The organism is Haloarchaeobius sp. HME9146 (assembly GCF_025399835.1).
Taxonomy (GTDB): Archaea; Halobacteriota; Halobacteria; order Halobacteriales; family Natrialbaceae; genus Haloarchaeobius.
Map to the genome: position 1 here is coordinate 401947 of NZ_JAODVR010000002.1, position 111872 is coordinate 513818.

Annotated in this window: 107 protein-coding genes (1 of these 107 running past the window's edge); 56 read left to right on the forward strand and 51 right to left on the reverse strand. The window is 66.3% G+C overall.

Features of this window, described 5'->3' with window-relative positions:
- Window positions 1-368 carry the 5' portion of a DUF3592 domain-containing protein gene (locus N6C22_RS19645; protein ID WP_261652905.1) on the reverse strand. The gene continues 163 nt to the left of window position 1, outside the view, so only the first 368 of its 531 coding nucleotides appear in the window; it begins with the start codon at window positions 366-368; its stop codon lies off the left edge, out of view.
- Between the two features lie 173 nt (window positions 369-541).
- A complete protein-coding gene (locus N6C22_RS19650; protein WP_261652906.1) occupies window positions 542-967 on the reverse strand; it encodes a DUF4870 domain-containing protein in 426 nt (141 codons plus the stop codon).
- A 200-nt stretch (window positions 968-1167) separates the two neighbouring features.
- On the opposite strand from N6C22_RS19650, the gene N6C22_RS19655 reads away from it, so the two are divergent.
- Window positions 1168-1299, forward strand: coding sequence for a hypothetical protein (locus N6C22_RS19655; protein WP_261652907.1), 132 nt, complete (start codon window positions 1168-1170; stop codon window positions 1297-1299).
- Window positions 1300-1311: 12 nt separating this feature from the next.
- Here N6C22_RS19655 and N6C22_RS19660 read toward each other — a convergent pair whose 3' ends face one another.
- A complete protein-coding gene (locus N6C22_RS19660) occupies window positions 1312-1533 on the reverse strand; it encodes a hypothetical protein (protein ID WP_261652908.1) in 222 nt (73 codons plus the stop codon).
- Window positions 1534-1582: 49 nt separating this feature from the next.
- Window positions 1583-3310 (reverse strand): adenosylcobalamin-dependent ribonucleoside-diphosphate reductase, encoded by a 1728-nt coding sequence (locus N6C22_RS19665; RefSeq protein WP_261652909.1) that lies wholly within the window; start codon window positions 3308-3310, stop codon window positions 1583-1585.
- 165 nt (window positions 3311-3475) lie between these two features.
- On the opposite strand from N6C22_RS19665, the gene N6C22_RS19670 reads away from it, so the two are divergent.
- From N6C22_RS19670 to N6C22_RS19680, 3 genes are all read left to right on the forward strand, one after another.
- Window positions 3476-4783, forward strand: a complete 1308-nt coding sequence (locus tag N6C22_RS19670) for an MFS transporter (RefSeq protein WP_369684459.1) — start codon at window positions 3476-3478, stop codon at window positions 4781-4783.
- A gap of 77 nt (window positions 4784-4860) precedes the next feature.
- Window positions 4861-6171, forward strand: a complete 1311-nt coding sequence (locus N6C22_RS19675; protein WP_261652911.1) for a cytochrome P450 — start codon at window positions 4861-4863, stop codon at window positions 6169-6171.
- A gap of 8 nt (window positions 6172-6179) precedes the next feature.
- Window positions 6180-6605 carry a dual specificity protein phosphatase gene (locus N6C22_RS19680; protein WP_261652912.1) on the forward strand — a complete coding sequence of 142 codons (426 nt, stop codon included), beginning with the start codon at window positions 6180-6182 and terminating at the stop codon, window positions 6603-6605.
- Between the two features lie 18 nt (window positions 6606-6623).
- Here the strand turns inward: N6C22_RS19680 and N6C22_RS19685 are convergent, their stop codons facing one another.
- The 4 genes from N6C22_RS19685 to N6C22_RS19700 form a co-directional block, all read right to left on the reverse strand.
- Window positions 6624-7523: a hypothetical protein gene (locus N6C22_RS19685; RefSeq protein ID WP_261652913.1), complete on the reverse strand. Its 900-nt coding sequence runs from the start codon at window positions 7521-7523 to the stop codon at window positions 6624-6626.
- 71 nt (window positions 7524-7594) lie between these two features.
- The gene (locus N6C22_RS19690; RefSeq protein WP_261652914.1) at window positions 7595-8344 is read right to left on the reverse strand and encodes an ABC transporter ATP-binding protein; all 750 of its coding nucleotides are present in this window, start codon (window positions 8342-8344) and stop codon (window positions 7595-7597) included.
- On the reverse strand, window positions 8341-9438 hold the full coding sequence (locus N6C22_RS19695; RefSeq protein ID WP_261652915.1) for an iron ABC transporter permease: 1098 nt from the start codon (window positions 9436-9438) through the stop codon (window positions 8341-8343). The genes N6C22_RS19690 and N6C22_RS19695 overlap by 4 nt, the downstream gene beginning before the upstream one ends.
- A gap of 26 nt (window positions 9439-9464) precedes the next feature.
- Entirely contained in the window at window positions 9465-10733 is a 1269-nt protein-coding gene (locus N6C22_RS19700; RefSeq protein ID WP_261652916.1) for an ABC transporter substrate-binding protein, read from the reverse strand.
- 54 nt (window positions 10734-10787) lie between these two features.
- Here N6C22_RS19700 and N6C22_RS19705 point away from each other — a divergent pair, with 54 nt between their 5' ends.
- On the forward strand, window positions 10788-11498 hold the full coding sequence (locus N6C22_RS19705; protein ID WP_261652917.1) for a hypothetical protein: 711 nt from the start codon (window positions 10788-10790) through the stop codon (window positions 11496-11498).
- A 31-nt stretch (window positions 11499-11529) separates the two neighbouring features.
- Here the strand turns inward: N6C22_RS19705 and N6C22_RS19710 are convergent, their stop codons facing one another.
- The 4 genes from N6C22_RS19710 to N6C22_RS19725 form a co-directional block, all read right to left on the reverse strand.
- Complete coding sequence (locus N6C22_RS19710; RefSeq protein ID WP_261652918.1) at window positions 11530-12861, reverse strand: glutamate-5-semialdehyde dehydrogenase; 1332 nt, start codon at window positions 12859-12861, stop codon at window positions 11530-11532.
- Window positions 12854-13702, reverse strand: coding sequence for a glutamate 5-kinase (proB, locus tag N6C22_RS19715; protein ID WP_261652919.1), 849 nt, complete (start codon window positions 13700-13702; stop codon window positions 12854-12856). The genes N6C22_RS19710 and proB overlap by 8 nt, the downstream gene beginning before the upstream one ends.
- A complete protein-coding gene (gene proC / locus N6C22_RS19720) occupies window positions 13695-14474 on the reverse strand; it encodes a pyrroline-5-carboxylate reductase (protein ID WP_261652920.1) in 780 nt (259 codons plus the stop codon). Before proC ends, proB begins: the two co-directional genes overlap by 8 nt.
- 86 nt (window positions 14475-14560) lie before the next feature.
- A complete protein-coding gene (locus tag N6C22_RS19725; RefSeq protein WP_261652921.1) occupies window positions 14561-14992 on the reverse strand; it encodes a hypothetical protein in 432 nt (143 codons plus the stop codon).
- A gap of 146 nt (window positions 14993-15138) precedes the next feature.
- Here N6C22_RS19725 and N6C22_RS19730 point away from each other — a divergent pair, with 146 nt between their 5' ends.
- The 3 genes from N6C22_RS19730 to N6C22_RS19740 are packed head-to-tail and all read left to right on the forward strand — an operon-like array spanning window position 15139 to window position 17835.
- Window positions 15139-15918, forward strand: coding sequence for a phytanoyl-CoA dioxygenase family protein (locus N6C22_RS19730; RefSeq protein WP_261652922.1), 780 nt, complete (start codon window positions 15139-15141; stop codon window positions 15916-15918).
- A gap of 1 nt (window position 15919) precedes the next feature.
- A complete protein-coding gene (locus tag N6C22_RS19735; RefSeq protein ID WP_261652923.1) occupies window positions 15920-17281 on the forward strand; it encodes an NRAMP family divalent metal transporter in 1362 nt (453 codons plus the stop codon).
- Entirely contained in the window at window positions 17281-17835 is a 555-nt protein-coding gene (locus N6C22_RS19740) for a hypothetical protein (protein WP_261652924.1), read from the forward strand. Before N6C22_RS19735 ends, N6C22_RS19740 begins: the two co-directional genes overlap by 1 nt.
- 22 nt (window positions 17836-17857) lie before the next feature.
- Here N6C22_RS19740 and N6C22_RS19745 read toward each other — a convergent pair whose 3' ends face one another.
- From N6C22_RS19745 to N6C22_RS19770, 6 genes are all read right to left on the reverse strand, one after another.
- Window positions 17858-18640, reverse strand: a complete 783-nt coding sequence (locus tag N6C22_RS19745; RefSeq protein WP_261652925.1) for a beta-ketoacyl-ACP reductase — start codon at window positions 18638-18640, stop codon at window positions 17858-17860.
- A gap of 104 nt (window positions 18641-18744) precedes the next feature.
- Complete coding sequence (locus tag N6C22_RS19750) at window positions 18745-19008, reverse strand: hypothetical protein (RefSeq protein WP_261652926.1); 264 nt, start codon at window positions 19006-19008, stop codon at window positions 18745-18747.
- Window positions 19009-19068: 60 nt separating this feature from the next.
- Window positions 19069-20604 carry a sodium:proline symporter gene (locus tag N6C22_RS19755; protein WP_261652927.1) on the reverse strand — a complete coding sequence of 512 codons (1536 nt, stop codon included), beginning with the start codon at window positions 20602-20604 and terminating at the stop codon, window positions 19069-19071.
- Window positions 20598-21320 (reverse strand): TenA family protein, encoded by a 723-nt coding sequence (locus N6C22_RS19760; RefSeq protein WP_261652928.1) that lies wholly within the window; start codon window positions 21318-21320, stop codon window positions 20598-20600. Before N6C22_RS19760 ends, N6C22_RS19755 begins: the two co-directional genes overlap by 7 nt.
- Window positions 21317-21982: a thiaminase II gene (gene tenA / locus N6C22_RS19765; RefSeq protein ID WP_261652929.1), complete on the reverse strand. Its 666-nt coding sequence runs from the start codon at window positions 21980-21982 to the stop codon at window positions 21317-21319. Before tenA ends, N6C22_RS19760 begins: the two co-directional genes overlap by 4 nt.
- Before the next feature lie 78 nt (window positions 21983-22060).
- A complete protein-coding gene (locus tag N6C22_RS19770) occupies window positions 22061-22864 on the reverse strand; it encodes an HpcH/HpaI aldolase/citrate lyase family protein (protein ID WP_261652930.1) in 804 nt (267 codons plus the stop codon).
- Between the two features lie 171 nt (window positions 22865-23035).
- Between N6C22_RS19770 and N6C22_RS19775 the strand changes: the two genes are divergently transcribed.
- The 8 genes from N6C22_RS19775 (at window position 23036) to N6C22_RS19810 (ending at window position 34463) form a co-directional block, all read left to right on the forward strand.
- Window positions 23036-23230, forward strand: coding sequence for a hypothetical protein (locus N6C22_RS19775; RefSeq protein ID WP_261652931.1), 195 nt, complete (start codon window positions 23036-23038; stop codon window positions 23228-23230).
- 150 nt (window positions 23231-23380) lie between these two features.
- Window positions 23381-25201, forward strand: a complete 1821-nt coding sequence (locus N6C22_RS19780) for an ABC transporter substrate-binding protein (RefSeq protein ID WP_261652932.1) — start codon at window positions 23381-23383, stop codon at window positions 25199-25201.
- A 6-nt stretch (window positions 25202-25207) separates the two neighbouring features.
- Window positions 25208-26233 carry an ABC transporter permease gene (locus N6C22_RS19785; protein WP_261652933.1) on the forward strand — a complete coding sequence of 342 codons (1026 nt, stop codon included), beginning with the start codon at window positions 25208-25210 and terminating at the stop codon, window positions 26231-26233.
- Window positions 26230-27342 (forward strand): ABC transporter permease, encoded by a 1113-nt coding sequence (locus tag N6C22_RS21240; RefSeq protein ID WP_261652934.1) that lies wholly within the window; start codon window positions 26230-26232, stop codon window positions 27340-27342. The genes N6C22_RS19785 and N6C22_RS21240 overlap by 4 nt, the downstream gene beginning before the upstream one ends.
- Window positions 27339-28397 (forward strand): ABC transporter ATP-binding protein, encoded by a 1059-nt coding sequence (locus tag N6C22_RS19795; RefSeq protein WP_261652935.1) that lies wholly within the window; start codon window positions 27339-27341, stop codon window positions 28395-28397. The genes N6C22_RS21240 and N6C22_RS19795 overlap by 4 nt, the downstream gene beginning before the upstream one ends.
- Entirely contained in the window at window positions 28394-29509 is a 1116-nt protein-coding gene (locus N6C22_RS19800) for an ABC transporter ATP-binding protein (RefSeq protein WP_261652936.1), read from the forward strand. Before N6C22_RS19795 ends, N6C22_RS19800 begins: the two co-directional genes overlap by 4 nt.
- Complete coding sequence (locus tag N6C22_RS19805) at window positions 29509-32244, forward strand: glycosyl hydrolase (protein ID WP_261652937.1); 2736 nt, start codon at window positions 29509-29511, stop codon at window positions 32242-32244. Before N6C22_RS19800 ends, N6C22_RS19805 begins: the two co-directional genes overlap by 1 nt.
- Window positions 32241-34463 (forward strand): glycoside hydrolase family 3 N-terminal domain-containing protein, encoded by a 2223-nt coding sequence (locus tag N6C22_RS19810; protein ID WP_261652938.1) that lies wholly within the window; start codon window positions 32241-32243, stop codon window positions 34461-34463. The genes N6C22_RS19805 and N6C22_RS19810 overlap by 4 nt, the downstream gene beginning before the upstream one ends.
- A 91-nt stretch (window positions 34464-34554) precedes the next feature.
- On the opposite strand, the gene N6C22_RS19815 is transcribed toward N6C22_RS19810, so the two are convergent.
- Complete coding sequence (locus N6C22_RS19815) at window positions 34555-35643, reverse strand: TrmB family transcriptional regulator (RefSeq protein ID WP_261652939.1); 1089 nt, start codon at window positions 35641-35643, stop codon at window positions 34555-34557.
- A gap of 239 nt (window positions 35644-35882) precedes the next feature.
- Here N6C22_RS19815 and N6C22_RS19820 point away from each other — a divergent pair, with 239 nt between their 5' ends.
- Window positions 35883-37568, forward strand: coding sequence for an ATP-binding protein (locus N6C22_RS19820; RefSeq protein WP_261652940.1), 1686 nt, complete (start codon window positions 35883-35885; stop codon window positions 37566-37568).
- A gap of 10 nt (window positions 37569-37578) precedes the next feature.
- On the opposite strand, the gene nikR is transcribed toward N6C22_RS19820, so the two are convergent.
- From nikR to N6C22_RS21245, 3 genes are all read right to left on the reverse strand, one after another.
- A complete protein-coding gene (gene nikR, locus N6C22_RS19825) occupies window positions 37579-37998 on the reverse strand; it encodes a nickel-responsive transcriptional regulator NikR (protein ID WP_261652941.1) in 420 nt (139 codons plus the stop codon).
- Between the two features lie 140 nt (window positions 37999-38138).
- Complete coding sequence (locus N6C22_RS19830; RefSeq protein ID WP_261652942.1) at window positions 38139-41507, reverse strand: tetratricopeptide repeat protein; 3369 nt, start codon at window positions 41505-41507, stop codon at window positions 38139-38141.
- A 493-nt stretch (window positions 41508-42000) separates the two neighbouring features.
- Window positions 42001-43254 (reverse strand): site-specific integrase, encoded by a 1254-nt coding sequence (locus N6C22_RS21245; RefSeq protein WP_261652943.1) that lies wholly within the window; start codon window positions 43252-43254, stop codon window positions 42001-42003.
- Between the two features lie 287 nt (window positions 43255-43541).
- Between N6C22_RS21245 and N6C22_RS19840 the strand changes: the two genes are divergently transcribed.
- The 4 genes from N6C22_RS19840 to N6C22_RS19855 all read left to right on the forward strand — a co-directional run bounded on the left by N6C22_RS19840 (window position 43542) and on the right by N6C22_RS19855 (window position 48618).
- Entirely contained in the window at window positions 43542-43946 is a 405-nt protein-coding gene (locus N6C22_RS19840; RefSeq protein WP_261652944.1) for a CBS domain-containing protein, read from the forward strand.
- 108 nt (window positions 43947-44054) lie between these two features.
- On the forward strand, window positions 44055-45443 hold the full coding sequence (locus N6C22_RS19845; RefSeq protein ID WP_261652945.1) for an MFS transporter: 1389 nt from the start codon (window positions 44055-44057) through the stop codon (window positions 45441-45443).
- Between the two features lie 252 nt (window positions 45444-45695).
- On the forward strand, window positions 45696-46403 hold the full coding sequence (locus tag N6C22_RS19850) for a universal stress protein (RefSeq protein WP_261652946.1): 708 nt from the start codon (window positions 45696-45698) through the stop codon (window positions 46401-46403).
- 31 nt (window positions 46404-46434) lie between these two features.
- Window positions 46435-48618: an amino acid permease gene (locus tag N6C22_RS19855; RefSeq protein ID WP_261652947.1), complete on the forward strand. Its 2184-nt coding sequence runs from the start codon at window positions 46435-46437 to the stop codon at window positions 48616-48618.
- 9 nt (window positions 48619-48627) lie between these two features.
- Here the strand turns inward: N6C22_RS19855 and N6C22_RS19860 are convergent, their stop codons facing one another.
- The 9 genes from N6C22_RS19860 to acs (N6C22_RS19900) all read right to left on the reverse strand — a co-directional run bounded on the left by N6C22_RS19860 (window position 48628) and on the right by acs (N6C22_RS19900) (window position 60876).
- Window positions 48628-49701, reverse strand: a complete 1074-nt coding sequence (locus N6C22_RS19860) for a succinylglutamate desuccinylase/aspartoacylase family protein (protein ID WP_261652948.1) — start codon at window positions 49699-49701, stop codon at window positions 48628-48630.
- Window positions 49702-49986: 285 nt separating this feature from the next.
- Entirely contained in the window at window positions 49987-51813 is a 1827-nt protein-coding gene (locus tag N6C22_RS19865; protein ID WP_261652949.1) for a PAS domain S-box protein, read from the reverse strand.
- A 96-nt stretch (window positions 51814-51909) separates the two neighbouring features.
- Window positions 51910-52158, reverse strand: a complete 249-nt coding sequence (locus N6C22_RS19870) for a hypothetical protein (protein WP_261652950.1) — start codon at window positions 52156-52158, stop codon at window positions 51910-51912.
- On the reverse strand, window positions 52151-52621 hold the full coding sequence (locus N6C22_RS19875) for a universal stress protein (protein ID WP_261652951.1): 471 nt from the start codon (window positions 52619-52621) through the stop codon (window positions 52151-52153). The genes N6C22_RS19870 and N6C22_RS19875 overlap by 8 nt, the downstream gene beginning before the upstream one ends.
- A gap of 2 nt (window positions 52622-52623) precedes the next feature.
- Window positions 52624-54285, reverse strand: coding sequence for a VC_2705 family sodium/solute symporter (locus N6C22_RS19880; RefSeq protein ID WP_261652952.1), 1662 nt, complete (start codon window positions 54283-54285; stop codon window positions 52624-52626).
- On the reverse strand, window positions 54285-54707 hold the full coding sequence (locus tag N6C22_RS19885; protein ID WP_261652954.1) for a DUF4212 domain-containing protein: 423 nt from the start codon (window positions 54705-54707) through the stop codon (window positions 54285-54287). Before N6C22_RS19885 ends, N6C22_RS19880 begins: the two co-directional genes overlap by 1 nt.
- Before the next feature lie 109 nt (window positions 54708-54816).
- Entirely contained in the window at window positions 54817-56811 is a 1995-nt protein-coding gene (acs, locus tag N6C22_RS19890) for an acetate--CoA ligase (protein WP_261652955.1), read from the reverse strand.
- A 161-nt stretch (window positions 56812-56972) separates the two neighbouring features.
- Window positions 56973-58793 (reverse strand): bacterio-opsin activator domain-containing protein, encoded by a 1821-nt coding sequence (locus tag N6C22_RS19895; protein ID WP_261652956.1) that lies wholly within the window; start codon window positions 58791-58793, stop codon window positions 56973-56975.
- A 139-nt stretch (window positions 58794-58932) separates the two neighbouring features.
- Window positions 58933-60876, reverse strand: a complete 1944-nt coding sequence (acs, locus tag N6C22_RS19900; RefSeq protein ID WP_261652957.1) for an acetate--CoA ligase — start codon at window positions 60874-60876, stop codon at window positions 58933-58935.
- A gap of 132 nt (window positions 60877-61008) precedes the next feature.
- Between acs (N6C22_RS19900) and N6C22_RS19905 the strand changes: the two genes are divergently transcribed.
- A complete protein-coding gene (locus N6C22_RS19905) occupies window positions 61009-62454 on the forward strand; it encodes an MATE family efflux transporter (protein WP_261652958.1) in 1446 nt (481 codons plus the stop codon).
- A 27-nt stretch (window positions 62455-62481) separates the two neighbouring features.
- Here N6C22_RS19905 and N6C22_RS19910 read toward each other — a convergent pair whose 3' ends face one another.
- Both N6C22_RS19910 and N6C22_RS19915 read right to left on the reverse strand, forming a co-directional pair.
- Entirely contained in the window at window positions 62482-62667 is a 186-nt protein-coding gene (locus tag N6C22_RS19910) for a hypothetical protein (protein WP_261652959.1), read from the reverse strand.
- Between the two features lie 315 nt (window positions 62668-62982).
- A complete protein-coding gene (locus N6C22_RS19915; protein ID WP_261652960.1) occupies window positions 62983-63174 on the reverse strand; it encodes a hypothetical protein in 192 nt (63 codons plus the stop codon).
- A 171-nt stretch (window positions 63175-63345) separates the two neighbouring features.
- Here N6C22_RS19915 and N6C22_RS19920 point away from each other — a divergent pair, with 171 nt between their 5' ends.
- Window positions 63346-64215, forward strand: coding sequence for a universal stress protein (locus N6C22_RS19920; RefSeq protein WP_261652961.1), 870 nt, complete (start codon window positions 63346-63348; stop codon window positions 64213-64215).
- Here N6C22_RS19920 and N6C22_RS19925 read toward each other — a convergent pair.
- On the reverse strand, window positions 64184-65068 hold the full coding sequence (locus N6C22_RS19925) for an ArsR family transcriptional regulator (RefSeq protein WP_261652962.1): 885 nt from the start codon (window positions 65066-65068) through the stop codon (window positions 64184-64186). The genes N6C22_RS19920 and N6C22_RS19925 overlap by 32 nt on opposite strands.
- Window positions 65069-65214: 146 nt before the next feature.
- On the opposite strand from N6C22_RS19925, the gene N6C22_RS19930 reads away from it, so the two are divergent.
- Entirely contained in the window at window positions 65215-66273 is a 1059-nt protein-coding gene (locus N6C22_RS19930) for a M23 family metallopeptidase (protein ID WP_261652963.1), read from the forward strand.
- A gap of 36 nt (window positions 66274-66309) precedes the next feature.
- Here N6C22_RS19930 and N6C22_RS19935 read toward each other — a convergent pair whose 3' ends face one another.
- Window positions 66310-67041, reverse strand: coding sequence for an SDR family NAD(P)-dependent oxidoreductase (locus N6C22_RS19935; RefSeq protein ID WP_261652964.1), 732 nt, complete (start codon window positions 67039-67041; stop codon window positions 66310-66312).
- Between the two features lie 102 nt (window positions 67042-67143).
- Here N6C22_RS19935 and N6C22_RS19940 point away from each other — a divergent pair, with 102 nt between their 5' ends.
- Window positions 67144-67560 carry a Rieske 2Fe-2S domain-containing protein gene (locus N6C22_RS19940; protein ID WP_261652965.1) on the forward strand — a complete coding sequence of 139 codons (417 nt, stop codon included), beginning with the start codon at window positions 67144-67146 and terminating at the stop codon, window positions 67558-67560.
- 57 nt (window positions 67561-67617) lie between these two features.
- Window positions 67618-68364: an endonuclease/exonuclease/phosphatase family protein gene (locus tag N6C22_RS19945; protein WP_261652966.1), complete on the forward strand. Its 747-nt coding sequence runs from the start codon at window positions 67618-67620 to the stop codon at window positions 68362-68364.
- A 33-nt stretch (window positions 68365-68397) separates the two neighbouring features.
- On the opposite strand, the gene N6C22_RS19950 is transcribed toward N6C22_RS19945, so the two are convergent.
- From N6C22_RS19950 to N6C22_RS19965, 4 genes are all read right to left on the reverse strand, one after another.
- Complete coding sequence (locus N6C22_RS19950) at window positions 68398-69318, reverse strand: sodium:calcium antiporter (protein ID WP_261652967.1); 921 nt, start codon at window positions 69316-69318, stop codon at window positions 68398-68400.
- 305 nt (window positions 69319-69623) lie between these two features.
- The gene (locus N6C22_RS19955) at window positions 69624-70253 is read right to left on the reverse strand and encodes a class II aldolase/adducin family protein (protein ID WP_261652968.1); all 630 of its coding nucleotides are present in this window, start codon (window positions 70251-70253) and stop codon (window positions 69624-69626) included.
- The gene (locus N6C22_RS19960) at window positions 70250-70963 is read right to left on the reverse strand and encodes an HAD family hydrolase (protein ID WP_261652969.1); all 714 of its coding nucleotides are present in this window, start codon (window positions 70961-70963) and stop codon (window positions 70250-70252) included. The genes N6C22_RS19955 and N6C22_RS19960 overlap by 4 nt, the downstream gene beginning before the upstream one ends.
- Window positions 70964-71010: 47 nt before the next feature.
- Entirely contained in the window at window positions 71011-71523 is a 513-nt protein-coding gene (locus tag N6C22_RS19965; RefSeq protein ID WP_261652970.1) for a DUF3267 domain-containing protein, read from the reverse strand.
- 85 nt (window positions 71524-71608) lie between these two features.
- Here N6C22_RS19965 and N6C22_RS19970 point away from each other — a divergent pair, with 85 nt between their 5' ends.
- Window positions 71609-72622 carry a bifunctional oligoribonuclease/PAP phosphatase NrnA gene (locus N6C22_RS19970; RefSeq protein ID WP_261652971.1) on the forward strand — a complete coding sequence of 338 codons (1014 nt, stop codon included), beginning with the start codon at window positions 71609-71611 and terminating at the stop codon, window positions 72620-72622.
- Window positions 72623-72648: 26 nt separating this feature from the next.
- Here N6C22_RS19970 and N6C22_RS19975 read toward each other — a convergent pair whose 3' ends face one another.
- Window positions 72649-72795, reverse strand: coding sequence for a hypothetical protein (locus N6C22_RS19975; protein ID WP_261652972.1), 147 nt, complete (start codon window positions 72793-72795; stop codon window positions 72649-72651).
- Window positions 72796-72924: 129 nt separating this feature from the next.
- Here N6C22_RS19975 and N6C22_RS19980 point away from each other — a divergent pair, with 129 nt between their 5' ends.
- The gene (locus N6C22_RS19980; RefSeq protein WP_261652973.1) at window positions 72925-73146 is read left to right on the forward strand and encodes a hypothetical protein; all 222 of its coding nucleotides are present in this window, start codon (window positions 72925-72927) and stop codon (window positions 73144-73146) included.
- A 23-nt stretch (window positions 73147-73169) separates the two neighbouring features.
- Here the strand turns inward: N6C22_RS19980 and N6C22_RS19985 are convergent, their stop codons facing one another.
- Window positions 73170-73805 carry a helix-turn-helix domain-containing protein gene (locus N6C22_RS19985; protein WP_261652974.1) on the reverse strand — a complete coding sequence of 212 codons (636 nt, stop codon included), beginning with the start codon at window positions 73803-73805 and terminating at the stop codon, window positions 73170-73172.
- Window positions 73806-74008: 203 nt separating this feature from the next.
- Between N6C22_RS19985 and N6C22_RS19990 the strand changes: the two genes are divergently transcribed.
- From N6C22_RS19990 to N6C22_RS20055, 14 genes are all read left to right on the forward strand, one after another.
- Window positions 74009-74587 (forward strand): hypothetical protein, encoded by a 579-nt coding sequence (locus N6C22_RS19990; RefSeq protein ID WP_261652975.1) that lies wholly within the window; start codon window positions 74009-74011, stop codon window positions 74585-74587.
- Window positions 74584-75222, forward strand: coding sequence for a ubiquinol-cytochrome c reductase iron-sulfur subunit (locus N6C22_RS19995; protein ID WP_261652976.1), 639 nt, complete (start codon window positions 74584-74586; stop codon window positions 75220-75222). Before N6C22_RS19990 ends, N6C22_RS19995 begins: the two co-directional genes overlap by 4 nt.
- Window positions 75222-76613: a cytochrome bc complex cytochrome b subunit gene (locus N6C22_RS20000; protein WP_261652977.1), complete on the forward strand. Its 1392-nt coding sequence runs from the start codon at window positions 75222-75224 to the stop codon at window positions 76611-76613. Before N6C22_RS19995 ends, N6C22_RS20000 begins: the two co-directional genes overlap by 1 nt.
- Window positions 76606-76788 carry a hypothetical protein gene (locus tag N6C22_RS20005; RefSeq protein ID WP_261652978.1) on the forward strand — a complete coding sequence of 61 codons (183 nt, stop codon included), beginning with the start codon at window positions 76606-76608 and terminating at the stop codon, window positions 76786-76788. The genes N6C22_RS20000 and N6C22_RS20005 overlap by 8 nt, the downstream gene beginning before the upstream one ends.
- Window positions 76781-79663, forward strand: coding sequence for a molybdopterin-dependent oxidoreductase (locus N6C22_RS20010; RefSeq protein WP_261652979.1), 2883 nt, complete (start codon window positions 76781-76783; stop codon window positions 79661-79663). Before N6C22_RS20005 ends, N6C22_RS20010 begins: the two co-directional genes overlap by 8 nt.
- Entirely contained in the window at window positions 79660-80715 is a 1056-nt protein-coding gene (locus N6C22_RS20015; RefSeq protein WP_261652980.1) for a 4Fe-4S dicluster domain-containing protein, read from the forward strand. The genes N6C22_RS20010 and N6C22_RS20015 overlap by 4 nt, the downstream gene beginning before the upstream one ends.
- Window positions 80708-81562, forward strand: a complete 855-nt coding sequence (locus N6C22_RS20020) for an ethylbenzene dehydrogenase-related protein (RefSeq protein ID WP_261652981.1) — start codon at window positions 80708-80710, stop codon at window positions 81560-81562. The genes N6C22_RS20015 and N6C22_RS20020 overlap by 8 nt, the downstream gene beginning before the upstream one ends.
- A gap of 9 nt (window positions 81563-81571) precedes the next feature.
- On the forward strand, window positions 81572-82345 hold the full coding sequence (locus N6C22_RS20025) for a molecular chaperone TorD family protein (protein WP_261652982.1): 774 nt from the start codon (window positions 81572-81574) through the stop codon (window positions 82343-82345).
- Window positions 82342-83250 (forward strand): phosphate ABC transporter permease, encoded by a 909-nt coding sequence (locus tag N6C22_RS20030; protein WP_261652983.1) that lies wholly within the window; start codon window positions 82342-82344, stop codon window positions 83248-83250. The genes N6C22_RS20025 and N6C22_RS20030 overlap by 4 nt, the downstream gene beginning before the upstream one ends.
- A complete protein-coding gene (locus N6C22_RS20035; RefSeq protein WP_261652984.1) occupies window positions 83247-84083 on the forward strand; it encodes a HEAT repeat domain-containing protein in 837 nt (278 codons plus the stop codon). Before N6C22_RS20030 ends, N6C22_RS20035 begins: the two co-directional genes overlap by 4 nt.
- Before the next feature lie 2 nt (window positions 84084-84085).
- Entirely contained in the window at window positions 84086-85384 is a 1299-nt protein-coding gene (locus N6C22_RS20040; RefSeq protein WP_261652985.1) for a P-loop NTPase, read from the forward strand.
- Window positions 85381-86073: a molybdenum cofactor guanylyltransferase gene (locus tag N6C22_RS20045; RefSeq protein WP_261652986.1), complete on the forward strand. Its 693-nt coding sequence runs from the start codon at window positions 85381-85383 to the stop codon at window positions 86071-86073. The genes N6C22_RS20040 and N6C22_RS20045 overlap by 4 nt, the downstream gene beginning before the upstream one ends.
- 31 nt (window positions 86074-86104) lie before the next feature.
- Window positions 86105-87424 carry a hypothetical protein gene (locus N6C22_RS20050; RefSeq protein WP_261652987.1) on the forward strand — a complete coding sequence of 440 codons (1320 nt, stop codon included), beginning with the start codon at window positions 86105-86107 and terminating at the stop codon, window positions 87422-87424.
- Window positions 87425-87513: 89 nt separating this feature from the next.
- Window positions 87514-87813 (forward strand): cupin domain-containing protein, encoded by a 300-nt coding sequence (locus N6C22_RS20055; protein WP_261652988.1) that lies wholly within the window; start codon window positions 87514-87516, stop codon window positions 87811-87813.
- A 78-nt stretch (window positions 87814-87891) separates the two neighbouring features.
- On the opposite strand, the gene N6C22_RS20060 is transcribed toward N6C22_RS20055, so the two are convergent.
- The 4 genes from N6C22_RS20060 to N6C22_RS20075 are packed head-to-tail and all read right to left on the reverse strand — an operon-like array spanning window position 87892 to window position 91194.
- Window positions 87892-89079 carry a hypothetical protein gene (locus tag N6C22_RS20060; RefSeq protein WP_261652989.1) on the reverse strand — a complete coding sequence of 396 codons (1188 nt, stop codon included), beginning with the start codon at window positions 89077-89079 and terminating at the stop codon, window positions 87892-87894.
- A gap of 5 nt (window positions 89080-89084) precedes the next feature.
- A complete protein-coding gene (locus N6C22_RS20065; RefSeq protein WP_261652990.1) occupies window positions 89085-89714 on the reverse strand; it encodes a hypothetical protein in 630 nt (209 codons plus the stop codon).
- A gap of 50 nt (window positions 89715-89764) precedes the next feature.
- A complete protein-coding gene (locus tag N6C22_RS20070) occupies window positions 89765-90886 on the reverse strand; it encodes a TIGR04053 family radical SAM/SPASM domain-containing protein (RefSeq protein ID WP_261652991.1) in 1122 nt (373 codons plus the stop codon).
- Window positions 90887-90888: 2 nt separating this feature from the next.
- A complete protein-coding gene (locus tag N6C22_RS20075; protein ID WP_261652992.1) occupies window positions 90889-91194 on the reverse strand; it encodes a CGCGG family rSAM-modified RiPP protein in 306 nt (101 codons plus the stop codon).
- A 113-nt stretch (window positions 91195-91307) separates the two neighbouring features.
- On the opposite strand from N6C22_RS20075, the gene N6C22_RS20080 reads away from it, so the two are divergent.
- Window positions 91308-91586: a DUF2249 domain-containing protein gene (locus N6C22_RS20080; RefSeq protein ID WP_261652993.1), complete on the forward strand. Its 279-nt coding sequence runs from the start codon at window positions 91308-91310 to the stop codon at window positions 91584-91586.
- A gap of 250 nt (window positions 91587-91836) precedes the next feature.
- On the opposite strand, the gene N6C22_RS20085 is transcribed toward N6C22_RS20080, so the two are convergent.
- Entirely contained in the window at window positions 91837-92070 is a 234-nt protein-coding gene (locus tag N6C22_RS20085) for a DUF2249 domain-containing protein (protein WP_261652994.1), read from the reverse strand.
- 138 nt (window positions 92071-92208) lie between these two features.
- Here N6C22_RS20085 and N6C22_RS20090 point away from each other — a divergent pair, with 138 nt between their 5' ends.
- From N6C22_RS20090 to N6C22_RS20115, 6 genes are all read left to right on the forward strand, one after another.
- Window positions 92209-92862 (forward strand): helix-turn-helix domain-containing protein, encoded by a 654-nt coding sequence (locus N6C22_RS20090; protein ID WP_261652995.1) that lies wholly within the window; start codon window positions 92209-92211, stop codon window positions 92860-92862.
- A 107-nt stretch (window positions 92863-92969) separates the two neighbouring features.
- Window positions 92970-95252 (forward strand): nitric-oxide reductase large subunit, encoded by a 2283-nt coding sequence (locus tag N6C22_RS20095; protein ID WP_261652996.1) that lies wholly within the window; start codon window positions 92970-92972, stop codon window positions 95250-95252.
- Between the two features lie 85 nt (window positions 95253-95337).
- Window positions 95338-96336 carry a lamin tail domain-containing protein gene (locus tag N6C22_RS20100; protein ID WP_261652997.1) on the forward strand — a complete coding sequence of 333 codons (999 nt, stop codon included), beginning with the start codon at window positions 95338-95340 and terminating at the stop codon, window positions 96334-96336.
- Window positions 96337-96408: 72 nt separating this feature from the next.
- On the forward strand, window positions 96409-97425 hold the full coding sequence (locus N6C22_RS20105) for a transcription initiation factor IIB family protein (protein WP_261652998.1): 1017 nt from the start codon (window positions 96409-96411) through the stop codon (window positions 97423-97425).
- A 245-nt stretch (window positions 97426-97670) separates the two neighbouring features.
- A complete protein-coding gene (locus N6C22_RS20110) occupies window positions 97671-98492 on the forward strand; it encodes a TrmB family transcriptional regulator (RefSeq protein WP_261652999.1) in 822 nt (273 codons plus the stop codon).
- 72 nt (window positions 98493-98564) lie between these two features.
- A complete protein-coding gene (locus N6C22_RS20115) occupies window positions 98565-99203 on the forward strand; it encodes a DUF6517 family protein (protein ID WP_261653000.1) in 639 nt (212 codons plus the stop codon).
- A gap of 46 nt (window positions 99204-99249) precedes the next feature.
- On the opposite strand, the gene N6C22_RS20120 is transcribed toward N6C22_RS20115, so the two are convergent.
- Window positions 99250-99750, reverse strand: coding sequence for a DUF3592 domain-containing protein (locus N6C22_RS20120; protein WP_261653001.1), 501 nt, complete (start codon window positions 99748-99750; stop codon window positions 99250-99252).
- 217 nt (window positions 99751-99967) lie between these two features.
- Between N6C22_RS20120 and N6C22_RS20125 the strand changes: the two genes are divergently transcribed.
- A complete protein-coding gene (locus N6C22_RS20125) occupies window positions 99968-100957 on the forward strand; it encodes an aldo/keto reductase (RefSeq protein ID WP_261653002.1) in 990 nt (329 codons plus the stop codon).
- 150 nt (window positions 100958-101107) lie between these two features.
- On the opposite strand, the gene msrA is transcribed toward N6C22_RS20125, so the two are convergent.
- Window positions 101108-101644 (reverse strand): peptide-methionine (S)-S-oxide reductase MsrA, encoded by a 537-nt coding sequence (gene msrA / locus N6C22_RS20130; protein WP_261653003.1) that lies wholly within the window; start codon window positions 101642-101644, stop codon window positions 101108-101110.
- Between the two features lie 141 nt (window positions 101645-101785).
- On the opposite strand from msrA, the gene N6C22_RS20135 reads away from it, so the two are divergent.
- Window positions 101786-103384 carry a HEAT repeat domain-containing protein gene (locus N6C22_RS20135; RefSeq protein ID WP_261653004.1) on the forward strand — a complete coding sequence of 533 codons (1599 nt, stop codon included), beginning with the start codon at window positions 101786-101788 and terminating at the stop codon, window positions 103382-103384.
- Between the two features lie 216 nt (window positions 103385-103600).
- Here the strand turns inward: N6C22_RS20135 and tatA are convergent, their stop codons facing one another.
- Window positions 103601-103969 carry a twin-arginine translocase TatA/TatE family subunit gene (gene tatA, locus N6C22_RS21115; RefSeq protein WP_303647833.1) on the reverse strand — a complete coding sequence of 123 codons (369 nt, stop codon included), beginning with the start codon at window positions 103967-103969 and terminating at the stop codon, window positions 103601-103603.
- A 131-nt stretch (window positions 103970-104100) separates the two neighbouring features.
- Window positions 104101-105996, reverse strand: a complete 1896-nt coding sequence (locus N6C22_RS20145) for an Hvo_1808 family surface protein (RefSeq protein WP_261653005.1) — start codon at window positions 105994-105996, stop codon at window positions 104101-104103.
- A 139-nt stretch (window positions 105997-106135) separates the two neighbouring features.
- On the opposite strand from N6C22_RS20145, the gene lonB reads away from it, so the two are divergent.
- Window positions 106136-108163 carry an ATP-dependent protease LonB gene (gene lonB, locus N6C22_RS20150; RefSeq protein WP_261653006.1) on the forward strand — a complete coding sequence of 676 codons (2028 nt, stop codon included), beginning with the start codon at window positions 106136-106138 and terminating at the stop codon, window positions 108161-108163.
- Between the two features lie 69 nt (window positions 108164-108232).
- Here the strand turns inward: lonB and N6C22_RS20155 are convergent, their stop codons facing one another.
- The gene (locus N6C22_RS20155; RefSeq protein WP_261653007.1) at window positions 108233-108862 is read right to left on the reverse strand and encodes an HdeD family acid-resistance protein; all 630 of its coding nucleotides are present in this window, start codon (window positions 108860-108862) and stop codon (window positions 108233-108235) included.
- Window positions 108863-109228: 366 nt separating this feature from the next.
- On the opposite strand from N6C22_RS20155, the gene N6C22_RS20160 reads away from it, so the two are divergent.
- The 4 genes from N6C22_RS20160 (at window position 109229) to N6C22_RS20175 (ending at window position 111555) form a co-directional block, all read left to right on the forward strand.
- Entirely contained in the window at window positions 109229-109576 is a 348-nt protein-coding gene (locus tag N6C22_RS20160) for a hypothetical protein (protein ID WP_261653008.1), read from the forward strand.
- Between the two features lie 266 nt (window positions 109577-109842).
- A complete protein-coding gene (locus N6C22_RS20165; RefSeq protein ID WP_261653009.1) occupies window positions 109843-110235 on the forward strand; it encodes a hypothetical protein in 393 nt (130 codons plus the stop codon).
- Between the two features lie 339 nt (window positions 110236-110574).
- Window positions 110575-110898: a hypothetical protein gene (locus tag N6C22_RS20170; protein ID WP_261653010.1), complete on the forward strand. Its 324-nt coding sequence runs from the start codon at window positions 110575-110577 to the stop codon at window positions 110896-110898.
- 324 nt (window positions 110899-111222) lie between these two features.
- Window positions 111223-111555 carry a hypothetical protein gene (locus tag N6C22_RS20175; protein WP_261653011.1) on the forward strand — a complete coding sequence of 111 codons (333 nt, stop codon included), beginning with the start codon at window positions 111223-111225 and terminating at the stop codon, window positions 111553-111555.
- Window positions 111556-111872: the final 317 nt, after the last annotated feature.

Genomic DNA, 111872 nt, shown 5'->3' on the forward strand with positions numbered 1-111872 from the left:
ACGGTGTCCTGCCCCTGAAACTGGCCGAGCACGTTCCGGGCGGCGGACCGCGAGTCGAAGTCACGGCCCGGCAGCTCCCCTGCTTCCTTGTCGAGGTCGGTGGTCGCGTAGATTCGCCAGCCCTTGTACGCAGTTCCGTCGACCGTGTACTCGTAGTCGACGCGGGGGTAGTACTCGACCTCTGTCTCGCCGTCGTCGACCTCGGTCGCGGACTCCATGTCGGTCCCGACGACCGACCCGGTGACGCTCGCTGCGTTGTCCGCGATCTGCTGGTCCTGGTACTCGCCGTAGACCGTGAAGCCGGCCACGCCGACGCCGGCCACCAAAAACAGGAGTCCGAACACGACGCCGCTCCACTGCACACTCATCGCACTCGTCTCTCGACACGCTTGTCCGGCCGGAATCCACTGGCAGTCGGGGTGAATCGCACGCCGACTGACTGTTGCTGCATAGACATCGCCCAGTACTCGACGTGCAGCCACGATATAGCCGGACTCGAAGTACCTCGTGTGTCACACCGCGCGGAAAAACGGGTCGCTGGTCAGTTGGACGCCGCGAACGGGCCGATTATCGGGAGTTCGAACCGGTTGCCCTGGTAGGCCTGGTACAGCATGAACACCCACAGCAGGAAGCCGCCGAACCCGAGCAGCGGGAACAGCAGGCCCGTCAACACGCCGAGTATCCGCCCCACCACCGGGACGAACGACAGGACGACGGTGAGGATGCCGAGCGCGAGGTACAGGCCGAATATCACGACCGAGAGGCCGATGCTCTGCATGGCGTGGAACCGTACGAAGTCGTCGTCGCCGTCGACGACGAGCATCACGATTCCGCTCAGGAGCCCGAAAACGTACGCGAGTGCCCCCGCGACGTTGGGCGCGAGGCCGGAGCCGCCCGCGTTCTTCCGCATCGTCGGGTCGCCGCTCCCGTATTCGGGGTCGACCGTTTGCTGGCTGTCGGCCGCCATCGTCAGCACCCCTCCGAACCGCGGTAGTCACGCCCTCGCTCACCGGTCGTCTGTATGAGTACTCGGCTCATATGCCACTGCGTTTCACCCCCACCCGCTTCTAACGCGAGGCGACGTACTTCGTGTCGGGAGTGACAGCGCCGGTCAAACCGCCACAAACCAGCCGAAAACACGTTTTCCAGTGGTGTACGGTCCCCGCCATGGACCCCAGACTCGCGCCGGTCGTCGACGTCGCCTGCCCCGACCGCGAGTTCGTGGACGAGCCGGAATCCGAGTTCGCGGCGTGGGTCGAAACGGTGATGGAGCGGCTGCTGGCGGCGATTCGAGACTGAAAAATGAGTGGTTCAGGCCGACGGGGCCCGTTCGCGCTCGTCTTGCTCCTTCGCCGCCCGGTGCGGGAAGCAGTCCTCGCAGAAGAACGCGTTCTCGAGTTGCTGTGCCGTCCCGAACGGGACCAGCGTGTACTCGCGCTGGTTCTCGACGTCGACGTTGTCCGCGTCGTGGATCTCCCAGTAGTCGTCGCGCGGTTCGAGGAACACGGGTTTGAGCGCGTCTACGGTCCTCATAGCTGCTGAATGTAGGAGCCGAGGCCTCAAATCGCCGTCCTTGAGATTCTCACGCGAACTCGACGCACTCGGAGACGCACTCCTCCTTCAGGGGGTCGCCACCGAGGACCTGCTCGCGCCGTGAGCCGCTCCGGAAGACGGTGATACCCTTCACACCGAGTTCGCGGGCCTGCTCGTAGAGGTCACGGACGTCTTCGGGTGTGGCATTCTCGGGCAGGTTCACGGTCTTGCTCACCGCGTTGTCGGTGTGCTGCTGGAAGGCGGCCTGGATCTCGAGGTGGCGCATCCCCGGGACGTCGTGGGCAGTCTGGAAGAGTTCCCGGACCTCCCCGGGTATCGCCTCGACGTCCTGAATCGAGGTCTGCTCCCGGAGCGACTGCAGGAGCGACTCCGAGTAGAAGCCGTGCTCCTTCGCGAGCCGCACGAACCGGGCGTTCAGTATATCCAGCCCGCCGAGGACGTGTTTCTCGTAGTTCACGGCGTAGATGGGCTCGATACCCGAGGTGCAGCCAGCGATGAGTGAGATGGTTCCAGTGGGTGCAATCGCGGTCGTGGTCGCGTTGCGGACCGGCCGGTCCAGCACCGACCGGGAGAAGTTGGGGAACTGCCCGCGCTCGTCAGCGAGTGTGGCCGACGCGTCCCAGGCGGTCTCCGAGACGAAGCTCATCACGTCCTCGGCCGTCGCGACCGCATCCGCGGAGTCGTACGGGATACCCAGGTCGACGAGCAGGTCGTGAAAGCCCATCACGCCCAGCCCGATCTTCCGGTTGCGGGAGACGATATCCTCGATCTCGGACAGCGGGAACTCGCAGGCATCGATGGTGTCGTCGAGGAATCGGACGCCGAGGCGGACCGTTCTGGCCAACCGGTCCCAGTCCACGGCCCCGTCACGGGTCATCCGCGCGAGGTTGACCGACCCGAGCACGCAGGCCTCGTAGGGCAGGAGCGGCGTCTCTCCGCAGGGGTTCGTCGCCTCGATGCGCCCCAGTTCGGGCGTCGGGTTCGCGGCGTTGACGGTATCCATGAAGACGAGACCGGGGTCGCCCGCGGCCCAGGCAGCGGCCGCGATGTCGTCCAGCAACGCGTCGGGGTCGATGTGGTCGACGACCGCGCGGTTCCGCGGGTTGCGGAGGTCGAACTCCTCACCCCGTTCCAGCGCGTCCCAGAACCGCTCGTCGGTCGCGACGGAGAGGTTGAAATTTCTGAGGATGCCCTCCTCGGCCTTCGCGGTGACGAACGCCTCGATGTCCGGGTGGGAGGCCGCAAGTACACCCATGTTCGCCCCGCGGCGGCGACCACCCTGTTTCACCTGCTCGGTCGCAACGTCGAAGATGCGGATGAAGCTCACCGGGCCGCTGGCGACGCCACCGGTCTCCTTGACCACGTCACCCTGTGGCCGGAGCTTCGAGAACGAGAACCCGGTGCCACCCCCGCTCTGGTGGATGAGCGCGGCGTCCTTCACGGCGGTGAAGATGGAGTCGAGCGAGTCCTCGACCGGGAGGACGAAGCAGGCCGCGAGCTGGCCGCGCTGGGTACCAGCGTTCATCAGGACCGGCGAGTTCGGCAGGAATTCGAGCGCGTCGAGCATCGCCGCGAACTCGTCGGCTACGACCTCCGGGTCGTTCCCGTAGCGCGCTTCGACGCTCGCGATGGTCTTCGAGACGCGGTCGAGGAGTTCGCCAGGCGTCTCGGCCACCTTCCCCCGGTCGTCACGGCGGAGGCACCGCTGTTCGAGGACGGTCCGTGCGACCGGGTCGGGGTCACTGAGCGTCGACACGGCTGTTCACACCCGATAATGGGGTTCTGGCAGCGTAACGGTGTTCCACATCCCACTGAGGAGACCGGTGGGCTGCGGCGAAGGTGCCGGCGACACCCAAGTGAGAACGGTTAGGTACCCGGCCTCGAATCGACGGATATGGCAGACGAGGACGACCAGTCGACCATCGCTGGCATGAACCGACGGCGGGTCGTCGGCACGCTCTTCCTCGTCATCTTCATCGACCTGCTCGGGTTCGGCATCCTCATCCCCGTCATCCCGCTCTACGCGAAGGCGTTCGGCGCGAACGAGTTCACCGGGAGCCTGCTCATCGCGACCTACTCCCTGTTCCAGTTCGCCGGTGCGCCCATCCTCGGCCGCCTCTCTGACGAGCGTGGTCGCCGTCCGGTCCTCCTCATCTCGCTGTTCGGGAGCGTCCTCGCGTGGACCCTCTTCGGCGTCGCGGGCGAACTCGGCCCGGTACTGGGTGCGACGAACGGCCTCATCGTGCTCTTCGTCGCCCGCGCACTCGCCGGGGCGATGGGTGGCAACATCGCGACCGCGAACGCCTACATGGCGGACATCACGCCGCCGGAGGACCGCGCGAAGGGGCTCGGCATCCTCGGGGCAGCCTTCGGCCTCGGGTTCGTCTTCGGGCCGGCTATCTCCGGCGTCGTCTCCAGCGGGGCAGCCCTGGCGCTCTTCCGTGACGTACTGCCGGCCGCCATCCCCGTCACGGAGTTCACGATGCCGTCGTTCACCGCGGCCGTGCTGACCGCAGCCAACCTCGCCCTCGCCGCGGTCGTCCTCCCCGAGCCGCCCCGGCGCGAGCCCACGACTGCGGCCGGAGGCGGCTCTCGCCTTCGCCAACTCTACGACGCGGTCACCTCGCCGGACATCGGCTCGCTCGTCATCGCGTTCTTCCTCGCCAGCTTCGCCTTCTCGGCGTTCGAGAGCCAGTTCATCTTCCTCACGAACGACAAACTCGACTACGGGACGGCTGAGAACGCCGTCTTGCTCACCTACATCGGCGTCCTCATCGCCATCGTGCAGGGCGGGCTGGTCGGCCCGCTGACCGAGCGCTTCGGCGAGTACCGACTCGCACTCGCGGGCACCGGTATCCAGGTCGTGACGCTCCCGCTCGTTCCCTTCGCCGTGACCTCGACCGTGTTCCCCGCGCTGGGGCCGGTCGAGTCGGGCGCAGTCGCCCTAACCGCGGTCTCCACCCCGCTCGCGTTCGGCAACGCCCTCACGAACGTCTCCCTGAACGCGCTCGTCTCGCTGAACACCGGGTCGGATGAGCAGGGCGGCGCGTTCGGCCTCACACAGTCGGCTGGCAGCCTCGCCCGGACGTTCGGGCCCGCGCTTGCAGGCTTGCTGTACGTCGCGGTCGCCTACTGGACGCCGTTCCTCGTCGCCGGCGTGCTGTTCGTCCCCATCCTCCTGCTGCTCGGGCGGGTCGCCCGGGAACGCGTGCAGCCCGTGGCTGGGTGAGGGCCGACGACCGCGCCATCGATGACCTGTCGACGGAGAAGAACTGTTTTGTCGATACGCGCTAACCGGGGGAACGAATGACACAGGGTCGTACCCCGCCCGCCCCATCGGGCCTCCCGCTGGTCGGCCACGCTGCCTCCTTCGCCAGGGACCCGTTCGGGTTCATCGAACGGTCGGTCGCCTCGACCGGCGACGCGTTCCAGATGCGATTCCCGGGCCGAGACGTCTACGTCCTCGCCCACCCGGACCACATCGAGACGAGTCTGACGAACCGTGAGGCGTTCGCGAAACTCGACGACTTCCAGGTCGCCTTCGGCGATGCACTGCTCGCGGTGGAGGGCGACCAGTGGCGACGACAGCGCCACGCGATGGAGCCGTTCTTCAGCCCCACCCGTATCCACGAGTACGCCGAGACCATGGTCGACATCACGGCGGACCGGGTCGATGGCTGGCCCCCGGGTGAGTCGGTCCGCATCGACGAGGAGATGAAATCCCTCGCCCTGCACAACCTGTTCGAGGTCGTCCTCGGGCAGTCGCTCTCGGAGGCAGAGGCCGACGACCTCGCCGAGACCGCCTACGCCCTCAACCTCTGGTTCGAACCCGCCACCTGGGCGCTTCCGAACTGGGTGCCGACCCCAGCCCGGCGAGGCTTCCACCGGGGTGAACAGGAACTCCGCGACCGGGCGCGACGCATCCTCGAGAACTCCGGTGACGGTGACGGCGAAGAAAGCCTCCTCTCGCGGCTTGCGGCGCTGCGCGACGACCCGGACTCGGGCTTCGACGAGACCGAGGTGCTCGACCAGGTCGTCGGGATGATCTTCGCCGGCCACGAGACCACCGCCCTCGCGATGACGTACGCGCTACACCAGCTCGCTGCCCATCCCGAGGTTGCGGCGCGGTTCCACGCCGAGCTCGACGAGGTCGTCGACGGCAAGCCCACCCTCGCGGAGTTGCAGGAGATGGAGTACCTCGACAGGATCATCCACGAGACGCTGCGGCTCTACCCACCGGTCCACGCGATTCCCCGGGTGATGCGGGAGCCGGCCGAGGTCGGTGACTACGTCGTTCCGGAGGGTTCCGACGTCCTGCTCTCCGTCTGGAACGTGCACCACGATTCGCGGTTCTACGACGACCCGTGGACGTTCGACCCGGACCGCTGGGCGGACACGACACCACGGGGGCGCGGGTACGCCTACGTCCCGTTCGGTGCCGGCCCGCGGATCTGCATCGGGCGGCATTTCGCCCGCCTGGAGATGAAGGCCGTCCTCGCCACGGTCGGCCAGCGGTATTCGCTCGACGTCGACGACGACGCGGTCGAGGTCGACCCACAGATGACGCTACAGCCCGCGGAGCCGGTGCTGGCGCGGGTCGAGCGGCGGGAGGAATGAGACCAGTCATGGACGAAGTCTCCGACGACCTGTTCGTGAGTGGAATCGAGGCGGCCAGTGACCGGGCGCAGCTACAGGCGAACGACATCACCGCGGTCGTCTCCGTGACCCACGAGTCGCCGGACGGTGACATCCCATCCGGGCTCGACCATCGACACCTCCCGATGATGGACGGCCCCAGGAACGACCGCGAAGCGTTCGAGCAGGCCGTCACAGAGGCGATTGAACTGCTCCAGGCTGGCGAGCGCGTCCTCGTCCACTGTTCGTGGGGGTCCTCGCGTAGCGCGGCCGTCGCAGCGACGGCGATGGCGCTCCACCGGGGCCGTGACATCGGCGACGCGTTCGAGACCGTCGCGGCAGGAAGGAAAGAGGTCGACCCGCATCCCGAACTGGTCCGCCGGGCGGTGTCGGTCTGGGAAGACCGCCGGGACTGAGCGGGGCCGCACCGGTACTCAGGCCCGCTCGCGCAGGTCCTCGACCACGGTCACGATCTCTTCGATCGAGGCCCGACCGGGTTCGAGGACGACCGCGATGTCGTGTTCGCGGCAGAAGGCCAGTACGTGGTCGAGCCCGTCTTCGGCGTCGTGGCCGGTCTTCGGCAGGCCGTCGTCGACCGGGTGGTTCAGATGGACCGCACGGACCCGCTCGCCACCGGTCGCGTAGAGCGTCGTCAGGACGGGTGCCCAGGGGTCACTCGCCGGCACCGTTCCCTCGAGCCCGGACAGGTTCCCTGCGACGAACTGACGAAGGTCATCCTTGACGCCGGCGGCCAGTTCCGACGGGGCCCTGTCGAGAACATCGACGATGACCGCCTCGTCGACCGCGGCCTGGCATCTGTCCGTATCGACGTGGGCCGTGTCCACGAGCAGGTACGTGTCTGCTAGGCGGTCCACCTGGTCGGTCAGCATCGCCACGAACGCGAGTTCCTCGGGGGCGTGGAAGTACGACGCGTCGGGCGTGTTCTCGACCGCAATCGGGAAGCCGGTGAGGTCGGTGACGGTGGCGAATCGCTCGACCTGCTCGCGGTAGTCGAACCGCCGCACCGTATGGACGGTCAGCCATTCGGGGTCGACAGCCTCGCCCAGCCCTCGATGGATGAAGTCGGTGATGGTGCCGGTGTTGCCGGGCGCGATGGCCATGCCGTGCCGGCGGTTCGTCCCAGGCGGAAGGTGGATGCTGCGAATCAAGTCGGTGCCCACACCCTGCTCGCGACAATGTTCCGACACCGGTTTATCCGAGAGGAGTGCGTCGACGTGCTCCCAGTCGAGCTTGAGTTCCACGCCGTCTGTCCGGCTGGCGATGGCTCCGAGAGACGCCGGATGCGACGAGACGGAGACCGACAGGAGCGTCATACTAGAACAGTCGTTTCACCGATAATAAACGACCGGGTGGTGTGCGACACACCCTCGTGCCACAGGGACGGCTACGCCCCGGGGATGACAACCGTGTGTCCGTCGACCTCCACCACGCGCGCCTCGATACCGTACACCTCGCTCACGAGGTCGGCGGACACGATGTCCGGACCACCGACTTCGACGACCTCGCCGTCCGCGAGGAACACCAGCGTATCGGCATAGCGGACCGCGAGTTCGAGGTCGTGCAGCGCGAAGACGACGGCCAGCCCATCGTCGGTCAGTTCACGCACGTGCTCGAGCACGTCGAGCTGGTGACGCAGGTCGAGGCTGCTCGTCGGTTCGTCGAGGACGAGCCCATCCGGTTCCTGTGCGAGCGCCCGGGCCAGCCGGACCTGCTGGCGCTGTCCTCCGGAGAGGTCCGACAGCGACCGCATCGCGAGGTCGGTGATGCCGACCTGTGCCAACACGTCGCCGACGACCTCGCGGTCTGCCTCGGTCGGCCGCCACGAGGTGTGGGGTTTTCGGCCCGTCAGTACCGTCTCGAACACCGTCGAGGGAAGTCCCCCGGATTCGGACTGCGGGACGTAGCCCAGCCGGCTCGCGATGGTGCCTCGTTCGAGTCCCGTCACATCGTCTCCATCGACGGTGATGGTCCCCGAGAGCGGGTCACGCAGCCCGAGAATCGACCGGAGCAAGGTTGACTTCCCGACGCCGTTTGGACCCAGCAGGGCTACACACTCGCCACGGTCGACCGAGAACGACACGTCCGAGACGACCGGGTCGTCGTAGCCGACCGTGACCGCATCGAGGTGAATCACCAGTACTCCCTCCCGTTCACGATGAGGTAGAGGAACAGTGGCACGCCGACGAAGGCCGTGACGATGCCCACGGGGAGGACGACCGGGGCGATGATGGCTCGCGCGACGATATCCGAGGCGAGCAAGAGCACCCCGCCAGCCACGCTGGAAGCGACGACGAGAAAGCGTTCGTCGCCGCCGATGACCCGTCGCACGATGTGCGGGACGACGAGGCCGACGAAGCCGATGACGCCGAACAGCGAGACCACGACCGCGGTCACCAGCGAGGCGACGATCATCCCGACGAGTCGGATCCGGGTGACGTTCACCCCGAGCGAGCGCGCCGTGTCGTCGCCGGCGTCGAGCACCTCGTAGGCCCACGCCCGGCGGACGAAGTAGAGGCTCGCCACGGTTACCACGACCCACAGGACTAGATTCCCGTCCCAGGTCGCGCCGGAGACGGTCCCGAACTTCCAGGCGATGAGCGCCGCGAGCTGGACGTTGGTCGCGAAGTACTCCAGCGCCGAGGTGCCGGCCGCGAAGAACGCCCCGAGCGCGATGCCCGTGAGCACGAGCGTCTCGGGCGTGGCCCGCTTGAGACGCGCGACGAGCAGGATGGCGACCGTCGACAGCAGTGCGCTTGCGAAGGCGCTCAGGGTCGTCAGGTAGGGCACCCAGTCGAACGCCGAACTGGTCGTCGACGACCCGTCTCCCAAGACGACGATGGCGACCGCAGCCCCGAACGCGGCCGCCTGCGAGATACCGAGGGTGTACGGAGAAGCCAGCGGGTTCCGGAGCAGGCTCTGGAGGACGGTTCCCGCGACCGCGAGCCCGAAGCCCGCCCCGACCGCGGCCACGATGCGGGGGAGCCGGATGTTCCAGATGACGGTCGCGCCCCGGCCGCCCGTCTGCCCGAGCAGGATGGCAGGCAGCGACCGAAGTGGGATGGAAATCGGCCCCGTCAGGAGCGCATAGGTCGCGAGCACCAGCAACAGCCCGACGAGCCCACCGACGACGAGGACCTTCTGGCGGACGTGGCGCTCGTACGCGGCGACCGCATCGCTCCCGAGCGATTGGTCCGCAGGTTGCGCGGCGTCCGATTGCGTGTCCGTCACGCCCGATACGTCGGATTGGGTCACGGTTAGTTCATCGGTCCGTAACCGCGACCGTAGGCGTCGACAACTCCTTCATAAACACCTTCGCCGACGAAGGCCTCGTATATCTCGTCGGCCTTCGCGACGGGGTCCACGTCGTAGGCGTCGGGGTTGGCGGCCGCGCCCACCGCGTAGGCGTCGGCAATGACCGTCCCGAAGTTCGTCCCGTAGTCACGGGTCGGCATGACGGCGTAGACGTCGTCGTTCGCGATGGCTGTGACGTCCTGGTACTCGGGCGCGTCGAGCGCCTCGTACGTCTCAGTGCCGAGGTCGACGAACAGCACCTCGGGGTCCCACTTGATGAGCGTCTCGGGGTCGATCTCGATGCGGGAGGCTCCCTTGCCGCCACCGCCGCCACCACCGCCGCCTCCGCCGCCTCCACCACCACCGCCGCCACCACCGCCCCCACCGCCTCCGTCTCCCCCACCGCCGCCACCGTCACCACTCCCGGTCGCCCCGGCCGCGACGTTCGTAACGCCGCCGAAGGTGAACGGGACGTAGCTCGGCTGGGTGAAGGTGAGCCCATGCTTGCCGCGACCGAGGTAGCCCACGTAACCCTGCGGCTTCGTCTCGATTCCCCCGGCTCGTGATTCCAGATCGGCCAGCGTGTCCTCGACGAAGGTTCGGAGTTCTGCGACACGGTCCTCGGTTCCCAGGATGGTGCCCAGGAGGTCGAGCGACCCGAAGAAGGAACTTTCGAGTTCCTCGGTCAGCCCACCCGGCTTGATGGAGACGACGGGGACGCCGAGCTGGTCCTGCATCGTGTTCGCGTCGGACTTGCTCGCGTAGCCCGCGATGACCACGTCTGGGTCGGTCTGGAGCACACGTTCGAGGTCCGGGCTCTTCCGGGTACCGACGGTCGGCAACTCGGTGAGCTGCATGTTCGCCAGCGTGTACGGCCGGAAGGGCCGGTCCGCGTTCGAGGTCTCCAGTTGTTCGACCCCGACGACCCGCTCGACGCCACCCGCGTAGACGACGAACCGGAGCGCCCCCGAGCCGAGCCCGACGACCCGCTCGACGTCGGCGGGAACCGTCACGGTCCGACCGACGGCGTCCGTCACCGTCTGTTCGCCCGACTTCTCCGAGTCGCCACCGCCCGTCGTGTCCGTGCCGCCTCCAGCAGACGTATCGGTCGGGTTCGCCCCGGTTTCCGGTGCTTCCGAGGTCGTGCTGCAGCCAGCCAGTGCCGTACTCCCTCCCACAGCCAGCGCGCCGAGTCCCTGGAGGAGGCGACGACGCGAACGTTGTTCCGTCATAGATACAACGAGTGTCACACAACGACTAAAACTATTCGGCGTCGATACGGTCCAATGCGACTCCTGGTCGGAATCGACGACACCGACGCCATCGACAGCGACCACGGGACCGGACGGGTAAGCCGAATGCTCGGTGCCCAGCTAGCCGACGACCACGGTCTCGACTGGGTCGGCAGTGTTCGCCAGCAGTTCCTGGTCGACCCCCGCGTTCCCTACACCACCCACAACAGCGCGGCGTGCCTGGTGTTCGAGGCGGATGCGCCACCCATCGACCGGATCGTCGACGACGCCGGGATGTTCCTCGAGGAGATCATGGCCGACGTGGCCGACCCCGGCCTCTGCGTGGCTCCGGCGGGTGACGTTCCCGACGAAGTGACCGACTGGGGCCACCGCGCCCAAGACTCTGTGGTAGAGAAGGCCCAAGCATACGAGGTGGCCGAGGCTGCCGGCGTGTTCCTCGACGAGTATGGCGGCACCGGCGACGGCGTCATCGGCGCACTCGGGGCAGTCGGATTGACCGCCAACGGCGAGGACGGGCGGTTCATCGCCTACGGGAACATCCGGGAGTACGGCGAACAGGTGTCCGTGAGTCAGCTTCGAAACGACGGTATCGCCGTCGTGGACGAGGACGGCGACCCGGTAGAGGAGGGAACCGTGAACACCCACGACTGGATTCGACCGCAGCTTCGAGGAGGGCAGCCGATGCTGCCTGTCGAACCCGACGAAAGTGATGCTGAGACGATGAAGCCCACGAACCTGAATTGAATCGGGAAAACTGAAGTCGCCGTTCTCTCGCTTACTCGTCGGACAGCTTCCCGGGCTGCCACGCGCCCTCGAACTCGCGATGCGTGTACGGCTTCGCAATCTCGCCGGCGTAGTCGCCGACGATGTGGCCGTCGCCTTCGAGGTGGTACTTGTAGGTCGTCAGGCCTTCGAGCCCGACCGGGCCGCGGGCGTGGGTCTTCCCGGTGCTGATGCCGACCTCGGCGCCCAGGCCGTACCGGTAGCCGTCGGCGAACCGGGTCGAAGCGTTGTGGAAGACGCTCGCCGAGTCGAGGCTCCGCATGAACCGGGCCGCCCGTTCGGAATCCTCGGTGACGATGGACTCGGTGTGTTTCGAGCTGTAGGTCGTGATGTGGTCGATGGCGTCCGAGAGCGAGTCCACGACGCGGATGGAGAGCACGAGGTCACCGTACTCGGTCGACCAGTCCTCCTCGGTGGCCTCCTCGACGTCGACGAGTTCGCGGGTGCGCTCGTCGCCGCGAACCTCGACACCGGCCTCCTCGTACCGGGCAACCATCTCGGGCAGGAAGTCGGCGGCCACGTCCTGATGGACGAGCAGTGTCTCGACCGCGTTGCACACCGCAGGGTACTGGCACTTCGCGTCGTAGGCGATGTCCGAGGCCATGTCGAGGTCGGCCTCGCGGTCGACGAAGACGTGACACACGCCCTCGGTGTGGCCCAGCACGGGAATCGAGGTGTTGTCCTGGATGTACTCCACGAACCGCGAGCTGCCGCGGGGCATCAGCAGGTCGATGTACTCGTCCATCTCCAGCATGCGGTCGACGTCCTCGCGCGCCTCGATGAGCTGTGCCCAGCCGGTAGGCTGGTCCGCGGTCGCCTCGCGGATAATGTCGTACAGCACGCGGTTGGAGTGCTTCGCCTCGCTGCCGCCCTTGAGCATCACCGCGTTGCCCGATTTCAGGCTGAGCGCGGCAATCTGCACCAGGGCGTCGGGGCGGGACTCGAAGACGGTCCCGATGACGCCGATCGGGACTGAAAGCTTGTAGAGTTCCAGACCGTCGTCGAGTTCGCGCGAACTCAGGGTCTTCCCGAGCGGGTCGTCCTGGTTCGCGACGCTTCTGACCATCTCGGCGATGCTGTCGAGCTTCGAGTCCGAGAGCTTCAGCCGGTCGACCAGCGCCTGGGTATACTCGCCCTTCGCGAGCATCTCCTCGGCCGCCTCGACGTCCTTCTCGTTCGCCTCGAGAATCTCCTGGTGGCGGGCGTCGATGGCGTCTGCGATGGCTCGCAGCGCCTCGCTTCGCGTCTCGTCGGACAGCTTCGCCAGTTCGAGCGACGCGGTCTGTGCCTCCTGCACCTGTGCGAGTGTGTCGTTCTCAGTCATCGTGGTCACCGTTGATGGGAAGGAAGATGGTCCCGACCGACTCCGCGTTCGCGATGCGTTCGAGGACGGCGGGTTCGGTCGATTCCGCGATGATGGCGGGGATGCCGTGTTCGCTCACGTCGCGTGCGCCTTCGACCTTGGTCCGGATACCGCCGAACCCATCGGTCGCGCTCTTCGCGATGATGTCCTGCACCACGTCGTAGTTCTCGCCGACGGCCGGAATACGTTCCGCCTCGGGGTCGTGCTTCGGGTTGCCGGTGTAGACGCCCGGGACGTCGGTGAGGGTCACCAGCAGGTCGACGTCGACGCCGATTGCGATGGACGCCGAGATCATGTCGTTGTCACCGATCTGGATCTCCTCGGTGGCGACGGCGTCGTTCTCGTTGATGATGGGGACGATACCCCAATCCAGCAGCGTCTCGATGGTGTTCCGGAAGTTGGTGAACCGCTCCGGGTTGTCGAGGTCCTGCTGGGTGATGAGAATCTGGGCGATGGTCAGGTCGTACCGCTCGAAGCTCTCGGTGTACCGCCGCATGAGGTGGCTCTGGCCGACCGTCGAGAGGGCCTGCTTCTCTTCGACGGTCCGGTCCGTCCGGCCGAGCCGCCCGGCCCCGGCCCCGATGGCCCCCGAGGAGACCAGAAGCACCTCCTTGCCGCGCTTGCGGAGGTCGTAGATGTCGTCGACGAGCTTGTCGAGCTTCGAGTCGTCGAGGTTGGAGTCGTCGTCGGTCAGCGAGTTCGTCCCCGCCTTGACGATGACCCGCTCCGCCGCGGCGGCCTGCTTTCGCACCGCCGAGACGGCGTCGTCGTCGACCGGGGTGCTGTCTATCGCCTCAGTCATCCCTGAACTCCTCCGCGAGTTCGACCGAGCGTTTGCGGGCGGCCTCCACCGCGTCCATGACGGCGGTGTCCGCGTCGCTGGCTCTGAGCACCTTCATGCCCTCGATGGTCGTCCCGTTGGGCGAACAGACCGCGTCGATGAGTTCGTCGACGCTCCGGTCGTCCTGCAGGACGATCTCACCCGCCCCTTTGAACGTCTGGGCGGCGAGCACCTCGGCCTGCTCCGGGTTGAGACCGCTCTCGATGCCGGCGTCCTTCATCGCTTCGAGAAGATAGAAGACGAACGCCGGGCCACTGCCGTTGACCGCGGTCGCGATGTCCATCAGGGACTCGTCGACCTCGACGAACGAGCCGACAGCGCCCAGCATCGCCCGGACCTCGTCCGACAGGTCCTCGGCGACGGCGGCTGCCGCCATGTCGCCGTAGGCGGCGGCGATGTTCGGCATGACCCGAACGACCGTGGCGTCGGTCCGCGCCTGGACGTACTCCCGGCGGACGCCGGCCGCAAAGGAGACCAGCGTCTGCTCGGGCGAGAGGTCGATAGAATCGAGCACCGGGCCGACGATGTCTGGTTTCACGGCGACGACGACGATGTCCGCACCAGCAGTCGCCGCCGCGGGGTCGTCGGTCGTCTCTTCACAGTAGTCCGCGACGCGCTCACGAGCGTCGGGGTCGAGGTCGCAGGCTGTCACGGAATACCCGCCAGCCTTCGAGAGGCCCTCTGCGAGGGCGCTCCCCATGTTACCACAGCCGATAATACTCACGTAGACCATCCTATATCCTGTATAGGTCGCTCATCGCGGATAGAGACTTGGGTTCTCACAGGATTTGGGAGGGACGTAAGTCTGGGACTGGCGTGTCAATCCTCCGTCATCGTGCCGTCGCTCGCGGGCGTTTCTGGCGAGTCCCCTTCGGACTTCGCGCGCTCGCTCCGGAACAGTTCGACGAGGACCAGCATGAGCACGAGCTGGACGATCTTGTCGAACAGGCCGAGGGTGTCGTAGACGTTCGGCCACCGGAGGACGAAGTACAGTACGAACTGCAGGCCGGTGTAGAAGATACCGACGATGTACAGCGGTAGCCGGGGGTAGTCGAGGAAGAAGAGCACGATAGCACCCAGGAACCCGAGTCCGGCGAGGATGAACATGACGCCGAGCACCCCCTCTCCCAGGTCCTCGACCCCTTCGTACAGGTGGACGAGCGCCGTGACCAGAACGAGCAATACCGCGACCGATTCCATCGTCGTCAGCGACCGGTATCGGGCGGCCATCCGGGAACGAACTGCTGGCATACCCGTAGGTAGGCGTCGGTGAAGCAAAAGGTCGTAGAACCCTCAGCGAGCAGGAAATCTCCTTTTTCGACAGCTTTCAGCGGTTGCAGGACGGGAGACAGACCAGCAACCAACCACTTTATTACTTAGCAATAAAACCAAGTGGTATGCAGCTCACAGACAGCGACTTCGCCCACTACCAGCGCGAGGGGTACGTGGTGGTAGACGGACTGCTCGACGAGTCGGTCGTCGAGCGAACGAAGCGACGGCTCCAGGAGTACGTCGAGGGGTACCGTGCGGAACGGGAGTTCAGTCGGATGCTCGAACCGAAGGCGGACTCGCTCCCCGGGGACACTGGTGGAGAGGCCGCGCCGGTCCGGAAGTTCGAGGGGCTCGGGATGGTGCGCGAAGACGACGCGTTCTCAGACCTCGCCGAGGACGACGGTATCGTCTCGGTGGTCCAGCAGCTCCAGGGCCCGAACCTCAAACTCCTGCGGAGCGCGGCGATGTTGAAGCCGCCCCGGGTCGGCAGCGAGAAGAAGTTCCACCAGGACGCGGCGTACTATCCCATCCACCCGATGGACCACGTCACGGTGTGGATCGCCCTCGACGAGGCGACGACGGAGAACGGCTGCATGCAGGTCGTACCCGGCGCGCACACGGACGGTCTCATCGAACACGAGGCACTGGAGTACGACACCGATATCACGCTGACGGGGAGACAGTACGGCCCCGAAGACACCGTGGCGCTCCCGATGGAGCCCGGCGACGTGTTGTTCCAGCACTGCCTGTTGCCCCACTACACCGCGCCGAACACGACCGACGACTGGCGGCGCGCGTTCATCCTCGCGTACATGCGAGGTCGCTCACGGTTCACCGACGAGGAGCCGCCCGAGTGGGTCGACAGCCTGCACATCACTGGCGAAGAGTTCCCGGGGTGTGTCTGAGATGGCGACGAGTGACTCCGGGGGCCGATTCGACGCACTGCTCTCCAGGATGGGCCCGACCTGGCTCGCGGGTGCCATCGCGGCCGGTCCGGCCACCATGGCCAGCCTGCTCACGGCCGGTGCTGGCTACGGCTACACCCTCCTCTGGATCGTCCTGCTGTCGGCGCTGCTCGGGGCGACGGCGCAGTTCCTCGCGATGCGGCTCGGGTTGCTGACCGAGGCGGGCATCGTCTCCGTCGTCGAGGACCGGCTCGGCTCGAGATGGGCGTGGCTGCTCGTCGGCGACGCGGTCCTCGCCTCCGGCCTGGCACAGCTGGTCATCATGAAGACGGTCGCCGACGTGAGCGCGACCATCACCGGTGTCAGCAACGTGGTCTGGGCGGTCGTCTGGGGTGTCGTCCTCGCGGTCGGGCTCGCCGGCGGTGGCTACCGTATCGCCGAGATGGGCGCGAAGGTACTCGTCTCGCTCGTGGTGCTCGCGTTCGTAGCCTCACTCGTCGTCGTCCCGGTCGACCTCGGGGCGGCAGCGACGGGGCTCGTCCCACAGATTCCCGCGGGGACCAGCGGCGCGCTCGCCGCCGCGGGCATCCTCGGCGGCGCGGTCCACATCACCCTCATCACCATGCAGTCCTACACGATGCGCGCCAAGCAGTGGACCAGAGACGAGTACGACCTCGCGGTCACCGACATCGGGGCATCGATGCTCGTCGCCTTCGGCGTCTACAGCCTCGCCATCTTCCTCGTGGCTGCAGGCGTCCTGCACTCCGCAGGAGCAGTCTCCGCGGACGGCTTGACAGCGACCGCGGCCGCCCAGGCCCTCGGCCCGCTGGTGGGCGAGAACGCCAAGTGGCTGTTCCTGCTTGGACTCTGGGGCGCGGCCATCTCCACGCTCGGCGGGAACACGACCGTCCCCCCGTACCTGATGGCCGACAAGCTCGGCTGGGAGACCGACGTGTCCGACTCGCGGTACCGGGCCGCCATCGTCGTGACTGCGCTCGTGGGTATCGGCGGCGTCTTCCTCGGCGGCGCGTTCTTCCCGCTGCTGGTGCTGGTGCTGGCCTTCGGGCTGGTCGGGACGCCCTTCGCCATCGCGCTCGTCCTGTTCCTGCTCAACGACACCGAGACGGTGTCGGAGACGAACTCCGTCGCCGCGAACGTCGCGGGACTCGTCCTCATCGGTGTCACCACCGTCACGGCCGGGTCGTTCCTTCGGGGACAGGTCGCTGCGGGTCTCGGTGACCCCATCACGCTGTTCGTGGTCATCTTCGCCGCGGTGCTCGGCGTGGCGACCCTCGGGTTGCTGGCGCTGTTCGTCCGGGACTGGGGCAGCCGCGAGCCAGCCGCACAGGAATCGCTCGACTGATGCCCGACCTGCCGTTCCCGCTGTCGGGCTCGACGCTCATCGTGGGTCCCTCGAACAGTGGGAAGACCCGGCTCACGGCACAGGCACTCGACGCCTGGATTGGCGAGCACGGGGCAGAGGGCGTCGTCGTGCTGGAGTTCGCGCCCGAGGTCGAGCGCGATGGGGTGCTCCTCGGGGGGCGGCTCTCGCAGTTCACCAGGGTTCCGGACGCGGCCTGGCACGGCGTGCTGGAGGCCCACGCGCCCCGGGCAGACAGCGACTCCGAGATGGGAGCGATGCAGCTGGCCGAGGAGAACGCAACACGTGCCTACGAACTGGTCGACGCCGCGCCAGCAGACCCCACGGCCGTCTTCGTCAACGACGCGACCATCGCGTTGCAGGCCGAGGCCGACGCGACCGGGCGGTTGACGAGCTACTGTGACCGGGCGACCGTGGCGGTCCTGAACGCCTTCGAGAGCGACGAACTCGGAAGCGACGACCCGGTGTCGCGAAACGAGCGTGCGGCACTACGTCGGCTTCGGGCGTGGACAGAGCGGGTCGTCGAGCTCGGATGACCGAAACCCCGAAATCAGTCGCTTACCACTCCATCCCGCCGTTGACCCCGAGCACCTGCCCGGTCATGTAGCTCGACTGCTCGCTGGCCAGGAACCGGACGAGACCGACGATGTCCTCCGGGTCGGCGAACCGGTCGAGGGGTATCTTCGCGCGAATCTTCTCCCGGACCCGCTCCGGGACCTCCCCCAACATGTCCGTCTCGGTGAACCCAGGGGCGACGCAGTTCGCCGTCGAATCGCTCCGGGCGAGTTCTAACGCGATGGTGCGCGTGAACGCGATGAGTCCGCCCTTCGAGGTCGCGTAGTTCGCCTGCCCGTAGTTCCCCTGCTGGCCGACGACGCTCGAGATGTTGATGAGCCGACCTCCATCGGCGGCCTTGATGTCGTCGTAGAACGCCTTCGTGCAGTTGAACGCGCCGTTGAGGTTGACCCCCATGACCTGATTCCAGTCCTCGTAGGTCATCTCCTCGAAGGTCCGGTCCCGCGTGATTCCGGCGTTGTTGACCAGGACATCGATCTGGCCGAACTCGTCGTGGACTTCGTCTGCCATCAGTTCGACCTGCTCGGGGTCAGAGACGTCCGCACCGACAGCCATCGCGGTTCCCTCGTTCGCCTCGATGAGCTCGGTGACCTCCGTCGCACGCTCCTCGGACGAGTTGTAGTTGACCACGATATCGCCCCCACAGCGGGCGAGTTCGAGCGCGATCTTCCGACCGATACCGCGCGACGAACCGGTGACGACGCAGGTCTTCCCCGCGAGGGGCGTTCGGTCCAGTGGCTCCAGCCGTTCTGATGTAAGAGACATACTGTGTTTCGTTTGCGAGGGAGAGAAAAACCGTGGGTTGAAGGAGCAAGCACCGGGGGGACCCACCGTCCGGGTCTGGGCTGTCGACTCGAAGCAGCTCTCGGTCAGGGCAGGAGCAACCAGGTGATCCCGACCAGATACGCGGTGCCGACCAGCGAGCACAGCGGACCACCGGCGAGCCAGAAGACACGGAGTATCTCGTCGTTGTCGGTCAGCCCCAGCGGGCCGAAGACGTGTCGGAACGACCCGAAGGTGAGCTTGTCGAACTGGCGTCTGGCCGCCCGGCGCGTCTGCAACACCCCGCCGTAGAGGAGCGCGAGACCGAACCCGTACCCGACCACCAGCCGTCCGAGGAACACCAGGTCCATCCGGGTCGACCGTCTCGGACCGACGACAAGACAGTTTCGCCAGGGCCAATACGGCCGCTCTCACTCCTCCTGCTCGCGCCCCCCGTCTGCCATCGGCTCGTCGAGCCGCCGAATCTCCCGGGCGAGCCGGTCGAAATCGAAGTCAGCGTCTGCGACGCGGGCCGCGACGAGCGCCAGCCCCGCAGAGACCAGGAACGCGCCAGCGAAGGAGGTGAGGTACAGCGGGTCCGCCGCAGGCAACAGGTCGCCGACGACCGGAATAGACGTGATGTACCCCCGAAGGTCCGGGAAGTACGCGAGCCCGACCGCGAGGCCACCGAGACTACTCACGAGCGCGCCCGGGCCGGTGATTCGCTCCGAATAGAGTCCGTACACGAGTGGGAACGCGACCGCAGCCCCGAGCAGGTCCGCGAGGAAGAACAGTCGAAGGACACTCTGCGCCCGGAGGCTGACGTAGATGGCCGCGACCGCGACGACCACGGTGAAGGCCCGCGAGCCGAGGGCGAGCTGGTGGTCGCTCGGACCGGAGAGGAGGCGGGCGAGGTCGGCCGTCACGAGGCTCGACAGCGCGTTGAACAGCGTGTCCACGGAGCTCATGACGAGCAACAGCGCGAGCAGGACGACCGCGAGGACGAGCCACTCGGGGAAGGCGCTCTGCAGGAGGACGAAGAACGCCACGTCCGCGTTGTAGCCCGAACTCGTGATGTCCGTGACCACGTCGGCGTTTCCGACCGCGATGATACCGAAGAGTGCGGCGAAGAAGACGAGGCCGCCATTGAGGAGGCTCGCCCGTCTGAAGCTGCTGGCGACGGTCTCGCTGTCCTTCCCGGCGTAGATTCGTTGCCACCAGGTCTGGTTGAGCAGTTCCGCACCGAGGATAGCAAAGGAGAGCGCGACGCCGAACTGCAGGCCGGCGGCAAAGCCGGCGTCCAGCAGCGTCGGGCTGGCGGTCTGTACGCCCTCGTACACCTGTCCGGGGCCACCGAGGGCGACGATTGCGCCACCGAACGTCAACAGGAGCAGGGGCAGGACCAGCAGCGCCTGCACCGTGTCGGTGAACAGGCTCGCCCGGAGGCCACCGTATCCGGTGTAGAGCAGCACGAACCCACCCACGAGGACGGCGGTCTGCCACTGGGGAACCCCGGCGACCAGGGCGAGCGCGCCCGCGATACCGGTCAACTCGGCGGCGAGGAAAATGAACATGTAGAGCGCACTCACGAGCACGACGAACCCGTACATGGTGTCCCCGTACCGGGCGTGGGCGTACTCGGTGAGCGAGTGCCCGTCCGGGATGAGCTGGCGGATGCGCGGGCCGAGTTTCGAGTACACGAGCATCGGGACCGCCTCGCCGATGGCGTAGCCGACGACCGCGGCGATGCCGAATCCTGCACCGGCTTCCGGAGCTGAGAACAGTATCCAGACACCCATGACCGACGCGACCAGCGTCGCGGTCGTCCGCCGTCCCCCCGCGGAGTTCCGGGCCGTGATGAGGTCCTCCACCGAGCCGACGCGGCCGCGCGAGTGCCAGAGCCCCAGGGCGGTGAAGACGACGAGCGTCGCGACCGTGAGCGAGAGCGCGAGCGCAGTGCTCACCAACGCGTCTCACCCCCTGCGACCGCCTCGGATTCACCGTAGGCCGCATCGAAGAACGCGACCTCGAGTTCGACCGTCCGGCGGAACAGGCGGGCGAGTCGTTCCTGTCGTCGGGGTGCAGCCTCGGCCCCGACCCGGTCGAGTTCCGACCGGAGCCAATCGACGAACGACTCGAACGCGGGCGTCGCGTGCAGGTCGACCCACTCCGCGAGGTAGAACCGGGACTGCTCCTGGTCAGCGACCGCGGTCGCCCACGCCAGGTACACCCACTCTGCGGGCACGAGCACGGCCAGGGTCTCGGCGTAGTCTCCCTGCGCGGCGGCGCGGCCGAGCAGGTCCACGAAGGCTCGCGTCGGCGGGAGCAGGTCGGGGTTCTCGTACTCGGATTCGGTGACCCCCAGTGCCTCGAACGACCGCTCGAAGTAGTCGTTCTCCTCGTCGGTCAGGCTCCCCAGGAAGTCGGTGAGCCGCGATTTCGCCGCCATCGTCGGAGCCTGCCCGACGGCGTGACCGAACGTCCCGACCAGCGTCTCGACGAAGGCGTAGTCCTGCAGGAGGTAGCGCTCGAAGGTCGCATCGTCGACATCGTCGGCACCGAGTTCACGGGTGAAGCGATGCTCGGTCGCTGCCTGCCAGTCCGCCCCCGTCCGCTCTCGAAGCCAGTCGGTGAACCGCGGTTCGTCCCGGGCCGCGGCGTACTGCTCGAACTCGCCAGTCATAGCGGCCACTCCTCCTCGGTCCACGCCGCCTCCCAGAAGAGGTACTCGTACTGTGCGGAGGTCCGGAACAGGTCACGGTATCGGGCGTGGTCGGTCTCCGTCCCGTCCGCGGCCACCTGGTCCAGCAGGTCCTTGCACCACTCGGTGAGTTCGCTGAACTCCTCGCCGGCGTACATCTCGACCCACGCAGCGTACTGTTCGTGGTCGGGCGTGCCCTGCGCCGCGAGTCGTTTTCCAGTCTCGTTGAAGCCCCACATGCACGGGAGCAGCGCCGCAACGAGGTCGCCGAAGGTGCCGTGCGAGGCCGTCCGAACCAGGAAGTCGGTGTAGGCCCGGGTCGTGGGCGACGGGCGGGTCGCCGCGAGTTCTGCCTCGTCGATGCCGAACTCGGCGGCGTAGGACCGGTGCAGGTCCATCTCCGTGTTGACCGTGGAATCGAGGAGCTGTGCGAACGTCCCCATCGTGTCCAGGTCGGGTGCCTTCGCGGCCCCCAACGCGAACAGTCGACTGTACTCGACCAGATAGACGTAATCCTGTCTGACCCAGTACCGGAACGGCTCCTCGTCGAGGCTGCCGTCACCGAGTCGCACGACCATCGGGTGCTCGACCATGGCCTCCCAGCACGCGTCGGCCTCCGCTCGTATCTCGTCCGTGAACGCCATAGGAGCAGTTGCGTGACGGTGACGAAAAGTATTATCATCGAGTCATACCACCGAGTTATCTCCGGGTGGGAGCGGGACCTACCGGGCTTCGCTGGAGCCGCCGATTCCCGCCTCGAACGCGGCGACCAGTTCGTCGGTCGCCTCCCGCAGGAACTTCGCATCGTAGCCGACGATAGCGAAGTCGAACCCGGAGTCGAGCCACTCCTCAAGCTGGTCGGGAGCAGTCGCGAACACACCGACAGGGACGCCCTCGGCTTCGGCGGCGTCGAGAACCGTTCCGACCGCATCCTCGAACTCGGAAGCCGAGAAGTCGAGGTGGCAGTCCAGTGCCGCCGAGAGGTCCGCCGGGCCGACGAACAGGGCATCGACGCCGTCGACGGCGGCGATCTCGGTGGCGTTGTCGACAGCGTCGCGGGTCTCGACCTGGATTATCCGCGTCAGCGCCTCGTCCGCGGCGTCGATGTATGCCGGAAGCGTCCGACCGTAGTTCGAGGCCCGCCCAGCACCGGTCCCGCGCATGCCCGCAGGCGGATACGTCGAGGCCTCTACGACCTGTGCTGCCTCGGCGGGCGTGTCGACCCGCGGGACGAGCAACCCACCGGCACCGGTGTCGAGAACGCGCTTGATCGCGACCTGGTCGGCCGAGGGTGGGCGAACCAGCGGGACCGTCTCACCGGGCGTGACCGAAACCGCGCGCACGAGGTTCTCGACGGTCTCGATGCTCATCGACGCGTGCTCCATGTCGATAGTGACGAAGTCCAGGGCTGCATCTGCGGTTATCTCGGCGACCGCCGGGTGACCGATAGAGACCCAGCCACCGACGACGGGCTCGCGGGCTCGCATCGACTCGCGGAGTGCTGCGGCATCGTGAAGATGTTCCATGAGGGCACACACTCGTTCTGATGGCTTATCGGTACGGTCTCAGTGGGGGAGTTTGCGACAGAAACAAAAAATGTAAGATATATGTTTTATCGAGTCAGAACTGGACTGAATCAGCGTGTCGTGGACACCCGCGCCGATATGCTTTTGAGCGTGGCTCTCTCGGGTGGAAGCATGCGCCAGAACTTCCTCTCGATACTCTTCGCGCTCGATACCATCCTTCTCGTGCTCCTGGCGATCGGGTACCAGTTCACCGAGCCTGGAACGGCCGAACGCGCCATCTCGCTCGCCTCGTTCGGGATAATCCTGGCCACACTCGCCGGGCTTGGCATCGCGATTCGACGAGGAACAGAGTTTTACGAGCCCTGAACCACGCTATTCTCTCGCGCTGGCCCCGACAGCGCCCAGATTCGTCCGTTGAACCCGGTTCGCAATTATGTCAACGTAATTATTTATTGGGCCACTACATCTAAAACATCATCGAAAATACATACATACCTGCCGGTTTTTGGTCGAGGTATGTCCGAACACCACACGGACGAAAGCGAACGAAACCTGCGAAAGACTCGACGTCGTTTCCTGCAAGCTGCAGGGGCGGCGGGCGCTGCCGGCCTCGCCGGCTGCGCCGGCTCGAACAAGGACACTGCCACCACCGCCGGCGACGATAACAACGGCGGTGGGGGTGGGGGTGGCGGTACCGGGACCCAGACCTCGAAAGACGAACTGCCGATGACCGACCGGACGTTCGTCACCGCGACGGCTGACGTCCCGAAGGACATGCAGTTCAACCCGTACGGCCAGAAGTACCCCGAGCGCATCGCACTGGCGCTGTTCGAGAACCTGCTCTACGTCAACGAGGCGACGAGCAAGTTCATGCCGGGTATCCTCGAATCGTGGGACATCGGGAGCGAGACGGTCACGCTCTCCGTCCGCGATGGCTACCACTGGCACAACGGCAACGAGATCACCGCCGAAGACGTTGCGTTCAAGCTGAAGCTCGAAATCTACGACGGCGCAGCCATCGGGAACATCGTCAACGCCGAGGACGTCTCGGTCGTCGACGACTCGACCCTCGAACTCGGCCTCCAGCGCTCCGTCTCCTCCGAGGTCTTCCTCTACTCGCTCAAGCCCATCGCACTCGACACGCCCCGCGACACGTTCGAGGAGTTCCTCGACGCCTACGAGTCGGACGGCGAGGCACCCGGCCTGACCGAGCTCACCATCGACGAGCCGAACGGCAGCGGGCCGTTCAAACTCGTCCGGGCGGAGAACCAGGAGGTCGTCGCCGAGCGCTTCACGGACCACCCTGACGCGGACAACATCAACTTCCCGCGGATGAAGTGGAACTACCTCCAGTCCAACCAGAAGCAGTGGCAGGCACTGCGCACCGACACGGTCGACGGGATCGACAACGTGTTCACGCCCAGCAACATCGCGGAGTCCTACGGCGACCACGTCCGCGAGATTCCGATGCCCGCCAACTGGGGGATGGGCATCATGTTCAACCACGAGCACGAGCACTACAGCCAGCAGAACGTCAAGCGCGCGATCCAGTACGTCATCGACCGCCAGAAGCTCGCACAGAGCGCGGGCTCGAAGATGCACGTGCCGGTCGAGGTCCCGAGTGGCCTCCCGGGCAACTTCAACGGCAGCTACAAGAACTGGCTCGGTGACAGCCTCTCGAAGTTCGACAAGTACGAGCCGAACACGGACAAGGCCGCGTCGCTCCTGCGTGAGGCAGGCTTCGAGAAGAACAACGGGACCTGGGTCGACGCCAAGGGCAAGACGCTGAAGTTCCCGTACAAGATTCCGGCGGGCTGGAACGACTGGACGGCCGGTGGCCAGTCCATCGTCCAGGACCTGAACGACTTCGGCATCGAAGCCTCGCTCAACCCGAGCCAGTCCTACTGGGGCGACATCTACGGCAACCAGAACTACACGGTCGCCGGCCTCGGCTGGGCTGACGGGAAGGTCTACCCGTACTTCACCCTCAACAAGCTGCTGAACGGCTTCCGTTCGCGGACCATCCTGAAGTTCCCGCGCGAGGTCGAGGTCTCGCCGCTCGGCCAGCCGAACGGCTCGAAGCGGACCGTCAACCTCGAATCCGAAGTGAAGGAACTGGCCGGGCTGACCGGCGAGGAAGCGATGCAGAAGACCCAGGAGCTCGCGTGGGTCGTCAACCGGCACCTCCCGATGGCGCCGCTCATGGAGAAACTCGACCAGTCCTGGCTGACGACCGACAACTGGGAGACCATCAAGAAGAACGACGAGGACGCCATCGTCGACTGGCCGCCGTACTACCTGCCGCGCGAGGGGAAGCTCACGGCCAAGCCCAAGTGAGAGCTGATGTACGAGTACTTCGTCAAGCGAACAGCGCAGGCGCTGTTTACAGCGCTCTTCGTCCTGTCGCTCTCGTTCGCACTGGTTCGGCTCATGCCGGGTAACCCGGCCGACCAGCTCCGCGGCCAGCTCATCCGGAACAACCCCGACCTCTCCCAACAGGAGATCAACCGGAAGGTCGAGAACTTCATCAACATCGACCTCACCAAGCCGCTTCACGAGCAGTACGTCGAGTACGTCGTAGGTATCTTGCAGGGCGACCTCGGCCGGTCGATCAGCCAGAACGCACCGGTGTCGGAGATACTTGGCGAGGCACTCCCGTGGACGGTGTTCGCGTTCTCCACCGCCATCGGCCTGATGTTCACCGTCGGCATCGCGCTCGGTGCCATCATGGCCTACTGGGAAGGCAGCCGCTTCGACATGAGTGTGACCGGCGTCGGTATCGTCCTGAACTCGACGCCGAACTACGTGACCGCACTGCTGTTCCTCTACGTGTTCGGGTTCACGCTGGGATGGTTCCCGACGAACGGGCACTACTCCTCACAGGTCGCGCCCATCGTCGACCCGCTCCAGCCGGTCGCGACGTTCCAGTTCGTCGCCGACGCGTTCTACCACGCGACGCTGATAATCGCGGCGGTCGTCATCACCGGCTTCGGTGGTGTCGCACTCGGGATGCGCGGGAACAGCATTCAGGTCCTCGGTGAGGACTACCTCCGGGTCGCCCGTCTTCGCGGCCTCTCGGACACCCGCATCGCCCTGCGCTACGTCGCCCGCAACGCGATCTTGCCGATGTACACCGGGATACTCCTGTCCTTTGGAGCCGTCATCGGTGGCTCGGCGATCCTCGAAGAGATCTTCGTCTACCCGGGGCTCGGCTACTACATCGTCGCGGCCGTCGAGACACGCGATTACCCGCTGATGATGGGGACGTTCGTGCTCATCACGCTCGCCGTCGTCACCGGCGCGTTCATCGCCGACCTGACCTACGGCCTCGTCGACCCGCGCGTTACGACCGGAGGTGACGCCCAGTGAGCCGGGAGAACCAGATGAGTAACTTCCCGGACGACCCCAGCGGGTTCAGCACGGTGGCCGACTCCTCGCTGAGCCGGATGGACCGGCTCCAGAAGGTGTTCGACCTCTGGCTCGCGGCACCGGCGAAGGTCGTCTGGAACGACGTCCGTGCCCGCATCGGGACGGCGCTCGTCCTCGGGTTCATCCTCATCGGCGTCTTCGGCCCGACCGTCGTCGTGGAGCCGCGCATCGGCCAGGCACCCCTGCTGTTGGGGCCGTTCCACGGTGGCATCATCGGCGGGAGCTGGTACGAGTTCACGAGCATGTCGCTGTTCGGTGTCTCGGTCCCCTGGATGGCCTTCTACTGGCCGCTCGGGACCGACAACATCGGTCGCGGCATCCTCGAGCAGGCCGTCTACGCGACCCCGCGGATGCTCCAGATGATCACGAGTGCTGGCCTCTTCGTCACCATCCTCGGGACGAGCGTCGGGGCGCTCGCCGGCTATTCCGGTGGTCGTCTCGACCAGGGGCTCTCGACCATCATCGACATCGTGATGACGCTCCCGGGGCTGCCCATCCTGCTCATCCTGGTTGCACTGTTGCAACCGGAGGACCCCATCGTCCTCGGTATCGTCCTGTCCCTGCAGGGCTGGGCCGGGATGGCTCGCGCCATCCGGTCGCAGGTCCTGACCCTCCGGTCGACCTCCTACGTGGAGGCCGCGAGGGCCATGGGGCTGTCGACGCCGAGCATCGTCGGCAAGGAAATCGTCCCGAACATCATGCCGTTCGTGATGATCAACATGGTCGGCGCGATGCGGAACGTCATCTTCGCCTCAGTCGGCCTGTACTTCCTCGGCCTCCTACCGTTCTCGAAGGTCGTGAACTGGGGCGTCATGCTCCAGCTGGCCTACTCGAACGGTGGGATGCTGACGCTCGATGCCGCCCACTGGCTCATCGTCCCGATGCTCTGCATCATCCTGCTCTCGATGGGTCTCATCCTGTTCGCGCAGGGGATGGACCGCGTGTTCAACCCACGCGTCCGGGCTCGCCACGCGAAGTCGACCGGCGACGAGGACGGGGACCCCGCCGAGGCGTCCAGCGCGTCCACGACCGTCGGAGGTGAACTATGAGTAAGTCTACTGCAACGCGATCGACCACGACCGAATCGAGCGCCGAGGACGTCGTCCTCGAGTGCCGTGACCTCACCGTCTCGTTCAGCATGGAACGGGGGACGAGCCGCGTCCTCAACCAGGTCGAGATGGACATCCGTCGCGGCGAGATTCTCGGTATCGTCGGGGAGAGTGGTAGTGGCAAGTCGATGTTCGCATCGGCACTGCTGAACGCCGTCGTCAACCCCGGTCGAACCGAGGGCACGATCAACTACTACCCCCGCGATGGCGAACCCGTCGACGTCCTCGACCTCGGCAAGCGCCCGCTTCGGGAGCTCCGCTGGGAGGACATCTCGATGGTGTTCCAGGGAGCGATGAGCTCGTTCAATCCGACGATGGACTTCCACGAGCACTTCGTCGAGACCCTGGAGGCACACGACTACGACGTCGAAGCGGGAATCGAGAGAGCCGAAGAGCTCCTCGCGGACCTCTACCTCGACCCCGAGCGCGTCATGGATTCCTACCCACACGAACTCTCGGGTGGGATGAAACAGCGGGCGCTCATCGCGCTCGCACTGGTGCTCGAACCGGAGGTGCTCGTGATGGACGAGCCGACGGCCGCACTGGACCTGCTCATGCAGCGCTCCATCATCAGCCTGCTGTCGGACCTTCGTGACAAGTACGACCTCACGATGGTGTTCATCACGCACGACCTGCCACTCGTGACGAAGCTGGCCGACCGCATCGGCGTGCTGTACGCGTTCGAGTTCGCGGAGGTCGGCGACACGGACGCGATGGTTCGCAACCCGCGACACCCCTACACCCGTGCTCTGCTCAACGCGACCCCGAACCTCGACGCACCGCTCTCGGAGATGCGCCCCATCGCCGGGTCCGCACCCGACCCAGTCGCCGTCCCGCCGGGCTGCCCGTACCACGAACGGTGCCCGATGGCGACCAGCGAGTGCGAGGACTCGAAACCCGCCATGGAGCCCGTCTCGGAGACGCACGACGTCGCCTGCCACCACTGGGAGGACATCGACGACGAGATATCGCTCTCGACGGGGGTGCAGCGATGAGTACTGATACCCCACTCGAGGAGGACCCCCTGCAGTCGGACCAGCCGGTCCTCTCGATGTCGAACGTCGACGTGCACTTCAAGAAGGAAGGCAGCGGCCTGAACCCCTTCGCGCACAGACCGACGGTTCGCGCCGTCGACGGTGTCGACCTCGAGATCGAGCAGAACGACGTCGTCGCCATCGTCGGCGAGTCCGGCAGTGGCAAGACGACGCTCGGCAAGACCGCGGTCGGCCTGCAGAAGCCGACCAACGGCAGCGTCAACTACTGGGGACAGGACATCTGGGAGGCGAAGAAGTGGCGGTCGGACCCGGAGATTCCCTTCGAGGAGATCCGCCGCTCGCTCCAGATCATCCACCAGGACCCCGGCGCGTCGCTGAACCCGAACCGGACGGTGCTGTCCTCGCTGTCCGCACCGCTGAAGCGGTGGCAGCCGAACCTCGGCTCCGAGGACCGCGAGGCACGCATCTTCCACTTCCTCGAACGCGTCGGGATGTCCCCGCCGCAGGACTACGCACACCGCTACCCACACCAGCTCTCGGGTGGCGAGAAACAACGCGTCGCGCTCATCCGTGCGCTGCTGATGAACCCCGACCTCATCCTCGCGGACGAGGCGGTCAGTGCGCTCGACGTGAGCCTCCGGGTCGAGATGATGGACCTGATGCTCGAGCTGCAGGAGCAGTTCGACACGTCGTTCCTGTTCATCAGTCACGACCTCTCGAACGCCCGGTACATCGCCGAACACGCCGGCGGGCGTCTCGGCGTGATGTACCTCGGCGAGCTGGTCGAGATCGGCCCGGTCGAGGAGGTTCTCGAGAACCCCCAGCATCCCTACACGAAGGTGCTGAAGTGGGCGACCCCGGAGCTCGGCATCGAAGAGGACGCATCGGGCCCGCCGGTCCGCGAGATAGACATCCCGGACCCGGTGAACCCACCGGCCGGCTGCCGGTTCCACACCCGGTGCCCGAACGCGACCGAACACTGCAAGACGGCTGCACCGGACGTGACGGCCGTCGACGGCGACGACAACGGCAAGCATCGCGTCGCCTGCTACCGCACGACCGAGGACGACGCCTACTGGGATAGCGACCCGCTCGACGGAGCTGAGCTCTGATGGGACGCGACACCGGCTTCCTGCTCGACGGTGACACCGAGCTCTCCCGTCGGCGGTGCCTCGCTGGCATCGGTGCGATCGGGAGCGTCGGACTCGCTGGCTGTTCCAGTCAGTCCGACGGGACCGAAACGACCACCACCGGCAGCAAGCCCACGTCGACACCCACGGCGACGGCGACGGCGACCGAGACCGCAGAGGCCACGGCGAACGTGGTCTCCGTGGGGTCCGGCAGCTACACCACGACCCTCCCGTCCGGCGAGGAGGAACCACCAGAACAGGTGTACGCGACCGACGACGTGTCGGCACCGTACCCGACCAACGACTGGTGGAGTAACCTCCTCCGTGGCCAGTACGGCGAGGCGATGTGGGCACACCCGCTGGTGGGAACCCCGACCAGCTCGGGGCTCGGCATCTCCCACCCGACCGAGTGGAACTTCACCCAGGTCAACGGCGACAAGAACCGCGGCAACATCGCCGAGATGGACCCAAGCGCCGACCTGACGCTGTCGACCACCGGCGCGTCGTTCCTCGATGCGAGGTGCGCCGGCTACGGTGACTGGCACGTCGACGTCCGGTGGGGGGCGGGTGACGCCTCCACGCCGACGCTCGACGCGACGATGGCGCAGGGTTCGCCCTTCGTATTCGCGGAGGTCGATGGAGCCGACGCCAAGCTCTCGTTCTCGGCCACGCCGGACGTCTGGGCCGACCAGGGCAACGTCATCGGTGTCACCGTCAACGGGCACCACTACGGCGTCTTCGCGCCCAGCGGCGCGACCTGGTCCGGCATCGGTTCGCCGACGCTCACCAGCAGCCTCGCCGGTGCCAGCTACCTCACGATCGGCGTGCTACCCGAGGCGACGACGGCGGCACTCTCGCGCTACGAGTCCTACGCATACAACACGATCACCGGGACCACCGTCTCGTGGACCTACGACGAGGCGAGCGCGACGGTGCAGACGACCCACACGTTCGAGACGACCGCTCGCGCGGAGTCCTCGACGACCGGGACCATCGCTGCACTGTACCCGCACCAGTACAAGCACTCCGACGCGACCCTCGACGGCGACACCTTCGTCTCCCCGCGCGGGACGATGAAGACGACGACCGGCTCGGCGTTCGAGACGCAACTCGACCTGCCACCCATCGTGCCCTTCATGCCCGATGTCGGTGAGTACGACGAGTCCCGTCTCGCCAGCTACGTCGACGACGTCGAGGCAGAGCCCGAACTCATCCGATTCGGGCCCGAACAACCCGGCGACGGCACGTACTGGACCGGCAAGAACTACGAACGGCTGTACCAGTTGCGCCCCATCGCCGAGCAGGTCGGTGACACGACCGCCGCCGACGCGTTCCTCGGCGCGATGCAGGACGAGCTGGAGACCTGGCTCGACGCGACCGTCTCCGGCTCCTCGGACTCCGAGGACGTCTTCTACTACAACGAGACGTGGGGGACGCTCATCGGCTACAACGATTCGTTCGGCTCCGGTCCCGAACTGAACGACCACCACTTCCACTACGGCCAGTACGTCAAGGCGGCCGCCGAGATCGCGCGGACGAACCCGACGTGGGCCGACGACTCGAACTGGGGTGGGATGGTCGACCTCCTCATCCGCGACTACGCGAACCCGTCGCGGAGCGACGCGAAGTTCCCGTTCCTGCGGAACTTCTCGCCGTACGAGGGCCACTCCTGGGCCGCCGGCAACCCGGCGTTCTACCTCGGCAACAACCAGGAGTCCTCCTCAGAGGCGGTCAACGCCTACGCGGCCGTCCTCATGTACGGCGAGTACATCGGGGACACGGAACTCCGTGACACCGGCGCGTACCTGCTCGCCCACGAGACGACCGCCGTCGACGAGTACTGGTACGACGTCGACGAGGAGAACCACCCCGCCGACTGGGACTACGGCTTCGCCGGCATGGTCTGGGGTGGCGGCTACAAGTACGACACCTGGTGGACCGACGACGTCGAGGCCATCCACGGCATCAACGTCCTGCCGGTCGGCGGCCACAGCCTCTCGCTCGGCCGCGACCGGGATGCTGCAGAATCCACCTACCAGGAGCTCGTGGCCGCCAACGGCGGCGACGACTTCGACTACTGGCCCGACATCCTGTGGTCCTACCGCGCGTTCAGTGACCCCGCAGACGCACTGCGCCTGTTCGAGGCCGAGGCGTCCTCGTACCCCGTCGAGTTCGGCGAATCGAAGGCGCACACCTACCGGTGGCTCACGGCGATGGACGGCCTCGGGGCGGTCGACGCCAGCGTCACCGCCGACACCCCCCTCGCCGCCGTCTTCGACGACGGCACCACCAGGACGTATGTCGCTTACAATGCTGACGACACCAGCACGACAGTCTCGTTCTCCGATGGGACCTCGCTGTCGGTCCCGGCGAACGACCTTGCGACGACGACCGCCAGTTCGAACTCGGGCGACGGTGGCGCCGACGACTCGACCACCCCCTCGGTCGACTCGGTGTCCACCTCGACCAGCAGCAATGGCCCCTGGACCGACGTCACCGTCGACTGGACGGTGTCCGACGCCACCGCCGACCTCCAGTCGGTGACGGTCGAACTCCGCGACGATTCGGGGTCGACCCTCGACTCGGCAACGATCTCGGTCTCCGGCGACTCGGCCTCGGGGACGACCGTCCTCGAGACGAAGAACACCCCCGAAACGGTCGCGGTATCCGCGACCGACCAGGCGGGCCAGGAGACCACCACGACCACGACACTATGACGACCCACGATTCACAGATAACGCAAACGCAGGAAGGAGAGACCGAAGCGCGCGTCGAGACGCTTCTCGACGAGATGACGATTCGAGAGAAGGCCGCCCAGCTCGCCGGCACCTACGTCGGCACCATGGGCGAGACACGGACCGTCGAAGACGCCGAAGAGATGGTCCGCGACCACGGTCTCGGCTTCGTGACCCCCTTCGGGTACGGCGCGTCCCCACACCGGGACTCCACCGAGGTCGTCGAGATCGCGAACGAACTCCAGCGCGTCGCCCGGGAGGAGTCCCGTCTCGGGATTCCCATCCTCATCCCCGTCGACGCCATCCACGGGAACGCCTACGTGGAAGATACGACCATCTTCCCGCACAACCTCGGCGTCGCGGCGGCCCGTGACCGAGATCTCAGCGAACAGGTCGGGGCCGTCACGGCGACCGAGGTCGCGGCGACCGGGTCGAGCCTGACCTACGGCCCGACCTGTGACGTCGGCCGCGACCCCCGCTGGGGTCGGACGTTCGAGACCTTCGGCGAGTCGCCGTACCTCGTCGGAGAGCTCGCCGCGGCGAAGGTCCGCGGCATCCACGACGCACCCGTCGACGTGGCCGCCATGGCGAAGCACTTCCCGGCCTACGGTGAGCCCGAACGCGGCGAGGACACCGCACCGGTCGACCGCTCGCTGTCGTCGCTCTACCGCGACTTCATCCCGTCGTTCGAGAAGGTCATCGACGAGGGCGTCGAGGGCATCATGCCCAGCTACAACTCCATCAACGGCGAGCCGTCACACGGCTCCCGTCGCTGGCTGACCGACGTGCTCCGGGACGAGTTCGGCTTCGACGGCTACGTCGCCTCCGACTGGAACGGCATCAACATGCTCCACGACGACCACCGGGTCGCGACGACGAGCAAGGACGCCATCCACCAGTCGTTCGACGCGGGCGTCGACGTCCACTCACTCGGCGAGGTCGACCACATCGAGCACATCGCGGACCTCGTCGAATCCGGTGTCATCACCGAGGACGCGGTCGACGAATCGGTCCGTCGCGTGCTCGAACTCAAGGCAGAACTCGGTCTGTTCGAAGACCCCTTCGTCGACCCGACCGAGTCCGCCGATACCCTCGGCAAGCCCACCCACCAGCAGGTGTCGCTCGAGGCTGCCCGCAAGTCGATGACGCTGCTGAAGAACGACGACGACCGGCTCCCGTTCGACGCCGACACCGACGAGATACTCGTCACCGGCCCGAACGCCGACTCGCTGGTCAACCAGGTCGGCGGCTGGAGCCTGAAAGAGGAGCACGAACTCAGCGGCGCGACCATCCGCGACGGTATCGAGGAGCTCTCGTCCGCCGAGACGACGGTCAACTACGAGCGTGGCTCCGGGACGGACGAACCGGGCGACATCGACGCAGCCGTCGAGGCCGCCGAGTCTTCCGACGCCGCCGTCGTCGTCCTCGGGGAGAACTGGTACATCCACGAGTTCGGTCCGCAGGACGTCACCGGCCCGACCGAGGACTTCCCGAACCGCGCCGAGCTCACCCTGCCCGACGCGCAGCGCGAACTCCTCGAAGCCGTCCTCGAGACCGGGACGCCGACCGCCCTCGTGCTCGTCACTGGGCGGCCCCTGGCGATTCCGTGGGCGGCCGAGAACGTCGACGCCATCCTGCAGGCGTACTATCCGGGCGCCCAGGGTGGCCGGGCCGTCGCCGAGACGCTGTTCGGCGAGAACAACCCGGCCGGGAAGCTCCCGATATCGGTCCCGCGCTCGGAGAGCCAGCTCCCGGTACGACACAACCACCTGCCGAACCCGACGCCGATCGGCGAAGGCGAGCATCTCCCGTCGTACGACCCGCTGTTCGCGTTCGGCCACGGCCTCTCGTACACGGAGTTCGAGTACGGCGAGCTCTCGGTCTCCGACGACACCCTCGCGGAGGGCGAGTCGGTGTCCGTCTCGGTGACGCTCGAGAACACGGGTGACCGGGCGGGTGACGAGGTCGTCCAGCTGTTCGCCGGCCGGGACTACTCCACGGTCGTCACGCCGGTGAAGGAGCTCGTCGGCTTCGAGCGGGTGACGCTCGAACCCGGCGAGGAGACCACCGTGACGTTCGAGGTGACCACCGAGACCTTCGACGTGGTCCACCCCGACGGCGCGAGTCGGTTCGAGCCAGGGAAGGTCTCCCTCTGGTGTGAATCCACGGAGACGTCGCTGGAGGTGGTCGAGCAGAACTGAGGAACGATATCCCACCAACCATTCGCAGCCACCACTGCTTTTCGCTGTTATTTTTTCGCGGCCTGTCGCTCACGACCCAGCAGAATCCTCGCTAGCGGCCGCGCAACGGCGTCTTGCCGGGGTCGATACCGACCAGTGAGATGGTCCGCATCTCCATGTCCTCGAACACCGCGCCCCAGCCACCGACCTCGATGGTCCCGTCGCCCGTCGCGATGGCGATGCTCTTGTAAGCCCCCATGTCGGAGAGCGCCAGCCGGGTGAGGTCCTGGTCGTCGTGGAAGTGCGAGAGCCCCACCACGATGCCTTCGACGGTCCGTCGCGACTCCGTGGCGATGTCGACGCCGTCGACGACGACGCGCAACTCGTAGCCCGCGTCCCACAGGAAGTGGCAGTCGCACATGAACTCCTCCATGGTGACGTAGGTGACCCGTTCCGGGTCGTCGGCGTACACCGTCGGGTAGAGGTTCCAGAGACAGGTGAGGTAGTACCAGTGGAACACGAACGGGAGGATGCGGTCGTAGATCATGACGCCGTAGTCCTCGTCCGACCGCGTGTTGGGTGCGAAGCAGGTGCGGTGGCGGTCGACGATGACGAGGAACGGCCCGGGGATGCTGCACGCCCGGAGTTCCGAGAGCGCCCCCGTCGGGTCGAAGTCCTCCGGCGGCATCTCCTCACCGTCGACGTAGACGGATGCACGGACAACGACCCCTTCCTCACGCGCCTCCCGAAGCGCGGGGAAGAGGTGCTGGAGCTGCTCGTACGTCCCGGCGAGTTCGACGACGGTGTCGGCGTCGCCGATGAGGTCGAGTGCGTTCTCGACGGCGGTCTCGCCGCGCTTGGTCACGCCGACCCTTGCGTCCATCCGGTTCGGCTGCCGGTACCGGTCGCGGATCTCCTCGGCGGCATCGTGGAGGAGCTCCCCGCGGGCTTCGAGGTTCGCCATCGACGCCTCCGGGTCGCAGGGACGGACGTAGAGTTTCTCTCGGTCGATGGTCTCGACGTAGCCCTTCGACTCCAGGCTCCGGAGGACGTCGTACACCTGTGAGACCGGAACGGAACTCTCACGACCGACCTCGATGGCGGGTGAGACGCCCATGTCGAGCAGACAGAGGTACGCTTCTGCCTGATACTCGGTCAGGTCGGCGTATTCCAGTGCCTCCGCCAGGGTCTCACGGTCCATGTTCTCACACAGTCCATACCGATACATGAACCTTCGGAGCGCGGTAGAGTTTCCCTCCTGCGACCGTCTCTCACAGGAGCGCTCCGTGCCAGTATGGAGCCGAGGCGGGTAGCGTCAGGGTGAAGAAGTCTACACTGTGTAAACATTCTACACCGTTTCGACGGTTCGATTCCATCGATTGGTAGCTCGCACGAAAGATACAGGTAGGGCGACGGTGAGTAGCCGGTAACGGGACGGGTATGAGCGAGACGAGACAGATAACAATCGGCGAGACGATGGACGAGTCGACCGTGTCGGTACCGGTCGTAGAACTGCTGACTGGACGGGGATTCGTCACCGGGAAGTCCGGGTCCGGGAAGTCGAACACCGCGAGCGTCATCGCCGAGGAACTCCTCGAGGCGGGCTACCCCCTGCTCATCGTCGACACCGACGGCGAATACTACGGGCTCAAGGAGGAGTACGAACTCCTACACGCGGGCGCTGACGAGGAGTGCGACATCCAGATCGCACCCGAGCACGCCGAGCGCATGGCACACCTCGCGCTCGAAGAGAACGTGCCCATCATCCTCGACGTGTCGGGCTATCTCGACGACAGCGTCGCGAACGAACTCATCCTCGAAACCACCAAACACCTCTTCGCCAAAGAGAAGAAGCTCAAGAAGCCGTTTCTCCTCGTTGTGGAAGAGGTCCACGAGTACATCCCGGAGGGTGGCGGGATGGACGAGACGGGCAAGATGCTCATCAAGGTCGGCAAGCGCGGGCGCAAGCACGGCCTCGGCATCATGGGCATCAGCCAGCGCCCGGCCGACGTCAAGAAGGACTTCATCACACAGGCGAACTGGATGGTCTGGCATCGCCTCACCTGGGAGAACGACACGAAGGTCGTCGGCCGCATCCTCGGGAACGAGTACGAGAAACGCGTCACGGACCTGAACGCCGGGCAGGCGTTCATGATGTCCGACTGGGCCGAGGCCGACATCCGGACCATCCAGTTCCGGCGCAAGCGAACCTTCGACGCCGGGGCGACACCCGGCCTCGACGACTTCGAACGCCCGGAGCTCAAGTCGGTGAGTGACGCGCTGGTCGAGGACCTCTCGGACATCACCGAGGAGAAGGCCGAGCGCGAGAACCGCATCATCGAACTCGAGAACGAACTCGAGAAGAAAGAACAGAAGATATCGACGCTGGAGGACGAACTCGACCGGGCGCGGGACATCTCCTCGGCGGCGAAGCAGATGGCCGACGCCATCGCTGGCAACACCGGCATCGAAGCGCCGGGCGAGCAGACGACGCTGGACGACGCGACCCAGGACGACAAGCCCGACGAGGAGAAGACGAACGCGGAGATAGAGGCCGAGCGCAACACGCTCAGGAAGCGAGTACGCGAACTCGAATCGGAACTCGAACGACTCGAAGCCCGGAACGAGACTTTGCGCGAGGAGAACCAGGAACTCCACGAGGACGGCGAGGAGGCAGACATCGTCCAGGACCAGCGCGACCGCATCGCGTTCCTGGAGATGGCGCTCGAACAGCTCCAGCGGCGGTTCTCACAGCCATCGAACACCAGCGAGGACACCGAGGTGGAGGACGAACCGGACCTCGTCGACCTCGTCAAGACCGACCCCGTCGAGGGCCGCGTCGAGGACGCCATCCACGAGGCCGAGTGCAACGCGACGTACACCTGGGACACCATCGCCGTGCTGGGCGAGAAAGCACCCATGACGGTCACGCAGATCGAGCCGCTCGTGGAGACGGACGGCCAACGCATCCAGAGCGCGCTGACGGAACTCCGGAAGCGTGACGTGGTGCGCCGGGACGAGAAGGGTCGCTACGAACTGGACCGCCGGTCGATGGAACGACTCATCGCCGACCGACGCGAGCAGGAGCGGATGGCAGCAGTGAAAGAGCAGACGCGACAGAACTGACGGGTCCGGTTCAGGCGATACTGCCGACCTCGTCGATGGGCATGACCGAGTAGTCCACCGAGAGGGTGTTCTTCGTGGCGCGAATCTTCCCGACGAACGTCGATATCTCTGCGAGCGAGCCTTCGAGGATGAACAGCTCCATGCAGTAGTGGTCGCCGACGTGGTTGTGGACGTTCGAGGCGACGAGGTCCTCGTGTTCGTGGCGGAGCTGCATCATCCGGTGTTCGACGTTCGAGGACTCGTAGTCGAACAGCACCGTGACCACGCCCATGAGGTTCCGGTCTTCCAGTTTCTTGTCCTCGAACTCACCGAGGAGGTTCCGCGAGGCCTCGCGAACGACCTCGCTCCGGCCGGTGTACCCGTGGGTCTCTGCGAACTCGTCGATTCGGTCGAGGAGTTCCTCGGGCATCGAGACGCTGACGACTGTCATATAATAACTGACGGTGGTAGAAATAATAAGGATTCGTATTTTTTCGGGGGTATCGGGCTGTGAGATAGTAACACCGTCTCGGTCGTCGGCTCCTCACAGGGAGAACGACGGACTGCCCGTGATGGCCGAAAATCGCCGCATTACTCCTCATCGAGGGCTGCCAGCCGGTCCCGGTACGTCTCTGCTCGGTCGGCATCCTCGGCCGCCTCGGCGACCTCGACCAGTTCTTCGAGGGTGTCCCGGAGATACGGCGTCGCTCCGACGGTCTCGTATCGGTCGGTAGCGGCTTCGAACGCCTCGAACGCATCCGAGAACGCCCCGGTCGCCGCACACACCGCCGCGTAGTCCCGGTACGTCTCGGCCAGCCCGGGAGCGCGGTCGAGAGATTCGAGCATGTCGACGGCGGTCGAGAGGTCCTCGATGGCGTCGTCCTCGTTTCCGCGGTCGTGGGCGATGCCGCCCCGGCAGGCCAGCGCGAGTGCCTCGTCGCGCTCGTCACCGAGTTCCTCGACCATCTCCAGGCAGGCAGTGACGTGCTCGGTTGCGTCGTCGAGTCGACCCGCCGCTCTCGCCGTCGCGGCCAGCCCACGGAGACAGAGCATCTCCGAGTACCGGTTGTCCTGGTCGCGGGTCATGGTGCGGGCCCGTTCGAGCGATTCCCGGCTTTTCTCGTAGTCGCCGGTGCGCCGGTAGGTGTTCCCGAGCGCCCGGTGCGCGTGGGATTCGCGCTCGCGGGCACCGACGGTCTTGCTCTCCTCGATGGCCTGCCTGAAGCGAGCCAGGGCCGTGTCGAGGGCCCCCACGTCGCGAGCGGTCACACCGAGATTGATGAGACTGTCGATGGCCTGCACCCGTGCCCCGATGGCGTGGCGGAGTTCGTGACTCTCCTCGAAGCGCTCGACCGCCCCAGCGAGGTCGCCGCGTTCGCGCTGGATCATCCCGAGATTGTTCCGGACGTCCGCCTCGCCCCGCAGATCGGTGAGTTCGTCGTGAATCTCCAGGGCGGCCTCGAAGCGAGCCTTCGCCTCGTCGACCTCACCACGGAGCCAGGCGACGACGCCGACCCCGTTGAGGGCCCGCGCTTCGCCCTGTCTGTCGCCGGCTTCTCTGAAGCCCTCGAGGCTGGAGAGTCCGTACTCCCAGGCGTCGTCGAAGTCACCGCGCCGGTCCGCGACGTAGCTGCGTATCTTGTTCGCCCGGGCCCTGAGCAACGCCGCCATGTCCGCGTCCGAGACGGTCGAAGCGACCTCGTCGAGGAACTCGCACTCGGCCATCGCCGCGTCGTAGTCGCCCGCGTCGCTGTACATCCGAGCCCGCGCGACCAGACAGCTATGGACTGTCTGCATCTGGCAGGCGTCGGGGAACTGGAGGTCCGCGTGGCGACCGTGGCCGTAGAGTGGGGCGAGTCCGGGCGTTTCGCGGCCGAGTGCGAACACCCGTTCGGCGACGGTTTCGGCCCACGTCTCGGGGGCGGCTTCGAGTTGCTCGAGCACGGGGGCGTCCCCCTGCCGAAGTGACCGGATGCGCTCGCGGCGCGCCGGGTCATCGGCCAGTGCGAGAAGCGCGTTGACTGCCCGGGCGAACCGGCGGTGGGCGACCGCCTGGTCCAGGGACGAGACGACCTCGTCGAGGAACGCGGTCGACCAGGCGTCGTGGACCGTCCGAAAGTGGCTGTTCTCCTGGCCGAACAGTACCTGTCCGTCGAGTCGGTCGAGTGCGGCATCGACCGTGTCGAGCGCCGGCCCGTCGGGGTCGACGGCGAGTGCGTACACCAGATCGCGCGTGACTGGCAGCCCGGCCGCGTTACAAGTGTTGACGAACATCGCGACGACGAGTTCGTCCGGGTCGTCCGAGACAGCCGCGTAGGAGTGCCGGACGTCCTGCGAGAGCGACGTGACGGCTCCCCCGTCGTCGAACGGGTCGGCGAAGAGGCCGTACCGGTGCGACAGAATGAGCAGCTCACCCGCCTCGGCGTCATCGTCGTCGTCCCACATCGCCGTCGTGAACTCCTCTCGCGGCGGGAACGACCCCGGAAGCAGGTCGGCGGCGTGCGCGTGGAATCGGTCGCGTTCCCTGTCGTCCAGCGGCGGCACCGAGGCAGTCGATATCTCGTCCTGCCTGAACACCTCCAGTCGGGCGTCGAGGAGTTCGTCCGGGTCGGCCCACTCCGACCGACGCGCATCGAGCAGGAACGAGACGTCGGCCTCCCCGGCGAGTTCCTGTATCACGGTGAAGATGCCCATCGCGTCACTTCGAGGGGCGTCCTCGACCACCACGAGCGCATGGCCGTCGGTCGCCTGGAGCTCGGCCGCCAGCTCTGATGGGTCGTCTATCGCCGACGACCGCCCGCCCTCACGATAGAACACCGGGCCGTTGTCGGCCGCCCACCAGCGGCAAGCGGCCTGCTTACAGCACGTACTCTTGCCGCTCCCCGGCAGTCCGAGGAGGACGGTATCCGACCCGTCTTCGATGGAGCTCACGAGGTGGTCGACGAAGTCCCGCCGTTCGTCGTCGACGACGTGCTCACGTGACAGCGTCATTCCAGCCGCGACCTCTGGGAGGCCGGGCCCCGCGCGGAGCATCGTCTCCGGCGGAAGCGTCTCTCGTGTGTCGAAGTACTCGGGGGTCAGTGCGAGAAAACCACTCTCGCCGAGCGTCTTGGGCAGCGTCGGTGCCGGTCGGTCGCCGGTCTCGGGCCCGCCCGCCGTGAACGTGTCCGCCCCACCGTTCGGGGAGACACCGACCGTGGCTCCCGTTCCGAGGTACCGCCGGAAGAGGTCGTCAGTCCAGCGGCGAGCCGACTCGGTCTCGGTCTCGACGACCGCGTGAATCCCACCGTTGGGAGAGTACAGTACGAGCATGAGGCGGCGGTCGCTGTCGGTCACACAGTCGATGACACCAAGACACTCGGGGAGGGAGTCGTGCGGTTCGACGGTCACCGTGCCCGCGTCCACTCCTTCGGCCACCCCTTTCGTCTCCCGGAGTCGGGCCGTCAGTTCGGGCTCGGCCGCGATGGCGAACTCGCCGCCACGGTCGGCCACCGCGGCGACCTCGGTCAGTGACCGGTCGTCGTTGGCGACCGGCCAGAGCGCCCGGAACGATTCGGCCCGCCCGAGCAGGTCGTGTATCTTTCCGATGAGTTCGTACTGGCGGTACTCGTCGGACCTGTCGATGGTCGCATCCGCGAGGATACCCGGTTCGAGCGGTGTCTCGGGCGGGAGCGGTTCGAACACGCCCTGGTTCGACTGCACCGCCTCCAGCGCCGCCCGGTGATTCCGGTGGTCGTTCAACACCAGTGCCCCCGCCGTGGTGACGGCGTAGCCCTCCGTCGTCCGTCGGATCCACCCGGCCTCTGAAAGTTCGCGGACCCCCCGGTTGACTGTCGACCGGGAGACACCAAGGCTGTCGGTCAGGTCACGAACGTGCGCCGGTCCCTCCTCGATACGCTCCAGAAATCGATACCGGCGGTCGAGGAGTTCGAGTGCATCCCCCACGTCGTCATCCTGCATACCACACGCTAACTACCTGCACGTTCAAATATGTATACCAGAAAACATCCCGTGCGGTGTCACGCGATGACATCGAGTGTCAGGCGGTGAGTTAAATCTACATCGTGATGAATAGACCGTAGAGGCCGACAGTGTCTGCCCCGTTGGGGGGAATGGGGGACAGTCTGGTCGGCGGCGGTGTAACCGTCTTTGGAGCCGGCAGGCGTACCCTGTCTGGCGACAGGGGTCGGCCTCGACATCGACCGAGTCCGGGGGCGCGTGCATTGGAAAGGTATGCACCCACGGACCCTTCTCAGAGACGCTCCAGTATTCCACAGGCTCGAGTGTTCCGCAGCAGTGTATCCCGAGCGTCGCCCACGGTACCAGCGAAACGACGCCATTGATGGGATAGGTACCGGGAAACCGGCCAGGTCTCACCAGCCCGGCGCCCTTCCGTATCGCGACATGTGGTTTACAACTCGTGCATGTTGCCTATCTGAACGCACACGAATCGTCACTCATCATCCTCGAACACTTCAGACAGCCGCTCTCGCATGTGTTCACGGCGAAGCGAGCGGACACGCGCATCCGAGAGGTAGTTCTGGAGCACGACCTCGGCGCTCGAGCTGCCTTGCTCGGCCGCGATATCGTCCAGTCCCTCGACCACGACCTCCAGCGACGAGGAGTAGGCGTCATACCAGAAGCGTCGCCCCATCTGTGGCACCGGATTCTCCCCATCGACGGCGTCGATACCGGCTTCGTCGGCGAGATCGGTGAACCAGTTCCAGACGGTCCAGCGGCTGACGTGGTCCCGGCCGGCAGTGGGTGACGGGAACAGGTAGCCACGCCAGTCTTCACGGTCAGCGAACCGCGCGAACCGACGTTTCACCGGGTCGAGACCGTACAGGAGCGACACCTGCCCAGGACCGTTCTTTCGCTCCTCGAAGCGGAGACGGGGCACGTCCTCGTCGAACACGAAGTTCGACCGGTGGAGCCTGGCGACCTCGCCCGACCGCAACCCCCACGCACAGAGCGCGAGCACGAGCAGTTCGTCCCGCTCACTGCTGGCGGTTTCGTACAGTCTCCGCACCTGTCCGTCGTCGAGATGGGGCGGGTCGGCGTCGGGCTCGCGCCAGTCGTACTCCTCGTCGAGCCCGGCTGCAGGGTTCGTGCGTGCTCGTTTCCGGCGCACGAGGTGGGCGTACCAGTTCTCGACGACCCCGTGGATACGCCGTTTCGTCCGCCCCGAGTCCAGTTCCTCGTGCAGACGGTCGAAGGCTGCCCAGCACTCGTCGATAGCCTCGTGAACCGGCATCTCGGCGTCTCTGGCGACCGGAGACAGGAGGGCCGCGTGGCCGTTGGCGTCCCGGTACGCCCGGACGTACCGGTCGAGCCGGTAGCGGAGCGTGTCGAGCGAGGACTCCGCGAGCCCCTTTCGGGTCCGTCGCGAGTCCAGAAACCCGGCCAGGGCGTCGACAGTCCGGTCGTCGTCGGTCGACCAGTCGTATCCCGCGTCGGGCGATTCGCAGCCGAGGTCGGCTGCCCAGAAGTCCCCGAAAGTCCGGTCGTGGTACGTCCGAAGGGCATAGAGGAGCGTCCCGAATCCGTGCTCGCGGAGCCAATCGTGCGTCGGTTTCTCGGTCTCGGGGTCGAGGCCGTCGGCCCGGAGTTCGGGCGCGACGACGTCCCAGTAGCGTTGGACGGTCTCGTCGATTTCGAGCGTAGTCCAGGAGACCGACTCCACGTCTCCCGCCGTCGACTCGGTCACAGGAGACCACCAGAGTGCCTGTCTCGACGGGTCGCGGCCCCTGCATCGAGGTTTCGACTCATCTGTCGGGCGTTCGTCGGCGGTCCGTGTAAATTCACGGGAGCGGGCGCGATTCGGAAGGAGAGTATGCAGACGAGTGTGCAAGCGTTTCACCGGCGAATCCGGACGTGGAGAGCCGATAAATCATACTCCGCTATACAGAGATTTCTGTATCCCCGCAGCAGCACAGTGCCGGAGGTTCGCACCGCGAGACAATCCTTATACGTCGGCGACCTGTACTGCTTCAGATGAGCGACGTATTTGTGGGTAGTTTGATGTCTTCACCCGTACACACTGTCGATGCCGAGACCTCCATCCGGGAGGCCGGACAGCTCCTGCTCGACAACGGAATCGGCTCGGCCATCGTCGTCGACGACGACGGCAAACTGGAGGGAATCCTCACGTCGACCGACTTCGTCCGTGTCGTCGCACACGGCGACGAGGAGTCGGCCCAGACCGTCGGCAGTTCGATGACCACGGACGTCATCACGACCACGGTGAACGAGTCCATCCGAACCGCGGCAGACGTGATGCTCGAACACGGCTTCCACCACCTGCCCGTGGTAGACGACGAGAACGCGGTCATCGGCGTGGTCACGACCACCGACCTGACCGCGTACCTGTCGACGACCGAGGGGCCTGACTCGCTGTAACCGCCCCAGGAATCCCATCGAAGGTGCCACAGGAGACCGTCCCGAGACTCCCGGTGACTCTTCACCGGACCAGTAGCCTTAATCGACCGGTGCTGTACTATCGACCCAATGACAGACCGCTGGCTCTACTCGTGGGCGCTCGGCTCGGTCGCCTTCGGGGGCGCGTCTCTCCTGATACCGCTTTACATCGTCCAGCTGGGTGCATCACCAGTCGAACTGGGCGTGCTCGCGGCGACCGCCGCCGTCATCGGTGCACCAGGAGCGATCCTGTTCGGGAAGCTGGCGAACCGCGTCGGGCATCGCAGGCCGCTGGTGCTGTCGACGCTTTCCATCGTTGCACTCGCACTCGCGGTGGTTCCCCTCGTGACGAGTATCGCGGCAGTCATCGTCGCCAACGCGGCGCTCTGGCTGTTCGTCGCGTCCATCGCGCCGGTCGTGACCATGCTCGTGGTGGACGACTCGCCAGAATCGGCGTGGAGTGAACGCATCGGCCAGCTGAACAAGTACCAGGGCTACGGCTGGGCCGGTGGGCTCGTTCTCGGGACGGTCTGGCCCTTCGTCGGCGCGCAACTGGTCGGTGCAACCGCAGTCACGCGCGTCCTGTTCTGGCTCCTCGCCGCGTGTGCCGCCGCGAGTGTCCTCGGGGCGGCACGGTCGCTGCCCCGGCCGACCGAGGAAGACCACGTCACGAGCGACCGTGAGGTCCGGAAGGTCGCACGACTCTTGTCGAGTTCGCGCCGCGGCATCAAGGGTGCGACCTTCGCGTTCTCGCCGAACCGGCTGTACTGGACGATGCAGTCGTTCCATCCGCAGCGACTCCGCGGTCGGCTGAACCCGGCGCTGGTGACCTACCTCGCGGCTGCCGTCTTCTTCTTCACCGGCTCGGCCGCGTTCTGGGCGCCGCTCCCGCTCTTCTTCACGGAGTTGAACTTCGACTCCGGACAGGTGTTCGCACTGTATCTCGCGTCGAGTCTCGGATCGGCCGTCCTCTACGAGCGCGCTGGACAGTTCGCTGGGAAACTCGACATCCGACTGCTCCAGTCTGGGGCACTCGCGGCCCGCGGACTGCTCTTTCCGGCCGTCGCCCTCATCACCGGCATCGGCGGCGTCACGTACGGTCTCGGTGTTTCGGGGGTCGGCCTCGCCGCCATCGGTGCGACGTGGGCCTTCATCGCCGTCGTCGGGACGGCCATCGTCACCCGGCTCGCACCGCCGGCGATACGCGGCGAGATTCTGGGTGTGCACACCGCCCTCGGGGCAGTCTCAGGCGGTATCGGGGGTGTTCTCGGTGGCTGGGCGGCGACCGTGGGCTACCTGTTCGCCTTCGGCGTCGCGGGTGGGTTGGTGCTGCTGGGAGCCGGGCTGGTTGTGTCGCTGCGGGCGCTCTCGGGCGGAGAGGACGCAACGAGAACGCCCGACAACGCTGCCGGCGACCGCCCGGATGCCGTCGCCGTTCCGGCGAGTGAGAGAGAACACAGGTCGGTCGATGCGGAGTGAGGGACCCAGGGCCCCAGACCTGTCAATTTCCCAGACATTTGAAACTCGCTGACGGCTGCTACCCGGTCGTGACCGATTCGTGCCCTGTCTGCAACACGGACGTGGCGTGCTGTGATACGGACCGTCTCTCGTCCGGTCAGCGGGAATCCGACGGCTTGACCCAGCACTCCTCGAACCCGAGGGCGCTCCGAGAACCGTCGTCACCCGTCCCCGCGAAGGATTTAACTCCGGGCGAGGTGATTGTTTCCCATCATGACTCACACTGGTGGTCTGACTATCCTCGTCCCGTTCGACGTCTCGGGAGAAGGTCTCCCCGCTCTGGATGTCCTCGACCACCTCGGTACCGTCGAGGTCGTACTCCTCGGGTACTTTCCGGTTCCGGACCAGGCAGAGCCGGCACTGCTCAGGGACCAGCACGGCACTGCGGCTGCGGACCGGTTAGCCGCAGTAGCCGGGGAGTATGACACGCTCGACGAAGTGCTCGTTTTCACGCACGGCCGCGATGCCACCATCGACCGAATCGCCGACGAGTACGACTGCAACGCGGTATTGACACCCGGGCGTTCGGAGACCGTCGACCGCGTCCTCGTCCCCCTTCGCGGGGACGTGAACCTCGACCGGATTCTCAGGGTCGTCGCCGACCTGTTGCTGGCGGGGGACGAGACTGCCACGTTGTTCCACTCCGTCTCGGAGGACGCCGACCCGAGCCAGGGGGAACTCCTTCTGCTGGGTGCCGTCGACCGCCTGGTCGAGTACGGGGTCGACCGCGACCGCGTTGACTGGCGGCTTGCAGAGGACGGTGACCCGCAGACGGAGATCGTCGACCTGAGTCGGGAGTACGACCTCGTCGTCCTCGGCGAGACCGAGCCATCGCTCCGGGAGCGGATCATCGGAGACGTGCTCTCGGGAATCGTCGACGCCATCGAAGCCCCAGCACTCATCGTGAGGGACGTCGAGTGACTCTCCGGACCGGGCACACGGGGGCGGACAGATGAGCGCCGACGGGGGTGAACTCGAGCGGACGCTCGGCTTCGTCGAGGCGATGACGCTCGGCGGCGGGACGATGATCGGTGCGGGGATATTCATCCTCCCCGGTATCGCTGCCGAGACCGCCGGTCCCGCGAGCTCGATATCCTACGCCATCGCCGGATTCGTCGCGTTGCTCGCGGCCCTCTCACTCTCGGAGCTAGCGACCGGGATGCCCATCGCAGGTGGGAGCTACCACTACGTCAACCGTGCACTCGGCGGGCTCTTCGGGGCTGTCGTCGGCTGGGGGATGTGGACCGGGCTGATGTTCGCGAGCGCGTTCTACATGATCGGGTTCGGACAATACCTCGTCGAGCCGATTCCGTTTCTCGACGGACGGGGCTTCATCGTCGGGCTGGGGCTCGTCGGGTTGGTCTTGCTTCTCGGGGTCAACTACTACGGGACCGAGGAGTCGAGCGCGTTCCAGAACGTCACCATCGGGACCGAGACCGCCATCATCCTCGTCTTCGTCGCCGTCGGCGTCTTCTTCATCGATACGGGGAACCTCGAGCCGTTCGCCCCCTTCGGGCCCGGTGGTGTCGTCGCCACGACCGGCATCGTGTTCATCTCGTTCCTCGGGTTCGAGATAATCGCCACTGTCGCGGGCGAGATCAAGAACCCGAGTCGGATCATCCCCCTGTCGATGATCCTCTCGGTAGTGCTGGTGACGATTCTCTACGTCCTCGTCATGCTCGTCAGCACTGGGGTGATACCCTTCGAGTCGCTCGGCGACTCCCCCATCCCTGTCTCGGACGTGGCCGTCGTCTACCTGGGTCCGGCGGGGGTGATCGCGATCGTCTTTGCCGCCATCATCGCAGCGATATCGAGTTCTAACTCCTCCATCCTCGCTGCCTCGCGAGTCATCTACGCCATGGGCCGGGACGGTGTCGTGACCGACTGGTTCAACGTGAGCCACCCCCGGTACTACACGCCCCACCGGGCCATCGCGGCCACTGGTGGCGTGACGGCGTTGCTCATCCTCGTCGGCCTCGAAGTGGAGACGATCATCGCGCTGCTCGCAGAGGCGGCGAGCTTCAGTTTCCTCGTCGCCTACTCGCTCGTCCACGTCTCGCTCGTCGTCTTCCGGAAAGCCGACCCGGACGGCTACGACCCCTCGTTCAAGCTGCCTCGACCGCTCTACCCGGTCGTCCCTGTGCTCGGCGTGATACTGTCGCTCCTCGTCGTCTCGCAGATGGCGACTGTCGTCGTCATCATCGGATCGGGAATCGTTGTCTTCGGAGCCATCTGGTACGTCACCTACACCCGGGGGCGCGTCGTGAGCGAGGGGCTTTTGCGCGAGGTGCTCCGCGGGGAGCCGGCCGAGCCGTTCCGCGTGGTCGTCCCGGTGGCGAATCCGGCGACACAGCACGGGCTGCTCCGCCTCGCGGCGGCGAGCGCACGCGCCAACGCGGACCGGGGGACGCCCGAACTCGTCGCGGTCAACGTCACGCCGGTCGCACAGCCCTCGCCGCTCCAGAACGTCGAGGCGGACCGTGCGGAACACCAACGTGAACTCCTCGAGAACGCCCAGGACATCGCGAGCGCGATGGACGTCACCCTCCGGACCAGGGCGATTGTTGCCCCCGATGTCGGCGAGGCGATTCTCGAGGTGCTCGAGGACGAGGAAGCCGACGAGGCACTCCTCGGCTGGGACGGGACGCTGGAGCACGACGGGCACGTCTTCGGCACGGCGGTCGACACGGTTGTCCGGAACGCCCGCTGTGACGTCTCGCTCGTCGACATCAAACACGAGACCATCGGGACACCGGTCGCGCTCGTCGCACCGGGACCGAACGCACCGGTCGTCGCGCATCAGGCGGTCGAGTTCGCAACCGTCGACGGGACCGTCCCGACCCTGCTGAACGTCCAGTCCCCCGGCGCTGGGGACGACTCGGATGCCGAAGCGCGGGGTCGAGCGGTCGTGGCCGACGCCGCCGAGGCGGCGGGGCTCGACCCCGGCGAGTACGACGTCCGGGTCGTCGTCGACGACGACATCGGACGGGCGGTCGTCGAGGCGGCCAGCGAGTACGACACCGTCTGTGTCGGGCTCTCGAACCGGCCCGAGCAATCGCGGATACCCTTCGGGACAGTCACGGAACGCGTCGTGAACGATGTCCAGGGCAACATCGCCCTGATACGCGGGTCGTGAGCGACTCGACTACTCCGCTTCTTCCTCGTCCGCCATCCAGCGCTGGCCGTACGAGCGATACCCGTCGAACTCGCCCTGGGTTATCTCGCGCTCGATCTCCTCGCGCGTCTCGCTGTCGAGTCTGACGAGGTGACACACGGGGTGGCCCGGGAGCGCGACGGGGTTCTCCAGCACGCCGACGATGAGGCCGGTGAACGGTGCCTCGATGACGTGCTCTTCCTCCTTGAAGTGGTCCGAGACGGTGCAGATGGTGTCGCCCTCGTGGACGAGCGGGTTCGGCCCCCACTTCATCTCGACGAGGCCGCCGGTGTCGGCCCGGAGCCAGCGCTTCTCCTCCTCGGGCCCCATGACCTTCCGCCACAGCGGCTCCTCGACGGTTCCCTCGGGATAGACCTCGTACTCGGCGAGGACGCTCTCGACGCCGGCCAGCGCCTTGTCGATGAGTGCGGGCTGGAAGCGGTGTGCCTTCCCCATCTCGACGGTGAGCGTGGGGATGCCGTTCCGGGACGCGACCGCCCGGAGCGAACTCTCGTCGCCCTCACCGGAGAGGATGACGTTCGTGCCGAACGCCTCCGCGAGGCGCTCGACCTCCGGACGCTCGATGTCGGCGCGGGCGTGATACATCGTGGTGCGGTTCCGGGTCGAGGTGTGGAAGTCCAGCCCGAGGTCGCACTGGCTCACGAATCGCTTGTAGACCTGGTGGGCGATGCGCTCTGCGGTCGTCGAGCGCTCCCGGCCGGGGAACGACCGGTTGAGGTCCTGGTCGTAGATGGGGAGATACCGCTGCTGGGCCTGGTAGCCGGGGACGTTCACGACGTGGAGGAGTACCAGTGTGCCGTGGATGTCGCTCGGGGAGTACCGGTCGGCGACCTCCTGGAGGACCTTCACCCCGTTGAGTTCGTCACCGTGGATAGCCGCGGTCATGAACACGCGCGGGCCGGGGTGTTTGCCGTTGATGATGGTGACGGGAATCTCGACGGAGTCACCGAGATAGGTTTCGCTCACCTCGTAGCGGAACTGCTTCTTCTCACCGGGGTCGACTTCGGAATCGTAGCGGAAGGGGCGGACCTGTTCGTTGGACATACCGGTATTTCAGCGGGGCGATAGGAAAACGTTCGTGTTGGGGCCATCCCTTTTGTGTGTCCTCTCGGTAGCGAGAGGCATGCCCACGAGCGAGTTCGACTCCGGCGGACACGCTGGTGCCCGCGACCCCAGACGGGGGCGGCGAACCCGAGCGCTTCCAGTATTCGCTCGTGGCCCTTCGAGCCGTCGAGACATCTCGTCGGTCGGTGGCTGTACCCGGGGTGGAAAGGTACTGATTCCGATAACTAAACACAGGCGTTGAATGGGCTGTCGGCTACGGGCCGGTCACACGTCGTCGGTTTCGAATCCATCGACGCCCGCGAACTCGAAGCGCGCCCCACCCATCTCGCTCTCGCTCACGGTGACGTCCCAGCCGTGGGCACCCGCGATGCTCTTCACGATGGCGAGGCCGAATCCCGTCCCATCCGGGTCACCCGTGTACCCGTAGTCGAAGACCTTCGCTCGGTCCGCCGGTGGAATCCCGGGACCGTCGTCCTCGACGAAGAAGTACTCGGGCGTCTCGCCGACGTGAACGGTCACCGTCTGCCCGCCGTGATCGACCGCGTTGCGGAACAGGTTCTCGAACAGGGTCTGGACGCGTTCGGCGTCGCCCTCTATCGAATCCGTGTCTGGGTCGACGTCGAGGGTGGCGTCGGGCGCGTCGACGGTGTCCCAGGCGAGCTGTGCACACTCGACCAGTGAGACCTGTTCGAAGTCACTGACGGTCTCGCCCTTGCGCGCGAGTTCCAGCAGCGATTGGATGAGGGCATCGATGCGGTCGAGTGCCCGGTCGGCGCGGGCGATGTGGTCGGTTGCCTGGTCCGCGTCCTCGGCCGCGAGGTCGAGACTGACCTTCGCGGTCGACAGTGGATTCCGGAGGTCGTGACTGAGGATGCCCGCGAACTCGTCGAGTTGCCTGACCCGCTGTTGGAGCTGGCGCTCACGTTCGAGCTGGTCGGTCATATCGCGGAGGACGCAGACGAAGCCACGATGGGCACCGTTCTCGTCGTTCACCGCGGTGAGGGTGAAATCAGCCCAGTACCGGAAGCCGCCCCGCCGCACCCGCCACCCCTTCTCGTGAACCGGTCCCTCGTCACGGGCGTGCTCCAACTGTCGTTCCGGAACCCCATTGGTGACGTCCTCAGTCGTGTATAATATCGAGAATTTCTCGCCGATGATCTCCCCGTGGTGGTAGCCGTTGATTCGTTCGGACCCGGAGTTCCAGGTGGTCACCAGCCCCTCGGGGTCCATCGAGAAGATGGCGTACTCCGTGATAGCTTCTATCAGCAGTTCGAAGCGTTCTTTCTCTTCGTCCAGCAGTCGCTCGGCCTCGTACTCCTCGGAGATGTCGAAGGCAACACATATCATCGTCCCGTTCTCGGCGTACGAGAGTGCCACGCTCACGTGAACCGGACTCCCGTCCTTGCGCCGCTGGACGAGTTCGTCGCTCCACCGGCCCTTGTGTGGGACTGCCGGCATAATAGTGTTCTCGATGTACTCGCGGTCCTCCGGGTCGAAGAGCAGCTTCCATCGCTCTTTGAGCAATTCCTCGGTCGTGTACCCGTACATCTCGGCGAAGGCCTGGTTCGCGTAGATGAACTGCCCGTCCTCGTCGAACATGGCGATGCCCTCGCGCGCCGACTCCATCGCCCGGAGCCGCCGGCCGACGATCTTCTCGGTCCGGTAGGTGTTCACGTAGTGCTCCATGCGACTCGTCAGGAACTCGTACGCTCCCGGGCCACTCTTTCTCAGGTAGTCGGTGACGCCGGCCGAGATGGCTTCCGAAGCGACCTCCTCGGTCCCACTCCCGGTGAACAGGATGAACGGGATGAAGGGGTCCCGTTCTCGCACCGTGCGCAAGAACTCGATGCCGTCCATCCCCGGCAAGTCGTAATCACTCACGATGCAGTCCACCCCGCCCTCGTCGAAGATCGCCAGTGCGTCGGTTGCACGCTCGACGGATTCGACGCGTGCCCGGTCGCAGGTCCGTTCGAGCCAGATTTTCGTCGTGTCCTGCGCCTCGGGGTCGTTGTCGACGTGCAAGACGTGAATCTGTTCGGTGTCCGACTGAGAGACGGCGTCCGTCGTCCGGTTGTTGCCGTCGGTGCGCATGTACCCGAAGAGAGGCAGTGAGCGCGGCTAAGCCTTCTCTGTGATTTGTTGTTACGTCAGGGGTGACAGTGAGAGAAACAGGAGACGGAAATCGGCTTATTGTCGCGCCTTCGCGACCGACAGCGACGCGAAGAAGCCGTAGTAGGCGACGACGCCCGAGGCGAGCGTCAACTGGTACGCCCACGACGGGCCCTGCACGACCTCGAACAGCAGGGTGACGAGGGTCACCCAGGCGAGCGCGAACGCGAGGTCGACCGCCATCCCGGCGTTGTGCTCGCGGACGTGGTTCCGGACCGCGGTACCGAGGTCGCCGAGTGAGCGCCCCGACTCGGCGTGCTCACTCATCGTCCTCGCCTTCGCGTTCGTCCACGACGAGGACCGGGCGGTGCGTCGAGCGAAGCACGCGCTCGGTGACGCTGCCGAGCAGGGCGCGCTTGACGCCGGAGCGCCCGTGGCTGCCCATCACGATGAGGTCCACGTCGAAGTCCTCGGCGAAGTCCGCGATGACCGAGTGCGGCCGGCCGCCACGGAAGTGTTCTTCCGCCGTGAGCCCGCGCTCTCGGGCCTTCTCGGCGACCCGGCTGGTGGCGCTCCGTGCCCGGTCTTCGAGGTCTTCCATCTCGCCGAACTTGCCGGCGCGGATTCGCTCGACCTGTTCGGTGCCGAGGCTGATGTCCATCGCGATGGTGTCGACCACGTAGAGGGCGAGCACCTCCGCGTCGTACAGCTCGGCCAGTTCCAGTGCCTTGTCGACGGCGACCTCCGCCGTCGCGCTACCGTCCGTCGGGATGAGGATTCGTTCCGTCATGTTCAGTCGTCTGCAGGGGTGTTCGCGCCGTCACTCACGACCTGTTCCGCCGACTCCATGCGCTGCATGGGTTCGGGGCTGTGACACTGGCGGACGAGCTTCTTGATGTCTTCCGGGGGCTCCTCAGTCGCCCAGGAGACGCCGACGATGACCGCGAAGACCACCGGAACCGCGACGAGCGCGGAGGAGGTCGCCGGGATGACGTTGGCCAGCGTCTGCGAGAGCACCTCACCGTCGATGAAGCCGACGTAGCCCGGCAGGACCTCGTTCACGATGCCGAGCAGGGAGAAGCCGAGCCCGGTGAGCATGCCGGCGATGGCTCCCTTCCGGTTGGTGTTCTCCCACCAGAGGCCGAGGAAGAACACGGGGAACAGCACCGAGCCCGCGATGGCGAACGCCATGGAGACGAGTTCGCCGATGAGCGCCGGCGGGTTGAGCGCGACGACGGTGACCAGCACGCCCAGCGTGACGATGGTCGCACGGCCGACGAGGAGCTGCTGGCGCTGGGTCGCGTCCTCGTTGATGATGTTCGTGTAGATGTCGTGTGCGGCGGCCGAAGAGGCGGCGATGAACAGGCCCGCGGTCGTCGCGAGCGCGGCGGCGACCGCCCCGGCGGCGACGAGGCCGACGAGCCACTGCGGCAGTTCCGCCAGCTGGGCCGTCAGCACGACCAGCACGTCGGACTGCGTGCCCGTGAACAGCGCCCCGTCCGGGCTGACGCCAGACTCCTGGGCGAGGATGCCGCCGAAGGCCGCGTAGGCGGCGGTGCCCCAGTACAGCAGGCAGATGAAGAACAGGCCCCAGACGCAGGACCAGCGGGCGGTCCGCTCGTTCTCCACCGTGTAGAACCGCACGAGGACGTGTGGTAAGCCACAGGTCCCGACGATGAGGGTGAACGCGGTCGCCACCCAGACGAAGTAGGAGGCGTTGGCGAACGGTGCCGAGAACTCGGCGGAGAGCTGCTGGGCGACGTAGGTCGCCTCGTTACCGAACTCGATGTAGGGCAGGACGGTCGAGTAGCCCTGCGACCAGCCGACCGCGTAGAGGCCGACGAGGAACGCCGCGATGAGGATGACGTACTGCACGGCCATGTTCTTCGTCGCACCGAGCATGCCCGAGAGTGCGACGTACACGATGGTGATGCCCATGAGGAGGACGACGCCGGTCGTGTAGTCGGTCCCGAACAGGTAGATGGACATCAGGCCCATCCCGCGACCCTGACCGACGGCGTAGACGAACCCGATGAGGATCGTCGTGAACGCGGCGATGGCGCGGGCCCCGTCGGAGTAGAACCGGTCACCGATGAAGTCCGGTGCCGTGTACTTCCCGAAGCGGCGGAACTGGGCGGCCATGAAGATGAGCAGGATGAAGAACCCTGCCGTCCAGCCGACCAGGTACGCGAGGCCGTAGTAGCCTGCCAATCCGACGAGGCCGGCCACCCCGAGGTAGGAGGCGGCGGACATCCAGTTCGCGCCGATGGCCATGCCGTTCTCGATGTTCCCGATGGAGCGTCCGGCGACCCAGAGGCCGTCGGTGTCGGCCACGCGGAACACGTACCCGATGCTCAGGAACAGCATGAGCATCCCGGCGGTGATGGCCGCGGGGATGGCCTTGAATCCGGCGTCGAGGCCGGTCTCACCGATCTGCAGGACGATATCTGGCATCACAGTTCCTCACCTCCATCGGTGGCCGCGGCCTGTCCGGCCGAAGCGGTCTCCGAGTCGTCCTCGTGGTCGATGCCGAACTTGTCGTCCAGCGCGTCGCGCTGGCGGGCGTAGACGACCGACAGGAGCAGTGCCCCCGCCGGCGCGCCGATGGCGGTCAGGAAGAAGTGGAGCTGGAAGCCCAGCACGATGGTCTCGGTCATGAACCCGGGCGCGATGGCGGTCGCCGTGACCGGGCCGAAGATGAACAGGACCCAGGCGATGAACGTCCCCCAGACGACCTTCAGGTGGTCGCGCATGAACGGGGTCGCCGGCTTGAAGATGTTTATCTCCGCCTCGAGGTAGTCGATGTTCTGTTCGCGTGCGGCCGCGTCGTCGCCCTGACTGGACTCTGACGCGGGTTGTGTGGCTGTGTCTGACATAGGTCTTGGTGTTCGCTATGGCTGTCGCTGTGTCGGTTCTGGAAAACCGGTGGTGTGGGTGAGCGGCCGGTCGCCGGTCACGCGCCGGCGTGCTCGGTGGTCGCCGCTCTCAGTCGCCGCTTACCTTCGCCGCGATGTCCTCGACCACGTCCGGGTTCCGGAGCGTCGAGGTGTTCCCGAGCTCGTCGCCGTTCGCGATGTCCTCGAGCAGGCGACGCATTATCTTGCCCGAGCGGGTCTTCGGGAGTTCGGGCGTGAAGATGACCGCCTCGGGCCGGGCGATTGGCCCGATGGCGTCCTCGACACCCTGGATGATGCGCTGGCGCAGTTCCTCGTCCTCGTCGTAGCCGTCCTCGGTGATGACGTAGGCGTACACTGCCTCGCCCTTGATCTCGTGGTTCCCACCGACGACGGCGGCCTCGGCGACGCCCTCGACGCCGACGATGGCGGATTCGACCTCCATCGTGCCGAGGCGGTGGCCGGAGACGTTGATGACGTCGTCGACGCGACCCAGGACGGTGATGTAACCGTCCTCGTCTATCTTCGCGCCGTCCTCCGGGAAGTACACCCAGTCCTCGGGGTCGTCGCTGTCGGTGTCCGAGTACTCGGCCCAGTACTCCTGGACGTAGCGCTCGTCGTTCTGGTAGAGGGTCCGGAGCATGCCCGGCCACGGCTTCTGGACGGTGAGGTAGCCGGCACGGCCGGCCTCGACCTCGTCACCGGCCCCGTCGACGATCTGTACGTCGAGCCCCGGGAGCGGCGGCCCGGCCGACCCGGGCTTCATATCCTTGATACCGGGGAGCGTGGTGACCATCATGCCGCCGGTCTCGGTCTGCCACCACGTGTCCACGACGGGGCAGGACTCGTCGCCGATGTGCTTGTAGTACCACTTCCACGCCCGCGGGTTGATGGGTTCGCCCACGGTGCCCAGCAGGCGCAGGCTGGAGAGGTCGTGGCGCTCGGGGTACTGCGAGCCCCACTTCATGAACGCGCGGATGGCCGTCGGCGCGGTGTAGAGCTGGGTCGCCTCGTACTCCTCGACGATCTCCCAGAGGCGGTCCTGCTCGGGGTAGTCGGGCGTTCCCTCGTACATCATCGTGGTCGTCCCGAGCGCGAGCGGGCCGTAGACGATGTACGAGTGGCCGGTGATCCAGCCGATGTCTGCCGAGCAGAAGTACGTGTCCTCGGGCTTGATGTCGAGGACCGCCTGGGAGGTCCAGGCCGCCCACGAGAGGTAGCCACCCGTGGTGTGCTTGACCCCCTTGGGCTTCCCCGTCGTGCCGGAGGTATACATGAGGAACAGCATGTCCTCCGCGTCGCGCTCGACCGGGTCGACCTCGGCACCCTCGTTGGCCGCGACGAGGGCGTCGTAGTCGTGGTGGTTGTCGGCCATCGGGTGGTCGTAGACGTCACCGAGGCGGTCGGCGACGACCACGTCGGAGACCTCGTGTTCGACGCCAGCGAGGCCCTCGTCGGCCTTCGCCTTGTGCTCGAGATGGTCGCCGCGGCGGTAGTAGCCGTCGCAGGTGACGAGGTACTCCGAATCCGCCGCGTTCATCCGGGTCGCGAGCGCGTCCGCGGAGAACCCTGCGAACACGACCGAGTGTGGCGCGCCGATGCGGGCACACGCCAGCATGGCGATGGGCAGCTCCGGAATCATCGGCATGTACATCGTCACGACGTCGTCCTCGCCCACACCCAGGTCGCGCAGGGCCGCGGCGAACTCGTTCACCTCGCGATGGAGTTCCTCGTAGGTGTAGCTCCGGTCCGCTTCGTCTACGGGCTCACCCACCCACTCGATGGCGGTCTCGTCGCCTCGCTCGTCGAGGTGTCGGTCGAGACAGTTCGCGGACGCGTTGAGCGACCCGCCCGTGAACCACTCGTAGAACGGCGGGTTCGAATCGTCCAGTACGGTGTCGTAGTCGTCGTCCCAGTCGAGCAGGTCGGCCGCCTGCTCCCAGCACTCGGGCCAGTTCTCCTCGAACTCCTCGTAGATGCCCGCGTCCGAGACGTTCGCCTGTTCGACGAACGACGCAGGCGGTTCGAACCGTTCCTGCTCTTCGAGCCGTGCCTCGAGTTCCACGTCGGTATCGTCCCCTGTCATGATACACCATAACGATACAACGACTCCCCTATAAAAGATGGAACTAACCATGCCACAGTACGGAATTCGGACGTGTTCGAATCCATCACGGTCGTTCAGCAGGAACTGCCGTTTCCATCGGCAATCGGAGCGTCGGTGAGCTCGACCGCGACCCTAGATAGTTAGTGGCGGCCGTCGGCCGGTCGCTCCGAGTCCTCGAACACGGCCGTCAGGAGCTTCTGCTGGGCTTTCCGGAGGTGATTGTGCAGCGTTGGCGACGAGATGTCCATCGATGCCGCCAGCTCCTCGGCGGTGCTCCCGCGGGGCCACTCGAAGTACCCGGAGAGGAACGCCGCCCGGAGGACGGTCCGCTGTTTCTCGGTGAGGTCCTCGTCGACGACCTGTTCGACCTGCGCCGTCGTCTGGACCGGCTGTTCGACCTCACGTTTGGCGAGCAGTTTCGCGTCGGGGAACGACGCCGTGAACGACTCGACGACGGTTCGCAGGTCCGTCTGGTCCGAGAACACGCTGGTCACGCGAGCGGTCCCGCCCTCGACGGTCAGACTCCGGACCGTCCCCCCTCGTTCGACCAGCGTCGGCGCGATGGCGTCGCCCGAGACGACGAACTCGAGGAGCGCGTGCTCGCCGTAGTCACGGACCAGTCGACTGTCCGTGACCGCCTCGCACCCGTCGACGTGTTCGAGCACGTCGCCGACACCTGCCCCCTCGACCGTCACGAAGTGCAGGAGGGAACCGTCGTTCCCCGGGACGACGCCCTCCAGTTCGAGGTCGCACTCGAGTACGGTCGCCGTGTCGACGAGGAACGAACTGCGGTCGGTGCACTCGAAGGCGAGTTCGACGCCGGTGTCCGCCAGAAGCAACCGTTTTCGGTCGACCGCGGTGAGCGTTCGGCCGATTCGCCGGCCGGCGTCGGCGAGTACCCGCTGTGTCTCCCGGTCTGCGGACCGGGTCGCGACGCAGAGCAGGCCGTCTACCGTCTCCCCGGACCGTATCGCGACGATACACAGGGTCTCGTCCCCGCCAGTGCCCAGCTCGTCGACGACATGGGAATCCAAGACGAGGGCGTCGTCGCTGCCGTCGGCCAGCCTCGATTCGAGGTCCTGCCCAGCGATTGCCTCGCCGAGTTCCTCATCGGAGAGCTGGTCACTCAACGTTCCAGCGCGTTCGCGTGGTGTGCCGTCACCGTCACAGAGCCAGACCCCCCCGAAGAAGTCCGCGAGGGCATTGCAGGCGGCGGTCTCGACTTCTTCACGTGTCGCCACGTCCGCCAGCGCCTCGCCGAGGGCCTCGACGCAGTGAACCAGTTCGGCAGTCCGCGAGGGGGTCTGGTGGTGATCAGCGGTGGCTGGTGTGTGCCGTGAGTCGTGTCTGACCGGGGGCGCACCGCCCTGCCGCAGTCCCGTCGAACCACGGGCGAAGGCCTCGACGATGGCCGCCGCAGAGGGTGTGTCGAGGTACTGGTCGAGGCTCTCCAGACTGTTCCAGCCACCGACCGCCTGGACGACCGGTGCGGGGACACCCTGGGCGTTCAGCGACCGATGGGCGAAGTGCTTTCGCAGGTCCTTCGAGGACACCGACTGCAGGCGCTCGTCGTCGGTTCGGTCGGCCACGTCGGAGACCAGCATCTGGAGCCGGCGCGGGCTCACGCCGAACAACGGTTCGTCGGCCGCGACACCCTCCACGTTGGCGAACTTCCGGAGGTCGTGAGCGACCGTGGCCGGCACATAGGCGAGTCGAGTCGCGGCATCGGCGGGTTGGGTGGCGTCGGTTTCCGTCTCTCGTACCGTGAGCAGGTGATGTGTCCGTCCGTGATGGGTCCGCTGGGTGAGGTCACCCGGGCGCAGTCTTGCCATCTCGGCCGGGCGAAGCCCGACCAGGCCGGCCAACGAGACCACGAGGTCCTCCCGGTAGGTCTCGGTCGCGTGGCGGAGTCGCTCGAACTCGGGGTCCGTCAGGAACGACTCGTGCTGGCCGGGTGACATCAGTCGTTTCGCACTTCTCGGAGAGCGCGAATAAATGTTCGGCATTATCACAGCTGTTTATGCCGGGTACCAGCCGCTGATGGCGTCATCTGGGGAAAGCACTCTCGAGCCAACTTCGCCGATTCCAGTATCTGTGAAATCACTCCTCGACGAGCGACTCGAGTTCGCCGACGACCTCGGGGTTGCGCAGCGAACTCGTGTCCTCCGGACGCTCGCCGTTGGCGATGGCTTCGAGGTAGCGACGGAGGATCTTCCCCGAGCGCGTCTTCGGCAGCGACGAGGTGAACGTTATCTCGTCGGGGATGGCGACGGGACCGATAGCGTCCTCGACGCCCCGCTCGACCTGCTCGCGCAACTCGTCGGTCCCGGCCACGTTCGCGGCCGGGCTGACGTAGGCGTGGATTCGCGTCCCCTTCACGTCGTCCTCGCCACCGACGACGGCGGCCTCGGCGATGCCGTCGACGCCGATGATGGCCGACTCTATCTCGGAGGTGCCGAGTCGTCGGCCCGAGACGTTCACCACGTCGTCCAGTCGACCCAGAAGCGTCAGGTAGCCATCCTCGTCCTCGACGGCCCCGTCACCGGTCGAGTACTGCCAGCGCGCGTCCTCGGGGTCACCCCGGGCAGTCTGCGCCCAGTCGGTTCCCTCACGGAGGGCGACGGGCATCCCGGGCCACGGTTTCGTCACGACGAGCTGGCCCGATTCGCCTACCGTCGCCTCCTCGCCGAACTCGTCGACGACCGCGGCATCGATACCGGGCAGGGGTCGGCCGACCGACCCGGGCCGCATCTCGTCGATGGCGGGCAGGGTCGACAGCATCACGCCCCCGGTCTCGGTCTGCCACCAGGTGTCCACGATGGGGCACTCGCCGCCGCCGATGTGCTCGAAGTACCATTCCCACGCGGTCGCGTCGATGCTCTCCCCGACCGAGCCGAGCAGCCGCAGGCTGGAGAGGTCGTGTCTCGCAGGCACCTCCTCGCCCCACTTCATGAACGCCCGGATGGAGGTCGGCGCGGTGTAGAACACGTCCACAGCGTTGCGCTCGATGACCTCCCAGAAGCGGTCCTTGCCAGGCGGGTCCGGTGTGCCCTCGAACAGGACGGTCGTCGCGCCGATGGCGAGCGGGCCATACACGACGTAGGAGTGGCCCGTGATCCAGCCGACGTCGGCGGTACACCAGTGGGTGTCCGTCGGTTCGAGGTCGAAGACGGCGTGGCTCGTCCAGGCCACGTGGGAGAGGTAGCCCCCCGTCGTGTGGCGGACCTCGGTGGGTTCACCTGTGGTCCCGGAGGTGTAGATGTAGAACAGCAGGTCACTCGCGTCCCGCGGGACGGGGTCGACCACCTCGCCGTCGTGAGCCGCGATGCAGTCCTCGTAGGCGTGGTGGTCGCCGGGGTAGCCCAGTTCGAGCCGGTTCACCACGACCTGTTCCACCGCCTGTGAGACCGAGAGACAGGCGTTGTCGGCCTTGCTCTTGAGGTCGACGGCGGTCCCGCGGCGGTAGTAGCCGTCGCAGGTGACGAGCAGTTCGGAGCCGGCGTTCTCCATGCGCGTCGCGAGCGCATCCGCGGAGAACCCCGCGAACACGACCGAGTGCGGCGCGCCGATGCGTGCACACGCCAGCATCGCCACGACGAGTTCGGGCACCACGGGCATATACAGCGTGACCACGTCGTCCTCCTCGACGCCGAGGTCCCGAAGGGCCGCCGCGAAGGCGTTCACCTCGCGGTAGAGGTCCTGGTAGGTGTAGGTCCGGGTCTCGCCCAGCTTACCTTCCCACTTGATTGCGGCGTGGTTCTTGCGCCCGGCCTCGACGTGACGGTCGACGCAGTTGACGGAAGCGTTGAGTTCCCCACCCGGGAACCACCGGATGGCGTCGTCGGTGGAGAGCACCGAATCGTACTGCCGGGACCACGTCAGCTGGTCGGCGGCGCGTCGCCACCCCTCCGGCCAGTCCTCCGCGAACTCGCGATAGATGGACGGGTCGGTGACGTTCGCCTGACGGACGAACGACTCCGGGGGTTCGACGGACTCCGTCTCCCCGCTTCCTGCCGTGGCGGCGGACTCACTCCCGTCCGACATTCGTCTCTCACTTCGTGCAGGCGGCAAAAAATCGTTCGGCCCTCAGTCGCTATCGTCGGGGCAGGGAGGACACCGCATACCACGTGCTTCCGGAGACGCAACACATTAGTTTCGGTTCGAAATAGTCCCGGTATGAGTCGCGTCCCGAACCCCATCCGGTTGCTCATCCTCTGGATAGGGCTCGGGCTCGCCCGTCTCGGCTTGCTCCCCCGGGAACACGTCGAACGGACCACCGACCTCTCCTGGCCCCGCATCGTCACCGGCATCGCCCGGATGTCGAAGAACGCCGTGGACGTGGCGATGGTCGGTATCGCGGTCGGCCCGCTCGCCATCTCCGGTGTCGGCCTGGCCTCGCCGTTCTGGGGTATCGCGTTCTCCCTCGGCGGCGGGTTCGCCGCCGGCACCATCGCCCTCGTCTCCCAGCGGTTCGGGGCCGAGGCCCACGACGACCTCGCGCAAGCGGTTCGGTCGAGCGTCCTTCTCGTCGTCGTCGTGACCCTGCCGGTGATGGCGGCCTTCCGGCTGTTCCCCACCGAACTCATCTCGGTGCTCACCAGCGACGCGCGGGTCGTCGAACTCGGCGCGCGCTACCTCGCGGTGCTCTCCTTCGGCGTCCCGTTCGCCGCCCTCAACCTCATCGGGAGCCGCATCTTCATCGGCGTCGACGACGCCTGGACGCCGATGGTCGTCCGCTCCGGAGGAGCCATCGCCAACATCGGGCTCAGCGCCATCTTCATCTTCGACATGGGGATGGGTGTCGCGGGTGCCGCCCTCGGCACCGTCCTCGCGAACGTCCTCGTCACCGGGGCCTTCGTCGTCGCACTGGTCGCCGGACGGCTCCCCGGTATCGGGGTCTCCCCCGTCCAGGTCTCTCCCGTGGGGCAGTACGCCGACCTCGGGAACCTGCGACAGCTGGTGAAGATCGGCCTGCCGGTCGTCGGCCGGAACATGGTGTGGACGGTCGCGAAGTTCCCGATGCTCGCCATCGTCGGGTTATTCGGCTCGACCGTCCTCGCCGCCTACGTCATCGCCCGACGTATCTGGGGCATCATGAACACGCCCGGCTGGGGCTTCGCGCTGGCCGCGAGCAGCCTCGTCGGGCAGGAACTCGGTGCCGGCGACGAGGCCGAAGCAGAGTCCTACGCCCGCGGCGTCATCATCTTCTCGGTGGCGACGTACACCGTCGCCGGGCTCCTCGTCGGCGTGTTCGCAGAACCCATCGTCCGGCTGTTCGTCGGTGATCCGAATGACCCCGCGATTCCCATCGCGGTGGCGCTGGTGTACGCCGCCTGTTTCGCCGTGGTCGGCCAGGGCGTCAAGTCGGCGACCGCCGGCCCGCTGGACGCCAGTGGCGACACGCGCTGGCCGTTCTACAGCCAGCTGCTGGGCATGTTCGTGTTCACCATCCCTATCGCCTACCTCGGTGCCACCACCGCGCTCGGTATCTGGGGACTCTACCTGTCGTTCACCGCCGAGACGTTCGTCCCCGCAGCGATCAACTACTATCGCTTCTCGACCGGGAAGTGGAAGGCCATCAGCCGGGAGTACCGCCCGGACCAGCCGATAGCCGACGATTGAAAAACGACCGCGAACCGTGGACCCTGCTCAGGCCCCGTGGAACTCCTTCAGGATGCGCAGGTCGGTCTGCGTCTGTGCGAACTCCGCCATCCGGCGGGTCGTCCCACAGTGCTTGCACGTGAAATCACGCTTCGGTTCGGGGAGCTGGGCCGGGTTCGCCTCCCACCCTTCGTCACACGCCGAACACTGGAGCTGAATCCACGCTTGTTGCATACATGTTACTTCGCGACGAAGCTTCAAAACGGTTGCTGGTGGTGAAGTGAGTGACTGAGATGCAGAAACTAACAGTCGTCTGTCTTTTCGAAAGCGCTCGCTACGCTCCGGATGCGCTGGTGTGTCAGAATCAGGAGCGCTGTGGCCGCGTGGGACGAACCACCCACGCGGCGCGGCCGACGCGAGTCGACCAGCACGCCGTGACAGGAAACGGAGCCGATAAGCGAACAGCACCCGGGAACACCCCGGAACGCGGTTCGGCACCCCCCACAGGCGGCCCATCGGCCACAAAGTACTTAGGTGTGAATTTGCCACTCAGTCGACGTCCGGCTCTGCGAGCGCGTCGTCGAGGCCGTTGTTCCGCATCGTCTCGGCGACGGCGGCACCTTCGTCGCCATCGAGGACGCCGTGGGCGTCTTCGTCCTGGCGCTCGACGACGGTCGTCTCGCCGGTCAACTCCACGAACAGCGTGGCAAGGTCGCGATCGGGGCTCTTGTTGACTGTCATTGTGTCTCGAACTCCGGCTATACCACAGTTATCGAAACGCATGAAGTGTGAGCATGATTAGCACACCCATTCAAATGGCACCGCGAAATCACCCCACAGAGACACGTCATCGAAACAGAATGTCAGCAACAGAGTTGACACCGTTCGCCACGTACAGAGTGTAGAAGTCTCATGTACGAGAGGATACTGGTGCCGACGGACGGGAGCGATGCCGCGCTTGTCGCGGCCGAGTGTGCGACCGCCCTGGCACGACGGTTCGGGGCCGCCGTCGACGTGGTACACGTGCCCGACCGCCGGGAACGGGTGTTCGCACCGTCGGAAGCCGAGGCCGACGCCGCCGCGGAAGCAGTCCTCACAGCGACCCGCGACGTGGTGACCGCGGGCGGGATCGAGCCGAACGCCGTCATCATCGACGAACCGGACCAGGTTCACGAGGTACTCTGTCGATACGCCGACGAGCACGGCGTCGACTGCATCGTCATGGGCACCCACGGCCGGACCGGGTTCGACCGGTACGTCCTCGGAAGTGTCACGGAGCGGATGATACGTGCCGCCTCGGTCCCCGTGCTCACCGTCCACGAAGACACCAAGGTTCCCGACGGGGCGAACTTCGAGCGACTGCTCGTCCCGACCGACGGCAGTGAGTGCGCCATCCAGGCCACCGAACACGCGACCGACCTCGCCGAGGCGGTCGAGGGTGACCTCCACGCGATCAATGTCGTCGACACGACCGTCGCGCCCGGCGGCGTCGAGTCCGGGTTCATCACGGGCGAGCTGGAGGCCGCCGGTGAACAGGCGTTAGAGACGATGCAGAACCACGTGCAAGCCGGAGACGGCGTGACGGTCCACACGAGTGTGGTCCACGGCCCGCCCTACCGCGCCATCATCGACTACGCCGAGGAACACGACGTCGACTGCATCGTGATGGGTACCCACGGGCGGACCGGGCTCGACCGCTACCTGCTCGGGAGCGTCACGGAGCGCGTGGTGCGACTCGCTGAGGTGCCGGTCATCTCGGTCCGTGGTCCCGACTCGTCGTGACCGACGTGACGGCGAGGGTCCCGTCGACGACGATGGTCGTGGTTCCCTCCGGGCCATCGACACGGAGTTCGAGTTCCAGCGGGTCGGTCCGCACGACTGTCGTCGTCGGGGTCGGCAGGTTCCAGTGATATGCGTCCTCGACGGGGAGCCCGATTTCTAGAAGTCCCGCGGCGACCCGAGTGTGCGAGAGCAACGGCAGGTAGAAGCCCGATTCGACGACCCAGGTACACGTCTCACAGGAGATGCCGACCGGGAACGCGCCCTCCCGGTCGATGGATTCAGGGTCGACGGTGACGGTCGTGGTCCCGGCACAGTCCGGGCACTGCCCGCGGCGGGCCAGTCCGACCTGCGTTCTGGCGCGGTCGTACACCGTCTCGAACACCACCTCGTCCGTGCGGTTCCGGAGCCCGTTCTTGGGGAACGGGTAGGTGAAGCCGCCGACGAGTTCGTCACACGCCGGGCAGCGAAGCGAGAAGAACTCCCGGTCGTACCTGAGCGTCGTCGGCCCATCACACTCGGGACAGGCCACGCTGGTGGCGAACTCGTGTCGTGACACGGACTCGGTCGGCCGGTTGGCCAGCACCGCCCGGTGGAGCGCCGTCGAGCTGGCCGTCGGAACGTAGCCGTCTGCCGTCTTCCGCAGGTAGACGCCCCGGAGGCGGCCGAGGTGGTAGTTGAACTTCCCACTGTCCTGCATCTCGACCGCCCGCATCAGGTCCGAGTAGCCCTGTGGCTCCGTCTGGGCGGCGCGCCACCGGTCCAGCAGCGCCAGCAGTATCTCGAGCCGGATGTCGTGGCCGAGGAGGGCGAACGCCTCCCGGGTCTCGGGGACGGTCTCCGCTTCGTCCGACATGGCTGGGCTATCACCGGACCGGGAAATCAGCGTACCGGTCGGGACAGCGGCGAGTCGACCGATCGCGCCCCGTGATGTATGCTAGCACGACTTGTGAACTGCATCTCTCAAAACCTCTACTTACCACCATCTCGAACCGTGAAAGCATGACCGAGAAGACAACGGCCAGCACCGGACAGTCCGGGCGGCCGGCCCCGGTCGAAGCACTCCAGTCGACGGCTCGCCGGGTCCTGCAGTGGCTCGCGGGGCGAAACATGTTCGTCGTCATGGGCGGCTTCTTCCTGTTGGGGTTCGTAGTGCAGCGAATCGGGCCCCTGGCACCGCACGACTGGGTGTTCTTCCTCATCGGCGGTATCCTCCCCATCCTCCTCGCGACGGTCTCGACCGAGGCGGACGGCTACGACCACGAGATTTCGAACGCGGACCGGCTGAAGTTCCTCGTCTCACAGCTTCGCTGGGGGTTCACCCCGTGGGGCATCCTGACCCAGATTCTCCAGATAGGCGGCACCGCGCTTGCCTACGTGCGGTACCTCGGCCGCCTACCGAGTCGCACCAGGCACGTTCCCTCGACCCGGCTGACCGTCCCGTTCTCGGGCGAGTGGACGACCGTCAACGGCGGCATCACCAAGCCGACCTCGCACTCGTGGGGAATCGTCTCCCAGCGCTACGCCTACGACTTCGTCGTCACCGACGAGGACGGAGACACCCACGACGGCGAGGGCGACGAGCTGACCGACTACCACGCCTTCGGCGAGCCGATTCGTGCCCCCGCCGACGGGACCGTGGTGAAGACGAAGGCGTCGCTCCGGGACTACCCGAAGCCGGGGTCGGGGTGGCTCGAATGGCGGACCTGGGACATCGCTGGCAACCACGTCGTCATCGAACACCAAAGCGGGGAGTACAGCCTCGTTGCGCACCTCAAGCAGGATAGCGTCCGCGTCGACCCCGGCGACGAGGTCACCCGGGGCCAGGTCGTCGGCGAGTGCGGGAACTCCGGGTTCTCGAGCGAGCCGCACCTGCACTTCCAGCTCCAGGACAGCGCGAACTTCTGGTTCGCTGCCGGCCTCGTCCCCCGGTTCGTCGGAACCGCCGTGAGCCGCGACGACGACCGCCGGGGCGAGCACGCGGTCTACGAGCAACTCGAAGAAGACCGGGACGAACTGTACCTCTGGGCCGGCGACACGGTCGCGCCCGCCGACGGCTGAGAACTGGACCGCTGCGGTTGACTGGACCGCGGCGGCTCAGTGAGCGGTCCAGCCCCCGTCGACCGGGACGTTCGCGCCCGTCACGTACGAGGCGTCGTCCGAGGCGAGGAAGGCGATGACGGGAGCGATCTCCTCTGGCTGTGCGGGGCGATTCATCGGCGTGTTCGTCTGCAGGAACGACTGGAAGCGCTCGGATTCGAGCAGGTCGTCGGTCATCGGAGTGTCCACGAATCCAGGGCAGACGCTGTTGACCCGGATACCGTCGCGGGCGTAATCGATGGCAACCTGCTGGGTGAAGTTGACCACGCCGCCCTTCGCCGCCGAGTACGAGGCCGCGCCGCGCCCGCCGACCAGCCCGTAGATGGACGCGACGTTGACGATGCAACCGCCGGACTCGCGAAGATGTGGCAGTGCAGCTTTGGTCCCGTGCATCACCCCCGTGAGGTCGGTCGCGATGACCGCGTCCCACTCCTCGAGTTCCATCTCCTCGACCGAGGTGACGCTCCCGATGCCGGCGTTGTTCACCAGGACGTCCAGCCCACCCGTGGTCTCGACGGCGTACTCGACGAGCGCGACCACCTGGTCGTACTCCCGCACGTCGGTCTCGAAGAACTCACAGCCCAGTTCCTCGGCGACCTGCCGGCCAGCGTCCTCGCTGCGGCTGGCGACCACGACCGACGCGCCCGCCTCACAGAACCGCTTCACGGTGGCGCGGCCGATGCCGGAGGTGCCGCCTGTCACGATGGTTCGTTTCCCTTCGAGCGTCATGTCGGAACAGTCGCGTTCCGGTGAGATACCGCCGTCCCTGATTCCTGAGCGCTGCCAGGCCGGGCGCACAGCATTTGTAGTTGCCCGACGAACCCCTCGGCCATGGCCCTCACACGTCTGACCACCGTCGACGAGATACCCGAGAACGGGTCGTACCTGTTCACCGTCCGCGAGTCCCACGGTACCGAACAGGAGGTCATCCTGGTCAAACAACCGGACTGCATCGAGGCGTGGAAGAACTTCTGTCAGCACGAGACGGACCAGCGCCTCGACCGTGGGATGGGCGCGGCGATGCGCGACGGCGAGATAATCTGTCCGAAGCACGGCTCCATGTTCAACGCCTGCTCGGGCGACTGCGACAACGGGAAGGCCGAAGGGCTCTCGCTCGTCCCGGTCGACATCAGCGTCAACCGGGGCGTCGTCTACCTGACCGACGACGACTGCGAGTACCTGCACGACGGCGGCATCGACGACGGCGACGACGGGATGCCCGGGTCGTCGTCGCACCTCCAGTTCTGACTGGCCAACAGAAGGCGGAAGACCCTTGCTCGCGAGCGCCCTTGCGAACAGCAGAGAATGACGGAACTCCGCGTGGCGACGTTCAACTGCCGGTACGATACACCCTACGACGGCCCGGACGCCTGGCCGAATCGGCGCGAACAGGTGGTCGACCTGCTCGCCGACATCGACGCGGACCTGTTCGGGGTACAGGAGGCGACGCCCCACCAGTTCGACTACCTGCAGGACCAGCTCCCGGGCTACGAGTGGTTCGGCGTCGGTCGGAAAGGTGGCGAAGAGGGAGAACACGTCCCGGTCGCCTACCGCCCGGAGAAGGTCGAGGCGCTCGAGACGGGCGCGTTTTGGCTCTCGCCCACGCCAGACGAGGTGAGCGTCGGCTGGGACGCGGCATACCCCCGCGTGGCCACCTGGCTCAGCGCCGAGGTCGATGGACAGCCCCTGCGGTTCCTGGCGACTCACTTCGACCACGAGGGCATCGAAGCCCGGTACGAGAGCGCTCGACTGCTTCGTGATACCTTCCTGACCGGGGAGGGACCCGAACTCGTCGTGGGCGATTTCAACGCGACACCGCAGTCCCGCCCCGTGACTCAACTCACGGCAGGCGGGCTCCGGACCGCCCGGGAGGCCGCGGCGACGGTCGAAGGACCACAGGGGACCTTCCACCAGTTCGACGGCCACGCCGACGACCGCATCGACTACATCTTCACCAGCGACGACTTCGCCGTCTCCCGATTCGAGACGGTCATCAGTCGTGCACCGTATCCCTCCGACCACTGGCCAGTCGTCGCGGACCTGGTTTTCTGAGACCGCACTCCAGCTCGCCTGCACGGTTTTTCGTCACAGGAGGACGAACGAGGGGAAGTACAGCAGGAGACAGAACACGCCCGCTGGCCGGGAGAGTCCCCGACGCCAGTAGAAGAGCGCGAGGACGACCAGTGAGACGCCGAGCATGTACGCGCCGGAGAGGCGGAGTGCGGCGACGTTGTTCACCGTCACGTCTGCGAACAGCGCCCCGATGCCGAGCGAGAACACGGGGTCGGTGATGTTGCTGCCGAGGAGCGACCCGACCGAGATGCCGGCATCACCCTCTTTCGCCGCGATGCCGGCGACCGCGATCTCGGGGAGTGTCGTTCCGAGGCCCGTCAGGACTCCGAGAAGGTAGGTCGGAACGCCGAGGGTAGCCCCCAGTTCGATACCGTTCGTCACCATCAGATGGCCCCCGACCACGACCATCAGCAGGCCCGCGAAAATCCGCGGAAGCGTCTTCGCGGGCGGCGCGCGCTCCTCGATGACCTCCTCGGTGATCTCCTCGCCTCCCTCGTTCGAGTACAGGTCGTGGATGAAGAATACGTACGCGAGCATCATCAGGAAGCCCTCGGAGCGGATGAGCAGCCCGTCTTCGAGCGTCAGGAGCATGATGATCATCGAGAGCGTCATCGCGCCCCCGTAGATGGCGACGTTTCGGCGCTCGGCCTCGATGGGAGCGATGAGGGCGACGATGCCGATGGCGAGGGTTATCTGGGCGGTCTCGGAGCCGACGATGTTCCCGACGACGAGGTCGCCAGCCCCGTAGAGTGCCGCGTAGATCGAGGTGGTCATCTCCGGGATGGAGGTGCCGACCGAGATGACGGTGACGCCGACGAAGAACGTCGAGATACCGTAATAGAGCGCGAGTTCGCCGGCCGAACGCACCGTCTGGTCCGCGCCGAGAACGAGGAGCGCAAGCCCGCCGACGAACAGCCCGAGTTCCACGAGCATCGTGCTCACCGTCGATTCGAGGCGGCATAATACACGGCCATGGCAGTCGAGAGTGTCGGGTAGAGACGTATTGGAACGAGCCCGTGGGGGGTGGCTCGTTCCGGAAACGGTTGGTGGATGTGGGTGCTCCGGGGCGGTCGTATTCCCCCAACGACCGCTGTCTCAGGTGACGACCCCCGAACGCACCGTATTTAACTTGACATTTCTGTTATTTAACTACACCGCATTACTACGAAAGACCGACACTGCCAGCCGGTACGGGGAGAACCAACCAGCCAAGACGCACTACTCGTATCGTGACTGGTCTACTGGCCGTAGGATTCGAACTTCTCCTCGACCGTCTCCAGTTCCGCGGTCGTCAGTTCCGTCGGTTCACCGACGTTCCGGGCCTGCAGGTAGACCTGGCAGAGGTTCTCGATATGGCCGGTGTTCTCGACGGCGGTCGGCAGGTCCTCGGCCGTGACGACGAGGCCGTGGTTCTCGATGAAACACGCCTGCGAGTCCGCTTCCTCCATGGCCTCGACACAGTTCTCTGCGAGCTCCTGCGAGCCGTAGGGGGCGTACTCCGCCACCGGCACCTCGTGGCCCACGGAGACGATCATGTAGTGGACCGGCGGGAGAGGTTCGTGCAGGACCGACATCGTCGTCGCCCACGTGGAGTGGGTGTGGACGATGGCACCCGCGTCGATGTCGCGGTAGAGGTAGCGGTGCATCGGCACCTCGCTGGAGGGCTTCATGTTCCCGGCGAGTTGCTCGCCCTCGAAGTCGACGACCGGTACGTCCTCGGCGTCGAAACTGTCGTACGGGACACCGGTCGGCGTCACCGCGAACGCGTCCTCTGCGCGGACGCTCAGGTTGCCGGTTCGACCCGGGGTGAGGTCTGCGAGGTCGGGGGCCCACTGGACGACGGCGTCGCGTTCCTGTTCGAGTGTCATAATACCAACTCTGTGAGGTCCGCGAAGTTAGCAGTTCGGAAATCCGGCCGGCGGCGACCCTGTAGATCGGCCTCCGCCTCGGTTCCCGCCTCGAACAGGACCGTGTCCAGCCCGACAGCGTTCCCGCCCTCGACGTCGGCCTCGACGCTGTCGCCGACCATGACGACCTCGCTCGGGCGCAGGTCGAGCTGGGCCAGCGGGAGCGTGAACATCACCGAGGCGGGCTTCTCGGAGCCGGTCTCCTCGGAGGTGACCACGAGATCGATGACGGACTCGAGGCCGAGGTGTTCCAGCTTCTTCAGCTGGATTCGGGTCGTGAGGTTGCTCACGACGGCGACCTTGACGCCCTCGTCGTGGAATCTCGCCAGCGTCTCCTCGACGCCGTCGAACAGCTCCATCTCCTGGATGTAGGTGTCCCAGTACGCCTCACCGAGCTCCAGCGCGTGGCGGGACTTGTGGGTCCCCGTGTATATCTCGATGAGTCGCTTGAAGTAGAGGAAGCGCTCGTGGGCCGAGGCAGTCCCGGCGAGTTCGCGTTTCACCTCGCTCCGGGCCGCCTGGTAGTACTCCCTGAACTCCGCGCGCTCGAAGTCGTACCCCAGGTCCCGGGCCGTCTCCAGCGCGGCCTCCTTGCCGGCCTCGTTGCACGGCTCGTACGGGTAGAGCGTGTCGTCGAGGTCGACGAAGACCGCCCGGTATCGATAGCTCATATCCATTTCCTTCTCGGGCGGGGACACATTCGTCTATCGTTCCGTCGTCAGGCCGGCGAGGAGACGAGCGTGAACAGCCAGACTGCGAGCAGGTAGCCGTACATCCCGCTGGCGAACGGAATCGCCGTCAGCGCCCGGACCGGCGCGGCCACGACGTACGCGGCCGTCCGGGGGCCCCGCGGCAGGTTCCCCGCAGTTCGGAAGAGCGAGGCGGTATCGCTCGGACTGGGAACCGCCGTCAGGGCGAAGATGGCCCCGAGCCAGCCGAACAGGTAGGCGAGGCTCGAGCCGGCGAGAGCGCCGAAGACAACAAAGGCGGCCGCACCGAGGAGCGTGTTCACGACGAGCGGCGCGACCGCGATACCGAGGTCGGCGACGAACGAGTCGACGCGCTCGTGGTCGACGTAGGCGTCCTCCGCGAAGGGATTGAGGTAGCGACTCGCGGTGACGCGGACGCCGAACAGCCGGCACGCCTGCACGTGGGCGAACTCGTGGCTGACGATGCCGGGCGCGAGCACGAGTGTGACGAGGACGTTGTAGAGGGACTGCAGGGCGGACACGAACTACCCGACTCTACGCTGCCATCCATCAAAAGTCCGTCCGGTTCGACCACAGACCCTTGACCGACGGGCACCTAATCGGGGTATGGGCCGAGGTCAAGACCTCCACGAGTTGTTGGCCGGCGCGGAATCGCTCGTCATCGTCTGTCACGACAATCCCGACCCCGACAGCCTCGCGTCCGCGATGGCGCTCCACGAGATCGCCAGCGACGCAGGCGTCGAGGAGGTGACGGTCCTGTACGCGGGCGACATCTCTCACCAGCAGAACCGCGCCTTCGTGAACCTGCTGGAGCTGGATCTTGAACAGTTCTCCATGGAGTCGTTGACCACAGGTGATGTCATCGCCTTCGTCGACCATTCGGTCGCCGGACAGAACAACAGGGTCCCTGCGGAGGTCGACGTCGATGTCGTCGTCGACCATCACCCCGCAGATAACGTCGTCGCGGACTTCATCGACCGACGGGAAGGCTACGGCGCGACCGCGACCATCTTCGTAGAGTACCTCGACGAACTCGATATCGACGTCGATACGCGGCTCGCGACCGCCCTGATGTTCGCATTGCGACGCGAGACCCTGGAGTTCCTCCGGGGCGTCTCCGGACCCGACTTTGCCGCCGCCGAGCGCCTGCAAGAGGGGGTCGACATGGACCTGCTACGCAAGCTCGCCCACCCGTCCATCAGCGAGGCGACCATCGACGCCATCAGTGACGCGATCGACAACCGGATCATCCGGGGCTCGGTCCTCATCTCGCACGCGGGCCGGACCACGGAGCGCGACGCCCTCCCGCAGGCGGCGGACTACCTCTCGGACATGGAGGGCGTCGACACCACGGTCATCTTCGGCCTCATCGACGACATGGTCGAGATAAGCGCCCGGTCGACCGACTCCCGCATCCACATCGGCGACGCGCTCAAGGCCGCCTTCGGCGACGTGGGAAGCGCGGGTGGGCACCGGCAGATGGCCGGCGGACAGATTCCGCTGGGGCTGTTCGCCGACTACGCCGACGACGGCGGCCTCGTCGACATCGTCGAGACCATCGTCACGCAGCGGCTGGTCGACGAGTTGCACCTGAGTGACCGGAACGACGACACCGAGTGAGCCGTCGACCGCCGTCAGATGCGCGGTCAGTTCTCGACCGTGGCGAACGCGCCCTCGTCGATCGGTTCACCACAGACGATACAGCCGTCCAGCATGACGAGTTCCCGGACCTCCCGGTCGACGACCGTTCTCGCCTCACAGTTCGGACAGTCGAACTCGAAGTGTCGGGACACGGTTCGACCCTGCCTCCCTGAAGGGGAGATAGTACAATGAGACGATACCCATCGAGTGATGGCCGTTTTTGTCGGCACCGACTCCCCAGGCCCCAGCAAGGTTATCGCCGAACACGACGTAGGACTCACATGATAGACGACCGACTCCTTCGCCGCCTCGACTGGCTGCTGGCCGCCCTCTCGGTGTGGCTGGCACTCACGCTGGTCCTCGGCAGCTTCGCCCTCATGACCGTGAACCTCGGTATCGGCATCGCGGCGCTCGCGACCATCGTCCTGATCGGAACCGTCGCGGTCATGTCCTACCTCCGCTCGGCCGCCCCCGACACGGACCTCAGCGTCGAGGTCCGCTGAGGCCGGAAGCGAACGGAATCCAGCTAGTGGGTGAGGATGTCGTCGAGTAACTTCTTCTGTGCGGCGGCGAGGTGTTCCGCGAACGTCGAGCGCGTGATGTCGAGGCAGTCCGCGACCTGAGTTGCGTTGGCGTCGCGCGGATGTGCGAAGTAGCCCTCTTCGTGCGCGGTCTCCAGCACCTCGCGCTGGCGCTCGGTCAGCGACTGTCGGTCGACGAAGACGAGGTCGGCCGCGTCCTCGCACGGCTGTGACCGCGTGAGCCGGCGGACCGCCACGCCGTCGAACTCGTCGCGGAGGTCCGTGACGACCGCCCGGAGCGATTCCACGTCCGAGACGTAGAACGTGAGGTGGATGACGCCGTCTTCGGCCCGAAGGTCGCGGACGGGACAGCCGTGGCGTTCGACGTGCTCGCAGACGCAGCCACAGCCACAGTCGCGCGTGAACCGGTAGACGTGGTCCGACCCCGTGCTGTAGACCTCCTCGAGGTCGTCCTCGTCGTCGAGTGCCTCGCCTATCGAGAACTCACCGACGACCTCGCCGTCGCCCGGGTGGCCACTGCGGGTGACGGTCTCGACCGGCGCGTAGTCCGAAGAGACCGCCGCGACCCTGCAAACGGAGGGTTCGCGTATCGATACCTCCGCGCGGATACCACTCGCCATGACGCCTGATATTTCCCGTGCTCGTCTGTTGTTCCTTTCCCCGAACATGTTCGGCCAGATATAGCACTTAAACCCCCTCTATTCTGTGGTCCGCGAGTTACCGGGGTGGAACGGGAAGACCCGCACATGGCTTCGAACGACGGCAGGTTGCGGTCGAATCGCCCGACTGGAATCGAGTATCGAGGTGAGTCGGCGGTGAAACTATGAGACGAGGAACCATCGTCATCGCGGTTATCATCGCGCTGGTGCTCCTGCCGATGTGGTACGTCGCGCTCCACGGCGAGCCACCGAGCGAGGAGATCGAGATCGACCAGAGCGTCTCGGAGATGCGGCCCCTCCAGGAGATAATCGATACGCCGAACAAGCTCTCGCCGAGCCAGGTCGGCGTCATCGTCTGGGTCGCCCTGTTCGGCCTCGTCGGCGCGTTGACCGCGGTCCACCGCTTCATGAACGAGGCCGTCAGGCCAGACGATTCGGCGGACGCCGCGGTGGCCGACGGCGGGCAGGTTGGCTTGCCCTGGTTCGACACCGAGAACCGCTGGGTCGTCGAGTACCACGACGCCTCCGACGCGGTCGAGGGAATCGTCGCGATGGGCGGGTTGACAATCCTCGCCATCGTGTTCGCGGCGCTGTTCACCGGTGAGTACCTCACCCTCGCCCGCACCCAGTACTTCGGCGTCTACGCCGCGGGGATGTTCACCTCGCTCGCCCTGCTCACGGTCAGCTACTACGCGTTCTTCATGCCGCACGTCGAGGTCGCCGAACGGAGGGGTCACTCATGAGCGGCGACGACTGCGACGGCTGCTGTTCGGACTGCGGCGACGGCGCTGGCGTCTCGGCACCGACCATCTACTCCGACAGCCGCGCCGAACTCCAGCGCCGTGACTTCGCGAAGGTGATGGCGACCGTCGGCGGCCTGACCGCCGTGGGCACGCTGGCCGCACCACTCGCCGGCCTCACGCAGGTGTTCGAGCGGGACTACACCGGGCCCATCTACTCCGACGGCATCTACCTCGTCGACAGCGAGGGCGAGCGAATCACCGAGAAGGCCCTGGGCGAGGGCGAGAAGATGACCGTCTTCCCGGAACCCCGACCCGGCATCGAGGAGGCACCGACCCTCCTCGTCAGGTATCCAGAGTCCGCCTACGGCGGCGAGACGAAACTGGAGTTCACGACCGGCGGCTACGCGGCCTACTCCAAGGTGTGTACCCACGCTGGCTGCATGGTCTCCAAGGAGGAGGGCGACACCCTCGTCTGTCCGTGTCACTTCGGGAAGTTCGACCCCAAGAGCGGCGCAGCCGTGGTCGGCGGCCCGCCACCGCGGGCGCTGCCACAGCTCCCCATCACGGTGTCGAGCGACGGCTACCTGATGGCGACCGGCGACTTCGAAGCGCCCGTCGGCGCGGGGGGTGAGTGATGTCGCGACTCGACTCCCTCCGGCAAGGCGCGACCGACGCCCCCAGCCGGGCCTACGACTGGGCGGACCAGCGCTTCGAGCTCGACAACAGCCGGAACGCGCTCGGGAAGGCCTTCCCCGCCGAGGACTCGTTCCTGCTCGGCGAGGTCGCGCTGTTCTGCTTCATCGTGCTCGCGCTCACCGGGATTTTCCTCGGGATGTTCTTCGAGCCGAGCACGAGCAGTGTGACCTACGAGGGCAGCGTCGAGAAGTTCCAGGGCCAGGAGCTGCCCGAGGCGTTCGTCAGCGTCCTGCAGATAACCTACGACATCCCCTACGGGATGTTCATCCGGCGGATGCACCACTGGGCGGCCCACCTGTTCGTGGCCTCCATCGGGCTGCACATGCTCCGTGTGTTCTTCACCGGGGCGTACCGGAACCCGAGGGAGGCGAACTGGGTCGTCGGCTCCGGGCTCGCCGTGCTCGCGATGGGCGCGGCCTACACCGGGTACGCGCTCCCGTTCGACGAGTTCGCGAGCACCGCCACCGGTATCGGCTTCAACATCGCGAACTCGATACCGGTGGTCGGTGGCATCGCCGCGAAGGTGATGTTCGGCGGGGAGTTCCCGTCGAGCGCGACCATCCCCAGGTTGTACTTCCTCCACGTCCTCGTCATCCCGGTCCTCATCGGGGTCGGGTTGGCGCTGCACATGGCCATCCTGATACGCCAGAAGCACACCGAGGCACCCCGAGACGGTGACGTGGAGTCGGGACGCAAATCCGTCGACCAGGACGACGGTGACGTCATCATCGGCCTGCCGGCGTTCCCCAACCAGGTCGCCGTCAGCGCCGTGGTGTTCTTCCTGACGCTCGCCACGCTGTCGGTGCTGGCCGGCTTCCTGCCGGTCCACAACATCGCCGAGTACGGCCCGAACGACCCGGCGGGCACTCCGGAGCTCATCATGCCCGACTGGTTCTTCATGTGGCTGTACGGCTTCCTGAAGCTGTTGCCGACGTGGCTGAGCTTCACCATCCCCGTGGTCGACATCCACGTCAGCACCGAGTTCCTCGGCGGCGTGGTGCTCCCGGGACTGGTGTTCCTGGCCGTGTTCGCCTGGCCGTTCATCGACTACCACAGCCAGCAGACCCACTTCACCTCGGACCCGCTGGAGCGACCCTGGCAGACCGCGACCGGCGTCGCCGCCATCGTGTTCATCATGATCGCCTCCATCGCGGGGATGAACAACATCCTCGCAGAGGTGCTCGGAACGACGACCAGCGCCGTCAACCCGTTCCTCATCGTGGCGCTGCTGGTCGCCCCGGCCGCCTCCGGTGGTATCGTCTACCGGGTGCTCTCGGACGGGAGAACGCCCAGCGACGAGGGGCAACAGGAGGTGCCCTCCGATGACTGAGGTCGCCGTCTCCCAGCGGACCTACACCCGGCTCGACCGGGCGACGAAGCTCGGCGGGCTGGCGCTGGTCGCCATCGGGCTGGAGTTGGGCGGGAGCGACCCCGCAGGTATCGCGTTCGGCGTGGCTGGGGCCGCGCTCGCACTGACCACCGTCTTCGTCACGAAACATGAGTAAGCAAGAACCGACCCACGACGAGCGAGACGAGAGCGACGTGACGCCGTCCAGACGCGGGTTCCTGAAGGGACTCGGCGCAGCGACGGCCGCAGGACTGACCGGCATCGGCTCGGCCGACGACCTCTTCCAGATGGAGGGGCTCCAGGTCGTCGACGACCCCATCGGGAACTACCCCTATCGCGACTGGGAGGACCTCTACCGCGAGGAGTGGGACTGGGACTCCGTCTCCCGGTCGACCCACAGCGTGAACTGCACCGGCTCCTGCTCGTGGAACGTCTACGTCAAGAACGGGCAGGTCTGGCGCGAGGAGCAGTCCGGCGACTACCCGCGCTTCGACGAGGACCTCCCGGACCCGAACCCACGCGGCTGCCAGAAGGGTGCCTGCTACACCGACTACGTCAACGCCGACCAGCGCATCAAGCACCCCCTCAAGCGCGTCGGCGAGCGCGGCGAGGGCAAGTGGAAGCGTATCACCTGGGACGAAGCACTCGCCGAGATCGCCGACCACGTCATCGACGAGGTGCAGGCCGGTCGGTACGACTGCATCTCGGGGTTCACCCCGATTCCGGCGATGAGCCCCATCTCGTTCGCCTCCGGCAGCCGCCTCGTCAACCTGCTCGGCGGCGTCTCCCACAGCTTCTACGACTGGTACTCGGACCTGCCGCCGGGCCAGCCCCTGACGTGGGGCGTCCAGACCGACAACGCCGAGAGCGCGGACTGGTACAACGCCGACTACATCATCGCGTGGGGGTCGAACATCAACGTCACGCGCATCCCCGACGCGAAGTACTTCCTCGACGCCGGCTACAACGGGACGAAGCGCGTCGGCGTCTTCACCGACTACTCCCAGACCGCCATCCACACCGACGAGTGGATGAGTCCCGAGGGCGGGACCGACACGGCCCTCGCGCTGGGCATGGCCCGGACCATCGTCAAGGAGGACCTGTACGACGAGGCCCACCTGAAAGAGCAGACGGACATGCCGCTGCTGGTCCGCGAGGACACCGGGAAGTTCCTGCGCGCCAGCGAGGTGCCGGGCCTCGGCGAGGACGTCGAGGACCCCGGGAAGGTGTTCGTCATGCAGGACGAATCGGGGAACCTCCAGGTCGCCCCCGCTTCCCTCGGCGACCGCGACGGCGAGTACGACAAGTCCGCGAGCATCGAACTCGACTTCGAGCCCGACTTGACTACCGAGCGGACGGTCGGTGGTGGCGAAGCCGACGGCGAGATTCCAGTCCGCACCGTCTGGCTGAACCTGCAGGACGAACTCGCGAAGTACGACCCGCAGTACGTCTACAACGAGACCGGCGTCGGCGAAGACACGCACCAGCGTATCGCCCGCGAGTTCGCCGAGGCCGAGCGCGCGAAGATCATCCACGGGAAGGGCGTCAACGACTGGTACCACAACGACCTCGGGAACCGCGCCCTCCAGTTGCTCGTCACCCTCACCGGCAACCTCGGGCGGCAGGGCACCGGCCTCGACCACTACGTCGGGCAGGAGAAGATCTGGACCATCCACGGCTGGAAGAAGCTCTCGTTCCCGACCGGGAACGTCCGCGGCGTCCCGACGACGCTCTGGACGTACTACCACGCCGGTATCATGGAGAACACCGACGAGGACACCCGGGCGAAGATACAGGAATCCCTCGACAAGGGCTGGATGCCGCTCTACCCCGAGGAACGCGACGACGGGTCCAGACCCGACCCGACGACCATGTTCGTCTGGCGGGGGAACTACTTCAACCAGTCCAAGGGGAACGTCGCCGTCGAGGAACAGCTCTGGCCGAAGCTCGACCTCGTCGTCGACATCAACTTCCGGATGGACTCGACCGCGATGAACGCGGACATCGTCCTCCCGACCGCGAGCCACTACGAGAAACACGACCTGTCGATGACGGACATGCACACCTACGTGCACCCGTTCACGCCCGCGGTCGAGCCGCTGGGCGAGTCCAAGACGGACTGGCAGATATTCCGCGAGCTCGCCGCGAAGATCCAGGAGGTCGCCCGCGACCGCGGCGTCGAACCGGTGCAGGACCGGAAGTTCGACCGCGAGATCGACCTCACGACCATCTACGACGACTACGTCCGCGACTGGCTCGCCGACGAGGAAGGTGCCCTCGAAGAGGACCGTGCGGCCTGTGAGTTCGTCCTCGAACACTCCGAGGAGTCCAATCCCCACGACAGCGACGAGCAGATCACCTTCGCCGACACGGTCGAACAGCCTCAGCGGCTCAAGGCCGCCGGCGACCACTGGACCTCCGACATCGAGGAAGGCGAGGCGTACACGCCGTGGAAGCGCTTCGTGCAGGACAAGGAGCCGTGGCCGACGTTCACCGGCCGCCAGCAGTACTACATCGACCACGACTGGTTCCTCGAGCTGGGTGAACAGCTGCCCACGCACAAGGGGCCGGTCGCCGAGCAGGACCGCGAGGAGTATCCGCTGAAGTACAACACGCCCCACGGCCGGTGGTCCATCCACTCGACGTGGCGCGACTCCGAGAAGATGTTGCGCCTGCAGCGCGGCGAACCGCTGGTCTACCTGCACCCCGAGGACATGGACGAACGCGGCATCGAGGACGGCGACACGGTCGTCGTCCACAACGACCTCGCCGAGGTCGAGGTCCAGGCGAAGGAGTACCCGAGCAGCCAGCGCGGCACCGCCCGGATGTACTTCGCCTGGGAGCAGTTCCAGTTCCCCGACCGGGACAACTTCAACTCGCTCGTGCCGATGTACATGAAGCCGACCCAGCTCGTCCAGTACCCCGAGGACTCGGGTGAACACCTCTACTTCTTCCCCAACTACTGGGGGCCGACCGGGGTGAACTCGGACGTCCGCGTCGACGTGCGGAAGAAGGGAGGTGATGACGAATGAGCAGCCAGTCCGACGACGGCGTGAACCTCGCCGACGGCGTCGACCACCAGGTCGCGATGGTGATGGACCTGAACAAGTGCATCGGCTGCCAGACCTGCACGGTCGCGTGCAAGTCGCTCTGGACCGAGGGCGGCGGCCGCGACTACATGTACTGGAACAACGTCGAGACCCGCCCCGGCAAGGGCTACCCGAAGAACTGGGAGGAGAAAGGCGGCGGCTGGAAATCCAGCGAGCACAACGAGCGCAACCCCGGCGAGATTCCCGAGCAGGAGGACTACGGCCACCACTGGGAGTTCAACCACGAGGCCATCATGTACGACGGGAGCGACGAGCCCCTGCGCCCCCAGGGCGACCCCGAGTGGGGCCCGAACTGGGACGAGGACCAGGGGGCCGGCGAGTACCCCAACTCGTACTACTTCTACCTCCCGCGCATCTGCAACCACTGCACGCACCCCTCCTGTGTCGAGGCCTGCCCGCGCAAGGCCATCTACAAGCGCGAGGAGGACGGCATCGTGCTGGTCGACCAGGAGCGCTGCCGGGGCTACCGCTACTGCGTGGAGGGCTGTCCGTACAAGAAGGTGTACTACAACGCGGTCAAGAAGACCTCCGAGAAGTGCATCTTCTGCTACCCGCGGCTCGAAGGCGAGGGGCCGAACGGTGAGACGTTCAAACCGGCCTGTGCCGAGGAGTGCCCGCCACAGCTCCGCCTCGTGGGCTTCCTCGACGACGAGGAGGGCCCCATCCACAAGCTGGTGAACGAGTACGAGGTCGCCCTCCCGCTGCACCCCGAGTACCAGACCGACCCGAACGTCTACTACATCCCGCCCTACGCGCCGCCACAGCACTCCGAGGACGGCGAGACGGTCGACGTGGACCGCATCCCCCGAACCTACCTCGAGGAGCTGTTCGGCGAGGAAGTCCACGACGCGCTCGACACCATCGAGCGCGAGCGCGACAAGGTGAACCGCGGCGGCGAGAGCGAACTGCTCTCGATGCTCACCGACGAGAACCCGGCCCAGAAGTACCGCATGGAGGTGTTCGACGATGACTGAGCGGGGACCGTCCCGGCAGTCAGCGGACGCCGACCGCGAGACCAGACAGACCATCGCGGTCACGCTGGCGCTGACGGCGCTGGTGGTCGCGTCGGCCCTGCTGGTGCCGATGCTCGCCAGTGCCCGCCCGGCCCATCAGATTCCCGTCCACGAGCCGGTGGGCGAGACGAGCGCCGCGAGTCCGGACGCGGCCGTCTGGGACGAAGCACCTCCCGTCGAGGTCCCGATGACCAGCGCTCCGAGCGGGGTCCCGAACGCCGATACGACCTCGGTCGAGGAGGTGAAGGTCCAGTCCATCCGGACCGAGGAGCGGTTCTACGTCCGGCTGTCCTGGCATGACGGGACCGCGGACCGGAACGCGAGCAGTCCCCGCGAGTTCGCCGACGCGCTCGCGGTCCAGGTTCCGGTGAACCAGAGCGCCCGCCCGCCCATCGCGATGGGCAGCACGCGCAACCCGGTCAACGTCTGGTACTGGAGTTCGCCCAGCGGGGCAGAGGAGCTACTGGCCGGTGGGCCCGCAACGACCACCGAGTTCGAGCAGCCCGCGGTGAACGTCTCGACCAGCTACGAGGACGGCCGCTGGACGGTCGTGGTGGCTCGTGACCTGCAGGCTACCGGCCAGAACCGGGCGGACATCCCGACGGACCAGGACATGGACGTCGCCTTCGCGGTCTGGAACGGCTCCGAGATGGAGCGCTCCGGCCGGAAATCCGTCAGCGAGTGGTACCACTTCGCGCTGGGTCCCGGCCCGCAGGGCCCACCGTACGAGACGCTGCTGTGGTCGGTCGCTGGCGTCTCTATCGTCGGCGTGGCGATCGCGACCGTGACGGCGATGCGACGAACCTGAGGTGAGCCGATGCAAGAGCAACCTGATACCACGCGAGACGACGAGGAATCGACCGCAGAGACGACGAGTGACGAGTCACCGATGCCGGACCAGACGGACAGGGAGGCCGCGGCCCGCGGCGCACTGTACGGGCTGTGTGCGACCCTGTTCCGCGAACCGAGCGCGTCCGTCCACGAGCGACTGGCCAGTGGCGAGGTCACCGAGACCGGTGCCGAACTGGTCGCCGTCTCGGGACTGGATATCGACCCGCCGGAGCTCGGGACCGACGACGACCACGACACGCTCTGTGCCCGCTACAACGACCTGTTCACGGTCGGCTACGCGGAGTACGAGGACCGGACCGACGGGTCCCTCGATTCGCAGGGGCCGCCGGTGTCGCTGTACGAGTCGCGCTATCGGTCGGAGGTGTCCTGGAACGACGTGAACCTGGACCTCGCCCGGGCCTACGAGTACTTCGGCGTCGAGGTGAACCAGGAGACTCGCGACAACCACGACTTCCTGCCCTACATGCTGGAGTTCGCGGGCTACCTCGCCCGGCAGGAGGCGGTCGCAGCCGACGACGATGACCGCGATCTCGCCAGGGCCCGCCTCGACTTCCTCGACCGACACCTCAGGGTGGCGGTCCCGGGAGTCGCCGAATCGATGGCAGAACAGTCCGGGACCGGCCTCTACGGGGAGCTTGCCGAGTTCTGTGACCGGCTCTCCCGGGCCGACCAGCAGGCGCTAGCCTCACGCTTCGAGGGGCCGCCCCCGGCCGACGACCAGCGAGGTGACGACCCGTGAGCAGTTCGACGTTCGACCACTGGGGGACCCGGACGCGCGGCGCAGTCGCAGCCCTGGCAGACGGCCTCCCCGTCACCACCCGGACCGCGGCCGCACTGCTCGCGGTCGTCCCCGCGACCACCGTGTTCGTCCTCAGGCTGGCGGTGAACGCCTCGCTCCAGGGGCCGGTGGTCGACGCATCCCTGTTGCGGCCGGTCCTGTTCGCGGCGCTCCTTGGGCCCGCACTCGCGGCACTCGTCCTCGGCGCGAGTACGGCTTCGACCTCGCCTGCCGAACGCGTCGGCCTCACGTTCGTCGGCGTGTTCGGTGTCCTCGCCGGACTGTCCCCGGCGGCGTGGCTGCCGGCTTCGGGGGCGGTCCTCGGCGGCGGTTCGCTCGCCGTCGCGTCCCGGATCCGCGAGGCGGACCGGCAGGTCACCCCGCTGGAACTCGTTTCGAGTACGGTCGTGCTGCTCGGTATCGCGCTCTCACTGGCGGCCTCCTCGGGCGTCGCCACCAGCCTCCGAACCACGGGCACGACCGTGGCACTGCTAGGAATCGCCCTGGCACCGGCGTTCGCCGGACGGAGCCTCTCGTGGCCGGACCTCGGTGCCGGCGCACTGGCCGCGGTGGCGGTGTACCAGGCCGCGACGAGTGCGCCCTTCGTCGCCGGCGCCGCGCTGCTCGTCGGGAGCAACGTCGTCGGCGGGTCCGTGGTGCTGGTCGCGCTGGCGGCCGGCGGCGGCGTCGCCGCGACCGTGGCTGGTGTGAGAACCGGACGCTGGCCGGTCGCCATGGGAGCCGTCCTGTTGCTCGTCTCGGGCGTCCCGGCGACGCTGGCCGGGGCAGTCGGGGCGGTGGTCGCGCTCGCACTGCTCGTCTCCGATGGTGGTGCCGGTACCGATATTCGGGGTGGTCCAGCGTGAGAGACGAGGAAGAGGCCACCGACGGGCCGCCGGACCCGCAACTCCACCCCGAGAACAGTCCCGGCTTCGGCGAGGACCCGGTCGGGCTGGAGGATATCGAGGTCTCCCGCGAGGACGTGACCATCGGGGAGGCCGACCCGGCCGAACTCGCGGCCAGCGATACGGAACCCGTCGAGGACGCGGCCGAGCACGACCTGCTCGCCACCCTCGCGGGCGACGACCCCATCGAGCGCCGTCGAGCCGCGCTCGCACTGGCCGACCGCGACCCGAGTGACGCCGCAATCGAGGGGCTGGCGGCGGCCGCGGCCACCGACGACGAGCCCGAGGTCCGCCAGTTCGCGGTCGAGGCCCTCGGGAAACTCGGTGGTGACATCGCCGCACAGACGGCCCGAAAACTGCTGGAAGACCCCGAGCCGTGGGTGCGCGCGGAGGCACTGGTCTCGCTGGACCGGCTGGACCGGGAGAGCCACGAGGAGGCGATCGAAGGCGCACTGGACGACGAGCACCACGCGGTCCGCCGGAACGCCGCCATCTCGCTGTTCAAACTCCGCGGCGAGGGGGCGAAGGACCTGCTGCTCGCCCAGACCGACGACGAGAGCGAGCGCGTTCGCGAGTGGGCAGCGCACCTGCTCGCGGGCGTGGACGACGACGACGCCAGGGAGCGCCTCGCGGCACTGGCTGATTCGGACGACAGCGACATCGTGCGCCGAACCGCGGCCAGGGCGTACGAGGCCGACCCTGGCGCGTTCCGCCGGCAGTTCAGCGGCGCGCTCGACGAGGTGGAGACGACCCTCCCCGGCGAGGACCGCCTGAACCGCCGGCCCGACCTGTGACCATGCACGAGACAGACCACCAGACGGACGAGGACGAGGGAGTGGACGAACAGCCCGACCTGCAAGCACGCGTCGAAGCCGCACTCCGGCAGGTCCGCGACCCCGAGGCCGGCGTGAACGTGTTCGAGGCTGGCCTGGTCGAGAACATCGTACTCGACGGGGGGAGCGCGACCGTCGAGGCGGACCTCGCCGACTTCGACCCGGTCGGCGAGCAGCAGGTGGTCGGGGCAGTCCTGCAAGCGGTCCGGTCCGTCCCCGGAATCGAGTCGGCCCACGTCGAACCGGTGGCTCCGACGCCGGATTCGGACGTGGACCGCGACAGCGGGACGGCCGCCTTCGACACCGTCATCGCGGTCGCCAGCGCGAAGGGCGGCGTCGGCAAGTCGACCGTCTCGACGATGCTGGCGTGCGCACTCGCCGACGACCAGGCGGTCGGCCTGTTCGACGCGGACGTGCACGGGCCGAACGTCCCGACCCTGCTCGACATCGCCGGCCCCATCCACTCCGACGAGGACGGGCACCCCTTGCCCGTCGAGGTACCCGGAGAGGGCACCCTCGAAGCCATGAGCATCGGGCTGATGGAGCAGGGCGCACCACTCGGCTGGCGCGGCGCGATGGCACACGACGCCGTGACGGAACTGTTCGAGGACACAGCCTGGTCGAACACGGACACGCTGGTGCTCGACCTCCCGCCGGGAACCGGCGACGTGGTGCTGACGACGCTGCAGGAGGTCCACGTCGACGGCGTGGTCGTCGTCACGACACCGTTCCCGTCGGCGGTCGAGGACACCGCGAGGAGCGTCGAGCTGTTCCGGGACAACGACGTGCCGGTGCTCGGGACCGTCGTCAACATGGGCGGGTTCACCTGCCCGTCCTGCGGCGACACCCACGACCTCTTCCCGGACGGGTCGCCCATGGACGACCTCCAGACGACGACGCTGGCGGAACTCCCGTTCGCCACCGAGTTGCAGGAGCCGCCGGTCCCGGGAGCCGTTCCCGAGGTGGTCGAGCCACTGGGTGACGCCGTCACCGAGGCCGCCGAGACCGCCTGGGACGTCGACGCACCGGAGTCGGCGGTCGATATCCGCGGGCTCGCACCGCAGGACCGGAAGCAGGCGGTCCGCGAGGCGTTCGCTGACCTCGAGTCTGGCGACCCCTTCGCGGTCGTCAGCGACCGAGACCCCTCGCCCATCCGGGCGTTCCTCGCCGAACTCGCCGGCGCGAAGCCGTCGGCGTTCGACCCCTTCACCGTCGAGCGGGCCACTCCACACGACTGGCTCTTGCGGACGACCAGGCCATGACGGGCGACCGGGAGACGTCGATGCTGCCAGCGTCTTCGCTCACCGGTGTCGTCCTCGCAGGCGGGACCAGCACGCGGTTCGGACCGACGCCGAAAGCGACGGCGACACTCGACGGACGGCCCCTGGTTGACCGGGTCGTCCGCAGACTCTGGCGGGTGACCGGGCGACCGCCGGTGGTCGCGGCTCGCAGTGCGGCAAAACGCGAGCTGGTCGCCGACGCCGTCTCCGAGCCGGTCCGGTTCACCCCCGATGCGGACTGGTGTGGCGGGCCGGTTGCCGGTCTCGCCGGGTCGCTGGATGCGGTCGAGACCGACCGCGTGTTCGTCTGTGGCTGTGATATGCCCCTGCTCTCGCCCGCAGCGGTTTCGTGGCAGGCGGCCCGGTTGCAGACGGCCGAAGCGGACGCGGTGGTTCCCATGGACGAAGAGGGACAGCCACAGCTCCTCCACGGGGTATTCGACCGTGACGCGCTCGCGTCGCTGTTCGAGACGCGACCCGGCGACGACCGGCTCCGGGTCGTGCTCGACCGGCTGACCGTGGACCGGGTTCCACAGCACGAGGCACCCCAGAACATCCCACTCACCCGGTCGACGGTGAACGTCAACACCCGGTGCGACCTGCGTTCGATACCGACGATGGAGGCCGCAATCGGGCACGCCCCCGACCCGGGCGAACACGTTCGGAACTAAATCGAGGGGGCCCGCGGTCCTCTATTCACGTATGCGACCAGCCGTGACCGACCTCGAGACGGGACAGGGGCCCCCGACGGCCATCCCGCTGCGCCACTTCCTCGTCGCCCTCGCCTTCCTCGCCGGCGGGATGGGCCTGTGGGTGATTCGACTTTACCCGACGCCGCAGCGGGTAGTCCCGCCGCTCGCGGTGGTACACGCGGTCGTCGTGGGCTGGGTCTGTCTCACCATCCTTGGCGCGATGACGCAGTTCGTCCCGGTGTGGTCGGGAGTGGAACTCCACTCGACCCGGCTGGCCAGACTCCAGTTACCACTCGTCGCCGGCGGGGTCGTCGGACTCGTGACCGGGTTCTGGTCGACGACGCTCTGGCTGGTGCCCGCGGGTGGTGTCCTCGCCGGTCTCGGCCTCTGGCTGTTCAGCTACAACATCTGGCGGACGCTCCCGCCCCGTGGCGACCGCGACGTGACGGAGACCCACTTCGCGGTTGCTCTCGCCTTCCTCTCGGTGGTCCCGGCGGTGGGAATTGCACTCGGTGCGGGATTCCTCGACCCGGCCGTACTCGACTCGCTCCCTCCCAGGGACAGGCTCGTGTCGGCACACGCCACCATGGCGGTGTTCGGGGTCATCCTGCCGACGGTTTTCGGGGCGCTCTACCAGCTCGCGGTGATGTTCGCCGGGACGAGCCTCGACGACCGCGACCGACGATTCCAGCGCGTGGAGACGGCGATCTACCCACTGGGTGTCGCTGTGCTCGCGGCAGGTCGACTGCTGGATTCGTCGCCGGTCGCCCGAATCGGCGGTGCCCTCGTCCTCGTGGGTGTGGCCGCCTTCACCGTCGTGTTAGGTCGAGTGCTCAGTCGACGGACCGTCGATACCACGCCGACGCTGGCCCGGTACGGGGTCGTCGCCGTCGCCCTCGCGTGCTGGGTGGTCCTGACAGCCCCAACGTGGGTGGGCGGCGACGCGACGGCGGCGGCGGCCCGGTACGGCGGCCCCGGTGGGGCTGCCCTCCTGCTGTTCGGCGGTGTCGCCGTCGTGGTCGTCGGGAGCCTCTACCACGTGATTCCGTTCCTCGTCTGGCTGGAGCGCTACAGCGACCTGCTCGGCTACGAGCCGGTGCCGATGGTCGAGGACCTGTTCGACCACCGGCTGGCGAGAGCCGACTTCTGGCTGGTGGTGGCCGGGACCGGAATCGTCGCCGGAGCCGACCTGCTCTGGATTCCCGGAACCCTCGTCACCGGTGGGGTCGTGTTGCTGCTGACCGGCTTCCTGCTCGTAGCGGCCAACATGGGACTGGTCGTGCACCGTGATGCCGGCCAGCCCGACCGGGGCGCTGTCGAGGCGGACTGAGCCGGCGACCCGTCGGAGAACGAGGTATATCACCCTGACAATCGAGGCAGGGCACTGTTATTTTGGCTGGGACAACGTAGAGGTGCATCATGACAGACATCGCCGACCTGAACGAGTTCGAGTCGACCCCCCACGCGGAGGTCTTCGCTGCCCCCGGTCCTCGCGTGGTTCGACTCCAGCTCGAAGCCGGAGACGAGATGCCCGAACACAGCCATCCGGGTGAGACCATCGTCCTGCACGTGCTGGCTGGTGAACTCGACCTCAGGCTCGACGGCGAACCGAACCATCTCCAGGGGGACGAACTGATCCGGTTCGACGGGGACCAGGACATCCAGCCGCGCGCCCTCTCGGACACGAAAGCGCTGCTGTTCTTCTGTACGACCGAGTGAGCAAGACGCGAATCGAGTGGGTGGGACGAGACCCTGCACCCGGTCGGGGTCCTGCCCGACCCCAGTTGTCTGCACCGATCAGCGGTTCGCGCGCTCCCGAAAGAGACCCCCGAGGAGCCAGACGTGCGCCACGGCTCCGGCGAGTGCGATGACACCACCGAGGAGTTCGATGCCGGGGGCGTCGAACGCGAGGCCGGTCACTCCCAGCACGAGCCCCACCAGCAGGCAGGCGATTGCACCGAGTGCCGTCCGGTCCCCAGCGCCCGGGAAGGTCCCGACCGCAGGCGGGTAGAACTGGTAGCTCACGCCGACGATGGTCAGCCCGAGGAAGCCGACGAGGTTCAGGCGGGCATGCGCGAGCCCGAGGCCGGGCTGGAGACCACCCAGCGCGAACTGCAGGCCGAGGCCGACCCCGAGGCAGCCACACACTGCGCCCGCGAGCACGCCGCAGAACCCGACCCGACGGCGTTCGGACCGGTAGGAGAGCACCCCAAGCACGATGGCGAAGGCGACGACGGCCGTAGCTTCGAGGACAGCCCCGAGCCGGAACCACTGCCCGCTCGGGAGGTACGTGGCGATGAGCAGCGGTCCACCTGCGGCGGCCGGAAAGACGAGCACAGGGGCGAACCGTGGCGGGCTGGCGACGAAGAAGCGCGGCAGCAATCGGAACCCCACGGCGAACACGAACAGTGCGCCGGTCCCCGCCGCGAGCAGATGGCTGGCCCGGGCGCCGCCCCCATCGAACAACACCGGGAGGCCGGTCTCGACCGCGAGCACCCCGTAGGACCCGAGCAGGAGATACACGAGGGCGACCGGGACGAACGCGTTGGCGACCCTGTCGAGTGCCTGCCGGTGCGCGTTCACGGAACCGGTCCCGGTCGCGGCACCGGAGAGGTCACCGCGGACCGTCCAGAGAAGCGACCCGGCGAAGACGAGGACGCCGAGCGACCAGCAGAGCGCGCCGACCGCCCCGGCCCACGCCGGGGAAGCTCGCAGTCCGTCGAGTGCGAGCAAGGCTGTCCCTCCGACGGACAGCGGAAACTGGACGAGGGGGGCACGCGCCACGGCGAGTTCGCGGTCGAAGTACACCGGAACCAGCGAGTAGCCCTTCCCGAAGACGGTGTGCAGGACGAACCCGAACAGGACGAGGACGACCTCGACGCGTCTCGGGGTGCCGACGAGCGCGGCGAGTGCCCAGCCGAGGAGGAACAGCGCGCCGGTGAACACGAACCGGCGAGCCCACCTCGAGACCGTGGCTGTCGTCATCGCGGTCAGTACGGTGCCTGCGGGCCGGGGCCGGCCGGGCCGTCGGCACCCGTGGGTTCGAGGGAGTCGAGTTCGTCCGGATGCGGAATCTCACCGGTCTCGCGTAACTCGGTTTCCAGAACGGAGAGCACGTCGTTCGCGGTTGCACTCGCCTGGTGGGACGGGTCGATTCTGACCCGCACGAGGTCGTAGTCGTGTCGGTCGGAGAGTCCGTTCAGGGCCCGGAACGCGGCCGTCACGAGGGTCTGTCCCTGCGGACAGAACTCGGTCGTCGGGGTGAACTCGACGCGGAGGACGCCCTCCTCGTCCGACGCCTCGGCATACCGGAAGCCTGCGTCCGGGTGTCGCCTGTCCCGGTTGAGGCGCGCGAGGTTGTAGCCGAAGGTCACGTCGTAGACGCCGCGTTCCTCGAAGCACTCCCTGGTCATCGAATGGACTCTGACGTGCGCATCGCCGGTCAGCACCTCGTGGCCGGCGAGGAACGGTCCCGGGTCGGGGAGGTGGTCGAGGACGAAGGCGTCCTGGGGGTCGAAGGGCTCCTCCGTGCCATCGTCGTCGCTGCCGGAGAACGGTGATGGGAACTGCATCTCGTCCGTGCCTACGGACGCCTGCGTGGTATGGTTGCGCACGAACATGTTCGTGCTCGGGGGAGACAGGGACGGGCGTCACTCGAAACGGGTGACCCTCAATCGGCTGGGCTGCCGGTGCCCGCCGCAGGGTGACGGTCCGGGAGCGGTCCATCGTATCCCTTCGGAACGTACGGACAGAGCGGGTCGGCGGCGAGTGGGTCACCGGTGACCGCGGCGGCGCGGGACCGGCTCCCACCACAGACGCCGCGGAAGGGGCAGGCACCGCACTTGCCGCCGAGTTCGTCGGGGTCGCGCAGTCGCCGGAAGAGGTCGGCGTTCCGGTAGACGTCGACGACATCGTCCCGCCTGGCGTTCCCGGCGGAGTGTGGCAGGAACCCGGACGGGTACACCTCGCCGACGTGACTGACGAAGGCGAACCCGTCACCGGCCTTGATGCCTGCGCGACGCCCGATGGCGTCGGCCGCCGGCCGGTCGGTTCCGTCGTCCTCGCCGGCCGATTGCTGGATGGCGACGCGTCGGTAGTGGGGTGCCTCGGTCGTCTTCACCCCGAAGTCCGCGGACTCGCTCACCTCGTGGAGCCAGCGCATCACCGATTCGGCCCTCTCCGGCGAGACCGGGTCCAGCAGGGCACCGCGCCCGACCGGCACGAGGAAGAACACGGACCAGAGGACCGCACCGAGGTCGGCCACGAGCTCGCGGATCGCGGGGAGTTCGTCGACGGTCTGTGCACACACCGTCGTGTTGACCTGCAGTGGCAGTCCCACCTCGCGGGCGGCCCGCGCCGCTGCGACGGTGTCGGCGAAGCTCCCTTGCTCGCCCCGGAAGGCGTCGTGCGCCTCGGCGGAGCTGCCGTCGATGCTGAGGGCCATCCGGCGAAGGCCGGCGTCGGACAGTCGCTCGATTCGGTCGGGAGTGAGCGAGGACGTGCCGCTGGGCGTGAGCGTCATCCTGAGCCCCTGCTCCGTCCCGAAGGTGACGAGTTCGGCGAGGTCGCCACGTGCCAGGGGGTCGCCGCCCGAAAGTACGACGAGCTGGCCGTCGCCGAACTCGGCGGCGTCTTCCAGGAGGCGCTTCCCTTCCTCGGTGGTCAGCTCGTCGGGGTGACGCTGTGGCTTCGCGTCGGCGCGACAGTGCTCGCAGGCGAGTTCGCACGCCTGCGTCACCTCCCAGACGAGCACGAACGGTCTTTCCTCGGTGTCGATGGTTGCCGGGTTCATGGTCACTCGACGGAGACGCGGGTGACGTGCCCGCCACAGCCGCACTGTTCGACGTACTCACAGCTGATGTCGTCGCCGAAACGGTCGGCGAGGTGCTCGAAGAGGTAGGTCTCGGGATGCCCGTGGTCGCCGTGGGTCACCAGGTTCACGTGGTTCCCGGCTGCCGTGTGCTCGACCGCCTCCACAGCCTGTGCGAGCACGAGGTCGCGGTCGTCGGCGTGGGCCGGCCGCTCCAGGTTCGCCGACCACGAGTTGTCGTGGACGGTGTCGGTGACCGGGTCGACTGCGTCGTGCGAGACTGGTGCCATACGCGAGAGTCGTCCCGGAACCCACGAAACCCTCATCGCGAACATGTTCGTCGACACGGGATGCGAACATCTTCGGGGCAAACGACCTGTGTCAGCCACCGGAATGGACGAATATGGCGGCGAAGACAGACCCACCGACGCTGTCCGCGTTCCTGGAACGGAGCAACGCGCCGACCGACAGCAGCCTGGACCGGCTGGACGTGGCGGACCTGCCGCCACCACAGCCGCTCACGAAGACGCTCGAGCACCTCGCGGACCTCGACGGCGGCGTGCTGGTGCAGTTCAACGACCGAGCGCCGAAACACCTCTACCCAAAGCTGAACGAGCGCGGCTTCCGATACGAGACAGAGGAGATCGCCGGGCGCATCGTGACCCTCATCTGGCGGGGGTGACGGTCGCCCGACATCGTTTCCTCACCACCCCACCTCACCTCGGAGTCACCGCGGCCTCGGACCGCCGCCGGTGACCCACCTCACCTCATTCGTTCCTCACACAGACTCACCAGTCCTCACCCTCACCCTCGTCACTCCTCCCATTCACCCCACCATTCCTCACCTTCACACTCAACAGTCCTCAGGCTCACACTCACCAGTCCTCACACTCACCGCTTCGAAAAAGAGAGAAACCGGGCAGCGCCAGCTGTCACTGCTTGGGCAGCGTGGCGATGAACTCGGTGTCGCTCACCTGGTCGAGTTCGTAGCCCTCGGCGTCGAAGTCGTCGCGCTCGGCCTGAAGCTGGTAGTACAGCGGCTGCGGGTCGTGGTCGTTGACCAGCGTCAGCGCCTCTCCAGAGTCGAGCGCGTCGAACGCCTCGAATATCTTCTCGTGGCGGTTCCGCGGTGCGTACTCACGTGCGTCGATGGTCGTCTCGGTCACAGATGAACGGTCTCCGCAGTCCGTCGAAGTCGTTCTGCCGAACGTGTTCGTCGCCCGCGAGAGACAACCCAACCGTTCGACCGAACATGTTCGTCGTCACTGTTTCCTCCCCGGCCCGAATACGTTCGGGTAGGAACGATGGCTCGAGCGAACCTGACTATCACCGTGCCCGAAGACGTCTGGGTCGGCCGCGTCTCCAGAGCGTACCCGAACGCCCGAATCCGCATCCTCGCCGCGCTCCCCGACGGCGACCACGGGGTCGCCCTGGCGGAGGTGACGAGCGACCAGCTCCCCGACCTCGTCGGTGACATCCGGACCGCGGACATGATCGTCGACCTGGACCTGCTCCAGCATCACGGCGAGACCGCCCTGATCCAGTTCGAGACCACGACGCCGCTGTTGCTCCAGCCCATCAAGAGTTCGGGCATCCCGCTGGAGATGCCGTTCGACATCCAGGACGGGCAGGCGAAGTGGGAAATAAACGCCCCGCAGGAGCACCTCTCCCGGCTCGGCGAGAAGCTCGAGGAGTTCGGTATCCCCTTCGACGTCGAAGAGATCCGCCAGCAGGTCGAACCCGACCCGGCACTCACCCCGCGACAGCGGACCCTCGTCGTCGAGGCAGTGGAGCGTGGCTACTACGACACGCCCCGGCGGTGCACGCTGACCGATCTGGCCGAGGTGCTCGACCTCGCGAAGTCGACCTGCAGCGAGACGCTACACCGCGCCGAGGAGACGATAATCAAGGAGTTCGTGGCGGAGCTTCCCGACTCGCAGGTGCCGCGAGAGGACTGACGGACCGGCTGGGTTCGGCGAGCGGGGCGAACACGTTCGGACACCTTCTCAGGTCGCGATAGCTGGCCTGTGGTGCATTAATACACCTGCTCGAACCACCAGATGAGATGCAGATACGACGACAGACGCTCGCGAAGATACTGGTACTGGTCTTCGTGTTCAACCTGGCCGTCATGGGCTTCGGTGCGTGGTACTCCACCGAGAACGCGCCACCCATTCCGAAGGAGGTGGTCGGCCCGGACGGCCAGCAGGTGGTGACGGACGAACAGGTACGCACCGGCAAGACGGTGTTCCAGTCGGACGGCATGATGAACCACGGCTCGGTCCTCGGTAACGGGGCATACTTCGGCGTGGACTACACCGCCGATGCGCTGGACCTGAAGGTGCAGTACATGCGGCAGTACTACGCCCGCGAGCGCCACGGCGAGTCCTACTCGGCTCTCTCGTCGCCCGAGCAGGCGGCCATCGACGAGGTCGTCCAGCGTGACCTCGACTCCGGGACCGTCGACGAGACCATCGAGTACTCCGCCGCGGAGGTGTACGCGCACGAGCAGGTGCGTGAGGTCTACGTCGAGCGCTATCACGAAGGCAGTCCCGAGCGGGGCGTGCCCGAAGGCATGGTCGCCTCCGAGGAGGAGGCCCGTCGGTTCGCGGACTTCGCGATGTGGACGGCGTGGATGAGCCACACCGACCGGCCGGGCAGCGAGCACTCGTACACGAACGAGTGGCCGTTCCAGCCCGCTGCCGGGAACACTCCCGGTGCTTCCGCGATGACCTGGAGCGTCGTCGCGATGGTGCTGCTGGTCGCGGGTGCTGGTATCGGCGTCTGGCTCTACAAATCGGTCGACCTGCCCGAACCATCGGCCGCCGGTATCGAGGTTCCCAGACCCGACGAGACCGACCTGCTCCCGAGCCAGGCCGCGGCGGTGAAGTTCGTGCCGGTCGCCGCACTCCTGTTCGCCGGGCAGGTCCTGCTCGGAGGGTTGCTGGCGCACTACTACGTCGAGCGCGGGGCGTTCTTCGGCATCGAGTCGGTGTTCGGCATCCCGATAATCGACCTGCTGCCCTTCGCACTGGCGAAGACGTGGCACATCGACCTCGCTATCCTGTGGATCGCGACGCTGTGGCTCGGCGCGGGGCTGTTCCTCGCGCCGCTGCTGACGGGGTACGAGCCCGAGAACCAGTCCCGGTACGTCTACGGCCTGCTCGGCGCGCTGGTGGTCGTGGCCGTCGGCGGCCTGACGGGCATCTACCTCGGCGCGAACGAGTTCTTCCAGGGTGACCTCTGGTGGCTCCTCGGGAACGAGGGGCTGGAGTACCTCGAGGTCGGGAAGGTCTGGCAGTTCGGCCTGCTGCTCGGCTTCGGCGCGTGGGCAGTCCTCGTCGCCCGCGGGTTCGGGCCACTGCTCGACCGTGAGCCCAAGTTCGGCCTCGCGCACATGATACTGTACGCCGGCGGGTCCATCGGCCTGCTGTTCGTCGCCGGCTTCATGTTCACTCCCCAGACCAACATCGCGGTGACGGAGTTCTGGCGCTGGTGGGTCGTCCACATGTGGGTCGAGGGTGCGTTCGAGTTCTTCATCGTCGCCATCGTCGGCCTCACCCTCGTCTCGATGAACCTGCTGAAGAAGCGGTCGGCCGAGAAGGCGGTGATGTTCGAGGCGCTGCTCGTGATGGGGACCGGCGTCATCGGTGTCTCGCACCACTACTGGTGGGTCGGGATGCCGGACGTCTGGGTGCCCATCGGGAGCGTCTTCTCGACGCTCGAACTCATCCCGCTCGTGTTCATCCTCTACGAGGCCCTCAACGAGTACGGGGCACTCTCGGCCAGCGGCGAGGACTTCCCCTACCGGCTCCCGTTCATGTTCATCATCGCCAGCGGGGTGTGGAACTTCGTCGGGGCCGGCGTCCTCGGGTTCTTCATCAACCTCCCGCTGGTGAACTACTACGAGCACGGGACCTACCTGACGGTCGGGCACGCCCACGCCGCGATGTTCGGCGCGTTCGGCTTCCTCGCGCTCGGGATGGCGACGTACATGCTCCGCATCGCCACCGAGAACTGGGAGCCCAGACGCCTCCGGGCGGCGTTCTGGCTGTGGAACGTCGGCCTGGCGCTGATGGTGTTCATCTCGGTGCTCCCCGTCGGCTTCCTCCAGCTGGAGGCCGCGTTCAGCGCGAACTACGACGCGGCCCGGAGCCTGGCGTTCTACAACGGCGAGCTGGTCCAGTTGCTGTTCTGGGCGCGCCTGCCCGGTGACACGATGCTCATCGCCGGGACGCTGCTGTTCGCCTACGACGTGGTCGAGAAGCTGTTCGCCCAGCGCGAGGTGACGGCCGCCGACGAGTCCGATGGCGTCGTCGCGACCCGGATGGCAGCCGACGACGACTGACGGCCCGCGCACGGCCTCGATTTTCACGCATACCTAACCTGTTCCGGTACAAGTCGATACGTCCTGAACACGTCCGTATATGTAGATGCGAACGGCCCACCTCGCCGTCGTGCTCGTGCTGGTGCTCGTGAGCGCCGGCTGCGTGGGCTCGTGGCCGGGACAACCGGCTCCCGATTCGCCCGCCGGTGAGGAGGCCGGGACGACCGCGACCGTCACACGCGTCATCGACGGTGACACCATCGAGATCCGGTACCAGAACGGGACCGTCGATACGGTTCGACTGCTCGGCGTCGACACCCCGGAGGTCCACAAGGGGGTCGAACCAGAGGAGTATCCGGGCATCCCCGACAGCCTCGCGGGACGTGACTGGCTGCGCAACTGGGGCGAGAACGCCAGCACATTCGTCAAAGAGAACCTCGCGGGCGAGACGGTCCGGGTCGTCGTCGACCCCGACTCCGACGTACGCGGCTACTACGGTCGCCTGCTCGCCTACGTCTACTACGACGACGGCGTGATGCTCAACGAAGAGCTGCTGCGGCGGGGCCTCGCACGCGTGTACGACTCGACGTTCTCGAAGAAGGAGGCGTTCTACGCGCTGGAGTCGGAAGCCATGCAGAATGGTGTCGGGCTCTGGGGCTTCGGCGGGGCGGACAGGGTCAGCGCCTCGTCGGTCGAACTCGCCGTGGTGGCCATCCAGGCCGACGCCCCCGGGAACGACAACGAGAACCCGACGGGGGAGTACGTCACCTTCCGGAACACCGGCGACTCGACCGTCGACCTGTCCGGGTTCGTCGTCTCGGACGCGGCGAACCACGAGTTCGTGATTCCCGAGGGTGTCACCCTCGCGCCGGGGGCCGAACTCACGGTCCGGAGCGGGAAGGGTACGAACACCAAGTCCACCCTCTACTGGGGGAGTGACCGCGCCATCTGGAACAACGGCGGCGACACCATCACGGTTCGGACCGCCACGGGGCTGGTCGTACTCGAGGAATCCTACAGTTCGACGAGCTCGATTGTGGCTGGTTCTGTAGATAGACAGGCCGAAACGCCAGAATATTCGTTTTCTACTATCGTAGTAGTGTAGGGGAAACTATTAAGATAGTCAACGCCATAGAGATAGTTGCGAAGGCCGAGCGCCCCCGCTCGGAGGTTCACCATGAACGGAGCCAACCAGACCGTCAAGACGACCGACAACCGCCCGACGACCTACCGGTCAAACGGTGCCCGAACAGAGACGGACGAGTCCACCACTGCGGAACGTGAGGAGACCTCCTGTCCCGAGTGCGGTGCCGACAGCATCGCCGACCAAGAACACGGCGAGACGGTCTGCAACGAGTGCGGCCTGGTGCTCGCCGAGGATAACGTCGACCGCGGACCGGAGTGGCGCGCGTTCGACAAGGCCGAGAAGGACAAGAAGTCCCGCGTCGGCGCGCCGACGACCGGAATGCTCCACGACAAGGGCCTCTCCTCGGTCATCGACTGGCAGAACAAGGACGCCTACGGCAGCCAGCTCTCGGCGCGCAAGCGCCAGAAGATGCAGCGCCTGCGCACCTGGGACGAGCGCTTCCGCGCCACCAGCGCTCGGGACCGCAACCTGAAGCAGGCGCTCGGCGAGATCACCCGGATGGCCAGCGCGCTGGACCTCCCCGACAACGTCCAGGAGACCGCGTCGGTCATCTACCGCCGCGCCCTCGAAGAGGACCTCCTCCCCGGTCGGTCCATCGAGGCGATGGCGACCGCGTCCCTCTACGCGGCGGCCCGGCAGAGTAACGTGCCCCGGAGCCTCGACGAGTTCGCCCCCGTGAGCCGCGTCGACCGCCGTGAGTTCGCCCGGGCGTACCGCTACATCGGGCGCGAGCTCGGCCTCGCCGTCGAGCCCGCCGACCCGGCGGAGTACCTGCCGCGGTTCTGCTCGGAGCTCGAGGTCTCCCACGAGGTCAAGACCCTCGCCCACGAGCTCATCGAGTCCGGCAAGCGCCAGAGCGTGCACAGCGGCAAGTCCCCGGTCGGGCTCGCCGCGGCGGCCATCTACGCCGCCTCCCTGCTGGCCAACGAGAAGTTGACCCAGAAGGAGGTCGGCGAGGCCGCCGAGGTCAGCGAGGTCACCATCCGCAACCGCTACAAGGAGCTCTTGCACGCGAACGACGAGAGCCAGCAGCAGGCGACCGCCTGACCCGCCCGTCGGCACGCGCCGACGACCCGATTCCACTGTCCCATCCCTCGAGACGCGCCATCCCACTGCCTGTCATCCACCCCAACCCCACTTCCCGAAGCCATGTCGCGCGTCTCGCTATCCCCCGTTTCCATACCTGACAAGCGACCAGCACGCGCAGTCGAGATCGACTACGACGGGAGTCCCTGCGGAGAAACGATTATAGAAGTCCCTTCCCAAGCCCCGGCTATCCACTCCACCGAGCCATGACCGACAGACACACCGATTCACCCGAGGAACTCGCCACCGAAGCCGTCGACCTGCTCAAAGCCTTCGAACTCACCGAGTACGAGGCGAAGTGCTTCACCGCCCTCTGTCGCATCGGGCAGGGGACCGCCAAGGAGGTGAGCGAGGTCGCCGGCGTCCCCCAGGCCCGTGTGTACGACTGTATGGACTCGCTGCAAGAGCGCGGCCTCGCCGACGCCCAGCAGTCCAAGCCCCGTCGCTACCGCGGGACTGGCCCCGACGAGGCCGTCGACACCCTGGAGCGTCGTGTCGACGAGAAACTCTCTCGGCTCGGGGAATTGCTCCCACAGCTCGGTGCCGACGCCCGCGAGGAGAAGGGCGGCGAGATATGGGTGACCGAAGGTGACGCGGAGGTCGCAGAGCGCATGGCTCGGCTCGTCGGAGCTGCGGAGACGGAGGTGTTGCTCGCGGTCGCGGTCGAGGACCTCCTCACCGACACCCTCCTCGACGCGCTCCGCGCGGCCAGCACCCGCGGGGTGTCCGTGACGGTCGGCTCGCCCGCCCCGGCGGTCCGCGATACCGTCTCTTCGGACGTTACCGGTGCCACCGTGGTCGAGACCTGGACGTGGTGGGAGTCACACCCCATCCGACCCGGCGCGATGAGCAGCGTCCTGATGGTCGACGGCCACTCGCTGCTCGTGAGCGCCGACGCCCCGACGGACCTGCCCGGGGTTCGAACCCATCGCGCGGTCTGGACCGACGGCGACGACGCCCCGCTTGTAAGCATGATGCGGCCGCTGCTCTCGCAGGCGATCGCTGGCGACGAGACGGCGACCATCTGACCGCCGAATCCGCGTTCTCCGCAGACGACAAACGGTCAGAAGCGCTTTGTACTAGTTCAGCCGACTGTAGTCATGCAATTTTCACGACGACGGTTCCTCGCGGCGGCGACAGGCGGACTTGCGGCGACCAGCGGCTGTCTGGACATGGTCCTTGGCGAGGAGCAGTCCTTCGAGGCGACGGCCGCAGAGGTCGGGGCGGCCGCACTCGGCGAGACGAACTACGAGCACCTGGGGACCGAAGCAAACACCATCTCGGAGACGTTCGAGATCCAGGGGAACGAGCGGACGGTCACCCTGACGAACTACATCAGCACGTACCAGCGCATGGTCGACATCCCCGGAGTCGGCGAGCAGCCGGCCGCGGTGTTCGCGACGCTCTCGACGCCGAAGTTCGAGATCCTCGGCCGGACACTGAATCCCATCGCGGAGGTCAAGAAGGAGGAACTCGCGAAACGGGCGCAGGATAGCTACGGGTCGCTTCGCGTAAAGGAGCTTCTCGGGACCCAGCAGGTCGACGTGCTCGGGGCGGCCCACGAACTCGCGACCTTCTCGGGCATCGCGGAACTGGCGAGCACTGAGTTCGACGTGCACCTCGACATCGGCACGGTGCCACACGAGAAAGACATCGTGGTGCTGTTCGGGGGGTACCCCGCCGAGATGCAACGGGAGGCGGAGAACATCCTGACGATGGTCCGGGGCGTCACGCACTAAGCTGGGGGACGAGACGAGGCGGGGCGGGGCGGGGCGGGATAACCCGTCAGCTGCCGCCGTACTGTGTGACCGTCGACTTGCCCCCGACGAGGACGAAGAACAGCCCGACACCGGCGAAGATGAGCGGACTGTTGGACTTCTCGTTCTTCAGGAATGCGTTGCCCGGCTGGTCGGGAGAGACGTACGCGGTGACCGTCGCGCCCTCGTCGTAGTCCGCCACCGCGTCCCGGGCTGCCGACCGCGTATCGTAGCTCGAAGTCGTCTCCGACGGGAAGAGGTTGGTACTCGTGTACGACTCACCCTCGTAGGTGTACGAGAACTCGACGGTCGGGGTGTATTCGACGTCGGTGCTGCTGCCGGCGGAATCGGCCTCGATACCGACCTCAGTCATCTCCGCCTCCACCGAGACGGCGTTCTCCATCGCGTCGGACTGCTGGACGTAGTCGTACACGCCGAAGCCGGTTATCGCGAGACCGACGACCAGGAACAGTACGGCACCACGGAACGTGCTCGGCCCGTCGACCGAGATGCTCGAATCACCGGACATCAGACTGGCGTCCGTCGCCGGACTCTGGTAAGTGAATCATCATAGCTCTCCGTGAAGCAGACCATGGATACTGATTGCGGTGCGAGGGGCTACTGTTCTCTGTCTTATCTTCTTTGTGATTCGATTCTGTCCGGAGTATTCCCGCCGGTGGGACGACGAAACGGAACCGCCTGCCGAGAGTTTCGAGTTTAAATACTCGGGAGCGGAAGCACGGGACATGGAACTCGACTACGTTCCCCTCGGTCGCACCGGGACGATGGTGAGCGAACTGGCCTTCGGGACCTGGCGCTTCGGTCGCGAGACCGAGGATGGACTCGAAATCGGCGAGGACCGCGCCTACGACCTGCTGGACGCCTACGAGGAGCACGGCGGCCGGTTCATCGACACCGCCGACGTGTACGGTGGCGGCAAGTCCGAGACGTGGATCGGCAACTGGCTCGCCGACCGCGACCGCGAGGACTACGTCATCGCCTCGAAGATATTCTGGCCGACACGCGAAGAGGACCCGAACGGGCGCGGCCTCTCGCGAAAGCACCTCCGACGCCAGATCGACCTGATGCTCGACCGCCTCGGCACCGACTACATCGACCTGCTCTACATCCACCGCTGGGACGACGACACGCCCGCCGAGGAGTTCATGCGCACCCTGAACGAGTTCGTCGATGCCGGGAAGGTCAACTACCTCGGCGCGTCCACGTTCTACCCGAACGCCTGGAAGGTGGCGAAAGCGAACGAACTGGCCGAACGCCGCGGCTACGAGCCGTTCACCGTGACCCAGCCCCGGTACAACCTCGTCGACCGCGAGGCAGAGGTGAACTACCTCGACATGTGCGCCGACTACGACCTCGGCATGTGTCCCTGGAGCCCCCTCGGCCAGGGCTTCCTGACCGGGAAGTACAGCCGTGACGACAGGAACCCGGAGGACTCCAAGGTCGCCAGCGAGGACCGGTTCCGCGACAACTACCTGACCGAGGAGAACTTCGATGCACTCGACGAACTGCACGCGGTCGCCGACGAGGTCGAGGCATCGCCGGCACAGGTCGCGCTCGCGTGGCTCATGCACCACGACCAGGTCTCCGTGCCGCTCATCGGCGCGCGCACGGTCGAGCAGCTCGAGGAGAACCTCGGCGCGGCCAACGTCGACCTCACGGAGGAGCAGTTCGAGCGACTCGACGAGTCGAAGGCCCACCCGCTTGCCGGTCTCTGAGCGCCAGAAAGGTCTCTGAAGGAAACCGGCAATCAGGTCCGGAAAGAACGTGGCGTGAACCGAATCCCTCCCAATGATTCCTCGTTCTCCCGCCGACCCGGCATCGACACCTCTGGAGGACGACTGACGCCGGACGGCGGGCGAACCGACCTAGCGTTTCGCTTTGGTCGCGAACTTCTCGCGAACCTTCTCGATCTTCGGCTGCGCGTGGAACGTGCAGTAGGTGTCGTTCGGGTTCTTGTCGTAGTAGTCCTGGTGATAGTCCTCGGCCTCGTAGAACGTCTCCAGGGGTTCGACCTCGGTCACGATGTCGTCGTCGTAGGCTCCTTCGGCTTCGAGTTCGGCGATGAAGCCCTCGGCGAGTTCCTGCTGGTCGTCGTCGTGGGTGAAGATGGCCGAGCGATACTGGCTGCCCACGTCGGGCCCCTGCCGGTTGAGCTGGGTCGGGTCGTGGACGGTGAAGAAGACCTTGAGCAGGTCCTCGTACCCGAGTACGTCCGTGTCGTACTCGACCTGGATGACCTCAGCGTGACCCGTGTTCCCGGAGCAGACCTGTTCGTAGGTCGGGTCCTCGACGTGGCCGCCGGCGTAGCCGGAGGTGACGGACTCGATGCCGTCGAGTTCCTCGAACGCAGCCTCGATACACCAGAAGCAGCCACCGCCGAACGTGGCACTGTTCGTCGTCATGGGACGAAGTAGGCACTCGAAGCCTAAAGACACACAGGCATCGGAAAGGTACGGGCCGGACCGACCGGGACGAGAGTGCTAGCTGGCACCTATCATGCTAATGCGCAGAACTAAGTCACCCCCCGGAGTGTTCTGTTAGAAATGGGCCCAGACGACGCAACCCGGCAGGCGGAACGCTTGCGGGACGCGGCCATGGACGACCCGGCAGACCCGATGGGGCTGGCGGACGACCTCGCCGCGCTCGCCACGCACGACCAGCCTGCGGTCCGTCGTCTCGCGGTCGAAGGACTGTGCGAACTCGCCGAGACCAGTATCGACCCGGTCGAACCGGTACTGGACGTGGTGTTCGACGCGCTGGACGACCCCGATTCGGAGACGGTTCGAGAGGCCGTGAACGTGGTCGCGATCGTCAGCGACGAGGACCCGTCGCTGGTCCAGCCGGTCGCCTCCGACCTCTGTCGGCTCCTCGAGGAGGACCGCAGGGGGACCAGCGAGGCCGCCGCCGTCGCACTGTGGCCGATTGCCTGGACGACGCCCGGAGAGGTCGTCGAAGCGGTCGACCCGCTCCGGCGGCTCCTCACCCGACCGGAGCAGCCAACTCGCCTGAGTGCGGTCGCGGTGCTCCGTGGCATCGCCTCTGAGCACCCGGAGGCGTGCGTCCGAGCGACCGAGGACCTCATCGAGCGGTGTTTCGACCGTCGGCAGAACGTCCGCGTCATGGCGACCGCCGCGCTCGGCCCGCTCGCGACGGTGTTCCCGGGGCGAATCCAGCCAGCCGTCCCACGGCTGGTCCGCTGTCTCGACGACGGCGACGGTCGGGTGCGCCAGAACGTCGCCGCGGTCGTCCAGCAGGTCGTCAAGGCCTACCCGGAGGTCTCGCTGGACCACCACGCCGCGTTCGTCTCACTGCTCGACGACGAGAACGAAGAGACCCGCACGAGCGCCTCGAACGTCCTCACGACGGTCGCCGACTACCGGCCGGGTGTCCTGAACGACCATCTCGAGACGCTGGTTCGTGCCACCGGCGATGACGATACACGCGTCGCTGCGAACCTCTACCTGGGGCTGGCGAGCATCGGCTGGACGCAGCCGGAGCAACTGGTAGACCACCTCGACGCGCTCGCCGACGGGTTGAGCCGAACCGAGGACGTGAGTCACAACGCCGCCTACCTGCTCGGTGTAATCGCCGAGACCTACCCGGTGGTCGTGACGGACTACCTCGACGCCCTGTTCGAACAGCTCACCGACGGTGTCGACCGGGTGAGCCGGAACGCGGCCTGGGCAGTCGCGGTCATCACAGAGGACCAGCCAGCCGCCGTCGAACGGTACCGGCACCTGCTGGTGCAGGCCCTGGACGACGAGTACGTCGCCGTCAGGGGGAACGCCGGCATCGCCCTCGGCCTGCTCGGGAATCCACCGGAGACCGCGGTCGAGGCCGTCCTCGACATGCTCGCCGACGGGGGCGACCCCCACGACGTTCGCCTGGCGAGTAGCGGTCTCGTCGCGCTGACCGACGCGAGCACGCAGGTTTCCGTCGGCGACCTGCCGGTCGAAGCCGTTCTCGACCTGCTTTCGGCCGACAACCCACAGGTCAGGGCCAACGCGTGTATCGCGCTCGGTAACCTCGGCGTCCAGACCGCCCTCGACGACCTCTACGAGTGCCAGACCGACACCGAACCGGAGGTCAGGGACGCTGCAAAGTCCGCCGTGGAACAGGTCCACGGTCGGCGGGCGGACTAAGGGGAAAAGCGGCGACTGGCGACGGGTGTTTTTATTAACTCATCGTGAGTAGTCGCTGGGGCTGAGCATATCGAATCGCCTCTAACGTGCTTTTTCGCCAATCTCGATAGAGAATTGTCATCGAGTTTGTTAATTAAAACTGAATCTCTGGGTGCTTCGGGAGCGTCACAGAATCGGTCCCCAGCCGACGAAATCAGTCCGAGTTACGTTCGGAAATCAGTCCGAATTGCGCTCGGTTTCGACCTCGCGCTCGCCCGACTCGGCAGCGTCGGTTTCGGGTTGCGCGTCATCGACGGGTTCGGCCACATCGTCGTCCATCGCTGCCGGCTCCTCGGCCGGGGCAGCGTCGACCGGCATATCCTCGTCCATCTCGTCGCCGACGACGGCGCGTCGAGTCTCCTCTTTCACGCCGGTGATCTCAGCCTCCAGTTTCTCTCGGCCCTTCTGGTACTCGCCCATCGCTTCACCGCTCGCTCGTGCCAGCTTCGGCAGTTTGTCCGCGCCGAAGAGGAGAACGACGAGCAGAAGAACGACGATGAGTTCGGGGCCGCCGATGCCTCCGATGAACAGCGGTATCGTCACCATTCTATGCTCAGAGAAGCGATGCTCGAAGATAACCCTTCTACCGAGGAAATCCGATAACTCGTGGCTCAGGCGCTTACACGTTCGAACGGGCCGGGTTCAAGACCGGGTGTCACCGGGACTGCCGAGGTTGCTCAGCGCCAGACACGCGAGTAGGGCTTGACCTGGACGTCGGTCCGAATCTCCGACAGCTGGTCGACGGTCGGGGCGTTCACGATGGTGACGCGGGTGCCGTCGAGGGTGACGTGGAAGGCGTCTGCGAACGGGCCGCTCTCGATGACCCAGGTGTTCTGGCCCACACGGTCGGCACGGAACTCCTCGAGGACGTCGGTGTACGCCTCGTAGAACTCCTGTGCGTCGTTGGTGGTGTCCCACTCGGTCGCCCAGACGTAGCCGTACTCGCCGTCCTTGTGGTACGGGACGATGCGGTCGCCGGCCCAGCCGGCCGAGGGCTTGCTGACGTAGTTGTAGGTGTCGTACTGCGACTCGACGTTGGTGATGTCGTAGGCGCTGATGACGCGGGAGTTCCCCTCCTTCGCGAGATGGTAGAACATCGCGTAGATGGACGCCTCTCCGAGGACGTCCGCACCCTCGTCACCGGATTCGAAGCGGGCCCAGCCGCCCGTGGTCGCGTCGGTGACCTCGACGCGGGTCGGGCGGTCCGTGTTGGCCGGGTGGATGACCGCCTCGGTGGTCGTCGGCATGTTCTCGAACGAGTACGTCACGGCCTGCCAGCCCTTCTGCTGGACCATGTAGTCCATCCAGACTGGGCCGTCGGAGTAGGGCTGGAAGATGGCGATGAGCAGCCCGGTCGCCGGGGACTCGCCGCTGGTGTCCGCGCCGGTGTTCGGCGGGCTCTGGGTGCAGGTCCAGGTGGTGCCACAGTGCTGCTTGTAGAGGGCCGTGACGTAGTTGGCCTCACCCTCGACCACGCCGTTGCGGGCCAGTTGTTCGTCCTGGACGTCCTTCAGCGACGAGGTCAGGTCGAAGTGCTGGTCCTGCAGGGCGTGGACCATCTCGTGGACGAGCACGTTCGGGTCGACCGTCGGCTGGTCGGGGTCCGTCGAGACGATGATCATCTCGTCGGTCTTGGGCGCGTAGTAGCCCAGGACGTTCGAGCCGAACAGCTTGTTGAACTCGTCGGAGATGTTCTCGTCCTCACCGACGATAAACAGCGCCTCCCAGACCTGGTTGTTCCACAGCGAGTGGTCCTCGGTCTCGTTGGAGCCCTCGGCGAGCTGTGCACGGTACTCCGCGCGAGAGATGATCTTCACGTCGACCGGTTCGAGGTACTCCAGCCCGCGGATGTACTCCACGCGAGCCATCGTCACGGCGACGAGGGCGTCGAGTTCCGCGTCGGAGACGCCGTCGCTCTGGTCGATGATGACGGTCTGGTTGTACCAGTAGCCGGCCTCGTAGCCGATGATGCCGTCGTCCTCGCTGCCGACGGGGACGGGGTCCTCGCCGTCATCGACGGGGACGCCGCCATCGGTCGTGCCGCCGGTGTCACCCGGAATGACGTCGGGGTCGCCACCGGCATCGCCGTCACCGCCCTGCTGGCCGGCGTCCGAGCCGCCGTCGGTTCCTGGGGCGTCGTCCCCGCCGGAACCACCGTCGGTGACAGGACTGTCAGGTGTCCCGTCAGGAGCGGGGTCCACGGCCGGGTCGCCGCCGTCGCTGCCGCCAGCGTCAGGGTCGGAGACGTCGGGCTCACCCGCACCGGAGCCACCGTCTGTGACAGGCGTGTCGGGGCTGTCCGGGTCACCAACGGCCGGCTCGTCGGGCGAATCGACATCGGGCGCAGGGTCGTCAGCACCGGTCGCCGGGCCGTCCACGTCGGGGCTCTCGTCACCGTTGCTCCCCTCGCCCGCAGGCGGTGTCACGTCCGGTGTGGGTGCGGGGTCATCGACGACCGGTGGATAATCGTCGTCTGGTACGGCACTCACGGGCGCGTCGTCGAACGAGACGAAGACCACGGTACCCGAGAGTAACACGAGGAGTGCGAGAAGCACTGCTGGGACCCCCTTCATGCGTATAAAAACGGTATTTTGTCTGATAAGGCTTTCACGCCGCGTCGTAACCGGGTAACGACAGCTAACCATCAGGTAAGTAGAAAGGATATGAAGCCTGTGCGTCTATATCACACACGAGTGATGTACCGATCAGACCATGGAAATCGAGAAGGACAACTCTGAGTTAGCTGCTAGTACCGACACCCCGCCCACGAACAGGGAATACGGGCCGTTCCCGCCAGCGCCAGCGCCGGACGACGACTCCGACGAGGCCACGGCCGAACTGCTCGGCGGCCTCGAGGTCGAGAGCACCGCCGACGTGGAGGTCCCGCGCATGCTCATCGACCAGGTCATCGGGCAGGACCGGGCCCGCGATATCATCGAGAAAGCCGCGACACAGCGCCGGCACGTGATGATGATCGGCTCCCCAGGGACCGGGAAGTCGATGCTCGCGAAGGCGATGGCCGAGCTGCTCCCGAGTAGTGAACTCTCCGACGTACTCGTCATGCACAACGAGGACGACGGGAACCGCCCGAAGGTCGAGATCGTCCCGGCCGGTGGCGGCGAGCTCGTCATCAGGGAGCACCGCCAGCGCGCCCGGAAGGGCCTCCAGCTCCGCTGGTTCGCGATGTGGACGACGATACTGCTCGTGTTCATCTACACCATCATCGTCCAGCAACTGCTGCTTGGCATCCTGGCCATCGCAGTCATCTACTACATCTTCCGGAGCGGGGCCCGGAACCGGAACCGGATGGTCCCGAAGATACTGGTCGACAACAGTGAACGTACAAGTGCGCCGTTCCAGGACGCGAGCGGCGCTCACGCGGGGGCACTCCTCGGCGACGTGCGCCACGACCCGTACCAGTCCGGTGGGATGGAGACGCCGAGCCACGACCGCGTCGAACCCGGCGCAATCCACAAGGCCGACAAGGGCGTGTTGTTCATCGACGAGATCAACACGCTCGAGGTCCGCACGCAGCAGAAGCTGCTGACGGCGCTCCAGGAGCGCGAGTACTCCATCACCGCCCAGTCAGACACCTCGTCTGGTGCGATGGTCCACACCGAAGCTGTCCCGTGCGAGTTCGTCATGATCGCCGCAGGGAACCTCGACGCGATGGAGAACATGCACCCCGCACTCCGGAGCCGTATCAAGGGCTACGGGTACGAGGTCTACATGGACGACACCATCGACGACTCGCCGGAGATCCGACGCAAGTTCGTTCGGTTCGTGGCCCAGGAAGTGGCGAACGACGGGCGTCTTCCCCACTTCACCCGGGGGGCCATCGCGGAGATAGTCCGCGAGGCACAGCGACGTGCCGGCCGGCAGGACCACCTGACCCTGCGGTTCCGTGACCTCGGCGGCCTCGTCCGCGTCGCCGGTGACATCGCGCGCGACGAGGGAACCCTGTTCACGACCCGTGAGCACGTCATGCAGGCCAAGCGCCGGGCGCGCTCCATCGAGCAACAGATCGCAGACGACTACATCGACCGCCGCCGCGAGTACGACCTCACGGTCAACGAGGGCGCGGTCGTCGGTCGGGTCAACGGCCTGGCCGTCATGGGCGAGGATAGCGGTATCGTGATGCCCGTCATGGCCGAGGTCGCGCCCTCCCAGGGCTCGGGCGAGGTCATCGCGACCGGCAAGCTCCAGGAGATAGCGACCGAATCGGTCCAGAACGTCTCCGCGGTCGTCAAGAAGTACTCCGACGAGAGCCTCGACCAGAAGGACATCCACATCCAGTTCGTGCAGGCGTACGACGGCGTCGAGGGCGACTCGGCCTCCGTGACGGTTGCGACCGCCATCCTGTCCGCATTGACCGGTGTGCCGGTCGACCAGAGCGTCGCCATGACCGGCTCCCTGTCGGTCCGGGGCGACGTGCTTCCCGTCGGTGGCGTCACCCACAAGGTCGAAGCCGCCGTCAAGGCCGGAAGCAAGCGGGTCATCATCCCGTTCGCCAACGAGCGCGACGTGCTCGTCGAGCCCGAGGTTCGCGAGCAGGTCGAGATCATCCCCGTCAGGCACATCGGCGAGGTCCTGGACGCCGCCATGGTCACCGAGACGACGAAGCATTCGATGCTCGAACGGCTCTCACGGGCCGCGAGCGACACTCTCGGTGAGTTCACGTTCGGCTCGGGCGCGGGCGAGGCTCGCGTCGAGAGCGAGCCCGACTCGGGCGGCCAGTGACCGGCGTGGTCTGACGTCGGTACGACCGTCGATTTCTTCGAAAAAGCTGAACCGCTGTGACCGCGAGGTCTACGCCTGCCCCGGCTTGCTGACCGGCGGCGTCGTCTCCTGCTCGGTCGTCTCGCGTGCACCGAGAGCGAACAGGGCGAACGAGAGACCCGTCGTGAGCAGGTTCACACCGAACAGGAGCCCGATGGCCCACACTGCACTGCTCGGGAACTCGGCCAGGATGAACGACGCGAGCACCAGCGAGAGGACGCCACTGGCGACGAGCCAACCCCAGTTCGGCTCCTCGCGGAGCTTCAGGCCGAGGAATATCTCGATGATGCCGTCGAGCATGAAGAACCCGACCAGCAGCAGCGTCAGCGACGTGAGTCCGATGACCGGGTTCGCCATCAGGAATATCCCGGCGACCGCGTAGAGCACGCCGAGGAGGCTCTGGCTGACGAACCCCTTCCAGTTCATCTGTGATATCCCGTGGCCGACGTTGACCAGGCCGCCGAGCACCAGTACCGCACCGAGCAGCACCGATATCGAGATACCCGTGACGAACGGGAAGATGATGGCCAGGACGCCCCCGATTGCGAGAGCGATACCCGCGAACAGCAGCGGTCGCCAGTCGCCCGAAAGCGTCGTCATCTGCGGTCCCGATTCGAGCTGTTCTTCGATGTCACCGAACTCGTGTGTCTCTTCACTCATTGTACTCCCTCTGTGTCGGACGTAGGAGCGTCCGTGGGAAGAATAATGTTCCACGAGTATGGGGAGTGTCCGCACCATCTCCCGGTGAACTGCGAGCTCATCGACACCTCAGCATCGCAGGGGTGAGTCGTGTCCACGACCGGGTTCGACGGTGCCCGGAACCGGCCGGGTCTGCAGTATCCAGCGCGACTGAACCTGTAGTCGGTGGTCTGGAATCGTTCGTTTCTTCGACGAAACGATACTACTACTCGGTCAGTTCGGCTGGTACTTACGTATCTGCGAGCAACTTCGTGGTACGGGTGTAACGACGTTACTACCTCGGCGCTATATCGCGGGATGGCCTACTCCTCGCCGAGGGGGTTGAAAATGACTCACAACGTCTCTCGAGGGGTGTATCGTCGGAAAGTGCTGAAGACCGTCGGCATCGGCCTCGCCGCCGTCACCGTCGGCAGCCAAGCCGTCTCCGCGAAAGCGGGCCAGGAGCCCAGCGTGGCTCCCGGTCAGCAATCCGGTGAACAGCCGTTCCACGGTGGTTACTACGGCCGTTACTACCGCCCGTATGGATACTACCGTCCGTACTACCGCGGCTACTACCGTGGCTACTACCGCCCGTACTACCGTGGCTACTACCGCGGCTACTACGGCTACCGTGGCTACGGCTACGGGCCGTACATCCGGTTCCGCGGACGCGGCTTCCGCTTCCGGTACTACTAGTCGAACCGTTCGTCGAGGACCGGGCCACTCCGGGTGGCCCGACCGTTTTTTGGAGTTCCGGGCGGCCGGGAGGTCGGCCGTCTTCGCACAGCTCGTGACAGACCTGTTGGAGCTGGTCCTTTCGTCGGGGAAACCTCGTATCGGCTTGGTCGTTTCGGGTCGTGATTACGTTTCGTCGGACAACTCCGTGGTACTGATGTAACGTCGTCACTACCTCGTGATTATATTTTGATACCTCCTATGAGTGTGGCGAGGGGGTTGCAATTATGACTTACAACGACTCTCGGAACATGTATCGTCGCAAACTGCTGAAGACCGTCGGTATCGGCCTCGCCGCCGTCGCCGTCGGCAGTCAGGCCGTCTCCGCGAACGAGGGACAGACGCCAGCCGTCGAGCCCGGACAGAAGCCCACCGACGAACAGTTCGGTGCGTACTGGGGCGGCCCCTGGGGCGGAACCTGGCGTGGCTACTACCGCGGCTACGGGTACGACCCGTGCTGTGGTGTCGGTGGCTCGTTCTATCGGCCGTACGGTTATCGTGGCTACGGACTCCGCGGGTACGGCATCCGCGGCCGTGCCCCGTTCTACGGCGGGTTCGGTTCCCGTGGTGGGTACTACCGCTTGAGCGGCTCGCCGAACTGGCGCTACCGCGTGTACTGAGTAGCCGACCATCGGCGGCCGGCCGATCGCCGGAATCGTCGGTGCGTCCAGACCCGCGATCGACCGCGGGCGTGGTAGTTCCGGGAGCTCGAGGGGCTCCCGGTTTTCTCGTTCGACTCCGTCCGGAATGCCGACAGTGAACTCGACCTGCCCGCGGTTTCCTCCGGGATACGTTCTTTCCGGGTGGTTAGTTCGGCAGGTGATTACGTTTCGTCGGACAACTCCGTGGTACTGACGTAACGGCATCACTACCGCGAAATTATACTTCGTAATCGCCTACTCACCCCGAGGGGGTTGAAAATGACTCACAACGACTCTCGAGGAGTGTATCGTCGTAAAGTGCTGAAGACCGTCGGTGTCGGCCTCGCAGCCGTCGCAGTCGGCAGCCAGGCAGCCTCGGCCAAGGAGGGGAAAGCGCCCGCCATCGCGCCCGGCCAGAAGCCAACCGAAGAACAGTTCGGTGCGTACTGGGGCGGCCCGTGGGGGGCCTACTGGCGCAGCTACGGTGCGTACAACCCGTACTGTGACCCGTGTGCCGGTGCCGCCTACTGGCGTGGCTACGGCTACCGTGGCTACTACGGACGCCGGTTCTACGGACGCGGCTACTACGGACGGTCGTACCTCCGGTTCCGTGGCCGTGGGTTCCGCTTCCGGTACTACTAGTCGAACAGCCAGACGGCTCGCTTTCCAGCCGTCGTCCCATCCTGCTTTCTTTGTCGTCTCTCACCACGAGAGCGCTCGCGGCGTAGATCGGCCAGAGTCCCTGAAAGTACCGCCCAGCTCCGCAACCCCGTGTCGCCGTTACCCGGCGGTGATACCGGCGGCGAAACGTGACTACGGCGTGCTCGTTTCGACTGGTAGTTCCGTGTCGTCGTGTAACTTCGTGGTTCGCTCGTAACCAGATTATTACCGTGTGATTATGTTTTAACAACCCCTACAGTGGTGCCGAGGGGTTGAGAATTCATGACTCATAACGATACTCGGAGTATGGGACGCCGCAAGCTGTTGAAGACCGTCGGCATCGGCCTCGCCGCTGTCGCCGTCGGCAGCCAGGCTGTCTCCGCGAACCAGGGCCGGTCCGTCGAGCACAACGTCGGCACCGGCGCACCCGGCACCGGCCAGCCGTATCACCGCGGGTACTATCGCCGGTACTATCGCGGCTACTACCGCCCGTATGGGTACCGCCGCTACGGCTACCGCGGCTACTACCGCCCGTACGGCTACTACGGCTACCGCGGCTACGGCTACTACGGCTACGGCCCGTCGTACTTCAGCTACGAACGTGACCGCGACGGATCGGTCGAGATCGACTTCTACTAGTCGAACCGATACGACGGGAGCCGACCCGTCTGTAACTCGGATTTTTCGGTGGCGATGTGGGGAGAGCGAGCGCCAGCACACCTCACTGCAGAGCCACGAGCCATCGATGCCAGCGCGGCCGCTTCGCGTACGCGAGGCCCCATCCCTCGCCGTTACGACGTCCCTGTGATGAGATGGCCCCAGGGAGATTCCGCCGGGGAAACGTGCTTCCCTGCTGGTCGTTTTCGCTGGTAGTTCCGTTACATTGTGCAACTTCGTAGTACCGAAGTAACAGAATTATTACCTCGGAGCTATATTTTATTAACTCATATCGAAGT

What these genes read in the sequence shown, in the direction of transcription:
- N6C22_RS20060 (WP_261652989.1), bottom strand. Translation starts at nt 89,079, where the DNA reads ATGACGACAGCCACGGTCTCGAGGTGGGCTCGCCGGTTCGTGTTCACC.
- N6C22_RS20125 (WP_261653002.1), top strand. Translation starts at nt 99,968, where the DNA reads ATGGAACTCGACTACGTTCCCCTCGGTCGCACCGGGACGATGGTGAGC.
- N6C22_RS20145 (WP_261653005.1), bottom strand. Translation starts at nt 105,996, where the DNA reads ATGAAGGGGGTCCCAGCAGTGCTTCTCGCACTCCTCGTGTTACTCTCG.
- N6C22_RS19805 (WP_261652937.1), top strand. Translation starts at nt 29,509, where the DNA reads ATGGGACGCGACACCGGCTTCCTGCTCGACGGTGACACCGAGCTCTCC.
- N6C22_RS19895 (WP_261652956.1), bottom strand. Translation starts at nt 58,793, where the DNA reads ATGTCACCCGGCCAGCACGAGTCGTTCCTGACGGACCCCGAGTTCGAG.
- N6C22_RS19905 (WP_261652958.1), top strand. Translation starts at nt 61,009, where the DNA reads ATGAGTCGCGTCCCGAACCCCATCCGGTTGCTCATCCTCTGGATAGGG.
- N6C22_RS19710 (WP_261652918.1), bottom strand. Translation starts at nt 12,861, where the DNA reads ATGACTGAGAACGACACACTCGCACAGGTGCAGGAGGCACAGACCGCG.
- N6C22_RS20110 (WP_261652999.1), top strand. Translation starts at nt 97,671, where the DNA reads ATGACCGACAGACACACCGATTCACCCGAGGAACTCGCCACCGAAGCC.
- N6C22_RS20065 (WP_261652990.1), bottom strand. Translation starts at nt 89,714, where the DNA reads ATGTTCGTGCGCAACCATACCACGCAGGCGTCCGTAGGCACGGACGAG.
- N6C22_RS19845 (WP_261652945.1), top strand. Translation starts at nt 44,055, where the DNA reads ATGACAGACCGCTGGCTCTACTCGTGGGCGCTCGGCTCGGTCGCCTTC.
- N6C22_RS19660 (WP_261652908.1), bottom strand. Translation starts at nt 1,533, where the DNA reads ATGAGGACCGTAGACGCGCTCAAACCCGTGTTCCTCGAACCGCGCGAC.
- N6C22_RS19945 (WP_261652966.1), top strand. Translation starts at nt 67,618, where the DNA reads ATGACGGAACTCCGCGTGGCGACGTTCAACTGCCGGTACGATACACCC.
- acs (WP_261652957.1), bottom strand. Translation starts at nt 60,876, where the DNA reads ATGTCGGACGGGAGTGAGTCCGCCGCCACGGCAGGAAGCGGGGAGACG.
- N6C22_RS20090 (WP_261652995.1), top strand. Translation starts at nt 92,209, where the DNA reads ATGGCTCGAGCGAACCTGACTATCACCGTGCCCGAAGACGTCTGGGTC.
- tatA (WP_303647833.1), bottom strand. Translation starts at nt 103,969, where the DNA reads ATGGTGACGATACCGCTGTTCATCGGAGGCATCGGCGGCCCCGAACTC.
- N6C22_RS19810 (WP_261652938.1), top strand. Translation starts at nt 32,241, where the DNA reads ATGACGACCCACGATTCACAGATAACGCAAACGCAGGAAGGAGAGACC.
- N6C22_RS19870 (WP_261652950.1), bottom strand. Translation starts at nt 52,158, where the DNA reads ATGAGTGAGCACGCCGAGTCGGGGCGCTCACTCGGCGACCTCGGTACC.
- N6C22_RS19655 (WP_261652907.1), top strand. Translation starts at nt 1,168, where the DNA reads ATGGACCCCAGACTCGCGCCGGTCGTCGACGTCGCCTGCCCCGACCGC.
- N6C22_RS20045 (WP_261652986.1), top strand. Translation starts at nt 85,381, where the DNA reads ATGACGGGCGACCGGGAGACGTCGATGCTGCCAGCGTCTTCGCTCACC.
- N6C22_RS19985 (WP_261652974.1), bottom strand. Translation starts at nt 73,805, where the DNA reads ATGGCGAGTGGTATCCGCGCGGAGGTATCGATACGCGAACCCTCCGTT.
- N6C22_RS19725 (WP_261652921.1), bottom strand. Translation starts at nt 14,992, where the DNA reads ATGCCAGCAGTTCGTTCCCGGATGGCCGCCCGATACCGGTCGCTGACG.
- N6C22_RS20155 (WP_261653007.1), bottom strand. Translation starts at nt 108,862, where the DNA reads ATGAGTGAAGAGACACACGAGTTCGGTGACATCGAAGAACAGCTCGAA.
- N6C22_RS19705 (WP_261652917.1), top strand. Translation starts at nt 10,788, where the DNA reads ATGCGACTCCTGGTCGGAATCGACGACACCGACGCCATCGACAGCGAC.
- N6C22_RS20055 (WP_261652988.1), top strand. Translation starts at nt 87,514, where the DNA reads ATGACAGACATCGCCGACCTGAACGAGTTCGAGTCGACCCCCCACGCG.
- N6C22_RS19865 (WP_261652949.1), bottom strand. Translation starts at nt 51,813, where the DNA reads ATGCGCACCGACGGCAACAACCGGACGACGGACGCCGTCTCTCAGTCG.
- proC (WP_261652920.1), bottom strand. Translation starts at nt 14,474, where the DNA reads ATGGTCTACGTGAGTATTATCGGCTGTGGTAACATGGGGAGCGCCCTC.
- N6C22_RS20010 (WP_261652979.1), top strand. Translation starts at nt 76,781, where the DNA reads ATGAGTAAGCAAGAACCGACCCACGACGAGCGAGACGAGAGCGACGTG.
- N6C22_RS20020 (WP_261652981.1), top strand. Translation starts at nt 80,708, where the DNA reads ATGACTGAGCGGGGACCGTCCCGGCAGTCAGCGGACGCCGACCGCGAG.
- N6C22_RS19745 (WP_261652925.1), bottom strand. Translation starts at nt 18,640, where the DNA reads ATGTCTCTTACATCAGAACGGCTGGAGCCACTGGACCGAACGCCCCTC.
- N6C22_RS19860 (WP_261652948.1), bottom strand. Translation starts at nt 49,701, where the DNA reads ATGTCCAACGAACAGGTCCGCCCCTTCCGCTACGATTCCGAAGTCGAC.
- N6C22_RS19770 (WP_261652930.1), bottom strand. Translation starts at nt 22,864, where the DNA reads ATGGAACATCTTCACGATGCCGCAGCACTCCGCGAGTCGATGCGAGCC.
- N6C22_RS19955 (WP_261652968.1), bottom strand. Translation starts at nt 70,253, where the DNA reads ATGACACTCGAACAGGAACGCGACGCCGTCGTCCAGTGGGCCCCCGAC.
- N6C22_RS19980 (WP_261652973.1), top strand. Translation starts at nt 72,925, where the DNA reads ATGATAGACGACCGACTCCTTCGCCGCCTCGACTGGCTGCTGGCCGCC.
- N6C22_RS20015 (WP_261652980.1), top strand. Translation starts at nt 79,660, where the DNA reads ATGAGCAGCCAGTCCGACGACGGCGTGAACCTCGCCGACGGCGTCGAC.
- N6C22_RS20105 (WP_261652998.1), top strand. Translation starts at nt 96,409, where the DNA reads ATGAACGGAGCCAACCAGACCGTCAAGACGACCGACAACCGCCCGACG.
- N6C22_RS20135 (WP_261653004.1), top strand. Translation starts at nt 101,786, where the DNA reads ATGGGCCCAGACGACGCAACCCGGCAGGCGGAACGCTTGCGGGACGCG.
- N6C22_RS19875 (WP_261652951.1), bottom strand. Translation starts at nt 52,621, where the DNA reads ATGACGGAACGAATCCTCATCCCGACGGACGGTAGCGCGACGGCGGAG.
- N6C22_RS19680 (WP_261652912.1), top strand. Translation starts at nt 6,180, where the DNA reads ATGGACGAAGTCTCCGACGACCTGTTCGTGAGTGGAATCGAGGCGGCC.
- N6C22_RS19780 (WP_261652932.1), top strand. Translation starts at nt 23,381, where the DNA reads ATGTCCGAACACCACACGGACGAAAGCGAACGAAACCTGCGAAAGACT.
- N6C22_RS19850 (WP_261652946.1), top strand. Translation starts at nt 45,696, where the DNA reads ATGACTCACACTGGTGGTCTGACTATCCTCGTCCCGTTCGACGTCTCG.
- N6C22_RS19750 (WP_261652926.1), bottom strand. Translation starts at nt 19,008, where the DNA reads ATGGACCTGGTGTTCCTCGGACGGCTGGTGGTCGGGTACGGGTTCGGT.
- N6C22_RS20040 (WP_261652985.1), top strand. Translation starts at nt 84,086, where the DNA reads ATGCACGAGACAGACCACCAGACGGACGAGGACGAGGGAGTGGACGAA.
- N6C22_RS19650 (WP_261652906.1), bottom strand. Translation starts at nt 967, where the DNA reads ATGGCGGCCGACAGCCAGCAAACGGTCGACCCCGAATACGGGAGCGGC.
- N6C22_RS20075 (WP_261652992.1), bottom strand. Translation starts at nt 91,194, where the DNA reads ATGGCACCAGTCTCGCACGACGCAGTCGACCCGGTCACCGACACCGTC.
- N6C22_RS19910 (WP_261652959.1), bottom strand. Translation starts at nt 62,667, where the DNA reads ATGCAACAAGCGTGGATTCAGCTCCAGTGTTCGGCGTGTGACGAAGGG.
- N6C22_RS19840 (WP_261652944.1), top strand. Translation starts at nt 43,542, where the DNA reads ATGAGCGACGTATTTGTGGGTAGTTTGATGTCTTCACCCGTACACACT.
- N6C22_RS19855 (WP_261652947.1), top strand. Translation starts at nt 46,435, where the DNA reads ATGAGCGCCGACGGGGGTGAACTCGAGCGGACGCTCGGCTTCGTCGAG.
- tenA (WP_261652929.1), bottom strand. Translation starts at nt 21,982, where the DNA reads ATGGCGTTCACGGACGAGATACGAGCGGAGGCCGACGCGTGCTGGGAG.
- N6C22_RS19995 (WP_261652976.1), top strand. Translation starts at nt 74,584, where the DNA reads ATGAGCGGCGACGACTGCGACGGCTGCTGTTCGGACTGCGGCGACGGC.
- lonB (WP_261653006.1), top strand. Translation starts at nt 106,136, where the DNA reads ATGGAAATCGAGAAGGACAACTCTGAGTTAGCTGCTAGTACCGACACC.
- N6C22_RS19760 (WP_261652928.1), bottom strand. Translation starts at nt 21,320, where the DNA reads ATGACTGGCGAGTTCGAGCAGTACGCCGCGGCCCGGGACGAACCGCGG.
- N6C22_RS19930 (WP_261652963.1), top strand. Translation starts at nt 65,215, where the DNA reads ATGACCGAGAAGACAACGGCCAGCACCGGACAGTCCGGGCGGCCGGCC.
- N6C22_RS19675 (WP_261652911.1), top strand. Translation starts at nt 4,861, where the DNA reads ATGACACAGGGTCGTACCCCGCCCGCCCCATCGGGCCTCCCGCTGGTC.
- N6C22_RS19740 (WP_261652924.1), top strand. Translation starts at nt 17,281, where the DNA reads ATGCCCGACCTGCCGTTCCCGCTGTCGGGCTCGACGCTCATCGTGGGT.
- msrA (WP_261653003.1), bottom strand. Translation starts at nt 101,644, where the DNA reads ATGACGACGAACAGTGCCACGTTCGGCGGTGGCTGCTTCTGGTGTATC.
- nikR (WP_261652941.1), bottom strand. Translation starts at nt 37,998, where the DNA reads ATGACAGTCGTCAGCGTCTCGATGCCCGAGGAACTCCTCGACCGAATC.
- N6C22_RS19880 (WP_261652952.1), bottom strand. Translation starts at nt 54,285, where the DNA reads ATGCCAGATATCGTCCTGCAGATCGGTGAGACCGGCCTCGACGCCGGA.
- N6C22_RS20070 (WP_261652991.1), bottom strand. Translation starts at nt 90,886, where the DNA reads ATGAACCCGGCAACCATCGACACCGAGGAAAGACCGTTCGTGCTCGTC.
- N6C22_RS19820 (WP_261652940.1), top strand. Translation starts at nt 35,883, where the DNA reads ATGAGCGAGACGAGACAGATAACAATCGGCGAGACGATGGACGAGTCG.
- proB (WP_261652919.1), bottom strand. Translation starts at nt 13,702, where the DNA reads ATGACTGAGGCGATAGACAGCACCCCGGTCGACGACGACGCCGTCTCG.
- N6C22_RS19830 (WP_261652942.1), bottom strand. Translation starts at nt 41,507, where the DNA reads ATGCAGGATGACGACGTGGGGGATGCACTCGAACTCCTCGACCGCCGG.
- N6C22_RS20165 (WP_261653009.1), top strand. Translation starts at nt 109,843, where the DNA reads ATGACTTACAACGACTCTCGGAACATGTATCGTCGCAAACTGCTGAAG.
- N6C22_RS20120 (WP_261653001.1), bottom strand. Translation starts at nt 99,750, where the DNA reads ATGTCCGGTGATTCGAGCATCTCGGTCGACGGGCCGAGCACGTTCCGT.
- N6C22_RS19935 (WP_261652964.1), bottom strand. Translation starts at nt 67,041, where the DNA reads ATGACGCTCGAAGGGAAACGAACCATCGTGACAGGCGGCACCTCCGGC.
- N6C22_RS19795 (WP_261652935.1), top strand. Translation starts at nt 27,339, where the DNA reads ATGAGTAAGTCTACTGCAACGCGATCGACCACGACCGAATCGAGCGCC.
- N6C22_RS19970 (WP_261652971.1), top strand. Translation starts at nt 71,609, where the DNA reads ATGGGCCGAGGTCAAGACCTCCACGAGTTGTTGGCCGGCGCGGAATCG.
- N6C22_RS19815 (WP_261652939.1), bottom strand. Translation starts at nt 35,643, where the DNA reads ATGGACCGTGAGACCCTGGCGGAGGCACTGGAATACGCCGACCTGACC.
- N6C22_RS20115 (WP_261653000.1), top strand. Translation starts at nt 98,565, where the DNA reads ATGCAATTTTCACGACGACGGTTCCTCGCGGCGGCGACAGGCGGACTT.
- N6C22_RS19915 (WP_261652960.1), bottom strand. Translation starts at nt 63,174, where the DNA reads ATGACAGTCAACAAGAGCCCCGATCGCGACCTTGCCACGCTGTTCGTG.
- N6C22_RS20050 (WP_261652987.1), top strand. Translation starts at nt 86,105, where the DNA reads ATGCGACCAGCCGTGACCGACCTCGAGACGGGACAGGGGCCCCCGACG.
- N6C22_RS19730 (WP_261652922.1), top strand. Translation starts at nt 15,139, where the DNA reads ATGCAGCTCACAGACAGCGACTTCGCCCACTACCAGCGCGAGGGGTAC.
- N6C22_RS19785 (WP_261652933.1), top strand. Translation starts at nt 25,208, where the DNA reads ATGTACGAGTACTTCGTCAAGCGAACAGCGCAGGCGCTGTTTACAGCG.
- N6C22_RS19925 (WP_261652962.1), bottom strand. Translation starts at nt 65,068, where the DNA reads ATGTCGGACGAAGCGGAGACCGTCCCCGAGACCCGGGAGGCGTTCGCC.
- N6C22_RS20175 (WP_261653011.1), top strand. Translation starts at nt 111,223, where the DNA reads ATGGGACGCCGCAAGCTGTTGAAGACCGTCGGCATCGGCCTCGCCGCT.
- N6C22_RS19735 (WP_261652923.1), top strand. Translation starts at nt 15,920, where the DNA reads ATGGCGACGAGTGACTCCGGGGGCCGATTCGACGCACTGCTCTCCAGG.
- acs (WP_261652955.1), bottom strand. Translation starts at nt 56,811, where the DNA reads ATGACAGGGGACGATACCGACGTGGAACTCGAGGCACGGCTCGAAGAG.
- N6C22_RS20160 (WP_261653008.1), top strand. Translation starts at nt 109,229, where the DNA reads ATGACTCACAACGTCTCTCGAGGGGTGTATCGTCGGAAAGTGCTGAAG.
- N6C22_RS20080 (WP_261652993.1), top strand. Translation starts at nt 91,308, where the DNA reads ATGGCGGCGAAGACAGACCCACCGACGCTGTCCGCGTTCCTGGAACGG.
- N6C22_RS19990 (WP_261652975.1), top strand. Translation starts at nt 74,009, where the DNA reads ATGAGACGAGGAACCATCGTCATCGCGGTTATCATCGCGCTGGTGCTC.
- N6C22_RS20095 (WP_261652996.1), top strand. Translation starts at nt 92,970, where the DNA reads ATGCAGATACGACGACAGACGCTCGCGAAGATACTGGTACTGGTCTTC.
- N6C22_RS19800 (WP_261652936.1), top strand. Translation starts at nt 28,394, where the DNA reads ATGAGTACTGATACCCCACTCGAGGAGGACCCCCTGCAGTCGGACCAG.
- N6C22_RS19920 (WP_261652961.1), top strand. Translation starts at nt 63,346, where the DNA reads ATGTACGAGAGGATACTGGTGCCGACGGACGGGAGCGATGCCGCGCTT.
- N6C22_RS20005 (WP_261652978.1), top strand. Translation starts at nt 76,606, where the DNA reads ATGACTGAGGTCGCCGTCTCCCAGCGGACCTACACCCGGCTCGACCGG.
- N6C22_RS19685 (WP_261652913.1), bottom strand. Translation starts at nt 7,523, where the DNA reads ATGACGCTCCTGTCGGTCTCCGTCTCGTCGCATCCGGCGTCTCTCGGA.
- N6C22_RS19700 (WP_261652916.1), bottom strand. Translation starts at nt 10,733, where the DNA reads ATGACGGAACAACGTTCGCGTCGTCGCCTCCTCCAGGGACTCGGCGCG.
- N6C22_RS20100 (WP_261652997.1), top strand. Translation starts at nt 95,338, where the DNA reads ATGCGAACGGCCCACCTCGCCGTCGTGCTCGTGCTGGTGCTCGTGAGC.
- N6C22_RS19885 (WP_261652954.1), bottom strand. Translation starts at nt 54,707, where the DNA reads ATGTCAGACACAGCCACACAACCCGCGTCAGAGTCCAGTCAGGGCGAC.
- N6C22_RS19950 (WP_261652967.1), bottom strand. Translation starts at nt 69,318, where the DNA reads ATGCTCGTGGAACTCGGGCTGTTCGTCGGCGGGCTTGCGCTCCTCGTT.
- N6C22_RS19960 (WP_261652969.1), bottom strand. Translation starts at nt 70,963, where the DNA reads ATGAGCTATCGATACCGGGCGGTCTTCGTCGACCTCGACGACACGCTC.
- N6C22_RS19940 (WP_261652965.1), top strand. Translation starts at nt 67,144, where the DNA reads ATGGCCCTCACACGTCTGACCACCGTCGACGAGATACCCGAGAACGGG.
- N6C22_RS20000 (WP_261652977.1), top strand. Translation starts at nt 75,222, where the DNA reads ATGTCGCGACTCGACTCCCTCCGGCAAGGCGCGACCGACGCCCCCAGC.
- N6C22_RS20025 (WP_261652982.1), top strand. Translation starts at nt 81,572, where the DNA reads ATGCAAGAGCAACCTGATACCACGCGAGACGACGAGGAATCGACCGCA.
- N6C22_RS19775 (WP_261652931.1), top strand. Translation starts at nt 23,036, where the DNA reads ATGCGCCAGAACTTCCTCTCGATACTCTTCGCGCTCGATACCATCCTT.